At 61.4% G+C, this 115,343-nt stretch carries 79 protein-coding genes and 2 pseudogenes (1 of these 81 running past the window's edge); 32 read left to right on the forward strand and 49 right to left on the reverse strand.

Going from position 1 to position 115,343, the window contains the following annotated elements:
- Both KW849_RS29680 and KW849_RS29685 read right to left on the reverse strand, forming a co-directional pair.
- On the reverse strand, window positions 1–727 hold a 727-nt coding region (locus tag KW849_RS29680), incomplete at its 3' end, for a type VI secretion system Vgr family protein (RefSeq protein WP_218433374.1).
- 333 nt (window positions 728–1,060) lie between these two features.
- Window positions 1,061–2,191 carry an MFS transporter gene (locus KW849_RS29685; RefSeq protein WP_218433376.1) on the reverse strand — a complete coding sequence of 377 codons (1,131 nt, stop codon included), beginning with the start codon at window positions 2,189–2,191 and terminating at the stop codon, window positions 1,061–1,063.
- 99 nt (window positions 2,192–2,290) lie between these two features.
- Here KW849_RS29685 and KW849_RS29690 point away from each other — a divergent pair, with 99 nt between their 5' ends.
- The 3 genes from KW849_RS29690 to KW849_RS29700 all read left to right on the forward strand — a co-directional run bounded on the left by KW849_RS29690 (window position 2,291) and on the right by KW849_RS29700 (window position 5,864).
- A complete protein-coding gene (locus KW849_RS29690; RefSeq protein WP_218433378.1) occupies window positions 2,291–3,055 on the forward strand; it encodes a helix-turn-helix transcriptional regulator in 765 nt (254 codons plus the stop codon).
- A 98-nt stretch (window positions 3,056–3,153) separates the two neighbouring features.
- Entirely contained in the window at window positions 3,154–4,275 is a 1,122-nt protein-coding gene (locus tag KW849_RS29695; RefSeq protein ID WP_218433381.1) for an HlyD family secretion protein, read from the forward strand.
- The gene (locus KW849_RS29700; RefSeq protein WP_218433390.1) at window positions 4,272–5,864 is read left to right on the forward strand and encodes a DHA2 family efflux MFS transporter permease subunit; all 1,593 of its coding nucleotides are present in this window, start codon (window positions 4,272–4,274) and stop codon (window positions 5,862–5,864) included. The genes KW849_RS29695 and KW849_RS29700 overlap by 4 nt, the downstream gene beginning before the upstream one ends.
- A 21-nt stretch (window positions 5,865–5,885) precedes the next feature.
- Here KW849_RS29700 and KW849_RS29705 read toward each other — a convergent pair whose 3' ends face one another.
- From KW849_RS29705 to KW849_RS29725, 5 genes are all read right to left on the reverse strand, one after another.
- Entirely contained in the window at window positions 5,886–6,326 is a 441-nt protein-coding gene (locus tag KW849_RS29705; protein ID WP_218433392.1) for a carboxymuconolactone decarboxylase family protein, read from the reverse strand.
- A 115-nt stretch (window positions 6,327–6,441) separates the two neighbouring features.
- Window positions 6,442–7,884, reverse strand: a complete 1,443-nt coding sequence (locus KW849_RS29710) for a mechanosensitive ion channel family protein (protein ID WP_218433394.1) — start codon at window positions 7,882–7,884, stop codon at window positions 6,442–6,444.
- A 231-nt stretch (window positions 7,885–8,115) separates the two neighbouring features.
- Window positions 8,116–8,742 carry an isochorismate family cysteine hydrolase YcaC gene (gene ycaC / locus KW849_RS29715; protein ID WP_218433396.1) on the reverse strand — a complete coding sequence of 209 codons (627 nt, stop codon included), beginning with the start codon at window positions 8,740–8,742 and terminating at the stop codon, window positions 8,116–8,118.
- Window positions 8,743–8,798: 56 nt separating this feature from the next.
- On the reverse strand, window positions 8,799–9,482 hold the full coding sequence (locus KW849_RS29720) for an isochorismatase family protein (RefSeq protein WP_218433398.1): 684 nt from the start codon (window positions 9,480–9,482) through the stop codon (window positions 8,799–8,801).
- Window positions 9,483–9,575: 93 nt separating this feature from the next.
- A complete protein-coding gene (locus KW849_RS29725; protein WP_218433400.1) occupies window positions 9,576–10,442 on the reverse strand; it encodes a pirin family protein in 867 nt (288 codons plus the stop codon).
- A 104-nt stretch (window positions 10,443–10,546) separates the two neighbouring features.
- Here KW849_RS29725 and KW849_RS29730 point away from each other — a divergent pair, with 104 nt between their 5' ends.
- Window positions 10,547–11,455, forward strand: coding sequence for a LysR family transcriptional regulator (locus KW849_RS29730; protein ID WP_095942547.1), 909 nt, complete (start codon window positions 10,547–10,549; stop codon window positions 11,453–11,455).
- A 260-nt stretch (window positions 11,456–11,715) separates the two neighbouring features.
- Window positions 11,716–12,519: a 2,5-didehydrogluconate reductase DkgB gene (gene dkgB, locus KW849_RS29735; protein WP_218433401.1), complete on the forward strand. Its 804-nt coding sequence runs from the start codon at window positions 11,716–11,718 to the stop codon at window positions 12,517–12,519.
- A gap of 3 nt (window positions 12,520–12,522) precedes the next feature.
- Here dkgB and KW849_RS29740 read toward each other — a convergent pair whose 3' ends face one another.
- From KW849_RS29740 to KW849_RS29770, 7 genes are all read right to left on the reverse strand, one after another.
- On the reverse strand, window positions 12,523–15,762 hold the full coding sequence (locus tag KW849_RS29740; protein WP_218433403.1) for a transporter substrate-binding domain-containing protein: 3,240 nt from the start codon (window positions 15,760–15,762) through the stop codon (window positions 12,523–12,525).
- Entirely contained in the window at window positions 15,763–16,389 is a 627-nt protein-coding gene (locus KW849_RS29745) for a response regulator transcription factor (protein ID WP_218433405.1), read from the reverse strand.
- 108 nt (window positions 16,390–16,497) lie between these two features.
- On the reverse strand, window positions 16,498–16,899 hold the full coding sequence (locus KW849_RS29750; RefSeq protein ID WP_218433407.1) for a chemotaxis protein CheY: 402 nt from the start codon (window positions 16,897–16,899) through the stop codon (window positions 16,498–16,500).
- 127 nt (window positions 16,900–17,026) lie between these two features.
- The gene (locus tag KW849_RS29755; RefSeq protein ID WP_218433409.1) at window positions 17,027–17,743 is read right to left on the reverse strand and encodes an MgtC/SapB family protein; all 717 of its coding nucleotides are present in this window, start codon (window positions 17,741–17,743) and stop codon (window positions 17,027–17,029) included.
- Between the two features lie 180 nt (window positions 17,744–17,923).
- Window positions 17,924–20,638 (reverse strand): magnesium-translocating P-type ATPase, encoded by a 2,715-nt coding sequence (gene mgtA / locus KW849_RS29760; protein ID WP_218433418.1) that lies wholly within the window; start codon window positions 20,636–20,638, stop codon window positions 17,924–17,926.
- A 549-nt stretch (window positions 20,639–21,187) separates the two neighbouring features.
- On the reverse strand, window positions 21,188–22,525 hold the full coding sequence (locus KW849_RS29765; protein ID WP_218433420.1) for a lysine N(6)-hydroxylase/L-ornithine N(5)-oxygenase family protein: 1,338 nt from the start codon (window positions 22,523–22,525) through the stop codon (window positions 21,188–21,190).
- Between the two features lie 133 nt (window positions 22,526–22,658).
- Window positions 22,659–23,141, reverse strand: coding sequence for a sigma-70 family RNA polymerase sigma factor (locus KW849_RS29770; RefSeq protein ID WP_218433422.1), 483 nt, complete (start codon window positions 23,139–23,141; stop codon window positions 22,659–22,661).
- 385 nt (window positions 23,142–23,526) lie between these two features.
- Here KW849_RS29770 and KW849_RS29775 point away from each other — a divergent pair, with 385 nt between their 5' ends.
- From KW849_RS29775 to KW849_RS29785, 3 genes are read left to right on the forward strand one after another with little or no spacing between them, the layout of a single operon-like run.
- Window positions 23,527–24,699 carry an efflux RND transporter periplasmic adaptor subunit gene (locus KW849_RS29775; RefSeq protein WP_218433424.1) on the forward strand — a complete coding sequence of 391 codons (1,173 nt, stop codon included), beginning with the start codon at window positions 23,527–23,529 and terminating at the stop codon, window positions 24,697–24,699.
- A complete protein-coding gene (locus KW849_RS29780) occupies window positions 24,700–26,673 on the forward strand; it encodes a MacB family efflux pump subunit (protein WP_218433433.1) in 1,974 nt (657 codons plus the stop codon).
- A 7-nt stretch (window positions 26,674–26,680) separates the two neighbouring features.
- A complete protein-coding gene (locus KW849_RS29785) occupies window positions 26,681–28,075 on the forward strand; it encodes an efflux transporter outer membrane subunit (protein WP_218433435.1) in 1,395 nt (464 codons plus the stop codon).
- A 108-nt stretch (window positions 28,076–28,183) separates the two neighbouring features.
- On the opposite strand, the gene KW849_RS29790 is transcribed toward KW849_RS29785, so the two are convergent.
- Window positions 28,184–29,794 carry a PvdJ/PvdD/PvdP-like protein gene (locus tag KW849_RS29790; RefSeq protein WP_218433437.1) on the reverse strand — a complete coding sequence of 537 codons (1,611 nt, stop codon included), beginning with the start codon at window positions 29,792–29,794 and terminating at the stop codon, window positions 28,184–28,186.
- A 241-nt stretch (window positions 29,795–30,035) separates the two neighbouring features.
- On the opposite strand from KW849_RS29790, the gene pvdM reads away from it, so the two are divergent.
- From pvdM to KW849_RS29815, 5 genes are all read left to right on the forward strand, one after another.
- A complete protein-coding gene (pvdM, locus tag KW849_RS29795) occupies window positions 30,036–31,385 on the forward strand; it encodes a pyoverdine-tailoring dipeptidase-like protein PvdM (RefSeq protein WP_218433448.1) in 1,350 nt (449 codons plus the stop codon).
- 30 nt (window positions 31,386–31,415) lie between these two features.
- On the forward strand, window positions 31,416–32,696 hold the full coding sequence (locus KW849_RS29800) for an aminotransferase class V-fold PLP-dependent enzyme (protein WP_218433450.1): 1,281 nt from the start codon (window positions 31,416–31,418) through the stop codon (window positions 32,694–32,696).
- Between the two features lie 16 nt (window positions 32,697–32,712).
- Window positions 32,713–33,597: a formylglycine-generating enzyme family protein gene (locus tag KW849_RS29805; protein WP_218433452.1), complete on the forward strand. Its 885-nt coding sequence runs from the start codon at window positions 32,713–32,715 to the stop codon at window positions 33,595–33,597.
- A gap of 223 nt (window positions 33,598–33,820) precedes the next feature.
- Entirely contained in the window at window positions 33,821–35,470 is a 1,650-nt protein-coding gene (locus KW849_RS29810) for a cyclic peptide export ABC transporter (RefSeq protein ID WP_218433454.1), read from the forward strand.
- Window positions 35,471–35,596: 126 nt separating this feature from the next.
- On the forward strand, window positions 35,597–38,017 hold the full coding sequence (locus tag KW849_RS29815) for a TonB-dependent siderophore receptor (protein ID WP_218433463.1): 2,421 nt from the start codon (window positions 35,597–35,599) through the stop codon (window positions 38,015–38,017).
- Between the two features lie 132 nt (window positions 38,018–38,149).
- On the opposite strand, the gene KW849_RS29820 is transcribed toward KW849_RS29815, so the two are convergent.
- The 6 genes and pseudogenes from KW849_RS29820 to KW849_RS29845 all read right to left on the reverse strand — a co-directional run bounded on the left by KW849_RS29820 (window position 38,150) and on the right by KW849_RS29845 (window position 40,740).
- Window positions 38,150–38,677, reverse strand: a complete 528-nt coding sequence (locus KW849_RS29820; protein ID WP_218433466.1) for a PaaI family thioesterase — start codon at window positions 38,675–38,677, stop codon at window positions 38,150–38,152.
- A gap of 45 nt (window positions 38,678–38,722) precedes the next feature.
- The gene (locus KW849_RS29825; RefSeq protein ID WP_218433468.1) at window positions 38,723–39,184 is read right to left on the reverse strand and encodes a GyrI-like domain-containing protein; all 462 of its coding nucleotides are present in this window, start codon (window positions 39,182–39,184) and stop codon (window positions 38,723–38,725) included.
- 114 nt (window positions 39,185–39,298) lie between these two features.
- Window positions 39,299–39,511, reverse strand: a pseudogene (locus KW849_RS29830) (glyoxalase superfamily protein); the annotation flags it as partial.
- A gap of 13 nt (window positions 39,512–39,524) precedes the next feature.
- On the reverse strand, window positions 39,525–39,986 hold the full coding sequence (locus KW849_RS29835; protein ID WP_218433610.1) for a GNAT family N-acetyltransferase: 462 nt from the start codon (window positions 39,984–39,986) through the stop codon (window positions 39,525–39,527).
- 50 nt (window positions 39,987–40,036) lie between these two features.
- On the reverse strand, window positions 40,037–40,444 hold the full coding sequence (locus KW849_RS29840) for a VOC family protein (protein ID WP_218433470.1): 408 nt from the start codon (window positions 40,442–40,444) through the stop codon (window positions 40,037–40,039).
- Window positions 40,445–40,548: 104 nt separating this feature from the next.
- The gene (locus KW849_RS29845; RefSeq protein ID WP_218433472.1) at window positions 40,549–40,740 is read right to left on the reverse strand and encodes an antitoxin; all 192 of its coding nucleotides are present in this window, start codon (window positions 40,738–40,740) and stop codon (window positions 40,549–40,551) included.
- A gap of 546 nt (window positions 40,741–41,286) precedes the next feature.
- Between KW849_RS29845 and KW849_RS29850 the strand changes: the two genes are divergently transcribed.
- Entirely contained in the window at window positions 41,287–41,634 is a 348-nt protein-coding gene (locus tag KW849_RS29850; protein ID WP_218433474.1) for a DUF6124 family protein, read from the forward strand.
- Between the two features lie 148 nt (window positions 41,635–41,782).
- On the opposite strand, the gene KW849_RS29855 is transcribed toward KW849_RS29850, so the two are convergent.
- The 7 genes from KW849_RS29855 to KW849_RS29885 all read right to left on the reverse strand — a co-directional run bounded on the left by KW849_RS29855 (window position 41,783) and on the right by KW849_RS29885 (window position 70,689).
- A complete protein-coding gene (locus KW849_RS29855) occupies window positions 41,783–42,748 on the reverse strand; it encodes an alpha/beta hydrolase (protein ID WP_218433483.1) in 966 nt (321 codons plus the stop codon).
- Window positions 42,749–43,011: 263 nt separating this feature from the next.
- The gene (locus tag KW849_RS29860) at window positions 43,012–54,816 is read right to left on the reverse strand and encodes an amino acid adenylation domain-containing protein (protein ID WP_218433485.1); all 11,805 of its coding nucleotides are present in this window, start codon (window positions 54,814–54,816) and stop codon (window positions 43,012–43,014) included.
- Window positions 54,813–57,911 carry an amino acid adenylation domain-containing protein gene (locus KW849_RS29865; protein ID WP_218433487.1) on the reverse strand — a complete coding sequence of 1,033 codons (3,099 nt, stop codon included), beginning with the start codon at window positions 57,909–57,911 and terminating at the stop codon, window positions 54,813–54,815. Before KW849_RS29865 ends, KW849_RS29860 begins: the two co-directional genes overlap by 4 nt.
- A gap of 11 nt (window positions 57,912–57,922) precedes the next feature.
- Window positions 57,923–58,981 (reverse strand): TauD/TfdA family dioxygenase, encoded by a 1,059-nt coding sequence (locus KW849_RS29870; RefSeq protein ID WP_218433489.1) that lies wholly within the window; start codon window positions 58,979–58,981, stop codon window positions 57,923–57,925.
- Between the two features lie 52 nt (window positions 58,982–59,033).
- Window positions 59,034–68,270 (reverse strand): non-ribosomal peptide synthetase, encoded by a 9,237-nt coding sequence (locus KW849_RS29875; protein ID WP_218433491.1) that lies wholly within the window; start codon window positions 68,268–68,270, stop codon window positions 59,034–59,036.
- Window positions 68,271–68,546: 276 nt separating this feature from the next.
- On the reverse strand, window positions 68,547–69,281 hold the full coding sequence (locus KW849_RS29880; RefSeq protein WP_218433494.1) for an alpha/beta fold hydrolase: 735 nt from the start codon (window positions 69,279–69,281) through the stop codon (window positions 68,547–68,549).
- 235 nt (window positions 69,282–69,516) lie between these two features.
- A complete protein-coding gene (locus tag KW849_RS29885; RefSeq protein WP_218433496.1) occupies window positions 69,517–70,689 on the reverse strand; it encodes an MFS transporter in 1,173 nt (390 codons plus the stop codon).
- Between the two features lie 256 nt (window positions 70,690–70,945).
- Here KW849_RS29885 and KW849_RS29890 point away from each other — a divergent pair, with 256 nt between their 5' ends.
- On the forward strand, window positions 70,946–72,769 hold the full coding sequence (locus KW849_RS29890) for a glycoside hydrolase family 15 protein (protein WP_218433498.1): 1,824 nt from the start codon (window positions 70,946–70,948) through the stop codon (window positions 72,767–72,769).
- 39 nt (window positions 72,770–72,808) lie between these two features.
- On the opposite strand, the gene KW849_RS29895 is transcribed toward KW849_RS29890, so the two are convergent.
- The gene (locus KW849_RS29895; protein ID WP_218433500.1) at window positions 72,809–73,792 is read right to left on the reverse strand and encodes a GlxA family transcriptional regulator; all 984 of its coding nucleotides are present in this window, start codon (window positions 73,790–73,792) and stop codon (window positions 72,809–72,811) included.
- 88 nt (window positions 73,793–73,880) lie between these two features.
- Between KW849_RS29895 and inhA the strand changes: the two genes are divergently transcribed.
- Window positions 73,881–74,567 (forward strand): isonitrile hydratase, encoded by a 687-nt coding sequence (inhA, locus tag KW849_RS29900; RefSeq protein WP_218433501.1) that lies wholly within the window; start codon window positions 73,881–73,883, stop codon window positions 74,565–74,567.
- Window positions 74,568–74,861: 294 nt separating this feature from the next.
- On the opposite strand, the gene KW849_RS29905 is transcribed toward inhA, so the two are convergent.
- Window positions 74,862–75,341, reverse strand: a complete 480-nt coding sequence (locus KW849_RS29905; RefSeq protein WP_115947516.1) for an SRPBCC family protein — start codon at window positions 75,339–75,341, stop codon at window positions 74,862–74,864.
- 196 nt (window positions 75,342–75,537) lie between these two features.
- On the opposite strand from KW849_RS29905, the gene KW849_RS29910 reads away from it, so the two are divergent.
- Together KW849_RS29910 and KW849_RS29915 are read left to right on the forward strand one after the other, a co-directional pair.
- Entirely contained in the window at window positions 75,538–75,936 is a 399-nt protein-coding gene (locus tag KW849_RS29910; protein WP_218433503.1) for a GFA family protein, read from the forward strand.
- A gap of 62 nt (window positions 75,937–75,998) precedes the next feature.
- Complete coding sequence (locus KW849_RS29915) at window positions 75,999–76,400, forward strand: lysozyme inhibitor LprI family protein (protein WP_218433506.1); 402 nt, start codon at window positions 75,999–76,001, stop codon at window positions 76,398–76,400.
- 139 nt (window positions 76,401–76,539) lie between these two features.
- Here the strand turns inward: KW849_RS29915 and peaD are convergent, their stop codons facing one another.
- The 5 genes from peaD to KW849_RS29940 form a co-directional block, all read right to left on the reverse strand.
- On the reverse strand, window positions 76,540–77,658 hold the full coding sequence (peaD, locus tag KW849_RS29920; RefSeq protein WP_218433517.1) for a quinohemoprotein amine dehydrogenase subunit beta: 1,119 nt from the start codon (window positions 77,656–77,658) through the stop codon (window positions 76,540–76,542).
- Window positions 77,659–77,679: 21 nt separating this feature from the next.
- Complete coding sequence (qhpC, locus tag KW849_RS29925) at window positions 77,680–78,003, reverse strand: quinohemoprotein amine dehydrogenase subunit gamma (protein ID WP_007971075.1); 324 nt, start codon at window positions 78,001–78,003, stop codon at window positions 77,680–77,682.
- A 1-nt stretch (window position 78,004) separates the two neighbouring features.
- Window positions 78,005–79,435 carry a quinohemoprotein amine dehydrogenase maturation protein gene (gene peaB / locus KW849_RS29930; RefSeq protein ID WP_218433519.1) on the reverse strand — a complete coding sequence of 477 codons (1,431 nt, stop codon included), beginning with the start codon at window positions 79,433–79,435 and terminating at the stop codon, window positions 78,005–78,007.
- An 81-nt stretch (window positions 79,436–79,516) separates the two neighbouring features.
- Window positions 79,517–81,097: a quinohemoprotein amine dehydrogenase subunit alpha gene (gene peaA / locus KW849_RS29935; RefSeq protein ID WP_218433521.1), complete on the reverse strand. Its 1,581-nt coding sequence runs from the start codon at window positions 81,095–81,097 to the stop codon at window positions 79,517–79,519.
- 550 nt (window positions 81,098–81,647) lie between these two features.
- Complete coding sequence (locus KW849_RS29940; RefSeq protein WP_108219424.1) at window positions 81,648–81,902, reverse strand: DUF1652 domain-containing protein; 255 nt, start codon at window positions 81,900–81,902, stop codon at window positions 81,648–81,650.
- A gap of 277 nt (window positions 81,903–82,179) precedes the next feature.
- Here KW849_RS29940 and KW849_RS29945 point away from each other — a divergent pair, with 277 nt between their 5' ends.
- Window positions 82,180–83,670 carry an aldehyde dehydrogenase gene (locus tag KW849_RS29945; protein WP_218433524.1) on the forward strand — a complete coding sequence of 497 codons (1,491 nt, stop codon included), beginning with the start codon at window positions 82,180–82,182 and terminating at the stop codon, window positions 83,668–83,670.
- Between the two features lie 89 nt (window positions 83,671–83,759).
- Here the strand turns inward: KW849_RS29945 and KW849_RS29950 are convergent, their stop codons facing one another.
- The 6 genes from KW849_RS29950 to KW849_RS29975 all read right to left on the reverse strand — a co-directional run bounded on the left by KW849_RS29950 (window position 83,760) and on the right by KW849_RS29975 (window position 91,312).
- Complete coding sequence (locus KW849_RS29950) at window positions 83,760–85,058, reverse strand: NAD(P)/FAD-dependent oxidoreductase (RefSeq protein ID WP_218433526.1); 1,299 nt, start codon at window positions 85,056–85,058, stop codon at window positions 83,760–83,762.
- The gene (locus KW849_RS29955) at window positions 85,055–85,732 is read right to left on the reverse strand and encodes a S8 family serine peptidase (RefSeq protein ID WP_218433528.1); all 678 of its coding nucleotides are present in this window, start codon (window positions 85,730–85,732) and stop codon (window positions 85,055–85,057) included. The genes KW849_RS29950 and KW849_RS29955 overlap by 4 nt, the downstream gene beginning before the upstream one ends.
- Window positions 85,722–87,440, reverse strand: a complete 1,719-nt coding sequence (locus KW849_RS29960; protein WP_218433619.1) for an ABC transporter ATP-binding protein — start codon at window positions 87,438–87,440, stop codon at window positions 85,722–85,724. Before KW849_RS29960 ends, KW849_RS29955 begins: the two co-directional genes overlap by 11 nt.
- On the reverse strand, window positions 87,440–89,344 hold the full coding sequence (locus KW849_RS29965) for a sigma-54-dependent Fis family transcriptional regulator (RefSeq protein WP_218433531.1): 1,905 nt from the start codon (window positions 89,342–89,344) through the stop codon (window positions 87,440–87,442). The genes KW849_RS29960 and KW849_RS29965 overlap by 1 nt, the downstream gene beginning before the upstream one ends.
- Window positions 89,345–89,597: 253 nt before the next feature.
- Entirely contained in the window at window positions 89,598–90,119 is a 522-nt protein-coding gene (locus KW849_RS29970; RefSeq protein WP_218433534.1) for a DMT family transporter, read from the reverse strand.
- 62 nt (window positions 90,120–90,181) lie between these two features.
- The gene (locus tag KW849_RS29975; RefSeq protein WP_218433537.1) at window positions 90,182–91,312 is read right to left on the reverse strand and encodes an AbrB family transcriptional regulator; all 1,131 of its coding nucleotides are present in this window, start codon (window positions 91,310–91,312) and stop codon (window positions 90,182–90,184) included.
- 127 nt (window positions 91,313–91,439) lie between these two features.
- Here KW849_RS29975 and KW849_RS29980 point away from each other — a divergent pair, with 127 nt between their 5' ends.
- Window positions 91,440–92,351, forward strand: a complete 912-nt coding sequence (locus tag KW849_RS29980) for a LysR family transcriptional regulator (RefSeq protein WP_218433621.1) — start codon at window positions 91,440–91,442, stop codon at window positions 92,349–92,351.
- 9 nt (window positions 92,352–92,360) lie between these two features.
- On the opposite strand, the gene KW849_RS29985 is transcribed toward KW849_RS29980, so the two are convergent.
- Complete coding sequence (locus KW849_RS29985; RefSeq protein ID WP_256357450.1) at window positions 92,361–92,948, reverse strand: MarR family winged helix-turn-helix transcriptional regulator; 588 nt, start codon at window positions 92,946–92,948, stop codon at window positions 92,361–92,363.
- A gap of 206 nt (window positions 92,949–93,154) precedes the next feature.
- Between KW849_RS29985 and KW849_RS29990 the strand changes: the two genes are divergently transcribed.
- The 7 genes from KW849_RS29990 to nadC all read left to right on the forward strand — a co-directional run bounded on the left by KW849_RS29990 (window position 93,155) and on the right by nadC (window position 101,657).
- The gene (locus KW849_RS29990; protein ID WP_218433550.1) at window positions 93,155–94,510 is read left to right on the forward strand and encodes an MFS transporter; all 1,356 of its coding nucleotides are present in this window, start codon (window positions 93,155–93,157) and stop codon (window positions 94,508–94,510) included.
- A gap of 110 nt (window positions 94,511–94,620) precedes the next feature.
- Window positions 94,621–95,595, forward strand: coding sequence for a PDR/VanB family oxidoreductase (locus KW849_RS29995; protein WP_218433553.1), 975 nt, complete (start codon window positions 94,621–94,623; stop codon window positions 95,593–95,595).
- 46 nt (window positions 95,596–95,641) lie between these two features.
- Window positions 95,642–96,961, forward strand: coding sequence for a Rieske 2Fe-2S domain-containing protein (locus KW849_RS30000; protein ID WP_218433556.1), 1,320 nt, complete (start codon window positions 95,642–95,644; stop codon window positions 96,959–96,961).
- Window positions 96,961–98,187: a Gfo/Idh/MocA family protein gene (locus KW849_RS30005; RefSeq protein WP_218433558.1), complete on the forward strand. Its 1,227-nt coding sequence runs from the start codon at window positions 96,961–96,963 to the stop codon at window positions 98,185–98,187. The genes KW849_RS30000 and KW849_RS30005 overlap by 1 nt, the downstream gene beginning before the upstream one ends.
- Window positions 98,184–99,176 (forward strand): ABC transporter substrate-binding protein, encoded by a 993-nt coding sequence (locus KW849_RS30010; RefSeq protein ID WP_218433560.1) that lies wholly within the window; start codon window positions 98,184–98,186, stop codon window positions 99,174–99,176. The genes KW849_RS30005 and KW849_RS30010 overlap by 4 nt, the downstream gene beginning before the upstream one ends.
- A gap of 251 nt (window positions 99,177–99,427) precedes the next feature.
- The gene (locus KW849_RS30015; protein ID WP_218433563.1) at window positions 99,428–100,714 is read left to right on the forward strand and encodes an OprD family porin; all 1,287 of its coding nucleotides are present in this window, start codon (window positions 99,428–99,430) and stop codon (window positions 100,712–100,714) included.
- Window positions 100,715–100,808: 94 nt separating this feature from the next.
- Window positions 100,809–101,657, forward strand: coding sequence for a carboxylating nicotinate-nucleotide diphosphorylase (gene nadC / locus KW849_RS30020; RefSeq protein ID WP_218433566.1), 849 nt, complete (start codon window positions 100,809–100,811; stop codon window positions 101,655–101,657).
- Window positions 101,658–101,671: 14 nt separating this feature from the next.
- Here nadC and KW849_RS30025 read toward each other — a convergent pair.
- Both KW849_RS30025 and KW849_RS30030 read right to left on the reverse strand, forming a co-directional pair.
- Window positions 101,672–101,857: pseudogene (locus KW849_RS30025) on the reverse strand (IS481 family transposase); the annotation flags it as partial.
- Window positions 101,858–102,017: 160 nt separating this feature from the next.
- A complete protein-coding gene (locus KW849_RS30030; protein WP_371319195.1) occupies window positions 102,018–103,955 on the reverse strand; it encodes a potassium transporter Kup in 1,938 nt (645 codons plus the stop codon).
- 543 nt (window positions 103,956–104,498) lie between these two features.
- Here KW849_RS30030 and KW849_RS30035 point away from each other — a divergent pair.
- The 4 genes from KW849_RS30035 to KW849_RS30050 all read left to right on the forward strand — a co-directional run bounded on the left by KW849_RS30035 (window position 104,499) and on the right by KW849_RS30050 (window position 108,888).
- Window positions 104,499–105,350 carry a sugar phosphate isomerase/epimerase gene (locus tag KW849_RS30035; RefSeq protein WP_218433569.1) on the forward strand — a complete coding sequence of 284 codons (852 nt, stop codon included), beginning with the start codon at window positions 104,499–104,501 and terminating at the stop codon, window positions 105,348–105,350.
- A gap of 14 nt (window positions 105,351–105,364) precedes the next feature.
- Window positions 105,365–106,435, forward strand: coding sequence for an isopenicillin N synthase family oxygenase (locus KW849_RS30040; protein WP_218433571.1), 1,071 nt, complete (start codon window positions 105,365–105,367; stop codon window positions 106,433–106,435).
- A gap of 46 nt (window positions 106,436–106,481) precedes the next feature.
- Window positions 106,482–107,276 (forward strand): ABC transporter substrate-binding protein, encoded by a 795-nt coding sequence (locus KW849_RS30045; RefSeq protein WP_218433624.1) that lies wholly within the window; start codon window positions 106,482–106,484, stop codon window positions 107,274–107,276.
- A 64-nt stretch (window positions 107,277–107,340) separates the two neighbouring features.
- On the forward strand, window positions 107,341–108,888 hold the full coding sequence (locus KW849_RS30050; protein WP_218433574.1) for an amino acid ABC transporter permease/ATP-binding protein: 1,548 nt from the start codon (window positions 107,341–107,343) through the stop codon (window positions 108,886–108,888).
- Between the two features lie 80 nt (window positions 108,889–108,968).
- On the opposite strand, the gene KW849_RS30055 is transcribed toward KW849_RS30050, so the two are convergent.
- Genes KW849_RS30055 through KW849_RS30075 form a run of 5 tightly spaced genes read right to left on the reverse strand, consistent with a single transcriptional unit; the run spans window position 108,969 to window position 114,703 of the window.
- Window positions 108,969–109,808, reverse strand: coding sequence for a class I SAM-dependent methyltransferase (locus tag KW849_RS30055; RefSeq protein WP_218433576.1), 840 nt, complete (start codon window positions 109,806–109,808; stop codon window positions 108,969–108,971).
- Window positions 109,802–110,959: an acyltransferase gene (locus KW849_RS30060; RefSeq protein WP_218433578.1), complete on the reverse strand. Its 1,158-nt coding sequence runs from the start codon at window positions 110,957–110,959 to the stop codon at window positions 109,802–109,804. Before KW849_RS30060 ends, KW849_RS30055 begins: the two co-directional genes overlap by 7 nt.
- Entirely contained in the window at window positions 110,956–111,840 is an 885-nt protein-coding gene (locus tag KW849_RS30065) for a class I SAM-dependent methyltransferase (protein WP_256357452.1), read from the reverse strand. The genes KW849_RS30060 and KW849_RS30065 overlap by 4 nt, the downstream gene beginning before the upstream one ends.
- On the reverse strand, window positions 111,837–113,132 hold the full coding sequence (locus KW849_RS30070) for a glycosyltransferase (RefSeq protein WP_218433580.1): 1,296 nt from the start codon (window positions 113,130–113,132) through the stop codon (window positions 111,837–111,839). Before KW849_RS30070 ends, KW849_RS30065 begins: the two co-directional genes overlap by 4 nt.
- The gene (locus tag KW849_RS30075; RefSeq protein WP_256357453.1) at window positions 113,126–114,703 is read right to left on the reverse strand and encodes a glycosyltransferase; all 1,578 of its coding nucleotides are present in this window, start codon (window positions 114,701–114,703) and stop codon (window positions 113,126–113,128) included. Before KW849_RS30075 ends, KW849_RS30070 begins: the two co-directional genes overlap by 7 nt.
- A gap of 423 nt (window positions 114,704–115,126) precedes the next feature.
- Between KW849_RS30075 and KW849_RS30080 the strand changes: the two genes are divergently transcribed.
- Window positions 115,127–115,343, forward strand: partial view of a GDP-mannose 4,6-dehydratase gene (locus KW849_RS30080; protein WP_218433584.1) — the beginning only. It continues 698 nt past the right edge of the window; only the first 217 of its 915 coding nucleotides appear in the window; its start codon is at window positions 115,127–115,129; its stop codon lies off the right edge, out of view.

Consider the following 115,343-nt stretch of genomic DNA (forward strand, 5'->3'; position numbering starts at 1 on the left):
CCACCTTGTGGCAGGTTTGCAGGGCCCAGACGGCGTCCTCGTGGCTGCTGAAGCCGGAGGGCGAGCGCAACGGCAGCGTGACGTCGAACTCGTAGCAGCGCTGGTCGTCGCAGAACTCGACCATGTCGAAAGCGCCCTCGTCGTGGGCGGTGCAGCGGTACCAGATGCCCACGTCCGCCAGCAGCCGGCTGATGAAGTCCAGGTCGCTTTCGTTGTACTGAATGACCTGGTCGCGGCGCGGGTATTCGCGTTTGAGGGTGAAGCGAAAATGCCCGGGGACGAAGTCGTGGCGACTCATCAGGATGCTTTTGACGATGTCCGGCACCGACTGATTCAGATAGATCCGCGTTTGCTGGCCGCGGGCGAGCAGTGCCAGGCGCGGTTGCAGGGTGACTGCGTAACGGGCTTCGTCGACCGAGCCGGACAGGCGCTTACAACTGGTGATGCGTCCGTAGAGGGTGCGCAGGGGTGTGGGCGGTTTGAGCGCTTCCCAGGAGAAGACCTGCAGGGTCGAGGGATCGGCGTACAGCTTGAAGTCGGCGAATTGGCCGATGAGCTTTTCCGCGCCAAGGTCGAGGTCGCTGCAGGTGAATTCGATGCGGTAAAGGTAGGGTTGGCTGAGGTGTTCTTCACCGTGGAAGGCGAGGACGTCGAGGTCGGCGTCGAGTTGGTTGATGTGCAGTGTGTGGCGGCTGTGGTCGAAGAAAGTGCGCGGTGCGTTGGACAAAATCAGACCTCCCTTGGCTGTAGAAGCTGACGGAGAGGCTTCGTGGCCGCCCTCGTTCAAGCGCTCGACAGCTTTCAGGAAGCTGAAAAAGGTTGATATAGGACGTTTCTAATTAGCGCGTAGGGTGTTTCCGAATAATGCAGCAGGCCACAACGCCCTAAGACCCTACCTACAACAGCAAAAGAATCCTCGGCATCTCGACAGCGGCTCGCGGCTGTTCGTCTGATTGGCAGTGGCCGGCACCAGCCTGACCAGACAATCATCATTTGAAGTCTGTCGCCTGACAGGCCATCCGGGAAAACCGGCCGGTTGATCAAGATACCCCCTGGATGACTAGGTCTTTTGTGGCTTGATCCACGCCAACATCCAAGCCACCACCGCACATACCATCAAGGTTTCACCCAACGCCTGCCCCCAGGCTACGAGCATCAGCCCGCCACCGATCAACAGGTAATACAGCAAACCAAACAATGCTCCCGCCGTACCCAGTCGATCGCCATAGTTGACCAGGGCCGAACCGAGGATGTTCGGGATGGCCATGCCGAAGGCCAGCACCACCAGCAACATCGCCAGCACGAACAGCGCGCTGTCCTCCATCAGCCAGACGAAACTGGCACCAACTAATGTCAGTGATCCCGACACCTGGATCAGTTGCGCACTACTCAACCCTCGTCGCAGCAGCCGTTTATTGAGCCCGGCGCCAAGGCCGGAACCCAGGGCCAAGATGACGCCACTGTAGCCAAACCATTGCGCACTCAGGCCCAGCCGCTCAAACATAAAGGGGCCCAGGCTGTAGTAGCTGAACAGGGCAATGTTGAAGGTTGCTACCAACAACGTCGAACGCCAGATATCGCGATCCCGGAGCATTTGCCACAGCGTCTCGAACAACGCGGGCGACGCCACCTGCCGTGGGCGGGTTTCCGGCAAAACCTGCCGGCACCAGTACCACAGGACAACAGCCAGCAACAAAAGCCCTGCCGGCACGCCTCGATAGCCGAAGCCTTGCACCAGGCTTGCGCCGGTGAACAACCCAATGGCCGGGCTGGCGGCCAGCGCAATGCCCATGACCGAAAACACCTGGGCCAGTGCCGCCCCCTTGAAGCGGTCGCGCAATACGGTTTGTGTCACAACCGAGCCCACCGCCGCGCCAAACGCGGCGAGGCCTTGGGCTGCCAACAGAGCATCGAAGGTGCTGACACCGAGCGCCAGCAATGAAGCAGCGACGTAACAGGTGATTCCGGCAAGCATCGTCGGGCGACGCCCGATCAGGTCGCACATCCGGCCCCACACCACCACACCGAACGCGAACGCCAGGAAATACACGGAAAGCATTTGCGCCGACGCCTGCGGACCGACGCCGAAGACCCGGGCAATGTCCGCCAGCGCCGGGCTGTAAATGGATTGCGCCAACTGCGGGAACATCAACAGAGCGACGGCCAATACCACGATTTTCTTGTCATCCATCACGACTTCACTCCTGAAAGAAACTGCGATGCAGCTTAAGAAGTCGTAACTGACGTAATATCAAGATTCTGCCAATTTATAGTTGAAACCGGACAACCCATGGCCTGGCTCGACGCCCACGCACCCTTCGATCCCGACAGTTTCAGCGCACCGGTTGTGGGCATCGCCGCCGCCCTCGGCGTTCACGATTCGGGGATGCATCGACATCAACGCGGGCAACTGCTGTACACCCGCAAGGGCTGCATGCGAATAACCCTGGCGCAGCAGTTGTGCCTGTTGCCGCCCTCCCGCGCGGCATGGATCCCGCCCGCAATTGTCCATCGCGCCGTGATGCAGCAGAGTGTCGATTACCGCTCCATTTACCTGAGTCCCGCGTTGTGCGCAGGCCTGCCGCAACAGGTCTGCGTAATTGAAGTCAGCGCTTTATTGCGGGCTGTGCTGGAGTCAATAGCCCACGCCGAATTCGATAGCGCCTGGCATCAGGGCAAACACGCTCACCTGTTAGGCCTGTGCCTGGGCGAAATCAATGACGCGGTCCGCCAGCCCATGTTGCTGCCGTTGCCGACTGACAAACGTCTGGCACCACTGCTCAACAACGTGGAGAAGCTGCCGCCGCAACTTCAGGTGCTGCAGGATCAAATCGGCGCCAGCGGCCGAACCATCGGACGAATCTTCCACCGTGATACCGGCATGAGTTATCAGCAATGGCGGCAACAGTGGCGCTTGATGCGCGCCATCGAATTGCTCGCGACCGGACGAAACATCGGCTACAGCGCCTTTGAACTGGGATTTGCCAGTGACAGCGCGTTCATCGCGTTCTTCAAGGACATGACCGGCCTCACCCCTGGCGACTGGATGAAATAGCACCTGACGACCGGCAGCAAAAACCAATTGCCACAAAATATTACATACGTCATATTACTACCATCATAATTAACCTCCGCTCCAACAGGTAATCCTCCATGACCAGCATGTCCACCGTTGAACACGACCTGGCTGCCCCGGTGACTGCCGCCAAACCTCCCCTGCTCAAACGCCTGCTCTTGCCCGCCGTGGGGATCGTAGCGTTGGTACTGGCCGGTGTGTATGGCGCGCATTGGTGGAGTGCCGGCCGCTTCATCGAGGAAACCGACGACGCCTACATCGGTGGCGACGTAACGGTGATCGGGCCGAAAGTGGCGGGTTATATCGACGAAGTGCTGGTAACCGATAACCAGAAGGTCAAGGCCGGCGATGTGCTGATCCGCCTCGATTCCCGCGACTACCGGGCCAACCTGGCCAAGGCCGAAGGCGCAGTGGCCGCCCAGGAGGCCCTGCTGGCCAACCTCGACGCCACCGAACAACTGCAACAGGCCGTCATCGGCCAGGCCCGTGCCGGCATCGATGCCGCCGGAGCCGAAACCGCCCGTTCGCGGGACGACGATAGCCGCTACAAAAAACTGGTCACCACCAACGCCGTCTCGGTGGAAAGCGCCCAGCGGGCCAACGCCACGTTCAAGACGGCCCAGGCCCAAAGCAACCGTGCCCAGGCTGAACTGCTGGCCGAGCAGCGCCAGTTGAATGTGATCGACACCCAGAAACAACAGGCCCGGGCCGCCTTGATCCAGGCCAGGGCCGAGCGCGACCTGGCGCAATTGAATGTCGGCTACACCGAACTGAAGGCGCCGGTCGATGGAGTGATCGGCAATCGCCGGGCACGGGTCGGCGCCTATGCCCAGGCCGGCTCGCAATTGCTCTCGGTGGTGCCGTCCAGCGGATTGTGGGTCGATGCCAACTTCAAGGAAGACCAACTGGCGCACATGGTGCCGGGGCAACGAGTGGTGATCCGTGCCGACGTGCTGTCGGGGCAGGAATTCCACGGTCACCTGGACAGCCTCGCCCCTGCCAGCGGTTCGCAATTCAGTGTGTTGCCACCGGAAAACGCCACCGGCAACTTCACCAAGATCGTGCAGCGGGTGCCGGTGCGGATTCACCTCGATCCGGCCGACAGCGTACTCGGCCACCTGCGTCCGGGGTTGTCGGTCACCGCTGAAGTGGACACGCGCAAGGAGCCTGAAGCGCCAGCCGTGGCCAGCACGCCATGAGCCGCGCCCTCGCCGCCCCGGCGCAACCGTTCAATGCCGCGAACATGGCGACGGCGACCAAGGTCTTCGCCTTTGCCAGCATGTGCATCGGCATGTTCATTGCGCTGCTGGATATCCAGATTGTCTCGGCTTCGTTGCGTGACATCGGCGGTGGGCTCTCTGCCGGCACCGACGAAACCGCGTGGGTGCAAACCAGTTACCTGATCGCCGAAATCATCGTGATCCCGCTGTCCGGCTGGCTGTCGCGGGTGTTCTCGACGCGCTGGCTGTTTTGCGCGTCGGCGGTGGGTTTCACCTTGACCAGCCTGCTGTGCGGCGCGGCCTGGAACATCCAGAGCATGATCGCCTTCCGCGCCCTGCAAGGGTTTCTGGGCGGCTCGATGATCCCGATGGTGTTCACCACCGCGTTCGTGTTCTTCACCGGCAAGCAACGGGTGATCGCCGCCGCGACCATCGGCGCGGTGGCCTCATTGGCACCGACCCTGGGGCCGGTGATCGGTGGCTGGATCACTGACATATCGTCCTGGCACTGGCTGTTCTACATCAACCTGGTCCCCGGCATCTTTGTCGCCGTGGCCGTGCCGATGCTGGTGAAAATCGACCAGCCGGAACTGTCGCTGCTCAAAGGCGCGGATTACTTGAGCATGGTGTTTCTGGCGCTGTTCCTCGGCTGCCTGGAATACACCCTGGAAGAAGGGCCGCGCTGGAACTGGTTCAGCGACCGCACGATCCTGACCACCGCGTGGATCAGCGGCCTGGCCGGCCTGGCGTTCATCGGCCGGACCTTGCAGGTGGCCAATCCGATTGTCGATTTGCGCGCCTTGAAGGATCGCAACTTCGCCCTTGGCTGTTTCTTCTCGTTTGTCACCGGCATCGGCCTGTTCGCCACCATTTACCTGACTCCGCTGTTCCTCGGCCGGGTGCGGGGCTACGGAGCGCTGGACATTGGACTGGCGGTTTTCTCCACCGGGGTGTTCCAGATCATGGCGATTCCGTTGTATGCCTTTCTGGCCAACCGCGTCGATCTGCGCTGGATCATGATGACCGGCCTTGGGCTGTTCGCCTTGTCGATGTGGGATTTCAGCCCGATCACCCATGACTGGGGGGCCAAGGAACTGATGCTGCCGCAAGCCTTGCGCGGGATTGCCCAGCAACTGGCGGTACCGCCCGCGGTGACGCTGACGCTCGGTGGCCTGGCGCCGGCGCGGCTCAAACATGCATCGGGGTTGTTCAACCTGATGCGCAACCTGGGCGGGGCTATCGGCATCGCCGCGTGTGCGACCATTCTCAATGACCGCACCAACCTGCATTTCACCCGGCTGGCGGAGCACCTCAACAGCACCAACGAGGCGCTCAACCAATGGCTGTCCCAGGTCGGCAACAACTTCGCCGCCCTCGGCCAGAGCGGTGACGCCGGGGTTACCGCCAGTCTGCATCAGCTATGGTTGCTGACCTACCGCGAAGCCCAGACACAAACCTATGGCGACGCGTTTCTGATGATCGGAGTGTGCTTCGTCATCGCCACGGCGATGGTGCCCTTGATGCGCAAGGTGCAACCACCGGCCGCGCCGAGTGCCGATGCGCATTGAGCCTCGGCTCCCTTTTCGACATCAGGCCTGAGGGGTTTTGCGGAAACCGACGGCCAAACGGTTCCAGCTGTTGATGGTGCTGATCGCCACGGTCAGATCGACCATTTCCTTGGGCGTGAACTGAGCGCTGACCACTTCGTAGTCTTCATCTGGCGCGTGGGTCAGGCTCAGTTGGGTCAGGGATTCGGTCCAGAGCAGCGCGGCACGTTCGCGATCGCTGAAGAACGGTGCCTCGCGCCACGCCGTTATGGCGAACAGGCGACGCGGGGTTTCGCCGCCCTTGATAGCATCGGCGGTGTGCATATCGATGCAAAATGCGCAGCCATTGATCTGCGAAGCCCGCAGCTTGACCAGTTCAACCAGGTTTTTTTCCAGCGGCAGCTTCGAAACCGCCGTTTCCAGGGCGATCATCGCTTTGAGGGCATCAGGGGACGCGGTGTAGAAATCGGTACGCGGTTGCATCGTGTGCTCCAGGGCAAGTGGGGGTGTGACTACGTTAGCCCCCTGCCCCGTTTGCACAAATAGCCAATATTCCAGAAGTCGAGGAGGCCACTTGCGGTGTCTTGTTGGCCGCTGGTCATACCCGATTGCGCAACCACCGCAGAAAGCCCTTCTTCTCCACTGTCACCGGCAGGTCCTGAGTCAGGGTTTTCGCTTTGAGCAAGCGGTAGTCGAGCAAGGTTTTCATCGCATCGTTGATGTCCTGACGGGCATCCAGGCATGGCTTGAGGTATGCCTTTTCGATTCGGTACAAGCCACAAAAGGTCTTGGCGGTAAACTGCGCAGGCACCGAGCTGTCGTCCAGGATACCGGCCTCGCCGATCACCTCTCCGGGCCCCATGCGGCCTGATTCGAACGGCGAGCCATGACGGGTCAGCGTCACGCTGACGACACCGGACTCGATAATGAACAAGTGATCGCTGACCTCCCCCGCGTCGAGGATCGTTTCGCCGGCACGGAAGGTTTGCAGGGTCATGTTCTGGCTGAAGGTGTCTTTTTCTTCCTGACGCAACGTGGAGAAAATCGGCGAACTGTCGAGCAGTGCCCGGGGCCGCGACAGGTTGCCCGCCAGCGTGGGTTCGACGCTCGACAACAGGTTGACCCCGGACGCCTGCAAGTGCCGGTACGCCAGGTCGAACAGTTGATTGCGCACCGTGCGTTTCTCGCTCATCGACGCGACAAACCCATTGATTTCGTATTCCACTCCGGTGCTGCTGGAGCTTTTCAGAGAGACGCTCGGGGCCGGTGTGTCGAGCAGAAAACGGCAACCTTGCATGGCGCGTTCAAGGGCATCGATCACTGTGTTCGGCCGTGCATGGGGGCTCACTTGAAGGGTGATGGAAACGCCAAACATATCGCTCGGGCGGCTGAAGTTGATGATCTTGGCCTTGGCTGCCAATGAGTTGGGAATCACCGCCAGGCTGCCTTGGGCGGTTTGCAGGCGCGTGGCCCGCCAGTCGATGTCGGTGACCCGGCCTTCGGTGCCGTCGATGGAGATCCAGTCATCCAGTTGATAGGGTTTGGTGGTGTTCAAAACGATGCCGGAGAACACGTCGCTGAGGGTGCTCTGCAAGGCCAGGCCGACGATGATCGCCAACGCACCGGAGGTCGCCAGCACGCCTTTGACCGGTAGATCGAGTACATAGGCCAGGGCGGCAATGATCGCGATCAGGAAAATCACCGCACCGAGCAAATCCTGAAGCAATCGCCCGGTATGTCCGACCCGCTGCATCATCACCGCACCGATCAGCACCGTCAGCATCCGCGCGCCGAACAACCACCAGCCGATCTGCAATCCGGTGGCCGCCAGGTGCAACGGTACGTTGTCGGCCCAGGGCGGCGGCTCCATCGGGTTCAGGCCTTCATTGAACAGCAGAAGGCTGTATAGCGCGAAAATCGTGACCCGCAACAGAAGCTTCCAAGGGTTGCGGTTGTCACCGATTAAACGCCACAACCCGAGGTCAATCAGGATCAGCACCATGGCGCAGATCAATGGGTGTTCGGTGAGGAAAGACAGCATCAAGCAACTCCAGCCAGGGCTAATAACGCGAAGATCGCATGGATTGGCCATAGTGTAGGAGCAATTGATTTGGCGGGATGAACACGTCTGGGTAGACACCAAAAAAACCTGTGGGAGCGGGCTTGCTCCGGGCGGCGATCCGACGTTGCTATCGATCAGTCACTGCAATGTTGAGTGTCAGATCGCCATCGCGGGCAAGCCCGCTCCCACAGGGAATGAGTGTTACTGAAGTTATTTGCTATTGGCCAGCGTGCTGTAGCTGGTCATCAGGTTGCGGTAATCCGGAATATGGTTGGAGAACAGCGTGCCCAACCCTTCGATGTCGTGGCGCCAGTCGCGGTGCAGTTCACAGGCCAGGCCGAACCAGGTCATCAGTTGCGCGCCCTGAGCGGTCATACGGTTCCACGCCGATTCGCGGGTCAGTTCGTTGAAGGTGCCGGACGCGTCGGTGACCACGAACACCTCAAAACCTTCGGCCAGCGCCGAAAGCGCCGGGAATGCTACGCAAACTTCCGTCACCACACCGGCGATGATCAATTGTTTCTTGCCGGTGGCCTTGATCGCCTTGACGAAATCTTCGTTGTCCCAGGCGTTGATCTGGCCCGGGCGAGCGATGTACGGCGCGTCCGGAAACAGTGCCTTGAGCTCGGGCACCAGCGGGCCGTTGGGGCCGGTTTCAAAACTCGTGGTGAGGATGGTCGGCAGCTTGAAGTACTTGGCCAGGTCAGCCAGGGCCAGCACGTTGTTCTTGAATCGATCCGGGTCAATGTCGCGCACCAGTGACAGCAGGCCCGCCTGATGATCAACCATCAGAACCGCGGCGTTGTCCTTGTCCAGACGCTTGTAGGAAGTGGTCATTGCAGTAGTCCTCGCGTGTTATCGATGCCGAGTGGAAATCGGCTTGGGGTCACCGGTTAGCGCTGGGAGTCCAGCACCTCGTGTTCGTTCGCCACTTGCCGGGCCTTGAGGTAACTCTCGATCAGCAACTGATAATGCGGCATGGCCTGGGCGTAGACAGCGGCCCACTGCTCGGCATCCGGACGGTTCCACGAGCCTTGCAGCTCGGATAGCGTCGCCATGATGTCGATCGGCACCACCCCGGCCTGGGCCAGGCGGGCAACGGTCAGCTCGGTGGCCAGTTTCGAGTGGTTGCCCGAGGCGTCGACCACGGCAAACACCTTGTAGCCTTCATGCACCGCCGCGATGGACGGGAACGCCAGGCACACGCTGGTCAAGGTGCCGGCGATCACCAGGGTTTTCTTGCCGGTGGCTTTGACCGCCGCGTGAAACTCCGGGTTGTCCCAGGCGTTGATTTCACCTTTGCGTGCCACGTACTGCGCATGGGGTGCGGCTTCGTGGATTTCCGGGATCAACGGCCCGTTCGGTCCTTGCGGGACCGAGGCAGTGGTAATCACCGGCATTTTCAGCAAGGTTGCAGCCTTGGCCAGGGCGATGGCGTTGGCGCGCAGTTGAGGCACGTCCATGTCCTTGACGATCTGGAACAGTCCGCTCTGGTGATCGATCAACAGCATCGCGCTGTCGTTGGGGTCGATGGTCGGTTTCTGGCCGTTGAAGTTGGCCGCGTAGACAGTGTTCATGAGCGTTTCCTCTTTCTTTTGGGCAACAGCCATCCCTGGCCTGAAAACCGGCCTACTCATCCTGTGTAGAGTCGGGTGTAAAAGCGTTGCGAACTAAGCGTGCATCCGGCCGAAGCGACCGGACTGGAAGTCGGCGAAGGCCTGGTGGATTTCCTGCTCGGTGTTCATCACGAACGGCCCATGGCCGACGATCGGCTCGTCGATAGGCTCACCGCTGAGCAACAGCACCACCGCGTCTTCGCTGGCTTCGAGGGTCACCTGATCACCCTTGCGGTCGAACAGGGCTAACTGCCCCTGGCGCACCGACTCCAGGCCATTGACCTGAACCGTGCCACGCAAAACCACCAGTGCGGTGTTGCGCCCTTCATGCAGGTCAAGGCTGAGCAACTTGCCGGCATTCAAACGAATGTCCCACACGTCGATCGGGGTAAAGGTGCGCGCCGGGCCTTGGTGACCGTCGAACTCACCGGCGATCAGGCGCAGGCTGCCGGCGTTGTCCTGCAAGGCGATGCTCGGGATGTCGCCGTCGAGGATCGTTTGGTAACCGGGGTCGGCCATCTTGTCCCTGGCCGGCAGATTGACCCACAGTTGCACCATCTCCAGGGTGCCGCCGCTTTTGGCGAAACCCTGGGAGTGAAATTCTTCATGCAGGATCCCCGAAGCAGCGGTCATCCATTGCACATCGCCGGGGCCGATCTTGCCGCCACTGCCGGTGGAGTCCCGGTGCTCCAGTTCGCCCTCGTAAACGATGGTCACTGTTTCGAAGCCACGATGCGGATGCTGACCAACGCCACGTCGCTCGGTGGTCGGGGTGAATTCAGCGGGGCCGGCGTGATCCAGCAACAGGAACGGGCTGATGTGTTTGCCCAGGTTGTCGTAGGAAAACAGTGTGCGAACCGGAAAACCGTCGCCGACCCAGTGGGCCCGTGGACTGGTGTAGATACCGATGATGTTTTTCATGGTGTCTCCTGATGAGGTGAGTGAAGCCATGGACAGAGCTTAAAACCGTGACCTTTGCTGCGCTAGACTGCAAAAATCAGCTTTAGCGTTCTATTTGGAGAACGATGGTGGAAGACCTCAACACCCTCTACTACTTCACCCAGGTAGTGGAGCATCACGGTTTCGCCGCAGCGGGCCGGGCGCTGGACATGCCCAAGTCCAAGCTCAGCCGACGCATTGCCGAACTCGAAGAGCGCCTCGGCGTGCGCCTGCTGCACCGCACCAGCCGGCATTGCTCGTTGACGGAAATCGGCCAGGCCTACTACCAGCGCTGCCTGGCCATGCGCGTGGAGGCGGAAAGCGCCGCCGAACTGATCGAGCGCAACCGCTCCGAGCCCCAGGGCCTGGTGCGTGTCAGTTGCCCGACGGCGCTGCTCAATTCCTGGGTCGGGCCGATGCTGACCCGCTACATGCTCAAGTACCCGTTGGTGGAGTTGTTCATCGAGAGCACCAACCGCCGGGTTGACCTGATTCACGAAGGCTTCGATATTGCGCTGCGGGTACGCTTTCCGCCGCTGGAAAACACCGACATGGTGATGAAGGTGCTGGGCAACAGCACCCAGAGCGTGGTCGGCAGCCCGGCCTATTTATCGCGCCTGTCGACACCGGCCTCCCCGGCCGATCTCAGCGGCTTGCCGAGCCTGCACTGGGGCGCGGCGCAGCGCGAATATCAGTGGGAACTGTTCGGGGCCGACGGCAGCACCGCGATGATCCGGCATGCGCCGCGCATGGTCACCGATGACCTGTTGGCCTTGCGCCATGCGGCGGTCGCCGGGATCGGCATCGTGCACCTGCCCAGTGTGGTGGTGCGCGATGAAATCGCTGCTGGGCAACTGGTGGAGCTGGTGCCAGGCTGGGCGCCGAAGAGCGGCGTGATTCATGCAATTTTCCCTTCGCGTCGGGGTTTGCTGCCTTCGGTGCGCACGTTGATCGACTTTCTCGGGGAAGAATTCAGCCGCAGTGATATTGCTTAGGGGCAGCGGCAAGGCTTTAGACCGAGTGATGGCTATCGCGAGCAGGCTCGCTCCTACAGGGGGAACGCATTCCAAATGTGGGAGCGACGGTGCGGCGACCCGACCTGCTCGCGATGGCGTCAGACCAGACACCATCAACACATCTTCCTGCCCCGATTCATGACTTTCAGTAAACATTGCTTTGCCGCTCCAGCGGTTTTTCTCACGGATGCAGGCGCCGATACTGCCGCCCATTCCCACTGCAACCTCTGGAGTCATCAATGTCTATTCCCGCCTTCGGCCTGGGTACGTTTCGCCTGCAAGGCCAGGTGGTCATCGATTCGGTAAGCACCGCCCTGGCGCTCGGCTACCGGGTGATCGATACCGCACAAATCTACGAGAATGAAGCCGAAGTCGGCGAGGCTATCGCGGCCAGCGGCATCGCCCGTGAAGAACTGTTCATCACCAGCAAGATCTGGGTCGCCAACCTGGCCGGTGATCGTCTGATCGACAGCCTGAAGCAAAGCCTGCGCAAACTGCAGACCGATTACCTGGACCTGACCCTGATCCACTGGCCGTCGCCGGACGATCAAGTGCCTGTCGCAGAATTCATGGGCGCCCTGCTCGAAGCCAAACGCCTGGGCCTGACCCGGCAGATCGGCGTGTCCAACTTCACCATCGACCTGATGCAGCAAGCGATTGCAGCCATCGGTGCCGAGCACATCGCCACCCACCAGATCGAACTGCACCCGTACCTGCAAAACCGCGACGTCGTCGCGTTCGCGCAGAACCAGGGCATCGGCATCACCTCGTACATGACCCTGGCGTACGGTGCAGTCCTCAAGGACCCGCTTATCCAGCAAATCGCCGAGCGCCTGCACGCGACACCGGCCCAGGTCACCCTCGCCTGGGCCATGCAATCGGGTTACGCGGTGATCCCGTCTTCCACGCGCCGGGCCAACCTCGAAAGCAACCTTAAGGCTCGCGAGCTGACCTTGAGCGAGGGCGACATGGCCTTGATCGCAACGCTGGATCGCGGCCACCGGTTGACCAGCCCAAAAGGCATCGCGCCGCACTGGGATTGAGCCTCAATCCTGCTCGATACTCTGGTCCAGGCGGGCCATGGCTTGCTGCAACTGATCGACGGCATCGTCGATCAGTGCCGCGCGGCCGTCATTGCACGCCCGCTCCAGTTGTTCGCAACACTCGACCAGGCCAAGCGCTCGCACCATCAGCGCCCCGCCCTTGATCCGGTGTGCCAGCGTCTGCAGACCCGGGCGATTGCCGTTGGTGTGCAAGGCCAGCAAATGCACACGGTCCTCGCGGTTGGTCAGCGCCAGATCGTGCATCAGTTGATCGATCAACTCACGATCCGAATCCGCATAGCGTTCCAGCCCGCTCAAGTCGAACTCGGCGAAACCAGGGTCGACGATCGCCGCTTGGGGTGCACTGGAAAACCGCCGGGCCAGCCACGCCTGCAAGTCCACCAGGCGAATGGGTTTGAACAGGCAATCGTCCATCCCCGCCGCCTTGCACCGGTCCTTCTCCTCGGCCTGCGCATTGGCGGTAAAGCCCAGAATCAGCGTCGGCGACAGCCCCTGCACCCGCTCTTGCTCACGTATCGCGCCGGCCAGCTCGTAACCGCTGAGCACCGGCATGTTGCAGTCGGTGACGACCAGATCGAAACCGTGCCCTTGCCCGCGCCCACGCCACTGTTCAAGCCCCTGTGCCCCGTCTTCAGCCAGCACCACGCAATGGCCCAGATAGCTCAGCTGCCGCGAGAGCAACAGGCGATTGGCCGGATAATCGTCGACCACCAGAATCGACAACGCCCGGGTCGTGAGCTGCGCCGGATCCCGGGACACCCCCTCGGCGGGTAACGTTTGCAGCACGGGCAGCACCAGGCTGATGTCCACCCGCGTCCCGCGCCCGGGCTCACTGTCGAGCTGCAACTGGCCGCCCATCGTTTCGCACAGAGTACGACTGATCACCAGGCCCAGGCCGGAACCTTGCCGGGCAGTCTGCTGAGTGTTACCCGCTTGCACGAACGGGCTGAACAGGCGTTGCAGGTCGAAAGCGCTGATGCCGATGCCGCTGTCTTCGATCTGTACGCTGACGGCGAGATGCGCCGGGCCTTGAGGCTGCACCCGCAGTATCAGGCTCACCTCGCCTTCCCGGGTGAACTTGATCGCATTGCTCAGCAGATTGGACAGCACCTGTTTGAAGCGCGTGGGATCGAGCGTCACGTCACAGTCACTGCGCGCGTCGAGATCGACCCGCCACTGCAGATTCTTTTGCATCGCCAGCCCTTCGAAAACCCGGCAGACCGACGTCACCAGCGCGTGCAGATTGACCCGCTCCGGCGCCAACGACAAATGCCCGGATTCGATCCGCGCGACGTCCAGAATGTCGCCGATCAACTCCAGCAACTGCTGCCCGGCGTTGGACGCCACCTCGATGGCGGCGCGGTCGGTCACCCCTTCATCGGCGCGTTTGAGTGCCAGTTCGAGCATGCCGATCAAGGCGTTCATCGGCGTGCGGATTTCATGGCTCATGGTGGCCAGGAACGTGGTCTTGGCCCGGTTGGCGTCGTCGGCCGCGTCCTTGGCTTCCTGCAATTGCCCGAGCAATTGCTGACGCTGGCGAATCTGCCGCCGCTGCCAGACGATCCCGGCCAACGCCAGCAACAGCAAGACACCCGCCACCGCAAACGCCTGCACGATCGCTTGTCGGTGTCGCAGCCAGTAACTCTGCTCGACCATCGAGTCATAGCGCCAGGGTTGAGTCAGCTCGTCAATTTCCTCAGGGGGAATACTCAGTAATGCCTTGTCCAGAATCGAATGCAGTTCGGTGGCCTCGCGACTGGTTGCCAGGGTGCTTCGGGCGGGGTCGGTGCCCACGGTGCTGGTCACTTGCAGGCGATCGCGATACTGCCGGGAAATCAGGTAACGGGCGCTGATCAACGAGTTGATACCGCCATGGGCCTTGCCCTGGGCGACCATCTCCATGGCGTCCGTGGACAGTGGCGCATCCGCCAGCTGGATCAGCGGGTAATGCTGGCGAAGGTACTCGGCGGCAATGTTGCCCTGGGTCAGCGCCAGGGTTCTTCCCGCCATGTCATCCAGCGTCCTGGGGCTGTCCGCGTCCACGCTGGTCACCAGCACCGACGGGCTGCTCAGAAACGACCGGGTGAACCGCAACTCATCTTCACGCTGGGAACTGAGGCCGATACCGGCCAACACATCGATCTGGCCGCTCGTGATGCCCGTCATCATCTCGGCCACCGACTTCATGCCCTGGATGTCAAATTGCAACCCGGTGCGCAAAGTGATTTTCGCCAGCACATCGACGCCGATACCGCGAAACTTGCCTTCGCTGTCGACAAATGAAATCGGCGGGATATTTTCGTTGATTGCGACCTTCACGCGCGGGTGGCGTTCGAGCCAGTGCTGTTCGGCCACGCTCAATTGCAATGACTGGGTGCCGGGGATAGACGCCCCGTTGGCCCCCCAACGACGCAGGATGTTCATTTGTTTATTGGTGGTGACGACTGCCAGTGCCTTGTTGACGACACGCAATAGCGCAACGTTGTCGCGGGCCATCGCAAAGGCAAAACGCCCGGACTCCATGGGCGAGAAGTCCGTCAGTTGCACGTTGTTCAGGTAATTCTTGCTGATCAGATAATGGGCATTGATCGCATCACCGAGGTAGACATCGGCCTGGCCGAACGCCACGGCGCCCATGGCCGCCAGTGTCGAGGGAAACAGCTGGACCTGCGCTTTGGAATAGAACTGTTGCACGCTGTATTCGGGCAAGTAGTGATACAGCATCACCAGTCGCTTGCCGGCCAGTGTCGGGTCGAGCACCGGAGGGAAATCGGTGCGGGTGACCAGCACCGGTTGATCCACCGCGTAGGCGCTGGACATCTGTAGCTGCGGATCTTCGGCTTCGAATCGGTTGGCCGTTCCCAGCAGGTCGGCCCGCCCGTCCTTGATGGCCTGCACCGCGTCGGCCCGCGACGGATAACATTGAACCTCGATGACGACGTTCAACAATTGTTCGAGCAACCCGGCGTAATCAGCTGTTATGCCTTCGAACACCTTGCCTGCCGTGTTGAACTCGAAGGGGGGATAGTCGGGAGCCGAGACAGCCAGCACCAATCGGCCCTTTTGCTGCAACCAGCGCAACTCGGCTTCCGACCACCTGACGCTCAGGCCTTCGGCACTCGAGCGTCCCAACAGGGTCAACGACTCTTGTGCACAGACCGTCGATGCCCAGAGAAGAAGGCCAATCAGCACCCCGCCTGCCAGTCGTCGGAGAGTGTTCATTCAGATCAAATGATTGCGCAGGGCGAAATCCCTCAAGTGCACTGACGAGCTCACGTTGAGCTTGAGGGTGAGGCGGGTCTTGTAGGTACTGACGGTCTTGTAGCTCAGGTGCATGATCTCGGCGATTTCCAGGTTTTTCGAGCCCCGGGCCAGGTACTGCAAAATGGTCAGCTCACGATTGGAGAGCTTGTCGATCAACTGCGTTTCACTGCGTTGCAAATCCCCCATCGACACGGAACTCGAGGAGAGCTGGGCAAAATAGGTATAGCCGGCCATCACGCAATTCACCGCCGCCTTCAAGTCATCCAGGTCCTTGCTCTTGGAAACATAGGCAACGGCCCCGGCCCGCATGCAGCGGTCCTGATAGAACTGGGCCTCCAGCGAGGTGAACACCACCACGCGGCATCGCGTGTTTTCGGCCTTGATACGGTCCATCACCTCAAGCCCCGCCACACCCGGGAGGCCCAGATCAAGCAGCACGACATCCGGTTGATGCTCGCGGATCAACGACAAGACCTCATCACCACGGGAGGCCTCGTAAATCTGCTCGAACCCTTCACCCTTGAGTACGAGTTTGATCATGGAGCGAACCACCGGATGATCTTCCACAATCAGTGCTGACTTCATGACAACTCCCGTGCAAAACAACACGATCGGGCAAAAAATGCCCTCCAGGCACCGCAGCGATTGGGCACAACGCTGCGCATAGACTCTTGCATGGAAGGCTGGAAAGTACTACCTGACAGAAATGACAGTCCCGACGAACGGTAGCCGACAATCGACAGCGCTCATCAACTGCGTAATGGACGCCAGGTCCGGCAGAGCGGCCCGGCTCAACCGGACTTTGCCCGCGACTGGCGACAACGGCGCCTGCCGTTCATTGAAGATAAACCCGTGATGAACCTGCGGGTTGTCGTCAAGGAAACTGAACAGGTCCAGCGCTCCCATTACCATCGCCCCATTGACCAGCACCAGGTCCAGAGGCTCGCAACCGTACTCCACCAGTGCAAGGAGCTCGTCGAGGCTCTGCACCGGAGCCACCCGAAAATAGCCGAGCTGGTTGAACAGTCGCTCGATCCGCAGGCGGTTGAAGTGCTGCGCATCGGCGATCAGGATGCGCAAGGATTTGTTCGGCAAGGTGACCTCCAAAAGGATGTCGGTTTCAAGAGGTCGCAAAGACTACGGAAGACCTTCCTGGGTTTATGTAGGAATATTCCTAAATAAATGCCGGTTAATCTGACGCTTGCCCGGGAAACCTTGGCCGTTACTCCGTGGTACTCGGACTCCAGAACGCCTGCACCACCTGGCTCGACGTCGAAATCCGTGCCACCAGCGCATCCAGTTCATCACCATCGACCGAGGTGGTCGCCAGGGTGGCTTCGATTTCAATTTCATCCGTGCCGAAGGCATGCACATCGACATCGCTGGCCGGATAGTTGCTGCGCGCAAGCTCGGCCTCGAGCAGGGCCAGCACGGTTTTCTGCTGCGTACGCCGGGCAATGACATAGACGATGTTGGTGACCTCTGCCGAGATCACATCCATCGGCTGACGGTTGATGTTGTTGACGATCGGCCGCAGCAAGGTGTTGGCCGCGAGCACGAACAAGGTGCCAAGCAAGGCTTCGGCCAGCAGGTCGGCACCGGCGCAGGCACCGACTGCCGCCGAGGTCCAGAGCGTGGCGGCGGTATTGAGGCCGCGCACATTGCCCTCTTCGCGCATGATCACCCCGGCGCCGAGAAAGCCGATGCCGGAGACCACGTACGCCACGACCCGCACGGCGCCTTCGGCCCCGCCGAGCCGGTTGGCCATGTCGACGAAAATCGCCGCGCCCACCGCCACCAGCACGTTAGTGCGCAGGCCGGCGGTGCGTTGCCGGTACTGACGCTCGAAACCGATCAGGCCACCGAGGATAAAAGCCGCGCTGAGGCTGACCAGGGTGTCGAGCAGGGAGGTCAGGTTGAGGTTGTTGATGGCTTGCATATGAAAATCCTTGAAAAACACACAACCCTTGTGGCGAGGGAGCTTGCTCCCGCTGGGCAGCGAAGTGGCCCCAAAACCTGACAATACGGTACCTCCAGCAGACCTCGCTCGCCGGTTTTGCGACTGCTACGCAGTCGAGCGGGAGCAAGCTCCCTCGCCACAAAGCTCATACTGGCGGTGTTATTGCCAGCCAAACCGGCGAATGTAGAACCCCTTCACCGCCTGGGTCAGCGCCATGTACGCCAGCAGGATCACCGGCAGGAACACGAAGTACAGCGACGGCAGCGCCTGTAATTTGAAGTAATGCGCCAGCGGTCCCATCGGCAGGAAAATCCCCACAGCCATGATCAACCCGGTCATCACCAGCAAGGGCATGGCCGCGCGGCTTTGCAGGAACGGGATCTTCGGCGTGCGGATCATGTGCACGATCAGGGTCTGGGTCAGCAGCCCGACCACGAACCAGCCGGACTGGAACAGGGTCTGGTGATCCGGGGTGTTGGCATCGAACACGTACCACATCAAGGCGAACGTGGTGATGTCGAAGATCGAGCTGATCGGCCCGAAAAACAGCATGAAGCACCCGACATCCGCCGGCTGCCAGCGCTGTGGTTGCTTGAGCATTTCGTCATCGACGTTATCGAACGGGATGGCGATCTGCGAAATGTCATAGAGCAGGTTCTGCACCAGCAGGTGCATCGGCAGCATCGGCAGGAACGGGATGAACGCACTGGCCACCAGCACCGAGAACACGTTGCCGAAGTTCGAACTGGCGGTCATCTTGATGTACTTGAGCATGTTGGCGAAGGTCCTGCGACCTTCCAGCACGCCCTCCTCCAGCACCATCAGGCTCTTTTCCAGCAGGATGATGTCGGCCGCCTCCTTGGCGATGTCCACGGCGCTGTCCACGGAAATACCGATGTCGGCGGTGCGCAGGGCCGGGGCGTCGTTGATGCCGTCGCCCATGAAACCGACCACATGGCCGTTGCCCTTGAGTAGACGGACGATGCGTTCCTTGTGCGACGGGGTCAGCCTGGCGAAGACGTTGGTGGTCTCCACGGCTTTCGCCAGTTCGGCATCGCTCATGCGCTCGATGTCGTTGCCCATCAGCAGGCCTTGCTGTTCCAGGCCGACTTCGCGGCAGATCTTCGCCGTCACCAGTTCGTTGTCGCCGGTCAGCACTTTCACCGCCACGCCGTGGGCCGCCAGCGCCTTAAGAGCGGGCGCGGTGCTTTCCTTCGGTGGATCGAGGAACGCCACGTAGCCGATCAACGTCAGTGCCTGTTCATCGGCCAGGCTGTAGGTGTCGCGCCCTTCGGTCATCGGCCGCGCAGCAACCGCCACCACCCGCAGGCCTTCGGCGTTGAACATGGCCGTGACCTGACGAATTCGCGCCAGCAACTCTTCGCTCAAGGCTTCATCGACTTCGCCGTGACGCACCCGCGAGCAGACCGCCAGCACTTCTTCCACCGCGCCCTTGCAGATCAGCAGGTGCGGTTGATCGCGCTCGGCGACCACCACCGACATGCGCCGGCGGGTGAAGTCGAACGGGATCTCGTCGACCTTGCGAAATGCCGTGCCGACTTTCAGCTCCCGGTGGATTTCGACGTGTTCGAGCACCGCCACATCCAGCAGGTTTTTCAGGCCGGTCTGGTAGTAGCTGTTGAGGTAGGCCATTTCCAGCACGTCATCCGAGTCGTTGCCCCAGACATCGACGTTGCGCGCCAGGAAGATCTTGTCCTGGGTCAGGGTGCCGGTCTTGTCGGTGCACAGCACATCCATGGCGCCAAAGTTCTGGATGGCGTCGAGGCGTTTGACGATGACTTTTTTGCGCGACAGGAACACCGCGCCCTTGGCCAGGGTCGAGGTGACGATCATCGGCAGCATTTCCGGGGTGAGGCCCACGGCAATCGACAGCGCGAACAGCAGCGCTTCGGTCCAGTCGCCCTTGGTGAAACCGTTGATGAACAACACCAGTGGCGCCATCACGAACATGAAGCGGATCAGCAGCCAGCTGACTTTGTTGACCCCGGTCTGGAACGAAGTCGGCGCCCGGTCGGTTGCACCCACGCGCTGGGCCAGGGCACCGAAATAGGTGCTGTTGCCGGTGGTGAGGATCACCGCCAAGGCCGTGCCGGACACCACGTTGGTGCCCATGAACAGGATGTTGTCCAGGTCCAGGGGGTTGAGTGTGTCGCGGTCCTGCTGGCGGGGAAATTTCTCCACCGGCATCGATTCACCGGTCATGGCCGCCTGACTGACGAACAGGTCCTTGGCGCTGAGCACCCGGCAATCGGCGGGAATCATGTCACCGGCCGACAGCACGATCAGGTCGCCCGGCACCAGTTGCCTGATCGGCAGTTCGATGCGCTGTGCGCTGCGGTCCTCAAGGTCGCGGCGCATTACCGTGGCCGTGTTGCTGACCATGGCCTTGAGGGCATCGGCGGCCTGGTTGGATTTGGTTTCCTGCCAGAAACGCAGCAAGGTCGAGAGCACCACCATGGAGAAAATCACGATGGCGGCTTTCATGTCTTCGGTCAGCCAGGAGATGACCGCCAGCAACGTCAGCAGCAGGTTGAACGGATTCTTGTAGCAGTGCCACAGGTGCGTCCACCAGGGCAGCGGCTGTTCGTGCTCGACTTCATTGAGGCCGAATTGCTCGCGCAGGGCATCGGCTTCGAGTTCGCTCAAGCCGTCGGTGTGACTGCCCAGGGTGTTGAGCAATTGACCGGTGTCGCTGCCGGCGGCGGCCACCAGGGTTTGCGCCAGGGTGGGTGGGACTTCACGGCTGACCGTGGTGTCGGTGAAGGTTTCCAGCAACGCCAGGCGACGGAAGTGTCGGGCGATGTGGCGGTTACGCAGGAAGCCTGCGAAGAATTCCTTGAGGGTAAGTTTCATGGCTGGTGCCCCTTTGGTCAGCCGGGAAACCGTCGAGCAGGCAGGTCCACGCCGCTGCCGCCGGAACAACCGGCAAAGCAAGGCCTGGCGCGCCGGTCACGAATGACAGGCGTGTCGATAGAGCGGCGGCCACGACAAAAAGTCGAAACCACGCACTGTTCAGCGTCGATGAGAGGGACGTCGGGACATGGCCCGGACTGGCCATGATCAGGATGCCGCTGCTCGCTTGTCGGCGAGACAACGGCACAGGAGACTGCGCGTTATCTTGCCGAGAAAATGCCGGTTACCGGGACCGGCCGACAACTGTCACTCGAACAAGTACCCACTGTGGGTCTCCGTAATGGATGAAAACGCGCGAAGCTTACGCCCCGATGTTTGGCGAGTAAACCCGATACAAAAGCTTGCCGGGGGAATCTCGGAGATCTTCAGGAAGGGTTCAGGATTGGGGTCCTCAGCAAAAGATCGCAGCCTTCGGCAGCTCCTACGGGTGTACGCCATCCCAATGTAGGAGCTGCCGGAGGCTGCGATCTTTTGACGGTCAACTCGATATCAGCTCGCCGTCGCCAACAACAAATCCACCACCGACCGCCCATGCCCGCGATGCTTGCCATGCTCATACAGCGAGCCGGCAATCTCATCGGCACGAATCGGCAGGATCGACAGCAAGGTGTCGCTCAGCCCATGGCTCGCCTGGCAGAAGCCCTGCATGTAGAGGCCGGCCTTGCAGCGCTCATCGGTGATCAGTTTGTAGTGGCGATCGACCTCGAAATCACCCAGGTACTCTTCCAGCGGTGCCAGCAACTTGCGGTGCATCTGCCGCTCGTAACCGGTGGCCAGCACTACGGCGTCGTAGTGACGCACCGAGACTTCGCCGGTGGCGTTGTTGCGCAACACCAGTTCGATGCCCCGTTCGTTGGCGGTGGCCTTTGAGAGGGTGGTCAGAGTGTGGAACGCATGACGAGCGATGCCCGAGACTTTCTGCCGGTAGAAGATGCCGTAGATGCGCTCGATCAGATCGATGTCCACCACCGAGTAATTGGTGTTGTGGTACTCGTTCACCAGTCGTTCGCGCTCGCTGTCGGGTTGCAGGAACACCAGGTCGGTGAATTCCGGCGAGAACACTTCGTTGACGAAGGGGCTGTCGTCGGCCGGCTTGAGTGCCGAGCCGCGCAGGATCATGTCCACCTGCACCGATGGGAAGCTGTCGTTCAAGTCGATGAAGGCCTCCGCCGCGCTCTGCCCGCCACCGATGATCGCAATGCTCATCGGCCGGTTGTCCACGCACGGCTGCTTGGCCATCTGCGCCAGGTACTGGGAATGGTGGAACACCCGGCCGTCATCCTTGAGCGCCTTGAACACTTCGGGAATGCGCGGCGTGCCACCGGCGCTGACCACCACTGAACGGGTGGTGCGCACCTGCTGATGCCCGCTCGCATCGCGGGAGATCACCCGCAACGCTTCGACCTGATGGTTGTGCAGCACTGGCTCGATGGTCAGCACTTCTTCGCCGTAGCGGCTTTGCGCGGTGAATTGCCCGGCGACCCAGCGCAGGTAGTCGTTGTACTCCATGCGGCACGGATAGAAGGTGCCCAGGTTGATGAAGTCCACCAGGCGTCCGTGGGCCTTGAGGTAATTGACGAACGAGTAAGGGCTGGTCGGATTGCGCAGGGTCACCAGGTCCTTGAGGAAGGAAATCTGCAACTCGCTCTGGGTCACCAGGGTGTTGCCGTGCCAGCGGTAGTCGGCCTGCTTGTCGAGAAACAGCACATCCAGGTTGCCCTGGCTCGCCCCGCGCTCTTGCAGCGCGATGGCCAGTGCCAGGTTCGACGGGCCGAAGCCGACGCCGATCAGGTCGTGAACGAGGGGCGCTGCAATTGCCTGTGTCATGTCCAGTGTCCTCTGGATGTTCCCCTCAAACGCGGGGCATTGAACCTAAGTGACCTGACAGGCCTTGGGCCGCACAACAGGTCGTCTGTTGAGTAGGAACGAGGACCGTGAAAAAAAATTTAACCGTACAGGATCACTGGGCGTCCCACTGTCGCATCCGCACACGGCAATGCTTCATGGCATTGACAATGTGCTTCTCGACCATTGCCCGGGAAATGCCCAGTTGGTCGGCAATCTGCGGATGGGACAGGCCTTCGATCTTGCGTAACAGAAAGCTCTCGCGGCACAGCCGTGGCAACTCCGCCAAGGCCCGCTGGAGCATGTCCAGGCGCTGACCGTGATCGAGGACCTTGTGCGGCGACGGCGTGAAGTAGCGTTCCTCGCTGTCGAGCACGTCCAGCGGTTCGGCTCGACGCAGGGCGTTGCGGCGGTGGTCATCGATGACCAGGTTGAGGGCGGTGCGATAGAGGAATGCCCGGGGCTGCTCGATCGGCGCATCGCTGGTCCGTTCCAGCACGCGCAGATAAGCGTCATGCACCACATCTTCGGCCACCTGACGGTTGCCCAGCCTGGCGTTGAGGAAACACACCAGCTCGCGATAGTAGTTTTCCAACATGACTCCCGTCCGCACGGGGGTGCGGTTTCTGTCCTTGAGCCATTCCGGCGACCGCTGAATTACGCAGTAGCAAGATAGTGGCAATTTGAGTCGCGTAATTTATAGTAATTCTCATATAGATTTAAAGTACTGCATCAACTTGCCCGGTAATTTGTCTCGCCCCCTGTAGGAGCGAGCTCGCTCGCGATGGTCGCAAGGACGACGCGTTAAATCAGAAAGTACGCATCATCGTTCACGACCATCGCGAGCAAGCTCGCTCCTACAGTGGTTTGTGTCGTCGCCTAAATTACGTGCCCGGCTCATCGTTTACAGGACAGCTCCCCGTCTGCGCCCCGGTTTCCCCGTCGCTGAACGACGGGCCGTTTTCCCTAGGCCGGAACCCTGCATGAAACGTCCCCGACAGACCCGACGCGCCCTGCTTGCAGCACTTTGTCTGATCCCCGTGGTGGCCGTCGCCGCCTGGCAGTTCATTCCGCCGGGACGCGACGGGCTCGTCACCGTCCAGGTCAGCCGCGCCGACATTGAAAGCAGCGTCACGGCCTTGGGCACCCTGCAACCGCGGCGCTATGTCGACGTCGGCGCCCAGGCCTCCGGGCAGATCCACAAGATCCACGTGGAAGTCGGCGATCTGGTCAAGGAAGGCCAGCTGCTGGTGGAAATCGACCCGTCCACGCAACAGGCCAAACTCGACGCCGGGCGCTTTTCCATCGAAAACCTCAAGGCACAGCTGCAGGAACAGCGGGCGCAGCACGACCTGGCCCGGCAGAAATACCAGCGCCAACAGAACCTCGCCGCCGGCGGCGCCACCCGTGAAGAAGACGTGCAGACCGCCCAGGCCGAACTGCGCGCCACCCAGGCACGGGTCGACATGTTCCAGGCGCAGATCCGCCAGGCCGAAGCCAGCCTGCGCAGCGACCAGGCGGAGCTCGGCTACACGCGGATTTATGCACCGATGGCCGGCACCGTAGTGGCGCTGGATGCCCGGGTCGGCCAGACCCTCAACGCCCAGCAGCAAACGCCGCTGATCCTGCGCATCGCCAAACTGTCGCCGATGACCGTGTGGGCCGAGGTCTCGGAGGCCGACATCGGCCACGTCAAACCCGGCATGCACGCCTGGTTCACCACCCTGAGCGGCGGCACCCGGCGCTGGACCAGCACCGTGCGGCAAATCCTCCCCGTCCCGCCCAAGCCGCTGGACCAGACCAGCCAGGGCGGCGGCAGCCCCGCCAGCACCAGCAAAAGCGGGAGTGCCCGCGTGGTGCTGTACACCGTGCTGCTGGACGTCGACAACGCCGACAACGCACTGATGGCGGAAATGACCACCCAGGTGTTTTTCGTCGCCAATCAGGCGCAGAACGTGCTCACCGCGCCCATCGCCGCCCTGCAGGCCGGCCCGCAGACAGACCGACAGACCGCGCAAGTGGTCGCCAGCAATGGCAGCATCGAACAACGCAACGTGCGTACCGGCATCAGCGATCGCCTGCGGGTACAGATCCTCGAAGGCCTGCAAGAAGGCGATCACCTGTTGATCGGCCCGGTCGACGGGAGTGGCGGCTGAATGCACACGCCCCTGATCGACCTTTCGGACATCCGCAAAGCTTACGGTGGTGGCGACGCGCCTGAAGTCCACGTGCTGCGTGGCATCGACCTGTCGATCCATGCCGGGGAGTTCGTGGCGATTGTCGGCGCTTCCGGCTCCGGCAAGTCGACACTGATGAACATCCTCGGCTGCCTCGACCGCCCGACCTCGGGCGAATACCGCTTCGCCGGGGAAAACGTCGCCGCCCTGGACAGCGACGAACTGGCCTGGCTGCGCCGTGAAGCCTTCGGCTTTGTGTTCCAGGGCTACCACCTGATTCCATCCGGTTCGGCCCAGGAAAACGTCGAAATGCCGGCCATCTATGCCGGCACCCCGGCCGCCGAACGCCACGCCCGCGCCGCCGCCCTGCTCGACCGTCTCGGCCTGGCCTCGCGCACCGGCAACCGCCCCCATCAACTCTCCGGCGGACAACAGCAGCGGGTGTCGATTGCCCGCGCGTTGATGAATGGCGGCCACATCATCCTTGCCGACGAACCCACCGGCGCCCTCGACAGCCACAGCGGTGCCGAGGTCATGGCCCTGCTCGACGAACTGGCGAGCCAGGGCCACGTGGTGATCCTTATCACCCACGACCGCGAAGTGGCGGCCCGGGCCAAGCGCATCATCGAGATCCGCGACGGCCTGATCATCAGCGACAGCGCCCAGGGCAATCCCGCCGCGCAGAACTCGGCCAACCCCGGTGCCCTGCAAGCCGTCGATTTGCGCAAGCGCCTGAGCGAAGGCGCCGAAGCCACCGGCGCCTGGAAAGGCGAATTGGTCGATGCCGTGCACGCGGCGTGGCGGGTGATGTGGATCAACAAGTTCCGCACCGCGCTGACCCTGCTCGGCATCATCATCGGCGTGGCCTCGGTGGTAGTGATGCTCGCCGTCGGCGAAGGCAGCAAGCGCCAGGTGATGGCGCAGATGGGCGCGTTCGGTTCCAACATCATTTACCTCAGCGGCTCGGCGCCCAACCCGCGCACGCCCATGGGCATCGTCACCCTCGATGAGGTCGCGGCGATTGCCAGTTTGCCCCAGGTGATGCGGATCATGCCGGTCAACGGCCAGGAGGCCGGGGTGCGCTTTGGCAACCTCGATCACTTGAGCTACGTCGGCGGCAACGACACCAACTTCCCGGCGATTTTCAACTGGCCGGTGGTCGAAGGCAGCTACTTCACCCACGCCGATGAGCAGAACGCCGCGGCGGTCGCGGTGATCGGGCACAAGGTGCGGACCAAGCTGCTCAAGGACGTGGCCAACCCGATCGGCCAGTACATACTGATTGAAAACGTCCCCTTCCAAGTGGTCGGCGTGCTCGCGGAAAAAGGCGCCAGCTCGGGCGATTCCGACAGCGACGACCGCATCGCCATCCCCTACTCCGCCGCGAGTGTGCGCCTGTTCGGCAGCCACAATCCCGAGTACATCGCCATCGCCGCCGCCGACGCGCGCAAGGTCAAGGAAACCGAAAAAGCCATCGAGCAACTGATGCTGCGCCTGCACGACGGCAAGCATGATTTCGAGCTGACCAACAACGCGGCGATGATTCAGGCCGAGGCGCGCACGCAAAACACCCTGTCGCTGATGCTCGGCTCGATTGCAGCGATTTCGCTGCTGGTGGGTGGGATCGGCGTGATGAACATCATGCTCATGACCGTGCGCGAGCGTACTCGCGAGATCGGTATCCGCATGGCCACCGGTGCCCGCCAGCGCGACATCCTGCGCCAGTTCCTCACCGAAGCGGTGATGCTCTCGGTGGTGGGCGGCCTCACCGGGATCGCCCTGGCGCTGATCGTCGGCGGCGTGCTGATTTTCAGCGAAGTCGCTGTCGCGTTCTCCCTGATAGCGGTGCTGGGCGCCTTCGGCTGCGCCCTGGTCACCGGTGTCGTTTTCGGCTACATGCCGGCCCGCAAGGCTGCCCGACTCGACCCGGTCACGGCCCTTACCAGTGAATGATCGATTGATGAAGCCGCCACTCAGTGTGTTGACCCTGTGCCTGTTGCTCAGCGCCTGCGGCAGCCCGACACAGCGCCCCGACAGCGACATCCAGCCGCCCGCCGCCTGGCAATCGCCGCACACCGCCGGCGTCACTTATGACAACCAACAATGGTGGAACCGCTTCGGCAGCCCGCAACTGGGTCGCCTGATCGAACAGGCGCGGCTCGGCAGTTACGACCTGGCCGCGGCCATCGCCAGAGTGCGCCAGGCTCAGGCCGATACGGTGATTGCCGGCGGCTCGCAATTGCCCGAGGTCAAGGCTGGATTCAATGCCAATCGCCAGAAGTTGCTGCGCGGCAGCGGCTACAGTCAGCTCGATGCCGACAGCGATAACGACGCCGTCGACTATTTCACGGCGAACCTGACTGCCAGCTACGAAATCGATTTCTGGGGTGGCCAACGGGCTGGCCGCGACAGTGCGCAATTCAGACTGAAAGCCAGCGAGTTCGATCAGGCCACCGTGGAGCTGACCTTGCTCAGCGGCGTGGCCAACGGCTACGCGCAAGCCTTGTCGTTACAGGAACAAAGCCGCATCGCCGAATTGAATCTGGCCAATGCCCAAAGCGTGTTGAAGCTGGTGCAGACCCGTTTCGATTCGGGCTCGGCCACGGCCCTGGAACTGGCGCAGCAAAAAAGCCTGGTGGCGGCGCAGCATCGCCAGCTGCCGCTGGTGCAGCAACAGGCCGAGGATGCGCGAATCAGCCTCGCCGCCCTGCTCGGCCGCCCGGTTCAGGCGCTGTCGTTGGGCCAGGAACGCTTCGATCAACTGACCTGGCCTGCGATCGACGCCGGAGTGCCCAGCCTGCTGCTCAGTCGTCGCCCGGACATTGCCCGGGCCGAGGCGCAACTGGCCGCCGCCCAGGCCGACGTCACCGTCGCCCGGGCCGCGATGCTACCGACCGTGACCCTCACCGCCGAACTCGGCTCCGGAGCCGACCGGGCTGACGATATGCTGCGCAGCCCCTTCTACAACCTCACCGCCGGCCTGCTCGCGCCGGTGTTCAACACCGGTCGCCTCGGTGCCCAGCGCGACAAGGCCACGGCGCGCCAGCAAGAACTGCTGGAGACCTATCGCGGTGCGATCATCAATGGCTTCGCCGACGTCGAAAAAGCCCTCAACAGCATTCACGGACTGGATGAGCAACGCGGGTGGCAGAGTGAAGAACTGAGCCAGGCGCAAACCGCTTTCAACATCGCGCAAAGCCGTTATCAGGCCGGGGCCGAGGACTTGCTGACGGTACTCGAAACCCAGCGCACGCTGTATGCGGCGCAAGATTTGAACGTGCAACTGCGGCTGTCGCGGATGCAAGCGAGTATTGCCCTGTACAAGGCGCTTGGGGGTGGGTGGCAGACGCGCTGAAGATCAAAAGATCGCAGCCTTCGGCAGCTCCTACAAAGGCGATGTCTACCGCACATTTGCGCACGACACATAACCTGTAGGAGCTGCCGCAGGCTGCGATCTTTGGCTTTATGCCTTGGCCTTCAGATTGCGCGCATACCACGGCCGCTGCGGCACTTTGCGGAACAGATCCTTCAGCTTCCTCTCGTCCTCGCCAAAGGTGATGCGCAGCGCCAGCTTCATGGTTTCCGGGTCCATTTCCACCGACTTGCCCACCTGCAACCCCGGCGTGGTGCTGCAGCCATGGGTGCTCGGGCCAAGCCACGGATCATCGATCTCGACCCAGCGTCCCGGCGCGAACCATTGCACGCCGTTGACCTGCAGCCGACTGACCTGCCCTGGATGAAAACGCTCGTGGGCGCGGAACCAGTCTTCCAGGCGATCGTCGATCCATCCGTGGAAATGCCAGAACACCGGGCTCACATGAGAAGAAAACGGGTCGCCGAGAAAATCGTTTTCCGCTGCAAACCAGCGCGCGGAAAAGTCCGCCGGATCCCGGGCGAATGGCACCGGCTGACCATTGGCCGGATCACGCGGCACCGAGGCCCAGCGCATGTGCAGCCAGTCGTGCAGCCCCAGTTCAACCTCAGAGCCAAACTGGCCGAGGGTCAGCGTCGACAGGTAACGCGGGTCGCGGTAGCGGGATTCCCAGACCTGGAAATTGCTGTGATACGTCTCGCCGGTCTTGATGTCGCTGACCCATTGCGTGTACTCGTCATCGTCCTCGGCCAGCCAGGTGGGCGGCAAAGCGGTGCCGTCGTGGTTGTCGAAGTAACGCGCAAAGCCGGGCCGGTCCCGCGCCAGCTCCGGCTGCGGCAACGGGAAGTGCGTCCAGGACGGCAGGTGCTGCATCGAGCGCGCCGTGCCGAGCATGTGCCGGTGCATGAAGAAAAAATCCACGCCCGAACCATTGCGATCCTTGCGCTCACCACGGGCATCGCGCTCCTGGTCCCGCGGGCCGGGCTGCCAGCCGAGCCCGCGCAAGGCGCCGCGCTGGTCTTCGGACAGCTTGTGCCACTTGTCCCGGGAGGCATGCCAGAGCTGGTGGAACAGCCGATGTTCCGGGGACACCAGCCAGGCGAGCAGGGTCGGATTCAGGCCGGTGCGTTCCCGTGCTTCAGGGAATACCCGTTTGACGGCAATGAATCGATTGTCCTGCGCCGTGAGCATCAGTGGACGATTCAGGTCCAGCACCCGCCCACTGAGACTGCCGCTGCCGGCGTTGCCGAAACCGGCCCAGACCTCGTCCAGGGTCATGTCGAATTCGTAATCGCAACAGCCGCTGGCACCCAGCAGTCGCCAACCCAACTGCTTCGGGTTGGCTCCGGACAGATCGCCGAGCACCCGGTAGCGGGGCTCTTCGGCAGAGCGCAATCGCTCGCCGGTGTCGAGAAAACCCACGACGCCACGCCCCTTGTGGCCAATGTCGAGAAACACTTCCAGGCCTTCGAGCGGCAAGCCTTCGATACCGGCGTCACGACCTTCGAAACGAATCTGCCAGACCCCGCGCAAGGTATCTGCCAAACGTTGGCCAGCAACATCCGCCACCTCGAACGAGGCTTCGCCGGGGGTGATCGTCGGGTCCGCTTTCGTCAGTTCGCGATGCCCGTAATACGCCGCCGGCACGGCGGCACCGGTCAGCGCCAGACCCGCGAGGAACCATCGTCGAGAAATCGTCATTGCCCTACCTGTGTCAGCCATGGAGCAGGCTTTATCCAAGCTAGAACGTTTGTTGCACCGCAGAATTTAAGAGCTTCGCTGGCAAGCCAGCTCCTACAGGATTGCGTGATCCCCTGTAGGAGCTGGCTTGCCAGCGAAGAGGCCGGTACAGACACTAAATTCCTTAAGCGGCCACTCGTTCCCCCCAGATAGCAAAGGCCCCTGCGCCTGATCCGGGGCGGCGAACCTGACTGAGACGGCAATGACAAAACCACGTTCGAAAAAGGCTCTGTTCATCGGCCTGCCGCTGGCCCTGGCAATCAGTGCCGGTGCCGGCTTCGCGGCCTGGGATTACGGGTTCAGGGACAACCCCGGCTACCCGGTCAAGGTGATGAAACAGGCCGATCAACTGCAGGAGCGCATCCTCTCGTTCGACAGCCACATCACCGTGCCCATGGACTTCGGCACTGCCGGCAACGAAGCCGACAAGGACGGCGAAGGCCAGTTCGACCTGGTCAAGACCGGGCGCGGGCGCCTGTCCGGTGCAGCCCTGACGATCTTCGGCTGGCCGGAAATCTGGAACGGCCCCAATGCGCCCCATCGCCCTACCGCTGGTTTTGTCGACGAGGCCCGCCTTGAGCAGGAAACCCGCTACAAGATCATCACCGCCATGGTCCGCGACTTCCCCAACCAGGTGGCCATTGCCTACACCCCCGACGACTTCCGCCGCCTGCACGGCGAAGGCAGGTTCGCGGTGTTCATCAGCATGCTCAACGCCTACCCGCTGGGCAATGACCTCAACGCCCTGGACAAGTGGGCCGCGCGCGGCATGCGCATGTTCGGCTTCAGCTATGTCGGCAACAACGCCTGGGCCGATTCGTCGCGGCCGCTGCCGTTTTTCAACGATTCCCGGGATGCCCTGGGCGGGCTGTCGGACATCGGCAAGCAAGCGGTGCAGCGCCTCAACGACCTGGGCGTGATCATCGATGTGTCACAGATGTCGACCAAGGCCCTGGAGCAGGTCGCGCAATTGAGCCGCACGCCAATGGTGGCGTCTCACTCGGCACCGCGGGCGCTGGTGGACATCCCGCGTAACCTCAGCGACACGGAAATGCAGTTGATCAAGAACAGCGGCGGCGTGGTACAGATTGTCGGTTTCCCGACTTACATCCGCCCGCTGAGCCAGGCCACCCAGGACAAACTCAACGCCCTGCGCGCGCGCTTCGACCTGCAACCGCTGCAAGGCCTGGAAATGGCGTTGATGCCGGGCGATCCGGTGATCACCGTCTGGCCCGAACAGCGTTTCGGCGAATACGCCAGCCAGCTCTATTCGATCCTCGACGAAGAACCCAAGGCCAGTCTCAAGGACTACGGCGATGCGATCGATTACGCCGTGAAGAAAATCGGCATCGATCACGTCGGCATCAGTTCCGACTTCAACGACGGCGGCGGCCTCGACGGCTGGAAAGACGTCAGCGAAGCCCGCAACGTGACCGCCGAACTGATCAGCCGCGGCTACAGTGAAGCCGACATCGCCAAGCTCTGGGGCGGCAACTTCCTGCGGGTCTGGGACCAGGTGCAGAAGTCCTCCCGGCCTGTGGTCCAGAACTGATTTTTTCCTTTTGCCAAAGCGAACCGAACCATGACCAACCGTCGTTCATTCCTCAAGCAGGCCGGCATTCTGACGGCCGGCATTCCCTTTGCCTCCGCCGTGAACCTGCCGACACTGGCCGCCAGCCCCGCGCCGTTGCCCAAGGACAAATGGGACCAGTTGCGCCAACTGTTCACCCAGGACCCGAACTACCTGCACTTCGCCAACTTCCTGGTGACCTCGCACCCGCTGCCTGTGCGCGACGCCATCGAAATGCACCGCGCCAATCTGGATCGCAACCCGGGCCTGGCCATGGACTGGCATCGCGGCGAAACCGAACGCCGCGAAGAAGAGGTGCGCGTGTGGGCCGGCCGTTACCTGAAGGCCAAGCCGTCGCAAATCGCCCTGACCGGCAGCACCACCGAAGGCCTGGCAATGATCTACGCCGGCATCCACGTGCGCCCGGACCAGGAAATCCTCACCAGCGAACACGAGCACTACGCCGCCAACAGCGTGTTCGAATACCGCACCCAGAAAGACGGCACCCAGGTTCGCAAGATCAAACTGTTCGAAGACCCGTACAAGGTCTCGACCGCCGAAGTGCTGGCCGCGATTGAACGCAATATCCGCCCTGAAACCCGCGTACTCGGCATGACCTGGGTGCATTCCGGCAGCGGCGTGAAGCTGCCCATCGGCGAGATCGGCAAACTGGTGGCCGAGAAAAACCGTGGTCGCGCCGACAAGGACCGCATCCTCTACGTGATCGATGGCGTCCACGGCTTCGGTGTGGAGAACGTCGATTTCCCGGACATGCACTGCGACTTCTTCATCGCCGGCACCCACAAATGGATGTTCGGCCCACGGGGCACCGGGATCATCTGCGCCCGCTCCGACGAGCTCAAGGACGTGACGCCGACCATCCCGACCTTCTCCGAAGCTACCCGGTTCTCCACCGTGATGACCTACGGCGGCTACCACTCGTTCGAACACCGCTGGGCGCTGACCGAAGCCTTCAAGTTACACCTGGAGCTGGGCAAGGCCGAGGTCGCGACGCGCATTCACGACATCAACAGCTACCTGAAAAAACGCTTGCAGGCACACCCGTCGGTGGAGCTGGTCACGCCGCTGTCGCCTGAATATTCCGCGGGTTTCACCTTCTTCCGCATCAAGAACCGGGACTGCGAAGCAGTCGCCAATTACCTGATGGATCAGCGCGTGGTGTGCGATGCCGTCGACCGTGATGTCGGGCCGATCATTCGTGTGTCGCCGGGGCTGCTCAATACCGAAGCGCACGTCGACCGCCTGATGGAACTGCTGGCCAACCAGGTCTGACTGAGCGAGAGCCAATATGAAAAGCACCCTGAAAAAACTCGGCGCCCTGACGCTGTTGGCCGTGCTCGGCAGCGCCTTGCCCGGCCTCGCCCAGGCCTACACCGCGCCATTGCCCGGCAAGGTCTTCAAGGATTGCCGCAACTGCCCGGAAATGGTGGTGCTGCCCGCCGGCACCTTCACCATGGGCACCCCGGAAGGCGAAGTCGGCCGCGAGCCTGATGAGGGCCCGATGCATGAGGTGACGTTCGACAAACCCTTCGCCATGAGCCGTTACCAGATCACCGCCGGCGAATGGAACCAATACATGAAGGAAACCGGGATCACTCTGCCCAATGGCGATACCCGCCCCGGCCGCGCGTGCACCAACGGCAAGCCGAGTTACCCCCAAGACCCGCGTCAGCCGGCGGTGTGCATGAACTTCGCAGAGGTCAGCGCCTACGTCGCCTGGCTGTCAATGAAGACTGGCCAGCACTACCACATCGTCAGCGAGGCCCAGCGCGAATACGCGGCCCGTGCCGGATCGACCGGGCCGTTTCCCTTCCCGTTCGACCCCGGCACCGAGTACAGCATCGCCACCCACGCCAACACTTACGGCCCTACCGATGGCTACAGCTATTCCTCACCGGTGGGCAGCTATCCGGCGAATGCCTTCGGCATGTACGACATGCATGGCAACGTCTATGAATGGATCGCCGATTGCTACCACCCGGACTACGTCGGCGCGCCCACCGACGGCAGCGCCTGGACCGAACCGAACTGCGACACCCTGCGCATCCGTGGCAACGACTGGGGCGAAGCGCCGGTGTTTTCCCGCTCGGGCAACCGCAATGACATCGACCCGCAAACCCGTGGCGACTGGATCGGGTTCCGTGTCGTGCGCGACCTGACACCCAACCTCTGACATCCCCGTACCCCTTGTAGGAGCGAGCCTGCTCGCGAAAGCGGTCTGCCTGTCGCAATAGAAGTTGATTGATAGTCCGCCATCGTCGGAACGCCGCCCGGAGCAGGCTCGCTCCTACCTGTCAGCGAACCGAGCCCCGCCACCAGTCGCCCACCGTTTAAATTAAGCCCTCCATCAGACGTTCTACTGGGTATCTGCCTTACGACCCAAGGAACTGCCTGCCATGTCCCAGCCTGCCCGAGGCGCCATCGGCGAATTACTGGCCCTGTTGAAACCGTTTCGACTGATCGTTGCCGCGTCCATTGTCCTGGGCATGGTGGGTGGCCTGAGCGTGACGGTATTGCTGGCCACCATCAACAACGCGCTGCATTCGCCGCACGGCCTGACCCAAGGCGTGGTCGCGCTGTTCGGCGGCCTGTGCCTGCTGGCCCTGGGCAGTTCGATTTGTTCGGACATCGGCACCAACTACGTCGGCCAGCACGTCATTGCCAGGCTGCGCAAAACGCTGGGGGAGAAAGTACTCTCGGCGCCCATCGAGCAGATCGAGCGCTACCGCAGCCATCGGCTGATCCCGGTGCTGACCCACGACGTCGACACCATCAGCGACTTCGCTTTCGCTTTCGCGCCGCTGGCGATTTCCCTGACCGTGACCCTCGGTTGCATGGGCTACCTGGCGATGTTGTCGTGGCCAATGTTCCTGATAATGGTGCTGGCGATTGCCATCGGCACCGGCATCCAGTTCTACGCGCAGGGCAAGGGCATCCAGGGTTTCATGGCCGCCCGCGACACCGAGGACGATCTGCAAAAGCATTACAACGCCATTGCCGGCGGCGCCAAGGAATTGCGCATCCACCGCCCGCGTCGCCAACGCATGTTCGAATCGGGCATTCAGGGCACCGCCGATTTCATCTGTAAAACCCAGGTGCGTTCGATCAACACCTTCGTAATCGCCAAGACCCTGGGCTCGATGCTGTTCTTCGTGGTCATCGGCCTGGCGCTGGCCCTGCAATCGTTCTGGCCCAGTGCCGACAAGGCAGTGATGAGCGGTTTCGTGCTGGTGTTGCTGTACATGAAAGGCCCGATCGAGCATCTGGTCAGCACCTTGCCGATCGTCAGTCGCGCGCGCATTGCCTTTCGCCGCATCGCCGAACTGTCCAGCCAGTTTTCCTCCCCCGAACCGCACCTGTTGCTCAACGACAAAGGCACCCAGCCGACCGTAGTCAACCGTCTGCAACTGGACAACGTCAGCTACGCCTTCCCCGCCGCACCGGGCAGCGATGCGTTTCGCCTGGGCCCGGTGAACCTGACCATCGAGCAAGGCGACATCATTTTCATCGTCGGCGAAAACGGCTGCGGCAAGACCACCCTGATCAAGTTGCTGCTGGGCCTCTACACGCCACAACAGGGTGAAATCCTGCTCAACGGCCAGCGCATCGACGCGCAGAATCGCGACGACTACCGCCAATTGTTCACCACGATTTTTGCCGACTACTACCTGTTCGATGACGTGGTGCAGGGCGACCAGCACATCCCCGAAGATGCCAACAAATACCTGCAACGGCTGGAGATCGCGCACAAGGTCAGCGTTCGGGACGGCAGTTTCACCACCACCGAACTGTCCACCGGCCAGCGCAAGCGCCTGGCGCTGGTCAATGCCTGGCTCGAAGAACGCCCGGTACTGGTGTTCGACGAATGGGCCGCCGACCAGGATCCGACCTTCCGCCGCATCTTCTACACCGAGCTGCTGCCGGACCTCAAACGCCTGGGCAAGACCATCATCGTCATCTCCCACGACGACCGCTATTTCGACATGGCCGATCAACTGGTGCGCATGGAATCGGGCCGGGTCGTCACCGAGCGCGCGACCGCCTGACGGTGGTTGCCGCGCGCAGATCATTGTTTTTTTGGAGTTTGTTTTCCGGTTTAGCCAAAGTGGTACGTCTAATAATAATTATCATTAACTATAAACTGCACACACCATTCTGGAGCGATTCGAGCAATGCAAAGCCTTACTCTGTCCCGCGCACCGCTGGCATTAGCCATCGAACGGCAAAAGAAACTCCGAACGGTCGTGCCGGGCGCGCTGTTGACCCTGTTGCTGCTGCTGGGCACGTCCCAGGTCGAGGCTGCCCCGGTCAGCGTCAATGTGCCGGCTCAATCGCTGGCCAGTGCATTGCGCCAACTGGGCCAGCAGACCAACCTGCAGATTCTCTATAGCCAGGACATGGTCGACGGCATCAAGTCCACGGCGGTGTCCGGCAACATGGAACCGGAACAGGCACTGAAAACCTTGCTGCTGGGGAGCGGCATCAATTTTCAGTTGAATGGCAACACCGTGTCGCTGGTGCCATCGGCCGGTGATTCCAGTGCGTTGCAACTGGGTGCGACGTCCATCACCGGCGTGGCGCTGGGGCCGACCACTGAAGGCACGCACTCCTACACCAGCGATGAAGTGACCATCGGCAAAGGCAACATCAAGGTCAAGGACATCCCGCAGTCGGTGTCCGTCGTCACGCGCCAGCGCATGGACGACCAGAACCTGAACAGCCTGCAGGACGCCCTGCGTCAGGTCACCGGTGTGACCGTCAAGACCTACAACTCCGGCTCCAGCCTCAATGACATCTTCATGCGCGGCTTCCTCGTCGATCAGGTGCAGGTCGACGGCGTCTCGCAACCCACCGGCCAGGGCGACATGGCCACCAGTTTCGACCTGGCGATGTACGACCGCATCGAAGTGTTGCGCGGCCCGTCCGGCCTGTACCAGGGCGCGGGTGAACCCGGCGGTACGATCAACGTGGTGCGCAAGCGCGCCCTGAGCCAATTCGCCCTCGGTGGCGAACTGGCCGCCGGCTCCTACGATCGCTACCGTTCTTCGGTGGACGTCACCGGCCCGTTGAACGACCAGGGCACCGTGCGCGGTCGCTTCATCACCGCCTATGAGAACAACAAGTCCTTCGTCAACTATGCGCAGAACGAACGCCCGATGGTCTACGGTCGCCTGGAATTCGACCTCGACCCGGTCACCACCCTGTCGGTCGGTGGTGCCTACCAGCAGAACCACTCCACCCCGGCCTTCGGCCTGCCGGCCTACGCCGACGGCAGATTGCTCGACGTACCGCGCTCGACCTTCGTCGATGCCAAGTGGAACACCCTCGACGAAAAAGTCTGGGAAACCTTCGCCGAACTCGACCACGAACTGGACAACGGCGGTCAGTTCAAGACCACCCTGACCTACCGCGACGCCGAAACCCCGCAGCGTAACTTCACCTGGGCCGACGGCGCGGTCGACCCGGCCACCGGTGACAGCTCGGCCGTGGCCTATGACTACTACACCCACATCAAGACCATCGGCGTCGACAGTTTCGTCACCACGCCGTTCGAGTTCGCCAATCGCCGTCACGAGTTCACTCTGGGCGCCGAGTATCAGCACCTGGACAGGGACTTCACCTACGGCGGCGGCGAGTACTTCCCGATCAACGTGTTCGATCCGGGCAGCATCGACATTCCCCGCAACGACTATGCGCACGTCAACGGCAACTGGTCCAAGTCCGACCAGTACGGTGTCTACACCCGTGCCAAGTTCAACGTCACCGACTGGCTCGATGTCATCGGCGGCAGCCGTGTGACCTGGTACGAAAGCAACGCGAAGAACGCCAACGCCTTCTTCAACAACTTCGGCGAAGCCCACACCAGCATCAACCGCAAGGTCGTACCGTACGGCGCCATCATCGGCAAGATCACCCCGCAACTGTCGACTTACTTCAGCTACACCGGCGTGTTCAAACCGCAGAGTGAAATCGGAACAAATGGCGAGCCGGTCGGCCCGCGCGAAGGCAAGCAATATGAGATCGGCCTCAAGCGCGAATTCTACGACGGACGCCTGAACGCCAGCCTCGCCGCCTTCCGTATCTACGATGAAAACCGCGCCGAATACGACAACACCTCCGGTGCCTACATGACCGAAGGCAAGGCACGCAGCCAGGGCTGGGAAACCGAGTTGAGCGGCAACCTGACCGAGAACTGGAGCATCGTCACCGGTTACGCCTACACCTCCACCAAGTTCCTGGACGGCGATGCGGCCAACAAAGGCAAGACCTTCAGCACCATCACGCCCAGGCACAACTACAACCTGTGGACCAAGTACGAGTTCACCGACGGTTCGCTCAAGGACTTCAGCGTCGGCGGTGGCGTGCGTGTGGTCAGCGACACTTACTTCCAGCGTGACGTGAAGTTCCAGCAAGGCGGCTTTGCCGTCGCCACGGCGCAGGTCGGCTACAAGTTCAACCAACACCTGTCGTCGACACTGACGGCCAACAACCTGTTCGACCGCAAGTACTACGACCGCGTCGATGCCTCCTGGGGCACCAACTTCTACGGCGACCCGCGCACCCTGACCCTGAGCCTGCGCGCGCAGTACTGATGGCTGAAAGCTTCATCCGCAAAAAAAACCGGGCCGTTGTAGGAGCGAGCTTGCTCGCGATGCATTCAAGAGCGCTGCGTTTAGCCAGTAAACACGCGTTATCGTTAACGACCATCGCGAGCAAGCTCGCTCCTACAGCGCCCCGGTTCCGTTTTCTGCTTGCGACGTATGGCTGTGCGCTTCGGCCCTGAGTTGCCCGGTATCGACGCGGACAAAAACGGAATCCCCGACAGCGGTCAGGACATCCCCGGCGAAGACCTCGCAAATGACCCGGCTTTTGCGCCCGACATCGCCCTCGACTTTGGCACGCAGTGTCAGGGGTACCCCCATCGGGGTGGGCTTGATGAACTTGATGCCCAGGTTGCCGGTGACGCAGGTGATGTGGGGCAAGCTGCCCGCTTCGCGCTGTTCCGCCCGGTAGTGATAAGCCATTGCGGCCCAGTTGGAATGACAATCCACCAGCATCGCAATCAAACCGCCGTAAACCAGATCCGGCCAGCCGCAGTACTTGTCATCCGGCAAATGCTGCGCCATGACATGCACCCCGTCTTCGTGCCAGAAGCTCTTGATGTGCAGCCCGTGCGGGTTCTGGCTGCCGCAGCCATAACAAACGCCTTCAGGCGCGGCGATGTCTTGAAGCGAAGTGTCCTGTGTGGTCATGCCGTGTTGATCCTCAAGATTTAAGCCACATGTTTCGTTCAGCGTTTATGCCACAACGCCAATATGAATCCGGACTTCGTCAGGGCCGCCATACGCTTCAAAGTCCGTGGCGTAACGACGTTGCACATGTGGATGCTGTTCAAAGTAGTTCCAGATATCCCCCCAGGCCTGAATGACCGCAGCGGGCATTGGGCCAAGGGCTTCGAAAACCAGATACTTGCCTTCCTGAATCTCGATGCTGTCGAAGTCCGCGCTCGTCGCATTCACGGGCACACCTGCCGTCACGTTGTACAAACCGTTGGCGTCAGACTCATAAGTTGAGTACACACCAACAACAGGTGCGTTGGGTAAACGGTCCGGGATCTGCTCGGCAACGCTGCTGGCAAAGAACTGCCCCCACAGCCCGGGGATCTTCGCACTCTCCTTCCGGGATTCATCTTGATTCATCGTACGTACGGTCAGACCTGATACGAGGAAGCGAGAAACGTGGGCGATGCTGGGTTCCATTCCGAGATCTCCTGATTGAAGGTTTCAGATTAAAGCACAGCTTGAATCGGTGCGAGCGAGGTCGAATCGTTGTGCCTTGAAGCGGACCGGGTCACCCCGGTCCGCACCGCCGGATCAGTATTGGCAGAAGCGAATCCGGTTGCCGAACGGGCCGTAGACTTGCAACTCCTTGCTCCAGCCCTGCTGAACAATATCCGGGCGTCCGTAGCCGTAGAGCTTGCCCTGCAATTCGTCCCTGAGCAGTTCGATGCTTTTCATGGGCACGAATACCGTCGAGCCCGGGCTGGCATCGCCGTGATGTTCGGAAAGGTGCAGTTGCAGGCCGGTGAGTTCGCATTGGCTATGTCACATCCACCAATGACTTCATATGCGTCGCAAAATCATCCTGTATCGGCCGGAACCCGCAGCGAAGGTAAAAAGCAGCGCCCTCGGGTGTGTCCGTGGACAGTCGCACAACGCGGAAATGCTCACACGCCAACTCCAGCAGTTGCTGCACCAACGCTTTACCCACGTTCTGGCCCCTTGATGCACGTGCGACGTATACCCGCCGTAATCTTCCTGTGTCTGGCCCGGCAAATGGATCGCACGAGAGCCCGCCAATGGCTAGCAGTCGCCCGTTATGGAACGCCCCGAAAAGACACTCACCCTGCTGATCGAATCGATTGGCGCCGCTTTCCCACTCCGCAATCAACCGGGTGAGGAACCTGAAGCCTTCTGCAACGGCCTCCGTTTCCAACTCCCGGATTTGCGGCGTAATCCCTGAGATTTTAAATATCGCCAATGGGTCTGTTGACGTGACCACTTGCAGGTTACTGCCAGACTTATCTGCATGGTTCGCTTCGCGCCCGGCTTTCAAGACTCACTCTCGGTAGCGTTTATGGGTGTGCACAGCTCAACCAGCGTTCCGTCAGGGCATCGAACGTAAGACACGGTTTGCCCCCAGGGTTTTGTACTCGGTGGGGCGATTTCGCTAGCGCCTGCTCGGATCGCTTTGGCATGAGCCACCGGGACATCCTCGGTCACCAGACCGACTTCGATGCCTAACGGTTTGAGGGATGAGTGCGCCGGGACATGACCAGTGCTGAAGTTCGATGCGGCCAGTTCATCGGCGGCGAATGCCAGCGCGGTTTCGCCGGTTTCCAGTTCGCCATAGGTGCCGGACTCATGGATGAACCGAACGCTGAGCCCGAAGGCTGTCGAGAAGAACTTGAGAGAGGCCTCTACATCCTTGACGTAGATGATCAGGTAGCCAAATTTCATGAACGAACATTCCTTGTCGTGCCAATCGAGCGGTGAATTTAGCAGTTTTGAGCCGAGTGTCGAAGTAGTGATAGTGAGACGGTGGACCGCGCAGCCATCACAACTCAAACACCATCGTGTCCATTGGACTTTGATTCGAGAAGAGCTCGCATATCAGCCATTACCTGATCATGCGGGACGTTCGGGTACGGGCCGTCAAGCGAAGCTTGCACCTTGGTGCGGAACCAGCGGTCATAGCTGGCGGCATGTTCGTCAGTCTCAACTTCTGAGGCGGTGGTGGAAAGCTCGGCGCTCACATTGACCTCCGGAATCGCTGTCGTCACTGGCAAGATGAAGTGTCATTTGCCGGACCAGCTGTTCATAGCGCGTTGGATCGTAAGCACCGGACTTCCGACGGCCAACCGCAAAGTTACGTAGGATTCTTCCTGGCATTTTCCAAAGTTTTTATCGCACTTTGGTAAGGCATTACAGCAGGTTGAATACCGCTCTGCAGCACTTGTTTAAGCGGCCTACAGGTTACTTCGTGAAAGCCACAACGCCTTGCACCGTTGCCTACAGGTACGCCAGAATCCGCCGGCTTGTGCGCCTTGGGGGTGGTCGGTAACTTGGTTCGGGTCACTGATTTCCAGTGATCGGGTTTAGTAGCCCGTCTTACCATCCAAAATCGGTTGCATAAGCGTCCTTCAATCAGGTGTCCGCCTGCATTTGATGGTGGCTGTGCGCATGGCACCTTCGGGCGCGCCGGATTTGGGTGGTAATCCGGTCTACTAACTTGCGTACAGCCGCCACCCTTCCGTTTAGTAGCGAGACAGGTTGCGACTCAACTGAGAGGTTTACCATCCATGTTCAAGCCCACACCAAATCCGCCGGACTCCGATCCGGCCTCCCCGTACGAAAGCCCCGACTCAAAACAACTCCACGAAGCCGCCGAACGCGCCCTCGGTCCGGGACCCAACATCATGGCCACCCCGCGTACACCCGGCACGATGTTCATCGTCAACCCCGAACTCAGTACCGAAACCCTGCTGGTGCATGCCTGCGAATCGCTGGCGTCGGCCAATGTCATGGCCAACGATCTGGTGGATCATCTGCAGGGGACGAGTCGCAATGCGCTGTTGGGGATTGCGCAGGTGATCATGCTGGGGGAACTGGCGGTGAATCGGGCGCTGGACCGGCTTGATCCGCCCTGACCACAATCTCCAGATCACCGTCCCCCCTGTAGGAGCGAGCCTGCTCGCGATAGCGGCAGCACATTCAAAATTGATGTGTCTGACGCACCGCCATCGCGAGCAGGCTCGCTCCTACAGGGGGACGGCGTCGCTGACACTACGCTATGCGTCAGGCCAGACTCTCGCCGATCTGCGCCGCCAGTTGCGCCAGCATCCCCGGCACTTCCTGGACCATTTCGCCCATGCGCGCAAAGTCGTGGGTCATGCCGGACTTTACCTCCAGCACCACGGCTTGCCCCCCGGTCCGCAGTTGCTCGGCCCAGGCCAGGCCTTCATCGAGCAATGGATCGTACTCGGCCAGCCACAGGATGGTGGGCGTCAGCCGTTGCAGGCGCTCGGCGTACAGCGGCGAAAATCGCCAGTCGTTGCGGTCGGCTTCGCTGCGTTGATACTGCTGGTAGAACCACTCCAGCGTGGTGGCTTCCAGCAGATAGCCTTCGGCGAACCGCGTAAGAGACGGGCGCTTTTTTACCGCATCGATCACCGGGTACAGCAACACTTGCAGGCGCGGTACAAGCGGCCAACCCAATGGGTCCTGGGCAATGGCGATGCACAGCGATGCCACCAGGCTGCCGCCGACGCTGTCCCCGGCCAGTGCGATCCGTCTCGCATCCAGCCCCAGCCCTTTGGCACCGGTGATGGCGAGCCAACGAGTGATGTCTTCGGCATCGTTGTAAGCGGTGGGAAAACGGTGTTCCGGTGCCAGGCGATAATCCGCCGACAACACGGCAAACTCCCCGGCCAGCGCCAGGCGCCGGCACAGGGTGTCGTGGGAGTCGAGGCTGCCCACCACGTAGCCGCCGCCATGGAAGTACAACAACACCGGGCGCGGTGCCGCGTCCGAATGCGGTTTGGTGTACAGCCGCGCGTTCAGCAAGTGCCCGTCCCGCGCCGTAATGCTGACCGCCGTCACCGTCAACGCCCCCGTTGGCGGCGCATCGAGCAACTGTGAAGTCTGTTCGAACTGCTGCCGCGCTTCTGCGGGGCTCAGCTCATGCATGGGTTGGCTTTTGCCGCTGAGACGGCCGAACTCGGCCAGCTCTAGAAATCCCTCGATGTCCGGGTGCAGTGCCATAGGCGGTAGTCTCCAAAAATAAACAGGCTCACAGTGCTAAACGAACCGGGAGGGATGTTCATTAGAGCGAACTCAAGAACTTCTGAAGCGAATGAAAATCTGTGGCCAGGACCACTTACCTGTGGCGAGGGGGCTTGCCCCCGTCCGGCTGCGAAGCAGTCGCAAACCCAAACAACTCGGTATCTCTGACTAATCTCGATCGCTGGTTTTGGGGCCGCTTCGCGACCCAACGGGGGCAAGCCCCCTCGCCACAAATGAACGGCTTAAGGCTGCGGTACCATTTCCCGAGCTAGCTCCGCCACCACGGCATTCAAACACTCATCCTGCTGCAGGATATCGAAGTGCCCGGCCCTCACCGTTTGCACCTTGCGCAGCCGTGGTTGCTGACGTTCCAGGGTCGTGCGTTCGGCTGTCGGGTTGCCATCGGCCCACCAGCAATGCAGCTCGGCCTGCGTAATCGGCAGGCTTTCGACCTGCCGCGACAGCGCCTTCAAGCGCGTGCTGACCATGAATGTGTGGGCCAACTCGTCGGCGCCGAGCAGCGCGTAACCACTGGCCTGATCGCTTTGGCTTTCGATCACCGCGCGAATGATCCGCGCCACGGCGTCGTGGTCCCCTGCCATCTCGGCATTCAATGCCTGGGCGATCACTGCTTCGTCCATGCCCAAGGTGGCACCGAGGAATTCGGACAAATCCGCGCGCCACTCCTCCGGGCTGGCGACGGCATTGGCCTGGGTCGGCACAAAGCTGTCCACCAGACCGACGAACGCCACACGCTGGCCCTGCCGTTCGAACTGGTCACTCACCAGCAACGCCAACGCCCCGCCCAGTGACCAGCCCAGCACGTGATACGGCCCTTGGGGTTGCCGGGCGCGGATCGCCTCGACGTAGTCGGCGGCCATCTGCGCCAGCGAGGTGTCGTGCCACTGCCGGTCGAGCAGCATCCGGCACTGCACGCCGTACACCGTGCGCTCGCCATCAAGGCGCCGAGCCAGTGGCTCGTAATCGAACACTGTGCCGAAACCGGCGTGCAGGCAGAACAGCGGCGGCTGATCACTCACCACCTGATTAAGCAGCAACAGCGGTTGCGGACTCTGTCGCACCGGCTGTTCTTCGACACCGGACAACCCGGCAATCGTCGGCCTGGCCATCATGTCCCGCAGCTTGAGCTGGAAGCCGGGCTCATTCAGGGCACGGACTTTCGAGATCACCTTGAGGGTGCGCAGCGAGTCACCGCCCAACTCGAAGAAGTTGTCGGTAATGCCAACCTTTTCGATGCCCAGCACCTGCTGCCAGATGTCTGCCAGCGCCCATTCCAGCGGCGTGCGCGGCGCCACGTAGTCACGGCCGGTGAAGGCCGGATCCGGCAAGGCCTTGCGGTCGAGCTTGCCGTTGGGGGTCAGCGGGAAGCGCGGCAGCACCACGACCTGGGTCGGCACCATGTAGTCGGGCAGGCGCTCGCGCAATGTCGCCTGGCAACGCGGGCCGAGGCCATCATCTTCGGCGGCCACCACATAGCCCACCAGTTGCGGCCCCTGCCCGTTGTCACGCACCACCACCAGCGCATCGTTGACCCCGGCCTGTTCGCGCAAGCGGGCTTCGATTTCGCCCAGTTCGATGCGGAAGCCGCGCACCTTGACCTGATGGTCGATACGCCCGACGTAGTCGAACACGCCATCCTCGCGACGGCGCACCAGGTCACCGGTGCGGTACAGGCGCCCACCCTCGGTGCTGAACGGATCGGCGACGAAGCGCTCGGCAGACTGCCACGGGTGGCGATGGTAGCCGCGCGCGACACCCCGTCCGCCGATGTACAGTTCGCCGATCATGCCCACCGGCAGCGGGTTGAGGTCCATGTCCAGCACGTGCAGGCTGCGGGCGCCGACGCGTTGGCCAATCGGCGCATACATCGCCTGGCAATGGCCGTCGGCGGCAATTTTCCACAGCAGCGGCGTGACCACGGTTTCCGTCGGGCCGTAGCCATTGACCAGGAATTGCGGCATGAGTGTGTGCTTGACCCGTTCGAAGGTGGCGTCCGGCACCGCATCGCCGCCGAAGCAATAGATTCGCACCGGCGGCGGATCACCACCCTGCAATTCGGCGTGCTCGGCCAGTTGCAGCAGGTACGCCGGCGGGAAGCAGGCGACGCTGATGCGCTGGCGGTGCAGCACGGCCAGGGTCTGTTCGGCGGTCCACAAGGTGTTGTCGCGGATCACCAGGGTCGAGCCGCTGATCAGCGCGGTGATCCAGCGTTCATGGGCGCCATCGAAGGCGAACGACATGAAATGCAGTTCGCGATTGTCCGGGTCCATCTCGTACAGCTTGGCGATAGCCTGCACGTGCATGCTCAGCGGCCCGTGTGCCACGGCGACGCTTTTCGGCTTGCCGGTGGAGCCCGAGGTGTAGATCAGGTAGGCCAGTTGCTCGGCGTGCACCGCGCATTGCGGCGCCGACACCTCGACGTCGAGGTTCAGGCGATCCACTGCGACCATCGCCGTACCCGGGTTGAGTTGCGCGCTATCGCGCAGCCGCTCCTGGGTCAGCAGCAGGCGCATGTCGCTGTCGGCCATCATGTAGCGCAGGCGTTGTTGCGGGTATTGCGGGTCCAGCGGCACATAGGCGGCGCCACATTTCATCACCGCCAGCAGCGACACCACCAGCTCCAGCGAGCGCTCCATGAACACGCCGATCACGTCTTCGGCCTGCACGCCTTGTTCCAGCAGATGCACCGCCAGGGCATCGGAGCGCCGGTCCAGTTCGGCGTAACTCAAGTGTTCGGCATCGCGCTCGGCATAACTGAGCACCAGCGCCGTGTGCTCCGGTTGCAGTCGCGCACGCTGACGGATCAGTTCGTGCACCGGCGTCTCGTCACCCTCGGCCACCACCGGCAGCTCGCCGTCCAGCGCCCGGCCTTCGTCCAGGGTCAGCAGGCCCAGCTCACCGACGGCGCGCCCGGCGTCGTCGCACAGGCGCTGCATCAGGCTTTCCATGTGGCTGCGCAGGACTTCGACGGTCGTCAGATCGAACTGATCGCGCTGGTGCATGTACTCGATGCGCAGCCCTTCGTCGAGGCTGACCATCAGGTCCATGGCGAAGCTGGTCAGGCCGAAATCGGACACGTCTTCGAAGCGTAGCGAGTTGCCGTTCCATTCGCGCAGGGTGCGGTCCACCGGCTGGTTTTCGAACACGATGATGCTGTCGAACAACGCCTGCCCGCCCTGCCCGGCCCAGCGCTGGATATCGCTGAGCGGGGTTTGCTGGAAGTCGCGGATGTCGAGGTTGTAGGCCTGGATCTCCCGCAGCCAGTCGCCGACGCTGGTTTCGGTCGGCACGCTGCTGACCACCGGCAAGGTGTTGATGAACAACCCGAGCATGTTCTCCGAGCCGTTGAGGGTTTCCGGGCGCCCGGAAACGGTGGCGCCGAAGGTCACCGTGCGCTGGCCGGTGTAGCGCTGCAACAACAGCAGCCACGCGGCTTGCACCAGGGTGTTGAGGGTCACTTGCTGTTGCTGGGCAAAGACCTGCAAACCCGCGGTCTGCTGTGCGCTCAGGTGGGTGTAGATCGCGTGATAACCCGCTTGCGGCGCCTTGACCGGCAAGGCGCGGGCCAAGTGCGTGGCGCCTTCCAGACTGCTCAGTTTGCCTTTCCAGAAGGCCTCGCTGGCTTCGGCGGCTTGCTGGCCGAGCCAGTGGATGTAGTCGTGATAAGCGGCCACCGGCTCGTGCTCATCACCGCTGTAATGACGCAGCACTTCACCGATCAGGCGCGAAACGCTCCAGCCGTCCATGAGGATGTGGTGGTAGGTCCAGATCAGGCGATAACGGTCGTCTTCCAGACGCACCAGCAGCAGACGCAACAGCGGCGTTCGGTTCAGCGAGAAGCCGCGTTCGCGCTCCTCCAGGGCCAATTGCTGGACGCGCTCAGGCTGATTATCCAGCCCGCGCCAGTCCAGTTCGGTCAGCAGTGACGGCGCATCACGCCGCACCACTTGCAGCGGTTCCTTGTCGCCTTCCCAGAGGAATGCGGTGCGCAGAATCCCGTGACGTTGGGCAGCATCCGCCCAGGCTGCACGGAAACGTGCACCGTCGACGCCGCGCACGCCCACTTCGATCTGGTTGACGTACAGCCCCGAGTCGCCGTCCTGCACCGAGTGGAACAGCATGCCCTGCTGCATCGGTGACAGCGGATAAACGTCTTCGATTTCGTCCGCCGTCAATTCCAGCGCCTGATACTGCGCTTCACTCAGTTCGATTTTTGCTGCCGGCGCAACCAAAGTCGGTATGGCTTGGTCCGCCGTGAGCGGTTGAGCGACCGTCGCCAGTTCGGCAAGGGTCGGGTGGCTGAACACATCCTTGGGTGAAATACTCAACCCGGCCTTGCGTGCGCGGCTGACGGCCTGGATCGAGACGATGGAGTCGCCGCCCAGCTCGAAGAAGTTGTCCTGCATGCCAATCTGCGGCACTTCGAACAATGCTTGCCACACCGCTTGCAGCGTTGTTTCCACGGTGTTGCGCGGCGCAACGTATTCGCGCACTTGCGGGTCCAGCTGCGGCAGCGCACGGCGGTCGAGCTTGCCGTTGGGCGTCACCGGCAACTGATCGAGCAGCAGCACGTGGCTCGGCTGCATGTGCTCGGGCAGTGCGTTGCGCAGGTGTTGCTTGAGTGGATCAAGGGCGGCAGGACCTACGACGTAAGCCACCAGTTGTTTGGATTTGCCAACGTCGAGGGCGATCACCACCGTCTCGCGCACCTGTGGATGCTCCAACAGGCAAGCCTCGATTTCCCCCAGTTCGATGCGCAAGCCACGAATCTTCACTTGATGGTCGATGCGCCCGACGTATTCGATCACGCCGTTTTCGCGGTAACGCGCCAGGTCGCCAGTGCGGTACAGGCGCTCGCCCTGCTCACCGAACGGGCTGGCGACAAAGCGCTCGGCGGTCAGGTCCGGACGGTTGTGATAACCACGGGCCAGACCGATGCCGCCCAGGTACAGTTCGCCCACGCAACCCTGCACCTGCGGTTGCAGGCTGTCATCGAGGATGTAGGTCATCAGGTTGGCGATCGGATAACCAATCGGCACGCTGAAGCCGCCGTCGTCGACACAGGTCCAGTGGGTCACGTCGATGGCCGCTTCGGTCGGGCCGTACAGGTTGTACAGGCCGACATTGGGCAGCACGCGGAACAGGCTGTGTTGCAAGTCCGCCGACAAGGCTTCGCCGCTGCACAGGATCTGCCGCAGGCTGGCGCAACGTTCGAAGCCTTCGCCCTGGACAAACGCCTGCAACATCGACGGCACGAAATGCAGGGTGCTGACCCGGTACTGCTCGATCAGGCTGACCAGTTGCGCCGGATCGCGATGGGCGCCCGGTTCGGCCACGGCCAGGCGTGCACCCACCATCAGCGGCCAGAAGAACTCCCAGACCGACACGTCGAAACTGAACGGGGTTTTCTGCAACACGGTGTCGCGCCCGTCCAGTGGGTACGCGCCCTGCATCCACGCCAAGCGGTTGTACAAGGCATCGTGACGGTTGGCCGCACCCTTGGGTTTGCCGGTGGAGCCGGAGGTGTAGATCATGTAGGCCAGCGATTGCAGCTCGACCACGCAGGGCAGGTTTTCCTCGCTCAGGTCTTCGAGCAACGGCGCCATGTCGTCCAGGCAGATCGCCGTGGTGGCGGCTGGAATCGGCAGCTGTTGCAGCAGATGCCGCTGGGTCAACAGCAGGTGTACGCCGCTGTCTTCGAACATGTGGTCCAGGCGTTCGCGCGGGTAGTCCGGGTCCAGCGGCACGTAGGCGCCACCGGCTTTCATGATCGCCAGCAAGCCGATCACCAGTTCCAGCGAGCGCTCGGCAGCGATGCCCACCAACACTTCGGCGCCGACACCCTGGCTGCGCAGGTAATGCGCCAGTCGGTTGGCCTGTTGGTTGAGCTCGCGATAGCTGAGGGTCTGGCCGGCAAACACCAGGGCTGGTGCGTCCGGTGTCTTCAGTGCCTGGGCTTCGAAGCACTGGTAGACCGGGCGCACATCCGGCCAGGCCTGCGCGGTGCGGTTGAAGCCTTCGACCTGCTGCGCCGTTTGCGCGGCATCGAGCAGGCTCAAGCGCCCCAAGGGCTGTTGCGGCGCACTGACCATGGCATCGAGCAACGCCAGCAGTCGTGCGCTCAAGCCTACGATAGCCTCGGCCCTGAACAGCGCGGCGTCGTAGTTGAAACGCAAATCCAGGCATTCGCCCAGTTCGGCGGCAATGGCCAGGGGGAAGCTGGTCTGGTCGTGGTTGCTGATGCCGGAAAACTTCAACGCGCTGGCGTTACCCTGCTCCAGCGCTTGCGCCACCGGGTAGTTTTCGAACACCAACAGCGTGTCGAACAGCGCTTCGCCAGAGTGACCGGCCCAACGCTGCACGTCCGCCAGCGGCGTGTATTCAACGTCGCGCAACTTGAGATTGAGCGCCTGGACTTCATCGATCCATTGGCTGACCGTGCGCTCGGGGTGCGGCGTGGCGATCACCGGCAAGGTGTTGATGAACAGTCCGATCTGCTGCTCGATGCCCTGCAATTCGCTTGGACGACCCGACACCGTGGCGCCGAACGCTACCGTCTGCTGCCCGGTGTAGCGCTGCAACAGCAACAGCCACGCCGCTTGCAGCACGGTGTTGGGCGTGACGCGGGCCTGACGGGCAAAGCCGCTCAGGCGTTCGGTGGCCGCGCGGTCCAGGCTCAGGTGCAGGGTGCGATGAGCATCGCCCTGCCCTGCAACCGGTCCTGGCAAGGCGCCGGCCAGTCGCGTCGGCTCGGTGAACGACTGCAACTGCTCCAGCCAGAACGCTTCGCATGCAGCGCGATCGCGGCTGCCCAGCCAGGTCATGTAATCGCGATAACGACCGACGCTTGGTGCGGGCATGATTGCGCAATACCGCTGCAGCACTTCGCCGAACAACTGCGAAGTGCTCCAGCCGTCCAGCAGGATGTGGTGATGGGTGAAGATCAGGTGATGAGTGTCATCGGCGGTCTGCACCAACGTCAGGCGCAGCAACGGCGCCAATGTCAGGTTGAAACCGCGCAAACGATCGTCCTCGGCCAGGCGATCCAGCGCTTCAGTAGCCTTGGATTGATCGCGCCAGTCGAGCACGGTCAATGGCAGCGTGGCGTCGGCCAGGATCACTTGCAGCGGCCACGAGCCGTTGCTTTCACTGAAGAACGCCGCGCGCAGCACTTCATGGCATTCCAGCGTTTGCTGCCAGGCATCGCGGAACGCCTCGACGTCGAGCCCCTGCACATCCACGCGCATCTGCGGCACGTAGGCCCCGGCATCCGGGGCGAACAGGCTGTGGAACAACATGCCTTGCTGCATCGGCGACAGTGGCAGGATGTCTTCGATCTGCCCCGCCGTCAGCGGCAAGGCATCCAGCTGCGCCTGATCGACGCGCACCAGCGGCACGTCGCTCGGGGTCAACCCGCCGGCACCGCTCAGGCAATGTTCGATCAGCTGTTGCAGTTCCACCGCATAGGCATCGGCCAGGCGCCACACGGTCTGCGGTTTGAACACTTCGCCGCTGAAGGTCCAGCTCAGGCGCAGTTGCCCGGCGTAGACCTGGCCGTTGATGCTCAGGCCTTGGTCAAGTGCTGCCGAGACACCCTGCTCGACACCGCCGCTTTCCTTCGCCGGACGCCACGGCGCCTGTTCGTCGAAGCTGGCGTCGAACTGGCCCATGTAGTTGAAGGTGACCTGCGGCGACGGCAGATCCTCAAGGCCGGCGTCGGCCAGATAGCGCAGGATGCCGAAGCCGATGCCTTTGTCGGGCACGGCGCGCAGCTGTTCCTTGACCGCTTTGATGCTCGCGGCCAGATCGCCGGCTGGGGTGAGTTTCACCGGGAAGATCGAGGTGAACCAGCCCAGGGTGCGGGTCAGGTCGATGTCGTCGAACAGGTCCTCGCGGCCGTGACCTTCCAGTTTGACCAGCGTCGATGATTGACCGGTCCATTTGCCCAGCACCCGTGCCAATGCGGTCAGCAACAGGTCGTTGACCTGGGTGCGGTACGCCGCCGGGGCGGCTTGCAGCAGTTGGCGGGTCAAGGTGCTGTCGAGCACGGTTTCCACGCTCACGGCATGCTGACGGGCCAGGCTGCCCTGGGTATTGTCGGCGGGCAGTTCCACCTGCACGTCGCGGTACTGGTCTTGCCAGTAAGTGGTCTGGTTGGCCAACCCGGCACTTTGTGCATGAGATTGCAGGCGAGCGGCCCAGGCCTGATAGGCGCTGGTTTTCGATGGCAGACGCAGGGGTTGAGCTTGCTGCGCTTGTTGATACGCGGTTTGCAAATCTTCCAGCAGCAATCGCCAGGACACGCCGTCCACCGCCAGGTGATGCACCACCAGCAACAGGCGTTGACCCGCCGCGCCCATGTCCACCAGCAAGGCGCGCAACAGCGGGCCGTCCTGCAGATTCAAGCTGGCCTGCGCGGCGTTGCACAATTCCAGCAATTCATCGGCATTGGCGGCCTGGCGCTGCCACAGCACCTCGGCGCTGTTCCACTGCCCGGCCTGGGCCTGTTGCCAGACGCCGTCGACATTACGCAAACGCAGGCGCAATGCATCGTGATGCTCCACCAATGCGGCCAAGGCCTGTTGCAGGCTGGCACTGTCCAGCGGCTCGCGCAGTTCCAGCAGCAGCGACTGGTTCCAGTGATGACGAGCCTCGATGTCCTGTTCGAAGAACCAGTGCTGGATCGGCGTCAGCAGTACCTCGCCACGCACCGGCCCTTGGTCGATGACCAGCCCGGCGCTGCGTACAGCGACCTTCGCCAGGCTCTGCACGGTCTGGTGCTGGAACAGGTCCCGGGGGGTAATGCGAATCCCGGCCTGTCGCGCGCGGCTGACCACCTGGATCGAGATGATCGAGTCGCCGCCCAGTTCGAAGAAGTTGTCGTCGATGCCCACGCGCTCAAGCTTGAGCACGTCCTGCCAGATCGCTGCCAATTCGGTTTGCAGCTCATCGATCGGCGCCGTGTAAGCCTGCTGCGCCAATGCCGCGTCGGGCTTGGGCAGTGCACCACGATCAAGTTTGCCGTTGCTGGTCAGCGGCCATTGCTCGAGTTTGATCAGATGCGCCGGCACCATGTAGTCCGGCAAACCAGCCTGCAAGTGTTCGCGCAGGGACTGGCGCAAATCGCTGTCGTCGCCGGTCGCGGTAAACCATGCAACCAGTTGCGGGCTGCCATTGACCTCGGGCGCCAGCACCAGCGCTTGTTCGATGGCCGGATGGCTTTGCAGGCGATCCTGGATTTCCCCCAGTTCGATGCGAAAACCACGGATTTTCACTTGATGGTCGATACGCCCGGCGTACTCGATGCTGCCGTCGGCGCAATACCGTGCCAGATCGCCGGTGCGGTACAGGCGCGCGCCCGACTCGGCGGCGAACAGGTCCGGCACAAACCGCGTGGCGGTCAGTTCGGCACGCTGGTGATAACCGCGAGCGAGACCGGCTCCGCCGACGTACAACTCACCGATGCAGCCCTTGGCCACCGGGTTCAGGCGCGGGTCGAGCACGTACCAGCGCAGATCGGCGATCGGCTCCCCCAGCGGCGAGCTGTTGGCGCCGTCGAGGTCGGCGCGGGACAGCGGTCGGTAGGTCACGTGCACCGTGGTTTCGGTGATGCCGTACATGTTGATCAGCAACGGCTGCCGGTCATCGAAGGCGTCGTACCACGGACGCAGGCTGGCCACGTCCAGCGCCTCGCCGCCGAACACTACATAACGCAGGGACAGGTTTTGCGCATTGGCGCAGGCGAACGGCATCAACTGGCGGAAGGCCGAGGGCGTCTGGTTGAGCACGGTGACGCGCTCGTCACGAAGCAAGCGGGCGAAGTCTTCCGGGGAGCGGCTGACCGCGTGGGGCACCACCACCAGCTTGCAACCATAGAACAACGCACCAAAGATTTCCCACACGGAAAAGTCAAAGGCATAGGAGTGGAACAGGCTCCAGACATCGTCGGCGTTGAAACCGAACCAATGTTCGGTGGCATTGAACAGCCGCGTCAGGTTGCTGTGGGGCAGCAGCGTGCCTTTGGGTTTGCCAGTGGAACCGGAAGTATAGATGACGTAGGCCAGGTTCGCTGGCGCGGTCAGGTTCGGCAGGTTGTCGGCACTCGCCTCGGACAGCCAGTCGCTGGCGTGATCGAGGCAGATCACTTCGATGCCTTCGCTCAACGGCAGACACGGCATCAGCGCCGAATCGGTAAGCAACAGGCGCGTGCCGCTGTCGGCGAGCATGTAGGCCAGGCGATCCTGCGGATATTGCGGGTCCAGCGGCACGTAGGCGCCACCGGCCTTGAGGATCGCCAGCAGGCTGACGATCATCTCCAGCGAACGCTCCAGGGCGATGCCCACCAACACGTCCGGGCCGACACCGCGCTCGCGCAGGCGATGGGCGATGCGGTTGGCGCGGCGGTTCAGTTCGGCGTAAGTGAGGGTGACGCCGTCGCAGGTCACGGCAATGTTGTTCGGGTGAGCGGCAGCCTGAGCTTCGATCAGTTGATGGGCGCAAGGCAGGTTCGGCTGACCGCTGTTCAACCTGGCAGTGCGATTCCATTCGAGCAAGGTGGTCTGCTGCTCGGAAGCGTCAAGCATGGACAGATCCGCCAGGGCAACCGTGCTGTCAGTGCAAATCGCCTGCAACAGGTTCAGCCAGTGCCGGCCGAGGCGCTCGATAGTCGAAGCGTCGAACAGTTCGGTGGCGTAGACGAACGACGCGTGGATGCCCTCTTCGCCCTCGACGGTGTCGAGCATCAGGTCGAACTTGGTGGTCTTTTCGTCCCAGATCAGCGGTTCGACGCACAGCCCCGGCAGGTCCCAACGTTGTGGGTCGCCGCTGTCGCGCTGGTGGTTGAACATCACCTGGAACAGCGGCGTGTGGCTCAGGCTGCGTTCCACCCCCAGGCCATCGACCAGTTGCTCGAACGGCAGGTCCTGATGGGCCTGTGCGCCGAGTGCCGCGGCCTTGATCTCGGCCAGCAATTGCCCAAATGGCTGGTCGGCACGGGGCTGGCTGCGCAGCACCTGGGTGTTGACGAAGAAGCCCAGCAGGTTCTCCACGTCCTGGCGGGTGCGGTTGGCAATCGGCACGCCGACGCGGATGTCCTGCTCGCCGCTGTAGCGATGCAACAGTGTTTGCAATGCCGCCATCAGCAGCATGAACAAGGTGCAGCCTTCGCGGCGGGCAAGATCCCGCAGTCGAGCGGCCAACGCAGTGGAGATTTCCAGCTCGACACTGGCGCCCTGCTGGCTCGGGATCGCCGGGCGACGACGGTCGGTCGGCAGGTTCAGTGGCGGATGTTCACGACCCAACTGTTCGCACCAGTAATCGAGCTGACGCTCGGCCTCGCCGGCCTCCAGCCACAGGCGCTGCCAGCGGGCGAAGTCGGCGTACTGGATGTCCTGCTCCGGCAACTGCGCAGGCTGCCCGGCACTGAACTGCACATAGAGCCGGGTGAACTCCTGCAACAGAATCGGCAGCGAGCCGCCGTCGGTGACGATGTGGTGGAAGGTCAGCACCAGCACATGCTGCTGCGCATCGAGGCGGATCAGGCGGCAACGCATCAACGGACCGCGCTGCAGGTCGAACGGCTGCTCGGCGTTCAGGGCGATCTGCCGTTGCAACTCGACCTCGTCGCCAGCGCTGACTTCGACCAGCGGTGCATCCATCCGTGGGTGAATCTTTTGCAGCACTTGCTGATCGTCGAAAACGAAGGTGGTACGCAGCACTTCATGACGCTGCACCAGCGCGCTCAGGGTTTGCGCCAGTGCCTCGCGGTTCAGCTCGCCACTCAGGCGGAAGGCACCGGTCAGGTTGTAGGCCGTGGCTTGGGGCTGCATCTGCCAGAGGAACCACAAGCGCTGCTGCGCGTAGGACGCCGGCAGCGTGTCGACGGCGCGGTCCCGTGGCGGGATCGGCAGCAGTTCCAGGGTCAGCCCCTGGGCGTGCATCTTCTGTTGCAACGCACGCCGGGCCTCCGCGCTCAAGCTGCAGAAACGCTGGGCCAGGGTCATCATTCTGTCCGGTGCGGTACTCATCGCGCGTGTTCCTCATCCACTTCGTCGAACAACGCTTCGAGGGCGTCTACATCGTTTTCTTTATGTTCACTGTGGTGGCGGAACTGCTCGATCTGCGCCGCCAGGCGTTCCAGGGTGTCACCGTCGAAAAACAGCTTGAGCGGGATCGCCAGGTTCAGCTCTTCCTGAATCCGCGCACGAATGCGCGTGGCCAGCAGCGAGTGCCCGCCGAGCTCGAAGAAGTTGTCGTGCACGCCGACGCGCTCGACGTGCAGCGCTTCGGCCCAGATCGCCGCCAGGGTTTTTTCCAGGTCGTTGCGCGGCGCGACGAAGACGCTGCGGCGCACATCGAGATCGAGCAAGGCTTGGCGATTGAGTTTGCCGTTGGGCATCAGCGGGAAACGCTCCAGCACCTGCAAACGCGCCGGTTGCAGGTGCTCGGGCAGTGCTTCGGCCAGATGGCTGCGCAACTCGTTGAGGCGGATGTCAGCGGTGTCGGCCGGGGACACCACGAAGCCCAGCAGTTGCGGGCCGGTCGGGGTTTCCCGGGCAATCACGGCGGCGTCTTCGATGCCCGGTGCGCTGCGCATGGCCGACTCGATTTCGCCCAGTTCAATGCGGAAGCCGCGGATTTTCACCTGGTGATCGACCCGGCCCAGATACTCCAGCACGCCCTCGGCGCGATAGCGCGCCAGGTCGCCGGTGCGATACAGACGCTGGCCCGCCGCCTTCGCGAACAGGTCGGGGACAAAACGCTCGGCCGTCAGCGTGGCCCGTTGCAGATAGCCCCGGGCAATGCCGGCACCGCCGACATACAACTCGCCTTCGACGCCCACGGCCACTGGCTGCAGGTCCGGGCCGAGCACGTGGATACGCATGCCGGCAATCGGCTGGCCGATCGGCACGCTGTCATCCTCTTGACCGCGCGGCAGCTCCCAGGCCGAACACCACACGGTGCCTTCGGTCGGGCCGTATTCGTTGACCAGCGCCACCCCCGGCAATGCCTCGCGATGTCGCTGCACCAGTGCATTGCCGCAGGCTTCACCGGCGACGATCACACAGGCCAGCGCCTGGTGGTCGAGGTGTTCGAGAATCTGTGCGTGGTAGGACGGCAAGGTCAGGTAGTGGGAAACCTTTTCGCGCTGGATCAGCTCGGCCAATCGGGCCGGGTCCTTGTAGCTGTCTTCGTCCGGCAGGCACAGGGTCGCGCCCTGCCCCAGCGCCCAGAAAACCCCGGCCACCGAGCTGTCGAAGGAGAACGACGAGAGCATCAGGAATGCCCGCAGCGGCTGGCGATAAAAGGCATTGCGCGCCAGGGTCGAGGCCACGGCGTTGGCATGGCTGATCATCACGCCCTTGGGTTTGCCGGTGGAACCGGAGGTGTAGATGACGTAGGCCAGGTTGGCGCTGTCGCCCTGTGGCTCAGGCCGGGTTTGCGCGGCGGACCAGACTTCGGCCCCCGGCATCAGGGAAATTGTCCGCTCACTACGCAATGCTTCCGGCAGCCCTTGGCAGGCCAGCACATGGCGCGCGTCGGTGTCGGCGAGCATGAACGCCAGACGTTCGATCGGGTAGTTCGGGTCCAGCGGCAAATACGCAGCGCCGGCCTTGAGCGTGCCCAACAGAGCAATGACCATTTCCAGGGAGCGCTGGCCGTAGACCGCCACGATCTGGTCCGGCGCCACGCCTTGGGTGCGCAGGGCATTGGCCACCTGGTTGGAACGCGCATCCAGCTCGGCATAGGTCAGGCGCTGGCCGTTGACGCTCAGGGCGGTGCGTCGTGGATGCAGGCGTGCCTGTTCACTGAACAGCTCTTGCAGTAAGCGGCACGGCAATGCCTGTTCGGTGGGGTTCGGATTGAAGCCTTCGATCAATCGGCTCAGTTGTGCGTCGTTGACCAGACTGGCCTGAGCCAGGGTCAACTCGGGCGATGCCAACAATTGACGGCTGAACTCGACAAACTGCTCCAGCCATTCGACCAGCATCGATTCGGGCAGCGCCCCGTCAAGACACGACAACTGCAACTGATCGCCCTGTACACGCAGGCGCAGGACTTCGGGGTTGCCGTCGTCCACCTCGATAGTGCTTTCAATGCCGGCCTGATAGACGAAGCCATAACGCAGCGGCGCGGTGCCTTCAGCGCTCAGTTCGAATTCATTGAGGCAATCGAGCCACGACAGCGACTGTTCGACGCTGGCGGCAAACGCCACCAGCGCTTGCGCCAGGGTTTGCTGGCTGCGGTGCTCGAAAGCCACCGGCAAACGCCGGGCGAAGCGTCCGAGGGTGGCGCTGGTTTGCTCGTTGCGCCCGTCCACCTGCCAGCCCATCAGCAGCTTTTCCTGATGGCCGATGCGCGCAACGAATGCGGTCCACAGCAATAGCCCCAATTGCTCTGCTTCTACGCCCGTTTTGGCGGCGACCCGTTGCACGCCATCCAGCCACGGGGCGTCAATCAACGTTGCCTGATGACGAAGCAGCGTGACATCGACGGTTTTTTCGAACGGCAAGCGATGGGCCACGGCGAACTGCTGTTGCAGATTGCGCCAGAACGCCGCGCCCTGGTGGCCGATATCCTCTTCGCGCAGTTCTTCCTGCCATGCGCTGTAGTCCAGGTATTGCAGCGCGTCCTCGTCGCCGCCCAGGGTTTCACCGCGCAGCAGGCTGCCCAGTTCACTCGCCAACACCCGCAGCGAGGCCTCGTCGAAGCTGCTTGCCGGGGCCAGCAAGGTGATGAACGGCTGCCCTGCTCCGTCTTCAACCTGCGCCACCACCAGCGCCTGATTCGAATCTTCAACCATGGCTTCACGGCTGCGGCGCAAGGCCTCGGCCACCGAAGGCTGGTTGCCCAACAATGTGAGCGGCAGCGCATCGCACAGGCTCTGCACCGGCCACTTCATGCCCCGCAGGCGGCGGTACAGCGTGCGCACGATTTCATGGCGCCGGCCCAGTGTTTCGAGTGCCGTGCGCAACGCCTGAGTATCCGCTGGCCTGGCGACGGGCAACGTCAACGCGGCGAACAGCGGCCGTGCGCCCAGCTCCTGGGCACGCAAATAAAAGGCCTGCTGGGCCGAAGTCTGGAATACCTCTACCGAAGGTTCGAGGGCGGTGGTGTTCATGTCGGGTGTCCTTATTCCTGATCCAGGTCGGCGCTTTTCTGCGCGATGGCCATGGCCGTGAGGATTTTTCTGTAGCCGGTGAATTCGTTGCGCGCATGCACGCTGAGGATGTTGTCGAGCAGCACCACGTCGCCTTTCTCCCAGGCGAACTCGACCATCACCTCGCGGTAGATGCCTTGCAGGTGGCGAATCACCTCGTCGGGAATCGGCGAGCCGTCGCCGAAGAAGGTGTTTTGCGGCAAGTCTTGCGGGCCGAATTCACGCAGCAGGTTGTCGCGGATGCTGTCCGGCAGGGTCAGTGCGTTGAAGAAGGTGCCGTGGTTGAACCAGATACGCTCGCCGGTCAGTGGATGGCGCACGATGGCCGGGCCGTTCTGCCGGGTGCGCAGGCGGTTGCCCGGTTTCCATTCGGCCTGGATGCCGATTTTGCGGCAGTAGGCTTCGACCTCGGCGCGGTCCTCGCTCTGGAACACGGTCTGCCATGGCAGGCCCATGCCGTCGCCGTAGTTGCGCACGTACATGATGCGTTTGCGGGCAAATTCTTCGCGCACCGCCGGGTCGATCCGCGCGAGGATCCGGCGGGTATCGCCAAAGGGTGTTTCGCCACCGGTAGTCGACGGCGTGTCGCAGTAGAAATACAGGTGACGCGGGAACACCGGCGAATAGGAGTGTTCGTTGTGCGGGAAGATTTTCTCCGGCGCCGGGTAATCGGTGGAGCTGTAGATCTTGAACTGGCCGCTGATCTGGGTCCGTGGCGAGGCGCGGAACAGGTACTCCAGAGCACCGCCGGAAATCCCGTCGACGCAGCGATTGAACTCGCCGATATCGGCCACCTGGAAGCCTCGAAACAGAATCACCGCGTGTTCCAGCAGCTTGCTTTCGATCAGCGCGCGATTCTGGGCCGCCCATTCCACCAGGCTTACGCCGGACACAGCCGGACGGCACACCAACGGCATGCTCAGGCCATCGAACATCGGCGCGAAACTCACCAACCGCGTCGGATCGGTGGACAGGCTTTTGCGGGCACCACGACCCATCTTGGGCATGGACCTGGACGTTGATACGGTCATAAACCCCTCCAGAAAATGATGACGGCGGCGCTCGATGGCGCCACCGACTGAATCAGTCCGCTGCGATCTGTGGTGCCGGCGCGCCACGGTTCGCCGAGCGACGCTTGATCGCCTTGGCGCCGCCGAGCAAGGCCTTGCGTTGCTCGCTCAAGCGCGCATCGGCACGGCGTTGCACATCGGCCGCCAGCTCCAGCAACTCACCAACGTGCACCCCGTCAGCGCGTATCAGCGCCTGGAGCACCGCCCGGATCTGTTCGAACAAACACTCCAGCGTGCTCGGCAGGTACTGGCCGGCCGGCGTTTCGAAACTCAAGTGAATGTGCTCGGCATCGTTGTAGAACGCGGCGACCATGCCGATCTCGGCGGCCTGACGCCCGGACGGAAAGTCCTCTACCTGCAAGCCCTCCATCGACGGCAGGCGACCGACGCCTTCCTGATAGATCAACTTGATGTCGAACAGCGGCGAACGGCCGGCCCGGCGCGGCAGGCGCAAGGCCTCCACCAAGCGCTCGAACGGCAGGTCCTGATGGTCCGAAGCCTCCAGTACCGCCCGGCGACAAGCGTCCAACAACTGCGCCGCCGACTGCTCGGCATCGATCTCCACTTGCAGTACTAATTGGTTAACGAAGAAGCCGACCATTTCTTCAATCCCGGCTTGATTTCGGTTGGCGATATCGGTGCCGATGCGCACACGGCTGACCTCGGTACGCTGACGCAGGACCAGGGTGAAACCGGCCAACAGCAGCATGAACAGCGACAGATCGCGCTGCTGGGCAAAGTCGCGCAACCGCTGGCTGAGTTCGCCGCTGAAGGTGAAATGGACGCTGGCACCCTCTTGCGCCGTGCGCTGGTCGCCATCGGCGGGCAACTCCAGCACTGCTTGTGGCTCGGCAAGGCGCTGCTGCCAGTAGTCGAGCTGGCGCTGCAACTCGCCGCCCTGCTCCAGCCACTGGCGCTGCCATTTGGCGAAGTCGGCGTATTGCACGCTGTGCGCTGGCAGTTGCGGGGTCTGGCCACGGTTGAGGGTGGGATAGAGCATGACGAATTCATTGATCAGGACGCGGAACGACCAGTCATCAGCGACGATGTGATGCACCGTCAGCAACAGCACATGCTCATCCTCCGCGACCCGCAGCACCCGCACCCGCAGCAACGGACCGTGGCGCAGGTCGAATGGCCGGGCGACTTCCTCGCGGGCCAGTTGCTGCGCTTCGACGTCCGGTGCCGGCCGATGCCGCAGGTCGCTGTCGACAAAACTCAACGGCAGTTGCGAATGCACCCGCTGCCAGGCCTGGCCGTCCTCTTCGTAAAAGGTGGTGCGCAACACGGCGTGACGCTGCACCAGGGTTTCGAAGGTCTGGCGCAAGGCCGCCAGATTCAACTCGCCGCGCAAACGCAAGGCGCCCGGCATGTTGTACATCGAACTGTCCGGCTCCAGGTTCCACAGGAACCACAAGCGCTGCTGGGCAAAGGACAACGGCTGGCGTTCGCCAGAGGTATCGGCCACCAGCGCCGGGCGTTCACAGCTGTATTGCAGCATCTGCACCTGAGCGGCGAAATCCTCGAGGCGCGGATGTTCGAACAGGCTGCGCAGGCTCACCGACAGGCCCATACGCTGACGGATCTGCGAGATGATTTGCGTCGCCAGCAACGAATGCCCGCCCAATTCGAAGAAGCTGCTTTCGCGGTCGACGCGATTGACTTGCAACACCTGTTGCCAGATCTGCGCCAGTTCGAATTCCAGTGCACCTTGGGGCGCGCTGCCGGCTTCGGCCTCCCAGACCTGCGGGGGCGGCAACGCGGCGCGGTCGAGTTTGCCGTTGCGGTTGAGCGGCAATGCGACCAGTAACACCAGTTGCGCCGGCAGCATGTAGTCCGGCAGGCGCTCGCCCAGGGCGCGGCGCACGGTGTCGGTGAGTTGACGCGCATCAGCGGCCAGCAGTTCATCCGAGGCCGGCACCACATAGCCGATCAATTGCTTGCCGCCAACGCCTTCGTGCACCAGCACCGCGGCTTCGCTGATCATCGGCAGGCCTTGCAGGTGCGCTTCCAGCTCACCCAGCTCGACCCGGAAACCGCGAATCTTCACCTGATGATCGATACGCCCCAGGTATTCCAGCGCACCGTCCTCGCGATAGCGCGCCAGGTCGCCGCTGCGATACAGCCTCGCCCCCGGCGTGGCGGAAAACGGATCGGCGATGAAGCGCTCCGCGCTCAGGCCCGGTCGCAGGTGATAACGCTGGGCAAGGCCGGCATCGCCGCCGATGCACAATTCACCGACGCAACCGGTGGGCAGCAGGTGCCCTTCGCTGTCCAGCACATACAGCGCACGCCCCGGCAGCGCTTTGCCGATGGGTACGCCAAGGTGATTGCGGGTATCGGCCAGCGTGCATGCGTGGGTGCTGGACACCACCGTGGCTTCGGTCGGCCCGTAGGTATTGAGCAGGCGCACATCACCCAAACCAGCGGCGTGCCACAGCTTCAGGCCCGCCAGCGACATGGCTTCACCGCCGACATGGACCTGACGCAAACGCCCCTTGTCCCGCTGCGGTTGCGCGGCCCACTCCTGAGCCAGCAGGAACCAGTAGGCCGCCGGCAAATCCGCCAGGGTCACGCCCTGTTCGATGATCTGGCGATAGAGGGTGTCGGTGTCCCACAGCTCATCGCCGCGCATCACCAGCGCCGCACCCACGCACAAGGGCGGGAAGCACTGCTCGACAAAGCCGTCGAAGCTGAACGTGGCGAATTGCAGCACGCGGTCTTGCGGGGTGAGTTGTGAATAGTCCGCCGCGATCACGCAAAACTCGCGCAGTGCGGCATGGGCCAGGCACACGCCTTTAGGCCGTCCGGTGGAGCCGGAGGTGTAGATCAGGTAGGCGAGGTCTTCGGCGCTGGCGAGGTTGACCAGGTTGTCGGTGCAATACCCGGCGTGTGCGCCCGGCTCCAGCGCCAGCCGTGGCAAACCTTGTGGCAGCGCTACATCGGTCAGCAACCCCGTTTGCGCCAGCAGCAGGTGCATGCCGCTGTCTTCGATCATGTAGGCCAAGCGCTCGGCCGGGTAATCCGGGTCGAGCGGCACATAACCGGCGCCGGACTTGAGGATCGCCATCAGGCTGACGATCATCTGCGCATTGCGTCGCACCGCCAGGCCCACCCGCTGCCCCGGCGCCACACCCTGGGCGCGCAGGCGATGGGCGAGCTGGTTGGCTTGTGCATTCAACTGGGCGTAGGTCAGGCGCTCGTCACCGACCATCACCGCCAGTGCATCGGGGGTGCGTACCGCTTGCTGCTCGAAACGCTGATGGGCCAGCAACGAGCTAGCGATTGGCGGTGCAGGCGGACGGGAACACGCCAACACCTTTGCTCGGGCCTGTGCATCCAGCAAGCTGACCGCGCCCAATGCCTGTTGGGGCTGTGCGACGAACTGCTCCAGCACCTGCAACAGGCGGGCGCCCAACTGGCTGATCTGCGCGGCGCTGAACCGGGAACGGTCGAAACTGAAATCCAGACGCAGGCTGGCGCCGACTTCGATACCCAGGGTCAGCGGGTAACTGGTGATTTCGTGATTGTGCAGCGCGCCGAAGGTCAGGCCTGCCGGCGCCCCTTGCTTGAGGGCTTCGGCCACCGGGAAGTTCTCGAACACCAGCAGGCTGTCGAACAGCGCCCCCTGCTGCCCGGCCCAGCCCTGAATGTCGTACAGCGGCACATGTTCGAACTCGCGCAGGCTCAGGTTCAGGGCTTGCAGGTCGTTGAGCCACCGGGCCACGGACTGGCTCGCTGACGGACTGGCAATGATCGGCAAGGTGTTGATGAACAGCCCCAACTGCTGCTCGATGCCCGGCAACGGCGCGGAGCGTCCGGCAACGGTTGCGCCGAACGCCACACAGGGCTGGCCGGTGTAGCGCTGCAACAACAGACCCCAGGCGCCTTGCAGCAGGGTATTGAGGGTGATTTTCTGCTGGCGGGCAAAATCGCTCAGGCGCTGTAGCGCGGCGCTTTCAAGGGTCAATTGATGTTCGCCCATGCCGTGCCCTTCGGCGGGCGTCGGCAAGGCTTGCGCCAGCAGCGTCGGGGTTTCCAGCGGCGCCAGCGCCTGTTTCCAGAACTGCTCGCCGGCCAGCAGCGGCTGCTGTTGAATCCAGCCCAGGTAGTCGCGGTATTGCCCCAATGGCCTGGCCAACGTCTGGCCGGCATAGTGCTGGATCACTTCGCCGAGCAACTGGGCGTTGCTCCAGCCGTCCATGAGGATGTGATGGCTGGTATGGATCAAGTGCCAGTTTTCACCGCCCCGACGCACCAGCAGCAAGCGGAACAGCGGCGCGGCGCTGAGTTCGAAGCCGCGGCTGCGCTCCTCGGCGGCCAGTGCTTCGAGGTCGATGTCGGCTGCTTCGATCACTTGCAGTTGCAGGTCGATCTGGCGATGAATCACCTGATGCGCGGATTCCAGTCCCAGCCAGTGGAAACTGCTGCGCAGGATGTCATGACGGTTGATCGCCGCTTGCCAGGCCCGGCCAAATGCCGCCAGGTCCAGGCCCTGGATGTCCAGGCGCAATTGATTGATGTAGGCCTCGGCCTGGGGTTCGTACAGGGTATGGAACAGCATGCCCTGTTGCATCGGCGTCAGCGGGTAAACGTCCTCGATGGCCGGTGCCGCAACGGGCAAGGCATCGAGTTGTGCCTGGGTGATGCGCGCCAGCGGGAAGTCCGACGGCGTGACCTGGCCTGCCGCTGTCGTGCAGCAATGTTCGATCAGTGTCTTGAGTTCTTCGGTGTAGGCATCGGCCAGTCGTTGCACCGTGGACTCGGCATACATGTCACGGCTGAAGCCCCATTGCAGCGAGAGCTGTCCGCCATACACCTGGCCTTCCACGGTCAGCCAGTTGGCCAGCGGTGCATCGTCGCCCTGGGCCTGGCCGCCGCTTTCCGGGGCCGGGACGAACAGCGCGGCGTCGTCGAACTGACGGTCGAACTGCCCCAGGTAATTGAAGGTGATCCGAGGCGCCGGCAGGTCTTGCAATGCCTGGCGCTGCGCCGGTTCACCGAGGTAGCGCAGCAGTCCATAACCCAGGCCTTTGCCGGGAATGGCGCGCAGCTGTTCCTTGATCGACTTGATTGAGTTCGCTGTCCCGGCCTCGGGTTGCAGGCGCAGCGCAAACAGGCTGGTGAACCAGCCGACCGTGCGGCTCAGGTCGATGTCGTCCGACAGCTCTTCGCGGCCGTGGCCCTCAAGCTGGATCAGCGTCGAGCCGTGCCCGGTCCAGCGGCAGATGACCCGCGCCAGCGCCGTGAGCAACAGATCATTGACCTGGGTGCGATAGGCCGCCGGGGCCTGTTGCAGCAGCAGTCGGGTCAGTTCGGCGTCCAGTGTCGTTTCGATCTTGTGCCCGTGGCGCTGCTGCAAGCTGCCCTGCGGGTTGTCGCATGGCAGGTTCTGGGCATCCGCCAGTTGCGCCTGCCAGTACGGCATCTGCGCAAGGACGGTGCCGGCATGCTGTTGCAGGTGCGCGGCCCAGGCTTGATAGGCGCTGGTTTTCTCGGGTAGTGCCACTTGCCGGTAAGCCTGTTGCAAGTCTTCAAGCAACACCCGCCACGACACCCCGTCCACCGCCAGGTGATGGACCACCAGCAGCAGGCGTTGGCTGCCATCGTCGAGGTTGACCAGCAAGGCGCGCAACAACGGCCCGTGTGCCAGATCGAGGCTACATTGCGCTTCATTGCAGAGCCCAGTCAGTTCCTCGGTCGAAGACGCACGGCGCTGCCACAATGCTGAAGATTCAACCGGTGATGCATGACGCTGCTGCCAGCCTTCTGCACCTTGGATGAAGCGCAAACGCAAGGCATCGTGGTGATTGATGACCACAACCAGCGCAGCTTCCAGCGTTTCAGGATTCAATGGCTCACGCGGCGTCAGCAACAGCGACTGATTCCAGTGCCGACGCTGGGCGATGGCCTGTTCGAAGAAGTAATGCTGCGCCGGGGTCAGGATCACCTCACCGCTGACCGGGCCTTGATCGATGCTGCTGCGGCTGTCGAATGCCGCGACCAACGCCAGGCTGCGCACGGTCTGGTACTGGAACAGATCACGCGGGCTGAGGCGGATACCCGCCTGGCGGGCGCGGCTGACCACCTGGATGGAAATGATCGAATCTCCGCCGAGCTCGAAGAAATTGTCTTCAAGCCCCACACGTTCCAGCCCCAAAACGTCCTGCCAGATCTGCGCCAGCGTGGTCTGCATCGTATCTTGCGGCGCGACGAATGCCTGTTGCGGCGCCGCGTCGGGTGGCGGCAGGGCCTTGCGGTCGAGCTTGCCGTTGGCGGTCACCGGCAAGGCGTCCAGCGGCATCAGGTAAGTGGGCACCATGTATTCCGGCAGACTGCCGAGCAGCCAGGCCTTGAGGGATTGCGGCCACTGCGAGTCGGCATCGGGATTTTCCAGCACCAGATACGCCACCAGATGCTTGCCGCCCTGCACCAGCACCACGGCCTCGCGCACCAGCGCATGCTGCATCAGGCGGGTTTCGATTTCTCCCAGCTCGATGCGCAGGCCGCGCAATTTGACTTGATGGTCGAGGCGTCCGAGGTAATCGATCACCCCATCGGCACGCTGGCGCACGCGGTCGCCGGTGCGATACAAGCGCGCGCCGTCATGGAAGGGGCACGGCACGAATCGCTCGGCGCTGAGCGCCGGACGCCGGTGATAACTGCGCGCCAGCCCGGCGCCGCCGAGGTACAACTCCCCTGTCACACCGGCCGGAACCGGCAGCAATTGCGTATCCAGCACATGGGTGCGCAGGTTGGCGATGGGTCGGCCGATGGGCACGCTTTCGGCGCCTTCGTCGATGCAGGTCCAGTGGGTGACGTCGATTGCCGCCTCGGTCGGGCCATACAGGTTGTACAACCCGGCGCCCGGCAGCTTTTTGAACACCTGCAATTGCGCATCCAGCGGCAAGGCTTCACCGCTGCAGACGATGCGCTTGAGGCCGTTACAAGCCTCCACACCCGGTTCGTGGATGAACGCCTGGAGCATCGACGGCACAAAGTGCAGCGTACTGATGCCGTAGTCATCGATCAGGCGGATCAACTGCGCCGGTTCGCGATGCGCTCCCGGCGGCGCTACCACCAGACGCGCGCCGGTCATCAGCGGCCAGAAGAATTCCCACACCGACACGTCGAAACTGAACGGGGTTTTCTGCAGCACCGAGTCGCAGCCATCCAGCCCGTAAGCCTGCTGCATCCAGCACAAGCGGTTGACCAGCGCCGCGTGACTGTTGCCGGCGCCCTTGGGCTTGCCGGTGGAGCCGGAGGTGTAGATCACGTAAGCCAGGTTCAGCGGATGCACTTCAACCGGCGGGCAGGTCTCGCTGTAGCCGTCGAGCCAGTCCTGTTCCTGATCCAGAGCGATGACCTTGACGCCTTCGGTGGGCAGTGCGCCGATCAAGGTGCTTTGGCTGAGCAGCAAGCCAATCGCGCTGTCGTCGATCATGTAGGCCAGGCGTTCGGACGGGTACTCCGGGTCCAGCGGTACGTAGGCACCACCGGCCTTGTGAATCGCCAACAGGCCGATGACCATCTCCAGGGAACGCTCAAGGCAGATGCCCACCAGCACATCCGGGCCGACACCCTGTTCGCGCAGGCAGTGCGCCAGTTGATTACTGCGGGCGTCGAGTTGCGCATAGCTGAGCTGGCGTTCACCAAACACCAGCGCCGGCGCGTCGGGAGTGCGTCGGGCCTGGGCCTGGATCAACGGGTGCAGGCACTGCTCGACCGGATAGATCTCGGCGGTACGGTTCCAGTCCTGCACCAGCACTTGCTGCTCATCCGCCGTCAGCATCGGCAACTCGCCGATTTTTTGCGTCGAGTCGTCGACTATCGCCTGCAACAGGCGCGTCCAGTGCCCGGCCATGCGCGCAATGGTATCGGCCTCGAACAGGTCGCTGGCGTAGGTCAGCGCGGCATGCAGCTTGCCGCCCTTCTCCCAGGTGTCGAGGGTCAGGTCGAACTGGGTGGTGCGGCTTTGCCAGTCGATGCTGCCCAGCTCCAGACCGGACGCGGTGCTGACCGAGGCGATGTCGGCCACCTGCGGTTGGTGGTTGTACATCACCTGGAACAACGGCGTGTGGCTGAGGCTGCGTTCGAGTTTCAGCGCTTCGACCAGGCGCTCGAACGGCAGGTCCTGATGGGCCTGGGCACCGAGGGCGGTTTCCTTGATGGCGCGCAGCAGGTCATCGACCCGGGTCTGGCCGTCCAGTTGCGTGCGCAGCACCTGGGTGTTGACGAAGAAGCCGATCAGGCCTTCGATTTCCGCGCGATTGCGGTTGGCGATGGGCACGCCGACGCGGATGTCGGTTTGCCCGGTGTAGCGATGCAGCAGCGCGTTGAAGACGCCGAGCAGCAGCATGAACAGGGTGATGTTGTGTTTCTGCGCGGTGCTGCGCAATCGCTCGGCCAGTTGCGCCTCGACCGCGAATTCGTAACGGGTGCCGCGATAGCTCGGCATCGCCGGGCGCGAATGGTCCAGGGGCAATTCCAGCACCGGATGTTCATCACCCAATTGCGCCTGCCAATACGCCAGTTGCCGCGCCTGCTCGCCCGCCTCCAGCCAGCGACGCTGCCACAGGGCATAGTCGCTGTACTGGATCGGCAACGCTGCCAGCTGCGGTTGGGTACCCGCATCGAAAGCGTCGTAGCAGCGGATGAATTCGTCGATCAGCACGTTCATCGACCAACCGTCAGACACGATGTGGTGCAGGGTCAGCAACAGCACGTGCTCAAGCCCGGCGAGCTTGAGCAAGGTGACCCGCAGCAGTGGGCCGGTCGACAGATCGAACGGCTGTACCGATTGTTGTTCGGCGTTTTCAGCCACGGCACGTTCGCGTTCATTGGCAGGCAATGTGCTGAAATCCACCTGTTCGATCCGCAGCGGCACCGTGGCAGGAACTTGCTGCAAGCTGTCGTCGGACTGACGCTGGAACACCGTACGCAGGGTTTCATGCCGCGCCACCAGGCTGGCGAACGCCTGCTCCAGCGCCGACAGATTCAAGCACCCGGTCAGCCGTACCGCACCCGGCAGGTTGTAGGCGCCGCTGTGGGGGTCCAGTTGCCAGAGAAACCACATGCGTTGCTGGGCGTACGACAGCGCCTGGCGATCCTCGGCCTCGATGCCGGCGGGGATCGGGAAACGGGCGAAATCCACGCCCTCCTTGTGCAAGGCCGCAAGGAACATCTGGCGCTTTTCCAGGGGCAACCCGATAAACCGGCGAGCGAGTTTCAAGGAGTCTTCAGCATTCATCTATCGGCATCCGCATCAGTAGGCAGCAGGCGCAAAGGCGCGTCGTGCCTATAAAACGAATGCAGGCGGGAAAAATTAGCGGATGGGGACAAGTATCAGGAGTGAGGGTAAAACACGAAAAACCGTGGTGGTTGCAGTTCAAAAATGTGGGAGCTGCGGTGCGACGATTCGACTTGCTCGCGAAGGCGGTGTGTCAGTCACATACATAGCGTCTGATACACCGCTTTCGCGAGCAAGCCCGCTCCCACAGGGATCCAGTGAAGTTTGAGGAGGGTGTTAACCAACAGCAGCCATGGAAAGCCGTCGATGATGTACCTCAAGCTGATCCTTGATCACCCGCAGCACCTTCGCTTCCTGCTCATGGATGAAGAAGTGCCCGCCCGCCAGCATGTCCACCGAAAAACTGCCACGGGTTTCCTGGCTCCAGCCGATCAACTGTTCGGCGCTGGCGCGGTCGCTCTTGCCGCCGAGCACGTGCACCGGGCACTTGAGCAACGGCCGCTGCACCGGTTCGAAACGCCCGCACAGCAGGAAGTCCGCGCGCAGCACCGGCAGGGTCAGGCTCATCAACTCTTCATTGGCCAGGATCTCTTCGCTGGTGCCGTTGAGGGTGCGCAGTTGCTCGATCAGTTCGGCGTCGGTTTTCGGTTGGGAAAAGCCCCGGTCGTAGTCGGCGCGCATCGTCGGTGCGGCGGTGCCCGAGGCGAACAGCGCCACCGGCTCCGGGCAACCCAGCGCGCGAAACGCGTGGGCTATCTCGCAGGCCAGCAGCGCGCCCATGCTGTGCCCGAACAGCGCGTACGGCGCCTTGAGCGTGGCTTTCTGTTCGAGGGCCAGTTGCAGCGCCAGGCGGCGCATGTCGGTGTGCAAGGGCTCGCCGTACCGCGCCCCCCGCCCCGGTAGTTCCACCGGTTGCAGCGTGAGCCACTGCGGCAGTTTTCGCCGCCAGCGGCTATAGACCATGGCACTCGCGCCCGAATAGGGCAGGCACAGCAATGTCAGCGGGGTCACCGGGCTTTCCTCGAAAGTTGTCTGTAAAGAGAACGGATGAGGTGTGCTGGGAATTAGTCGCACACCAGAGTTGAACTGCACACAGACCTGTGGCGAGGGAGCTTGCTCCCGCTCGGCTGCGCAGCAGTCGTAAACTGGCGAATGCGGTGTAACTGGACACTTACCGTGAATGGTTTTGGGGTCGCTGCGCAACCCGACGGGAGCAAGCTCCCTCGCCACAGGTACTGTGTTGGCCTTACCTCAAATGGCGATAGCTCGGGATCGCGGAACCGAGCACCACCGCCCCCGCCGCAATCGCCAGCCAGAACCCGCTGCGTGCACCGAAGGCGTCCACCAGCCAGCCGGAGCCGGCGGCGCCGATCGCCACGCCGATACTCAGGCCGGTCACCAGCCAGGTCAGGCCTTCGGTGAGTTTGGCCGGCGGCACGATCTGCTCGACCAGGGCCATGGCGACAATCAGCGTCGGGGCAAAAAACAGGCCGGCGATAAACACCGCCAGGGACAAGCCGAAAATGTTCGTCGCCAGCAGCAACGGCAAGGTGGTCACCGCCGTCGCTACCCCGCCGTACAGGAACAGGCGCGCCAGCGGCACTTTCGAGCGCAGTGCACCGAACGCCAACCCGGCCAGGCACGAGCCGATGGCATACACCGACAGCACGATGCTCGCCGCCGCCGGTTGGCCCTGATGTTGCGCGAAGGCGACGCTGACCACGTCCACCACGCCGACGATGGTGCCCATGGCCACCATCAACAGCATCAGCAACTGAATGTCGCGGGAACGGATGATCGAGCCTTGATGGTGTTCTTCATGGGGATGCACCGGTGGCTCCGTGCTGCGCTGCAACACGAATGCGGTGACGCCGATGGCCAGCGCCAGCAAAGCCGCCAGCGGCCCGGCCTCGGGGAATGCCACCACGCACAACCCCACCGACAGTGGCGGCCCGACGATGAAGCAGACTTCGTCCAGTACCGACTCCAGGGCGTAGGCGGTCTGCAACTCGGGGCGGCCGCGATACACCTCGGTCCAGCGTGCCCGCACCATCGCCGACATGCTCGGCATGCAACCGGCCAGCGCGGCGAAGACAAACAGCGTCCAGTGCGGCGCCTGCAACCGCGTACACAGCAACAGCAGCAACAGTGCCCCACCGCCCAGCAACGCCGCCACGGGCAGAATCCGCCCCTGGCCATACCGATCCACCAGCCGCGAGACTTGCGGCGCGCAAAACGCCGTGGCCAGGGCGAACGTCGCCGCCACCGCGCCGGCCATTGCGTAGCCACCCTGCAACTGTGAAAGCATGGTGATCAGGCCGATGCCGGTCATGGAAATCGGCATGCGCGCGATCATTGCGGCCAGCACGAATGCGCCACTGCCGGGGGCTTTGAACAACTCGCGATAGGGGTTTGCCATGGGACGGGTCTCATCAGGGGACTGCACGTTGCCATAACGGCTGATTGCCGGGGAAGCAGCAATTTGTTGGTTGAATGTGAAGGCCCCATCGCGAGCAAGCTCGCTCCTACAGTTGATGGGTGTACACCGTCCAACGTAGGAGCGGGCTTGCCCGCGAAGGGGCCAGAACAGACAACTCACACCCTTCGCCAAATGAACTCTCGGCCACCCAAACCAGTCAGCTATTTAGGCCCCAGTTTCCCGGAGCACTGCGACAATGGCTGATCACCCCGAACGCCAAAGCTCCATCGACGCCCACGGCATCATCGGCGACATGCGCAGTGCGGCGCTGGTCAACGACAAAGGCAGTGTGGATTTTTTCTGCTGGCCGGAGTTCGACAGTCCGTCGATCTTCTGCTCGCTGCTGGACACCCCCGAGGCGGGGATTTTCCAGTTGTCGCCGGACTTGCCCGATGCCCGCCGCGAACAGATTTACCTGCCCGACACCAATGTGCTGCTGAGCCGCTGGCTCAGTGATCGCGCCGTGGTCGAAGTCACCGATCTACTGCCGGTCGGCGACACCGAAGATGACCTGCCACTGCTGATGCGGCGGATCCGCGTGGTCAGCGGCAGCGCCACTTTCCACATGCGTTGCGCTGTGCGCCATGACTACGCCCGTGCCACGGCCCACGCACGCGTGGACAAGCGGGACGTGATCTTCGAGGCCGCCAGTCAACCGTCGCTGCGGCTATCTTCGGATCAGGCCTTACGCATCGACGCCAATGTGGCGGTCGCCGAATTCACCCTCGAACAAGACCAGACCGGCCAGTTCCTCCTCGGCGCCGTCAACGATGCTCGCTTCAAGGAAGGCGCTGCCGAACTGTGCCTGCAACGTACCCTCAAGTTCTGGCGCGACTGGGTCGGCCAGTCCAACTACCGCGGCCGCTGGCGCGAGATGGTCAACCGCTCGGCCCTGGCAATGAAGCTGCTGACCTCGCGCAAACACGGCGCCATTCTCGCCGCCGCGACGTTCGGCCTGCCGGAAAGCCCCGGTGGCAAACGCAACTGGGACTACCGTTTCACCTGGATCCGCGACGCCTCGTTCACTGTCTATGCATTCATGCGCCTGGGCTTCGTCGAAGAGGCCAATGCCTACATGCGCTGGTTGCGCGGGCGGCTCAGCGACTGTCAGGGCAGGCCGATGAAGCTCAACATTCTCTATGCCATCGACGGTCGTCAGGAGTTGCCGGAGGTCGAGCTGCCGCACCTGTCCGGCCATGCTGGCGCACAACCGGTGCGCATCGGCAATCAGGCCTACGAACAGGTTCAGCTCGATATCTTTGGCGAGCTGATGGACGCGATTTACCTGGTCAACAAATACGGCGAAGCCATTTCCCATGAAGGCTGGAAACACACGGTGGAGGTGGTGGATCAGGTCTGCGAAACCTGGGAGCAAAAGGATGTCGGCATCTGGGAAATGCGCGGCGGGCAATACCATTTCCTGCATTCACGGCTGATGTGCTGGGTCGCCCTGGACCGCGCCATACGCCTCGCCTCAAAACGTTCGCTGCCGGCACCGTTCGCGCGTTGGGACCAGACCCGTCAGGCGATCTACGCCGACATCTGGGGGAACTTCTGGAATGAAGAGCGCGGGCATTTCGTCCAGCACATCGGCGGCACCGGCCTGGATGGCTCGATGCTGCTGATGCCACTGGTGCGCTTCGTCAGCGCCCGCGACCCGCGCTGGCTGGCGACCCTGCAGGCCATCGAAAAGAGCCTGGTGCGCGACGGCATGGTCTACCGCTACCGCAACGACGACCGTCAGATCGACGGCCTGCCCGGCAGCGAAGGCGCCTTCGCCGCCTGCTCGTTCTGGTACGTCGAATGCCTGGCCCGCGCCGGCCAATTGGACAAGGCCCATCTGGAGTTCGAACAGTTGCTCAGGTACGCCAACCCGCTGGGGTTGTATGCCGAAGAGCTCGACAGCCATGGGCGGCACATGGGCAATACACCGCAAGCGCTGACGCACCTGGCATTGATCAGTGCGGCGTGTTTTCTGGACCGGAGGTTGAGTGGGGAGAAAAGCTTCTGGCAGCCGTGAGTACAGGTAAACAATGTTCGAGCTCAGGCAGAAGGTGGCTCAAGACACTACTGGATCTGCGCTGGCACTGACCGAAAACCGCTCCCGATAAGCCTGCGGCGTCACACCCATGGCCCGCAGGAAACTGCGGCGCAGGGTTTCTTCGCTGCCGAAGCCGCATTGCACCGCCAACCGCTTGATCGGCACACCGGTGTCGCTGAGCAAACGCCGTGCGGTTTCGACGCGGATCAGTTCGATGGCCCGGGCCGGGGTCTGGCCGGTGTCGGCGCGGTAGTGGCGCACAAAGCTGCGTTCGCTCATGCCGGCCTGCAAGGCCAGGGTCGGGATGCCCAGGTCCTTGGTCAGATTTTCGCTGATCCAGGCGTGAAGTTCGTCGAAACGGTTGCCTTCCTGTTGCAGGGACAGGGTTACGCTGAATTGCGACTGGCCACCCGGACGCTTGAGAAACACCACCAGTTGCCGGGCGACCTCCAGGGCCAGGTTGCGCCCCAGGTCCTGTTCGACCATGGCCAATGCCAGGTCGATACCGGCAGTCACTCCGGCCGAGGTCCAGACCGGACCGTCGTTGATGAAGATCGGATTGGGCTCGACCTGCAAGCACGGGTGCTGCTGCGCCAGTTGCTCGCAACGGGTCCAGTGGGTGACCACGCGCCGGCCATCGAGCCAGCCGCTGGCCGCCAGCAGAAACGCACCGGTGCACACTGAAGAAACCCGCCGGCAGCCATGGGCATGTTCGCGCACCCAGGCGACCAACGGCGCATCTTGCGCCGCTGCGTAAACACCCCAGCCACCGGCGATGATCAGGGTATCGCTGCCCCCATCCGGCAATGGCTCGGCCAACAGCGCCAACCCCGCCGACGACATCACCGCCCCGCCGCCGCTGGCAATCACCGTCGGCGCGTAGGGTCGCGGCAGGCCTTGCTGACGGGCAATGTCGTTGGCCGAAGCGAATACCTGCAGCGGCCCGGTAACGTCGAGCAATTGCACGTTGGCAAAAGCGAGTACATGGATGATTTTCGACATTTGGCGTAATTCGTGGGGATATTGGCGTATGCGCCAAAGCCTACGAGCCTACAGTCAAACCGTCCACCCACTTCACGAGAAAAACACCATGACGTTGCAGATCGGTTTTCTGTTGTTTCCACAGGTTCAGCAGCTGGACCTGACCGGCCCTTATGACGTGCTGGCCTCGCTGCCGGATGTGAAAGTGCATCTGATCTGGAAAGACCTGATGCCGGTCACCGCCAGCACCGGTCTGCTGTTGAAACCGACCACCACCTTCGATGATTGCCCGGCACTGGACGTGATCTGCGTGCCCGGTGGCAGTGGCGTCGGGCCGTTGATGGAAGATGACCAGACCCTGGACTTTCTCAGGGCTCAGGCCGCCAACGCCCGCTACATCACGTCGGTGTGCACCGGCGCGCTGGTGCTGGGCGCGGCGGGATTGCTCAAAGGCAAACGCGCCACCACTCACTGGGCGTATCACGAACTGCTCAAGCCGCTGGGCGCAATCGCGGTGAAAGACCGGGTGGTTCGCGACGGCAACCTGTTGACCGGTGGCGGCATCACCGCCGGTATCGACTTCGCCCTGACCCTGGCCGCCGAGCTGTTCGACCAGGCCACCGCCGAGCTGGTGCAGCTGCAACTGGAATACGCCCCGGCCCCACCGTTTAGCGCGGGCAGCCCCGAGACGGCCCCGGCCAGTGTGCTGGAGGAGGCTCGCCAGCGGGCTGCCGGCTCATTGAAGCTGCGGGCGCAGATCACCGAGCGCGCGGCGGCGAAACTCGACCGACAGTGAAAAGATGGCGGCGGGAACCCCGGTTCCTGCCAGCACGACTTTTCATGCACGCAAAAAAACCCGCCGAAGCGGGTTTTTCCAAGACCATGACGACTCCTTGTCGTAGCGTTCCTTGCAGATGGTCGATCATCCATGATCCTGAGCACATCCTGTGCTTCAGTGGGTGAGGCAAGATTACGCATCGGATCCAATTTGTAACAGGCGACATTGCTACCATCGCGTGTAAGACATTCGCTATGTACCCCCTTCCGAAAACCCTTGGACGCCACAGGCTCCGAGCCGACTTCAGCCACCCTACTGCTCGTGGGCTTTGGCATTTTCGGTCAAAAACTGCTCGATATTGTTCATTTGCTCTTCCCAGCCACGACTGTCCATGCGGAAGGCCTTTTCGCGACGGGCCTGGGGAATGTGATCGAAACCGGACTCGGAAACCTTGAGCAACGTGCCGTTGTCCATGTCTTCGAGCTCGAATTTCACCAGTGTGGTGGGCTCCTGGGAGTAATCGACTTCCGGTTTCACGGCATAGGGGTGCCAGCGAAACGAAAACAGCCGTTCCGGCTCGACCCGCTCTACCAGTACGTTCCAGCGCAAATGCTCATAACCGGGGTAGGTAACCTGCCCCTGAGTCCACTCGCCTGCCACAAAACGCTTGCCCTCCAGTGCCACACCAAACCACCGTCCGAACATTTCGGCATTGGCCAGCACGCGCCAGACTTGTGAACGCTTGGCCTTGAGCAGGACTTTCCTTTCGATGCGATCAGATGCTGGGTTCATAAGTCACCTCCTGTACTTGAACAGTAGTCAGTAAGACCACACGATCAACCCTAAAGTTGTACCAATCGGGATGTGCAATCAACCATGCCCGAGACATTCGATTGCATTTACGCGGATAGTTCTGGCGCAATCACAAAGTCAGAGGGTCGAAACAGTTAACGTTCACCCTCGAAACAGCATAGAAAAGGATAGCGCCATGAAAAAATTGCACGGCAGTTGCCTGTGCAAAGCCATCGAATACGAACTCGATAGCCTGGACATGCCCATCAGCCACTGCCATTGCCAAACCTGCCGCAAGGCACACGCAGCGGCTTTTGCATCGACCGCCGGGGTCATGCGCGAGCACTTTCACTGGATCAAGGGGCAAGATCGGCTGACGAGCTACGAATCGTCACCGGGCAAATTTCGGTATTTCTGTTCGGCCTGCGGTTCACACCTGATAGCCGAACGGCCGGCCCAGCCGCACGTGATTGTTCGTGTGGCGACACTGGATACCGATCCGCTGATGACGCCCCAGGCGCATATCTGGACGGCCCATGACGTGCCATGGCTGGAATACGATTCGGTAGACAAACACGCGCAATGGCAAGCGTAGCGGGCTGAATGCCCCTCGGCGCTACACTGCACCTCTCTTTCGGTCACAACGAGCGCTCCAGCATGAACCCACGCTTACTCTTGGCGCTGACGCCCCTGCTGTTCACCTCCATGGCGTTCGCCGTGGACTGCGACAATGCCAGAGACCAGGCGGCGATGAACCAGTGCGCGGCGCAGCAGAATGCGGCCGCCGACAAGGAATTGAATGCGCTGTACCAGCAGATCACTTCGCGACTCAAGAGCAACCCGGACAGCAAGAAGCAGTTGGTGGGTGCGCAGCGTGCGTGGGTTGCGTTCCGCGATGCCGAGTGCAAGTTCTCGGCGTCTGGAGTGGAAGGCGGGAGTGTGTATCCGCTGATCTATAGCAATTGCACGACGGAGCTGACCAAGGCACGGGTGAAGACGTTCAAGACTTACCTGAAGTGTCAGGAGGGGGATCTAGGGTGTCCGGTGCCAGGGGTTTGACTCTTTAGCGCCTGTCAGGGCCTCTTCGCGAGCAGGCTCGCTCCTACAGTGGATTTTCGGTGAACACAAGTTTTGTGCCTGACCGGGAACCCTGTAGGAGCGAGCCTGCTCGCGATGGCGTCAGTCCAGGCGCCGCACACTACCGCACAAAAATCTGCGCCGTGGTAATCGCCATATCCCCGCCCGGCAGCTTGATGCTACCCGTCTGCTTCAGGCTGTCGGCATCGAAGATCGCCACGTCGTTGAAGGTCCCCGCCAGGTAGATCTTGCTCCCGTCCTTATTGAAGGAAATGCAGTAGTACGAGTGATCGAGCGTGGCGGACTGGAGCATTTTCTTCTGTTTGATGTCGTACTTGGCCAGGCGGTTGAGCACGCCAAACATCAGGTTCGGGTCCTTGGGCGAGCGCATGCCGGTGAAGTAGATTTCCGTCAGCGGGCCGAAGTCGGTGGTCTCGGTCTTGCCGGTCTTCAGGTCGACGCTGAACAGGCCGTACAGGTATTCGGCGGTGGCCGGGTCCTGTTTCTTGTCCTTGAATTTCGCCGCGGTGTAGAGCAGCGAGAAGTCATGCCGGTACGTCTGCTGGTTCCACACGTAGAGCACGTCCGGCGCGCTGTAGTTCGGGCGTTTCCAGTGACGACTGGGGATCAGCACGTCGAACTTGCCGGTTTGCACATTGGCCTTGTAGACATCCGCCCCCGCCACATACAGCGTGCCGTCGTCACCGCTCTGCATGATGGTCAACTGGCGCGGCGCCGGGAAACTGCGCACCGGTTTGGCGTCCATGCCGGCGTCGGTCTTGTACACGTCGAGCCGTGGCTGCTGCACTTCGTAGCGGTCATTCATCATCAGCGTCGGGTTGGCGACGGTGTACAACTCCTTACCATCGTGACTGAGGGTAAAGGCGAACATCGACTTGGCCTTCTCCCCCGGCTTCTGGGTGATGCTGGCGTGGAACACCTGCTTGCAGTTGTCCAACTCAACGCCGTAGACATCCGCATAGTGGTTGTTCAGCACGTAGGCGGTCTTGCGGTCCGGCGACAATTGCACGGTGCCGGGGCCGAAGGCGTCGGGCATCTTGCAGGTCTTGAACAGGGTGTCGGTGGCCAGGTCGATCACGTGCAGGTTGTTCGGGTAGTTGGTGGTCACCATGTATTCGTGACCGACTTGCAGCGCGGTGTTTTCATCGGCCAGAACACTGACAGAACAGCTGCTCAGGACGGCGAACGCGGCCAGGCCGCAGGCTTTGATGTTACGCATGCTGGAATCCTTCTTCTGTGATCACTTGTCTTTGGGGAAGACAGTGCCGAGGTTGCGCCAGTTTTCGTTGGACGCCTGGGCATCCTTGTTCCAGTCCGGGTAGGTACTCATCATGTCGGGCACCTGGGCCGGCCACCAGCAAGGGTCGGAGCAACCGTAGAGGTCGGCCTCCATCGGCTGGCACAGCGACGACACACCACCAAACGCATCGATTTCCCAGCCCGGGTCGGTGGTCGAGGCACAGCCCGCCACGGAACTCATGGCCACCACTTCTTCAATGCGGTTTTCATCCGCGGCCTGATCCAGCTTCAACGCTTTGTTATTGATTGCCTTGAGATGTTTCATATCAGTGAGCCTTGCGCGGAGTGATGTAGCTGCTGATGAACGCAGGGTTATTGGCCATGATCCGGGTGTAGACCTCGATGCCGAAGTCGACCCAGTCACGCATCAGTTCGCAGTAGTGATAGGTCGGGTGCGTCGGGTCGCCGTAGCGGGCGTAGCTCTCGTGGTAGCAGCCGCCGGAACACAGGTTGCGGATCTGGCAGTCCTCGCAGCCGGTGTTGCTGCGGTCCAGACGCTGGGACAGGAAGTCGTTCAACTCCACCTGTTTCACGCCGCTGTGGACGTTGCCGAATGTCGGCAGGCTCGAACCGGTAAAGCGGTGGCACAGGTTCAGTTCGCCCTTGTGATCGACCGCCAGCATCTTCAGGCCCGCGCCGCACGGCAGGGCCTTTTTGTGGCCTTCATGGATGTCGGTGATGAGTTGGTGCAGGTTGGAGAAGCCGATGTTGCGGTGCTCCAGCGCCGCTTCCAGGTAACGACGACCCAGCTTCTTCATGTTGGCGAAGACTTCGATCAGCTCGTCACTGGTCAGGTTGAACGTGCTGATATCGCCGGAGGTCACTGGGGCGAAACCGACTTCGGCAAAACCCAGTTCGTTGAACAGGTGATCCCAGATGGTTTCGACGTCGGTGACGCCGGTGGTCAGGGTCACCCGCGCGCCCACCGGACGACTGTTGTAGCGCGACAGCAACATCTCGGCCTTGCGCCGCACCACGTCATAGGTGCCCTGCCCGCCCACGGTGATGCGGTTGCGGTCGTGCACGGTCTTCGGCCCGTCGATGCTCACTGACAAACCAAAGCGGTGGGCGTTGAGGTAGTCCACGGTTTCTTCGGTGAGCAGCGTGGCGTTGGTGGTCATGACGAATTCGACGAACTTGCCCGCCTCGCGAAAACGCTTCTCGCAATAGTCGACCATGTACTCGATCAGCTTGCGGTTGCTCAGCGGTTCGCCGCCGAAGAACACCACGGTGAAACGCTCTTCGTCCGGGGATTCGCGCAGCAGCATTTCCACCGAGGCAATCGCCGTCTCGACGTCCATCTTCTTGCCCGCCGACGGTTTGTCGAGGTCTTCCTTGTAGCAATAGGTGCAGCTCAGGTTGCAGCCGGTGTTGACGTTGAGCACCACGGTGTTGATGGCCGTGCGCTCGACCCGCTTGGTGGCGATGTCCGGGGTCAGCGGCGAGCCATCGCTGACCAGTTCCAGGGCCATCAATTCACGCAGGGTCTCGGTGACTTCTTCGCCGTTGAAGCGCGCGGCCAGGCGCTGGATCAGGTCGTCCGAGGAACAACCGGGCCCGCGCAAGGTATCGATGATGGTGCCCGTCAGTTCATCGCTGGCGAACAGCGAACTGCTGGGGATGTGAAACAGCATGCGGTCGGCATCGACCTGCACTTCGTGCAGGTTGCGTTCGACCAGATTCAAGATAGCGCCCATAACCAACCTCCTGTGCAAGCCCCGGTCTGCGGGGCTTGCGGTCATTCCGAAAAGTGTCTGAATCGTTGAACGCCAGGCACATCACGGAATGGGTGGATTGTTCCAGCGTTGCACGGTCACGATCATGTGGCCTTCGCCGGTCAGGGATTTCCCTGCGTCGTCGACGGCGGCGATCACCTTGAGGTTGCCGGCATTGTTGGTGGACATCTTGCGTGCCGGGTTCGGCCCGGCATCGCCCGGGGTGAACACGCCGGTATCGGCCTGCATGGTGCCGGCGAACTTGACGTCTTCGTCTTCCCTCGCGCGGTCGTCGAAGGCCTCGACTTTCCACTGCGCCGGGAACACACCGATGCGGTACGGCTTGCCGTCGGCGCCCTTGCCCCAGGCTTCTGCGTCGAAACGGCCCTGGACTTTCGGCGTCGAACCGCCGCCCTCGCCGATCCGTGCTACCGAAAATTCCGGCACCACTTTGACCGAAGCGATCTTGCTGTACACCGACAGGCTCGGGCCTTTCAGCGTGCCGACACTGACCGCGCGCGCACCCGGTTGGGCATTGGCGGCGGCCTTGAGTCTGACCTTGATCTGCTCCGGGCTCTGCGAGACGACTTCGAGCACTTGCACGCCTTTGCCGAAGTCCGGCTTGCCGGTCAGGCCACTGCCAATCAGGGTCACTTCGGTTTCGCTGCCGGCTTTCAGATAGCCCGGCTGCACCGCCAGCAAACGACTGGAACCTTGCCTGGCGGCAACGAAGTCCAGGCCGCGCTCGTCGTGCTCGGCCTCGAACATCCGGCCCTGCATCGCATTGCCTTGAGCGGCGAACACCTGGCGCATGGTCACGCCATCGATGGTCACGTTGCCGCGCCATTCGTAGCCGGTGTAGAGAATCGCACTGCCGTCGCCATTGAACGGGCTGCCGTCGGCGTATTGGCCTTTGACGCTGACCTTGAAGGTGTCGCTGCCATCGGCACTCACGGTCATGACACCGGCCAGTTCACCCTTGCCCGGCAAGTGGCCGCTGAAGCTCCAGTCGCCCACCAGGGCCTCGGCCTTTGGTGCCGCGCTCTGCCATTTTTTCCAGGCCGGGTTGTCCAGCGGATAACGCTTGGCCAGCAGCGGCACCATGTCTTTGCGGGCCATATCGAACCAGTCGCGGTCCCGGGACAGCGCCTGGTATTCCAGGGACGGCCATTGGCCGAGGTGGAAATTCACCAGGCGTTCCCACTCCTGCGCCGGCCGCCGTTGCAGGGCCACCCGCGCACCGGAGTGGCAGCGGCCGCACATCTGGCGGGTTGGGTCGTCGAACTGCTCGACGGTATTGAGTCGCCGCTCCAGCGCATAACGCACGCCGTCGGTTTCGCTCGGCGCCAGGCCCTGGGTGTCAGCCAGGTACTTGACCAGGGTGCGGCGGTCGTCATCGCTGATCTGCAAGCCGTGCATGGTCTGCATGCGGGCAATGCTCATCAACCAGCCTTCCGGCGTTTTGCGCTGGTGGCTGATGCGGCTCAGGGCGTTATCGGCTTCGGGGGTGTGACAGCCCTGACAGGTTTCCTTGAGGATGGTCTGGGCGTCGCGGGCTGCCAGGCTATGAGGCGAATGCAGCGCTACACAAGCGGCTACGGCCAGCAGGCTGGCGCTCATGCCTGATCGGAGTTTTCTCTTCATCAACGTCGAACCTCGCACGGTGCGTTCTTATTGTTGTGGCTTATCGTTTTTATGGTTTCTGCCGTCGGCTTTGATCCGCTGACGGAGGCTAGAGAAACGTCTGAGATGTGCAATACACAGAGCGTGCCAGCTTGCCGATAAGCTTTTTTATCAATCACTTACGCTGATTTGACTGCATTGGGCCATGCCCGGACGCGATCTGCCACGTCTAGTTTCGCGACAGTTGTTGCAGTCTGAGACAGCGTAGTTGCCCGGCCCGAGCCGCTCATCGCCGCCGATTGACGGGGCCTGCCCTAATGCCAGTCAGTCAAGGGATCGACCAGCGCTGATTAACCCGTGGCGAGGGAGCTTGCTCCCGCTGGGCAGCGAAGCGGCCCCAACAAATGGGCCTGCTGCGCAGTCCAGCGGGAGCAAGCTCCCTCGCCACGGGTTCAGTGTCTCGGCTTAACTGATCGGCATCAGGGCCTGCCCAGCCGGTAAGAAAAGGGGATCGGGGAGGATTGCCTAAAGGCCTGCGCCGCACCACGCGTGTAGTGCGGCAGGCCTCGGTTCAACTGTTAAACGTCGGGTGCACACCTTTGTGCGCGTTGATTTCCTGTTGCATCTGCACCACCAGCGTCGCAATCGCGTGGGGTGAATTCAGCTCCCAAAGCGGAACGTGGGTCGCCACCAGGTCGACTTTGCCGGTCACGCAATCACACACGCGAATGGTCAGGGACTGATCCGGCGCCACGCTGCACGTGCATACCGACGGCAGAAAACTGTGTTCAATGATGTTTTGGATTTCCAGGGTTGAAAGGTTCATCGCTGCCTCCCTCACGCCAGATGTATTGCCGGAACAATGCTCCGTCATTTCGCCCGCCAGGCGAGAAAATTCTAGCCCTCGCCACAGGTGCTCTCAAGATCGCGAACAGGTTGCCCGTCGTCTCACCGGCTGTCGCGAAATGCGACAAACACCCCTACCCGGCCCCCTTGATCTGCTGCGGAAAAATCCCGCCCGACCACGGCCGACCGGCGCTTTGGGGGACTTGGCACAGCCATTGCGAAAGCCCGGTTCTCACGAACAACAAGAGGCCTCGCCAATGTCGCTCCCAAACGTGCTTCCCGCCACTTCGGCGTTCATCCAACGCGCCCCGCGCATGCTGATCGGCAGTGGCTGGGTCGAGGCCGCCGACGGCCAGACCATGCCCCTGCACAACCCGGCCACCGGCGAAGTGCTGTGCGTGGTGCCACGGGCAACGCCCGCGGATGTCGACCGCGCGGTGCTTGCCGCCCGCCAGGCGTTCGACGATTCAGCCTGGACCCGCACCCGCCCCCGGGAGCGACAGAATCTGTTATGGAAACTCGCCGACCTGATGCAGCGCGACGCCGAGCTGCTGGCGCAACTGGAATGCCTGAACAACGGTAAAAGTGCGGCGGTGGCCCAAGTGATGGACGTGCAACTGGCCATCGACTTCCTGCGTTACATGGCCGGTTGGGCGACCAAGATCGAAGGCTCCACGGTTGATGTGTCGGCACCGCTGATGCCCAACGACCAGTTCCACAGCTTCATACGTCGCGAAGCGGTGGGCGTGGTCGGTGCCATCGTCGCCTGGAACTTCCCGCTGCTGCTGGCCTGCTGGAAACTCGGTCCGGCCCTGGCCACCGGCTGCACCGTGGTGCTCAAACCCGCCGACGAAACCCCGCTGACCGCACTGAAACTCGCCGAGCTGGTGCTGGAAGCCGGGTATCCCGAAGGCGTGTTCAACGTGGTCACCGGCACCGGCATCACTGCCGGTTCGGCCCTGACTCACAACCCGCTGGTGGACAAGCTGACCTTCACCGGCTCCACCGCCGTGGGCAAGCAGATCGGCAAGATCGCCATGGAATCCATGACCCGGGTCACCCTGGAACTGGGCGGTAAATCGCCGACCATCGTCATGGCCGACGCCGACCTGAAAAGCGCTGCGGCCGGGGCGGCTAGCGCGATTTTCTTCAATCAGGGCCAGGTCTGCTGCGCAGGTTCCAGGCTGTATGTACAGCGCAAGCATTTCGACAATGTGGTGGCGGACATCAGCGACATCGCCAACGCCATGAAACTGGGCAACGGCCTGGACCCGAGCGTCGATATGGGCCCGTTGATCTCGGCGCGCCAGCAGGAGCGCGTCTACGGCTACATCGAAAAGGGCCGGGAAAGCGGTGCGACCATTGCCTGCGGTGGTGAGCAGTTCGGGCCGGGGTTCTTCGTCAAGCCGACGGTGATCGTCGACGTCGATCAGAAGCACTCACTGGTGCAGGAAGAAATCTTCGGCCCAGTGCTGGTGGCCATCCCATTCGATGACGAAGCCGATGCCCTGCGCATGGCCAATGACAGCCCTTACGGGTTGGGAGCGAGTATCTGGTCCAATGACCTGGCGGCGGTGCACCGGATGATTCCACGCATCAAGTCAGGCTCGGTGTGGGTCAACTGCCACAGCGCCCTGGACCCGGCGCTGCCGTTCGGCGGCTACAAGATGTCCGGGGTCGGACGTGAGATGGGGTATGCGGCGATCGAGCATTACACCGAGCTGAAGTCGGTGTTGATCAAACTGTGAAACAGTTTTTGTAGGAGCTGGCGAAGCCTGCGATCTTTTGATCCTCGGTACGTTTGAGGCAGCCAAAAGATCGCAGCCTTTGGCAGCGCCTACGGTTTGAATCCCTGCCCCATCAACCAACTCCTGACCATCCTTCCCTGCTCCACCGTCAACCCGGCCAACACCTGATCCGCCGGCTCTCCCTGCTTCAACCGCCGCACCAACGGCGCCACCTCAACCCCTTGCACATGCCAGATCCCCAACGGCTGATCGACCGTGATCACCACCTCGGCCTCATCGACCCACCCATCACGCAACACCGGCGCCCGCTCGACCCTCAGCGCATTGAAATCCCCCTCGGCATGGGCCACCTCGGCATCCGGCCAGTTCCGTCGTGCCTGCCAGAACGGCTGATCCGGCCAGCGCTGCTCATCGGCATAAAAATCCCGGCCGATCCGCGCAAAACGCAAAAACAACTGCTCAACCCGCTGCTGGTGGAAACGCTGGGCCAGAGCCGCTCGTTCGGGTTTGCACAGCAGCGTGTTGATCACCGCCGGCGCCTGCAACGCCGAGGACAACGACTGAAAGATCCCGTTGCCCGACAGCGGGTCGACGGCCATTGCCGCATCGCCGACCCGAATCCAGTTTTCGCCACACACCTGCGGGCTCAGAATCGCCGTGCTGCTGCGGGCGTGCAGTTGTAGATCACACTCCGCTTCGCCGGCAAAAAATGCGGCGGCCAGATTCGAACCCTGGCGCCGCAGCCGGCAGTAATCGAGCAACATGGCCTTGCCCGGCAACCCGGCGCTGGCCACGTCCACCGTCCATTGCCAGTAGCACTGACCGTCGGCGCGGCGCGCCATCCACGCCCAGCCATCCTCGAGGCTTTCCACGGCGCTGGCGGTGCTGCCCGGCGAACCCTGCCAGCGATTGAGCAAGCTGACCGTCTCGGGTCCGCGCAAGCCTTTGCCGGTAGCGGGAGCCTGACGTCCGCGGGCCTCGACGAGAAACGCTGCGAGCAGCGGTTCGCGGCCGTCGACTTCGATTCGATGGCCATTGGTCGATGACTGAACCGTCAACACCCGGCCTTCGATCAGCTCAACCCCCGCCAGGCGCAAATCCTCGCGCAGGCCTCGATCAAAAGCCGGGCGGTCGAGCAGATACTCGACGTTCTGTGCATGTTGCTGGCCGTTCCACGAGACCTGGCGTTGGGACGGTAACGCCGCATCCGCCAGTGCATGCTGCAGGCCGGCGCTGCGCAATGCCTCAAGCACCCGTACGGATACACCTTCGAGCGCCGCAAACCGGCGCCATTCGCTGATCAGCGTGACGCCATGGCCCAGCCGCCGCAGCCCCAGTGCGACCGCGGCGCCGGCCGGTCCGGCGCCAAGAATGACGATGTCGGTCATGGCTCGAAGCGCCGTTCAGGGCCACGGTAACGGGCATGCTCGCGCAACCACTCGACGACTTGCTGATTGCTGGCGTCAGGCTGTTCGGCGAGGAACCCGGCGATGTGCCCGCTCAAGGCGGCACAACCGAGGCTCGCCCCGGATTGCCCCGGATAGGTGCCCTGCACACACGCAGCGAAATCCGCCTGGGCGCTGTTGAGCCACGACCATTCCTGCTCGGCGCAGCGCGCATCGCCGGTCACCCGCAACACCTGCGGATAGTTGGCCGGAAACACACCTTCCCCCTGGGCTGGACTCGACGCACACAGCAGCACGCCCCGTGCCACCGCTGCCGCGCAGGCGGCGCGCAACAGGCTGCGATCCTGACGCAAACCGAGGCTCAAATTGATCAGTCGTACGTTTTGCGCCAGCAGCCAGTCAATCGCCGTGGCGATCTGCAAGGCGCTGGTGACACCGCGCTGGTCGAACACTTGCGCCACGCAAAACAGAGCCGAGGGGGCACGCCGGCCGATTGCCTCGATCACCGCACTGCCATGCCCCAGCGGATCGTCGCGCAAGTCGCCCTCGGCCAGACCGTCTTCGAGCAATGCAAAGCGCCGACCGGCGATCACTCGCACCCGCTGTGCCGCCGAGTGGCCGCTGTCCACCACACCCATGCGCAACTCAGGCTTCATGCGGCACCGTTTTCGAGGTCAGCACGCCGTCGAGCAATTCGAAACGCAGATCGGCATCGGCCAGGGTTGATGGGCGATGGCTGATCAGGATGCGCGTGCGCCCGGCAAACAAGCGGTCGATGGCGTCGATGACTTCGCGCTCGGTGGCTTCATCCACCGCGGACGTGGCTTCATCGAGCACCAGAATCAAAGGGTCCTGCAACAGCGCCCGGGCAATCGCGATGCGTTGCTTCTGCCCGCCGGACAACTGCTGACCGCGCTCGCCCAACGGACTGTCGAGGCCCTCGGGCAAGGACTCGATCAGGCTGTCGAGTTGCGCCAGCCGCGCCACGTCGGCAATCGCCTCACGGCTGGCGTCCGGCACCGCATAGGCCAGGTTGTCGGCGAGGCTGCCGCGAAACAGCACGATGTCCTGGCTGACGATGGCAATGCGCCGACGCAACTGGAACAGATCCAGTTCGCGCAGATCGACGTCCCCCAGCAGTACCCGGCCCGATTGCGGATCGTGGTGACGTTGCAGCAGGTCGATCAGGGTGGATTTACCCACGCCCGAGCCGCCGCTGAGGGCCACTTTCAAGCCGTAGGGGATCCGCGCTTCGATGCCGCGCAGGGTCGATTGGCGGCCGGGATGGGCAAAGTGCACGTTGTCGAACCGGAGATCGCCGCCATTGGGCATCGGGCGTGGCGTGGCGGGCGTCGACACGGTCGGTTGTTCGCCGCGCAACTCCATGACCCGGCCGAGGCTGACGGTCATCCGCTGAATGGCAACGTAGAGCCCGAGCAGGCTTTGCACCGGCCCCACGGCCATGCCCAGGTAGGTGGAAAACGCAATCAGGGCACCGAGCTGCCAGGTGCCTTGCACCACCCAGTAACCGCCGATCAGAAATGCGCAGGCCCGGGACAGCGAGGTCAGCGTACCGGGCACGGCCTGGGTGAAAAACTCGGTGACTTGCAGGCGCAGCAACTGGCTCATGTAGCCCTGCCCCAGCGTCTCGAGGCGCCGCGCTTCGCGCTGTTGCTGTCCGGCGGACTGGATGAACTTCATCACCGGCAGCGTCTCGACCATGAACGACGACATGTCCGCCGAACGCTCGCGCAACTGCCGCACATCGCGCTCGACCTTGCGCCGCATCCAGCGCAGCCAGAGGACATCGAGGGGAATCAGCACCACCGCCAGCAGCGAGAGCTTCCAGGACAGTGTCAGCAACATCGCCACGGCCACCACCAGACCGATCACACTCGACACCGCCGAGAACAGCGAGTCCACGGCAAACCGCTGGATTTCCGCGACGTCGCCATCGAGGCGCGACATCAGGTCGCCGATGCGCCGCTGGCCGTAAAAGCTCGGCGACAGGGTTTGCAAATGCCGGTACAGGTCGTCGCGCAAGGCAAACAGCATGCGCCCGGACAGTCGCGTGTGCAGGTAGCGGTTGATGCCCGACAGCGCCGTGCCCAGCAACCCGGCCACGATCATCAGCCCGGCGATCAATACCAGCATCGGGAAGTTGCGTGCCAACAGGCCGTCGTCGATCAACAGTTTGGTCAGCCAGGGTTGCACCAGCACCAACAGCGAGGCGCAGACCGACAGGCCCAGCAGCCCGGCAATCGCCAGACGATGGGGGCGCACGAAGCTGTACAGCCAGCGCAGTGACGCTTGCAGCGCCTCGGGGTTCTGGCTGTCGATCAGCCGAACGATCAAGCGCTGCATCATGGACGCAACTGTTTGAGCTTGCGATACAGGGTCGCGCGGCTGATGCCCAGGGCGTCGGCGGCGGCCGAGACGTTGCCTTGGTGCGTGTCCAGGGACTGACGGATCAGCTCCAGTTCGTTTTCCCGGATGCTGCCGGCCTGGGGCCGTTCGCTGGCGGTCAACTCGTCGAGCATGCTGTCGGGCAAGTGGTCGAGGGTCAGCACGGTTTCACCCCGCTCGCGCATGGCCAGCGCGGTGCGCAGGACCATCTCCAGTTGGCGGATGTTGCCCGGCCAGTGATAACCGCTGAGCAAGCGATTGAGATCGTCGTGCAGGACAGCGTTGGGAGCGCCCAGTGTCGTCAGCATGCGACTGACCAGCGCAACGAAATCTTCGCGTTCGCGCAGGGCCGGGAGCATCACGCTGATGCCGTTGACCCGGTAGAACAAGTCCTCGCGAAAGTGTTTTTCTTCCACCAGACGCTTGAGGTCGCGGTGGGTGGCGCAGATCAGCGCGATGTCGATGTCCTGCTCTTCGCCTGCGCCCAGGGGCGCGACCTTGCGATCCTGCAACACCCGCAACAGCCGCGCTTGCAAGGCCAGGGGCATGTCGCCGATTTCATCGAGGAACAAGGTGCCGCCATGGGCCTGCTGCAGGCGCCCGACCATGCCGCCCCGGCGTGAACCGGTGAACGCGCCTTCGCGATAGCCGAACAGTTCGGACTCGATCAGGCCTTCGGGAATGGCCGCGCAGTTCACTGCCACGAAGGGTTTGTCGCAGCGCGCTCCGGCCATGTGCAGGGCGCGGGCGATGACCTCTTTACCGGTGCCGGTTTCGCCCAGCAACAAGACGGGTAGCTCATTGGCCAGGCCTTGACGGGCCATGCGCAAGGCACGGGCGTAGCGCGTATTGCTGCCGGCCAGCGCCTCAAGATCCGGTTTTGCCTTGGCGGGTTTCGCCACCGTGCGCGGCGGGCTGCTGACGTTGATCGAGCGTTGCGGCGCACGCAGGGTTTTGTAGAAGAATTCTCCCTTGGCGGTTTGCAGGCTGCCGGCCCCGCCCTGCTGCAGGCGCGCCAACAACTGCAGGCCGTCGACGCCGAGAAACTCCTCGCAGCGCCGACCGACCAGGGCCGAGCGCTCGGCGTGGAGCAACTGGCAGGCCTGGGCGCTGACCGCGAGGATCTGCCCGCCGAGGCTCACCGCCAGCAAGCCTTGCCACGGGGATTCCAGGTATTGCCTGCGGCTGTGGAAGGCCAGCACGATTTCGTCCGGATAGCTGGCGTTGAACACCCGGCTTTCGATCTGGCTGACGGCCATGGCCAGCAGCGCCGTGCTGTCGTGGGTGCGGCCAAGCGGGCCTTCGCGGGTCAGGTCGAGGACGCCAAGGATGTCGCCCTGGGGGCAATGGATCGGCACCGAAGTGCAGGAAAAATCACTGAGGCGGTCCAGATAATGTTCGCCGCAATCGATCAGGGTCGGCCGGGCTTCCACCAGTGCCGTACCGAGGGCGTTGGTGCCGCGAACCGCTTCGCTCCAGCAGGTGCCGAGAGCGATGTCCAGCAGGCCACTGCCCTTGAAACGATCGGCGCGGCCTTCGACGGCGAGGATGGTGGCGTCGGAGTTGGCCAGGATGATCAGCCCTTCCTTGCCCTGACGCTCGGCCAGGTAATCGATCGCCGGCAACGCGGCGTCGATCAGCAAGCGATTGTTGTCCAGCAACACGTCGAGGCTGGCACTCGATTCCAGCGCCAGCTCGTGCTTGGCATTGAAATGCACGCCATGGCTCAGGCTGCGTCGCCACGAGGCATCGATTTCCGCACGCAGGACGCCATCCGGCACTTCGCCTTCCAGGTGCAACTTTTCCCGGGCCAGCCGGGCTTCACGATGCTGTTTGGGGGAGTTTGTTTTTATTAGCGTCATCAAGCGCTCCGGGTCATCCGCCCTGCGCCTTCAGTCGTCGGCGCCCTGGCGCAATCTTTACGTTAACGTCAGGGCTATGGCAAGTGCCGTAGGGCGCTTGTGTTCCGTCAGGTGGACCGGGTTATCTTCTTCGCGAGCAAGCCCGCTCCCACAGGTTGCACATTGACCACAAATCCATGGTTCGCCCCGGTCTACTGTGCGCCGGTCTTTCGGCGCATGCTCGCCACTCGCCATAGATCGAGATGTAGCTGCCTTACTGCGGGATAGACCGCTGTACGATGGACTCCTTGGACTGGGGGGCGGCATTCGCGCTCAATCCTTGAACAAGGAAGACGCCCCCGAGAATCATGGCGGCGCCTATCAGCTTCAAGAATGTGACGGGTTTCGAGGCAAGCCCCATCAAGCCGAAGTGGTCGATCAAAAGTCCAATGAAGATCTGTCCGACGACGACCAGGATGATAAAGCCGCTGGCGCCCAGCTTTGGCGTTACAACGACGGCGCTGCCGACATAGATCGCCCCCAGGATCCCCCCGATCCATACCCACCAGGCGCCTCGCAAGGCGCGGCCGATATCCGGAGCCTGCACCTTGAGGATGAGCAGCGCAGCGATCACCACGATGGCGCTGATGACAAGGGAGATGAGGGCTGCCCAGAGCGGATGCCCCAAGGCGCGTCCAACTGCCGCGTTGGTGGTTGCCTGAAACGGCAGGACAGCACCGGCGACGAACGCCATGACCATGGGTAGAACGGTGAGAAAGAGCGATTTGCTCAACATTATCTGTGTCTCTTCAGGTTCAGGTCTGGAATGGCTGGTTGCAGGAACCGAGGGCAACCAGGCTATTGAATTGAGGGTGAGCGTTGTAAGCCCCGGGGATGTTGCTCCTTCAGGATTGCTAATGAACGGCCCGCCAACCGAATGACCAAGCGCGCCAGAAACGCCCCCGTAATGATTACCGCGAACAACCGCAAGGTCTGCATCGCCAGCACCAACCCGACATCGGAATGGGTGTCCACCGCAATGATCGCCATGGTGTCCAGCCCGCCTGGGCTGGTGGCCAGGTAAACCGAGAGGAAGTCCTTGTCGAGCAGCGCCGCCAGCAACCAGGCCGACAACGCACACAGCGTAATCATCAGTACCGCCCCCAGTATCATTGTCGGCAATCGTCGCCAGACGTAGTCGATGGTCGGGCGGTCGAAGCGCAGTCCAACGTAGCAACCGATCGCGCCATAAGCGGTTGCGAGCAGCCAGGTTGGCAGGGTGATGTGCAACAAGCCGCTCACTTGCAAGGCGCCGCCCAACAGTAACGGCATCAACAGTGCACCGGCCGGTAGCCGATTACCCAATGCGATCCCGGCCACAAGGGTGGCGAATGTGAGCCCCAGGTTCAGCAGGTTGAAGCTTTGCAATGCAACGCTCGCGGCATGCACTTCGCTACCCCCGGTAGGTGCCCCCAGCCAGCGGCTGACCAGCGCACCGATCATCACTACGCACACCACCCGCACATACTGCATGGTTGCGACCACCCGTGAATCGGCGCCGAATTCATCGGACATCAAAACCATCGCCGAGGTGGCCCCCGGTGCCGTGCCCCAGGCGGCGGTGCTGGCAGGGATACCGCCGACCCTCGCCAGCACAAGCCCGACCAGCGCACTGAAGCTGACCGTCAGCAGGGTTGCAAACAGTATCAACGGCCAGGACTGGGCCAGCGAGACCAGCACCGCCAGGGTCATCGAATGAGCTGCGAGCATTCCTACGCAGCCCTGGCCCAGCTTGAAGGCATAGCGGTGCAAGCGAATGCGCGCACCGCAAACACCGAACACAATGGCCACCAGCATTGGCCCCAGAAACTGTCCGGCGGGCACCTCCAGAAACCTCAACCACTGACCGCTGGCACCGGCCAGCAGTGATAGCGCTATCCATTGGACCGCAGCGGAGCAAGGATTTAGAAGCCGTGGTGAAGTGGACAAGTCTTTCGCTCCAATGCTGGTCGCCCCGATTGCACTGGCATGCAGCCAACGCGCGACAATTATTGATGGCTTATTCGATCAAGTATATTTTCTAATATTGATGAATTAATAACTTTTGTTGATGGATATGGACCTGCGCGACCTCGCCTATTTTGAAACCATCGCCGAGTTGGGCCACCTGGGCCAGGCGGCGCAAAAACTCAACCGCAGCCAACCGGCACTGACCAAAAGCATTCAGCGGCTTGAGGTGTCACTCGGTACGCGACTGTTCGAGCGTGACGGGCGACGCATCAAACTCACACCGGTGGGGGAATTGCTGAAGGTGCGCGGCAAGCAGTTGCAACAGAGCATCGCTGAAACCCAGCGTGAGGTGCGCGATTTTGCCTGCGGTGTGATGGGCAATATTCGCCTGGGCTGCAGCGCTTCCATGGCGGACCACCTGCTGCCACACCTGACCGCGACATTGCTTTCCCATGCACCGGAAATCACGCTGAACCTGGTGATCGGTCAGGACGACTTCCTGCATGAGTCCCTTTGTTCAGGGCGGTTGGACATGGTGATCTGCTCGAAGTATGAAACCGGTCCGTTACTGGAGTCTCATGCTTTGTTCGACGCTGAAGCGGTGGTGGTCGCCAGCCATGATCATCCGCTGTTCAATGCCCGATATCAGTTGCGTGACCTGTGTCAGTACCGCTGGGCGCTGCCGGCGACCACCGTTTCAGCCCGTCGCTGGATCGACAATGTGTTCCAGGAGCGGGACCTGCCCTTGCCCCGGGTGCAGATCGAGACCACCTCGATTTCTCTGCTGCCACGCCTGATCGTTGAAACCAACCTGCTGTGCTTTCTACCCCGAGAAACACTTGAAGACGTCGAGGGCAGCACGAACCTTCGCGAGGTCATGCTCAAGGAGACCACGATGAAACGCACCATCGTCGTGTTCACTCGCAGGAACGCCTACCTGTCGCCGGCGGCGCAGATGCTGCTGGGTATTCTCAAAGTTGAAGGCGCACGGTTTTTCAATGGGAGGCAGGTTGCGTAGAGGCAGCCCCTAATCCGGACAAACACTCTCGCTGCGCTCGTTGATCATGCGCCCAACCTCTCGCGTTGACGGCACCCGATGGGAAGGATTGATGGAATTCGCTTCTGCGTTCGCGAGATTCTCGATCACAGTCAACAAAACGTGTCGCGCGGTCTCGACATCTTGTTCCTTGAGTCCGCGAACACTCACCTCGTTGACTTCCAGCGCCAGCGGAATCAACACGTCCTTCAGGCGCCGTCCTTCATCGGTGAGGAAGACGTGAACATTTTTCTTGTTATCCGGCATCTGCTGCCGGACGACGTAGCCCAGTTTTTCCATCGCCTTCACCGCAGCGAAAGTTGTAGGCTCCATCAGTCCAGCCTGAGTGCTGAGTTGTTTCTGGGTCAATCCGTCTGTCTCCCAGAGGATCCGCAAGAATGCCCAGTGACCAAAGGATACGTCGTGTTCGGTCAGTCGCATCTGCAGCGCTCTGACCAGAGCACGAGTTGCATCCTTGACCAGGTGGGCCAGACGGTCATCAGGCACAACATCGTGCCAATGCCTGAGTATTTCCTGGGTTTCAGGTTGTTTATGGCCTAAAGGCTTTCGTGCAGTCATATCAAGGTCCGATCTCATCACCTGCGTAAGCGATACTAAGCATAACGCGTTGCCTCGACACATGCGCTAGATCAAAAAATACTTAGAGATCGTTCTTTTTTGATTGCGAGGGATGAAAAATCGCCATATTCTCTTAGAGACCTAATAAAAAAGCACACCAAGCCCCCTGGCTTTGGTCGTGCTACACAAAGTCCGAGGCGTGCACAATGACAACAACAGCAGCTACAGATGCCGTGCCCCATCTTCTCCAGCGCAGCCATGAGCGCATCGAGAAGGTCTATAGAAAAATCACTCTACGTTTGATGACCTTCATCTTCGTGGCCTGGGTTCTCAATTATCTGGATCGCGTGAACATCAGCTTCGCGCAGGTTTACCTGAAGCACGATTTAGGCATGAGCGATGCTGCCTACGGACTCGGCGTAAGCTTGTTTTTCATCGGCTACATCGCATTGGAAATACCCAGCACGCTTTACCTGCAAAAGATTGGTGCCCGGTTGACGATCACCCGGATCATGGTGCTGTGGGGCTTGATCTCGGCGTCCATGGCGTTCATGACAACGCCCACTGAGTTCTACATTGCCCGCGCCCTGTTGGGCGCTGCCGAAGCTGGCTTCTGGCCTGGCATCATTCTTTATCTGACCTATTGGTATCCAGGTGCCAGGCGTGCTCGCATCACCTCGCGCTTCTTGCTGGCCATCGCCGCGGCGGGCATCATCGGCGGTCCCCTGTCCGGTTGGATACTCACGCATTTCGTCGACGTCATGGGAATGAAAAACTGGCAGTGGATGTTCATCCTGGAAGGTCTTCCTGCTGCCGTAATGGGGGTGATGGCCTACTTCTATCTGGTGGACAAACCCGAGCAGGCCAAGTGGCTCGACGACGAGGAAAAATCCATTATTCTCGACGCGCTGGCCGCTGACCGCGCAGGCAAGAAGCCCGTTACCGACAAGCGTCATGCTGTGCTCGCTGCGCTCAAGGATCCGCGCGTATACGTCCTTGCTGCCGGTTGGGCCACCGTGCCGCTGTGTGGCACGATCCTCAATTACTGGACGCCTACCATCATCCGCAACAGCGGTATCCAGGATGTACTGCACGTCGGATTGCTTTCCACCTTGCCCTACATCGTGGGGGCGATCGCCATGATCCTCATTGCGCGCAGCTCCGACATTCGTCTGGAGCGTCGCAAGCACTTCTTTTTCAGTATCGCCTTCGGTGCCTTGGGTGCCTGCCTGCTGCCTCACGTTGTGGACTCGGCCATTATTTCAATTGTTTGCCTGGCAATGATTGCAGTGTCGTACTTTGGTGCCGCAGCGATCATCTGGTCGATTCCTCCTGCTTATCTCAATGACGAGTCCGCCGCAGGGGGCATTTCCGCGATCAGTTCTCTTGGTCAGATCGGAGCGTTCTGTGCGCCCATCGGACTGGGCTGGATCAACACAGTCACCGGCAGCCTCGCAATCGGACTGACGATAATCGGGGTACTGGTTCTGGCGGGTGGTCTGGCGGTTCTGATTGCAGTGCCCGCTAATGCCTTGAGCGAAAAGCCACTGACCGACGAATAGGATCGAGCCGTCTGATTGGCCGAAGCACGCCCAAAAAATGTTAGATATCTACGAAACTATCGGTTCGCGGGGGTGTTCAGCCCGCGACTGGATGTAATGAGGAAACAGCGATGAGTAGTTCCGAACAGCTCGATGACGGGTTCACAAGCCTCAAGGTGACCGCCAAAACCGAAATTGCCCAAGGCATTTTCCGCTTCGAATTGACCCATCCGCAGGGGATGCTTCTGCCCGCGTTTACGGCCGGAGCACACCTCCGGGTAAAGGTGCCCAACGGAAGCATCCGCAATTACTCATTGAGCAACGACCCACAAGAGCGTGAGCGTTATGTCATTGCGGTCAAGCGTGACGCCAACGGACGAGGCGGTTCGGTGAGCATGGTCGATGATATCGAGGCAGGCGACTTGCTACCGGTGGCAACACCGCAAAATGAGTTCGAACTGACCGAGAATGCCCGACAGTTCATCTTCGTCGCCGGAGGCATCGGTATTACCCCGGTCCTGTCGATGATGCGTCACCTGAAGGCCAGCACCGACATTCCCTTCAAACTTTACTACTGCACCCGTAACCCGGAACTCACCGCCTTCAGGGATGAGCTGCTGGGCGCCGAATTTGTTAACTCGGTAGTCATTCACCACGACTTCGGCAATCCGGCGGACGCTTACGATTTCTGGCCTGTTTTCGACAAGCCGAGCAGCGGTACGCATGTGTACTGCTGTGGCCCCCGGCCATTGATGGACAGCGTGCTGGACATGACGGGGCACTGGCCACCCGGCTCCATCCATTTTGAAAGCTTCGGCGTCGACCAGAGTCGCTTCGCCGAAAACCGGCCTTTTTCGGTGACCCTTGGCCGCAGCGGAATCGACCTCGAAATTCCCGCCGACCGCTCGATTCTGGAGGTTCTGCGCGACAACGGTATCCGCGCGCCAAGTTCTTGTGAGAGTGGCACCTGCGGCTCTTGCCGTACCCGTCTGATTGAAGGTGACGTCGAGCATCGCGACATGGTGCTGCGTGAGGACGAACAGCACGATCAGATCATGATTTGCGTTTCCCGAGCCAGAAAGGACGCGCTGGTACTCGACCTCTAGGCGAGACCTTTTTTACAAACGATTAGTTGAACGCTGGAGATATTACATGTTGACCCCAGAAGAGAACCTGCTGCTCTGCCGCGTCGAAGGCGACGCACCGATGGGCCAGATGATGCGCCGTCACTGGACGCCAGTGTGCTTGCTCGAAGAAGTCAGCGAGCCCGACGGCACGCCTGTCAGGGCCCGTCTGTTCGGCGAGGACCTGGTCGTGTTTCGCGACACAGATGGTCGCGTGGGAGTCATGGACGAGTATTGCCCGCATCGCCGCGTGTCGCTGATCTACGGTCGCAATGAAAACTCAGGCTTACGCTGCCTGTACCACGGCTGGAAAATGGACGTGGACGGTAATGTGGTGGAAATGGTCTCCGAACCTGCCGCCAGCAACATGTGCCAGAAGGTCAAGCACACGGCCTACAAAACCCGCGAATGGGGCGGTTTCGTCTGGGCCTACATGGGGCCACAGGACGCCATTCCCGAGTTTGTGCCTCCGGCCTGGGCGCCCCATGAGCATGTTCGAGTGAGCATCGCCAAGGCAATCATTCCCTGCAACTGGGCGCAGATCCTGGAAGGCGCCATCGACTCGGCACACAGCTCGAGCCTGCACTCATCCGACTTCGTTCCAGCCCGGGTCGGGGGGGCGGAAGCCACCTCGAAAAACTGGCTAAGACCGTCCACGGACAAAGCGCCGCGCATGCAGGTCGAGCGTACCAGCTATGGCTTCCGTTATGCCGCTCTGCGCCGTCCTATCCAGAATGCCGCCACCAGCGAGTATGTACGCTCTACGGTGTTCGTAGCCCCGGCCACCGCACTGATCCCACCGAATAATTTGTACAACGTGGCGAATATCAACGTACCCATCGACGACACCCACACAGCCTTCTATTTCATGGCTTGGGGAAACCCCGATAACACTCCGGAAACAGAGACCTGGCGAAAGTTTCTCGGCCAGCAAGTCGGCATCGATCTGGACGACAGTTACCGACCGCTACGCAACGACGGGAACCGTTTTTTCCAGGACCGTGAAGCCATGAAAAACGGCAACTTTACGGGCATCAAGGGTTTCCCCAATCAGGATATCGCCATGTGGGTGACCATGGGGCCGATCGCCGATCGCTCCGATGAGCGCCTGGGCGCCAGTGACTTGGCCGTGGTGGAGTTCCGCCGGGTCATGCTGGATGCCTTGGCAGCCTTTCAGGCGGGTGAAACCGCTATTGGTACAGGTGAGAAAGCGATCCCTTCCAGAATCTGCTCGTTCCAGGCAATCGTGTCCAAGGATATCGACTGGCGTGATTATCAGGCTCGTTACGTATGGGCCCTGGATGATGCCAACATAGTCGCGGAGCCTGATTACGAGGTTCATGCGTGATGGCCAGCCATGCTGAATCCACGACTCGGCTGCGTCTGGGAGTGGTCGGTCTGGGCCGGGCATTCACCCTCATGCTGCCGACCTTCCTGGCCGATCGCCGCGTCCAGTTGGTGGGCGCCTGTGATCCTCGTGAACAAGCTCGCAAGCAGTTCGAACGGGATTTCGATGCGCCTGCCTACGAGAGCATCGAAGACCTGGCCGCCGACAGCAACGTCGATGCCTTATACATTGCCAGCCCGCATCAGTTTCACGCCGAACACACTCGCATAGCGGCGGCTAATCGCAAGCACGTGCTGGTCGAAAAGCCCATGGCGCTGTCATTGGAGGAGTGTGACCGGATGATCGCCGATTGCGCCGAGGCTGGCGTGAAACTGATCGTTGGGCATTGCCACAGCTTCGATACCCCGTACCTGCGTACCCGAGAGCTGATCGGTAGCGGCAAGTTTGGCGCAGTCAAAATGATTCAAGCGCTGAACTACACCGACTACCTGCAGCGCCCTCGCCGCCCGGAAGAACTCTCGACCGCTGAAGGCGGCGGAGCGGTATTCAGCCAGGCCGCCCATCAAGTAGACGTGGTCCGTTTGCTGGCGGGCAGTCGCGCTACCCGTGTCCGCGCGGCAGTGGGTAACTGGGACCCCGCGCGACCTACTGAAGGTGCCTACACAGCCACTCTATGGTTCGAGAATGGGGCATTCGCCTCCCTGACCTACAACGGCTACGGACACTTCGACTCCGACGAGTGGATGGACTGGGTTGGGGAAATGGGCAAACCCAAAAATCCCGAAGCTTACGGCGGTGCCCGTCGATTATTGCAGCAGGTGCAATCGGCGGATGAGGAGGCGCGGCTCAAAGCTGAGGGCACTTATGGCGGCATACGCTACGTCAGCCCCTCTCCTGCCGACGACGCGACGGCCTTCCAGCATTTCGGCCCGATTATCGTGTCGTGTGAAGGTGGCGACCTTAGACCCATGGCGGATGCCGTCATGATTTACGGGTCCGATAGCCGTGATCGACTGATACTGGAGCGGCCAACGGTGCCGCGCTCCGAAGTCATTGACGAACTGTATCTGGCGCAGTTCTACGGAGTCACTCCGTTGCATGACGGCGAATGGGCTCGTGACACTTTGGAGATCTGCCTCGCCATGTTGCGATCCAGCGAAGAACAACGCGACATCACACTGGGTGTGAATGTTGAAGAGACTCAATCCTGCGAGAACCCATCATGAACAAGTTGAACTTATCTATTGCTGTGGGCAATTACGATCGTATCCGGCCATTGGTGGACGGCGAAGTACAGATCGATGGGGTCGACCCGATCTTTATGCTGCAAGATCCCGAAGAGATCTTCTTTCGCGCATTTCGCCATGCCGACTACGACATCTGCGAGTTATCGCTGAGCAGCTACAGCGTTAAAACCGCAGCGGGCACCAGTCCCTATATTGCTGTCCCGGTCTTCCCGTCCCGCGCGTTTCGCCACACCTCGATCTACATCCGCAATGATCGCGGAATCGAGTCCGCGACAGACCTCAAGGGCAAACGCATCGGTGTGCCGGAGTACCAGTTGACGGCGAACGTATGGGTTCGACTGTTCCTGGAAGAAGACCATGGTTTGAAAGCATCTGACGTCACCTGGATCCGTGGCGGGTATGAAGAGACCGGGCGTCTGGAGAAAATTGTTCTGAAACTACCGGCGGATGTCATCGTCGAGAACGCACCGGAGACTGAAACGCTTTCTGGCATGCTCGCCTCTGGTGAACTGGATGCCGTGATCGGTCCACGAGCACCTTCGTGTTTCACCCAAGGCCATCCCAACGTCAGCTATCTCTATCGTGATCCTCAGGGAGCGGCCTCGGACTGGTACCGCCGCACTCAGCTATTCCCGATCATGCACGTGCTGGGGATCCGGCGCACGTTGGCCGAGCAGCACCCATGGTTACCCGGGGCCGTAGCCAAGGCATTCGAGAAGTCCAAGTCCGTAGCGCTGCACAAATTGAGCGACACCTCCGCCACCAAGGTCACGCTACCGTTTATCGAGGATCAGTTAAGAGCGGCGCGCCAGCTGCTCGGGGAAGACTTCTGGTCCTATGGTTTCGAAGCAAACCGCCACGTACTCAGTCGCTTCCTGGAACGACACCACGCGGAAGGACTGTCGTCGCGCTTGCTTCAGCCCGAGGAGCTGTTCCATCCAGCTTCGTTGGAGAGTTTCAAGATTTAACGGAGGTCCTGGCGAAGGTTTACCCCTCGAACAAACGTTAGAGGGCATTTAGTGTACTGAGCATGGTAATAAATTTTGTGGCTGCCCCTAGCGTGCGGTTAGATGGCGGCCACAACTTTTTATTGCACGTTGAGTCTGTTGGCGATCGCCATATTCGAAAGCGCACGTATATAAGGCAAAGGGCTGGCTAGCTGCAAAGATAAATAGGCTTGGCGAACACCTGTGAATAATAAAAATAAGGAAAGGTGACAATGAATAAACAAACATGTAAGAGGCTGGTACCTGGTCTGCTTATCGCATTGCCCTTCGCCCCATCTTTTGCGGCGACGGATATACTGAAAGATGGCAAAGGCAATCTTGAACTAAAAAACTTCTACTTCAATCGCGACTTCAGAGACTCGACGGCCACTGATTCCAAACGAGAGGAGTGGGCTCAGGGTTTCATCGTCAATCTCCAGTCCGGTTTTACCGACGGTCCTGTCGGTTTTGGATTGGACGCGCTTGGCATGTTGGGCCTGAAACTTGATTCCAGCCCTGGTCGATCAGGTACAGGGCTTCTATCCCGTGACAGTGATCGACGGGCCTATGATGAATACTCGAAGCTTGAGCTGACAGCGAAAGCTAAATTCGCTCAGAGTGAATTAAGGCTTGGCGGGTTGAATCCAGTTCTTCCCTTGCTGGCTTCAAACAACACAAGACTTTTGCCACAAGTATTTAACGGCGTACAACTGTCATCAAAGGATATCAAATCGTTGACTGCGACTTTTGGTCAAGTCGACTCCGTCAAGCAGCGTGACTCAACCGACTCTGAAGATCTGTCTGCCAGTTCTCAACTAGGCGGCTACTCCTCTGTCATCACCAGTGACCACTACACCTATGCGGGGTTTGACTATCAACTTCTTCCTTCCCTCAATGTGGCGTATCAGTACAGCGATCTGGAGAACTTGTTCCGGCGGGACTACGTCGGTTTAAAATTCAATAAGCCCTTGTCCAAAGGTCGCGTGTTTGCTGAAGTCAGATATTTTAATGGGCAAGAAAGTGGCAAACAACTACTAGGGAAAGTGGATAACCGGACGATCAGTAGCAATGTGGGCTATTCGGCCATGGGACACACCTTGAGTGTGGGTTACCAAGCGGCATCCGGCGCGACTGCATACCCGTATGTAAACGGTACGGACACCTATCTGTTTGGTGAAATGCTGGTGAGCAACTTCGCTCTTGCCAATGAAGACGTCTGGTATGCCGGATATTCGTATGACTTTGCCGCCCTCGGTTTGCCTGGCCTGACATGGAATCTGCGTTATGCGAAAGGAGAAAACGTCGATCCCGCGAATATTAAAACGGTCAAGGCAAAGGCGCTCAGGGCTGAAGGTTCCGACGGTGAGGAGTGGGAAAGAAGCTCTGATATCACTTACGTAGTCCAAAGTGGCGCATTTAAAAATGTTTCATTCCGATGGAGGAATGCAATCAATCGCTCCACTTATTCTGATGGGGCCGATGAGAACCGACTCATTATTGGATATGCCTATAACTTTTGATTGATCGCCATGCTCAGGTGCAATGCTCGTCTGGATTCTGCGCTTGGGCATGGCGAACTGATATTTCGTTATTTATTGATTCAGGTGGGCTGAAATGCAAAATATAGAACTGACGGGCTTGGGTTCCGAGATCGATGAAAACGTACGCAGGGCGTTATTGGAGGATGTCGGGAGTGGTGACATCTCCGCGCAGCTTGTGCCGCCCGCTCGCTTGGCCGGTGCAAAAATCATGACTAGAGAACCTTGCATCATCAGTGGTGTGTCGTGGGTGGAGGCCGTCTTTCGCCAACTGGATCCGCTTGTCATCCTGAAGTGGAACGTCAAAGATGGAGATCGCGCGGAACCCAATCAAACAGTATTGCATTTAGAGGGCCCTGCCCGCTCTTTATTGACCGGTGAGCGAACCGCGCTGAACTACTTGCAATTTCTCTCGGGCGTCGCGACACAATGCCGGCAGCTGGCTGATAAAGTTGCGCATACTCACGTAAAGTTGCTCGACACTCGAAAGACTATCCCTGGCCTTCGGCTCGCACAAAAATACGCAGTCACTTGCGGTGGTTGCCATAATCATCGCATGGGTCTCTACGACGCCTTCCTTATCAAGGAAAATCATATTGCAGCTTGCGGTGGTATTCTCGAAGCCATCAATGCCGCCCGCCGCATTGCACCAGGTAGACCGGTTGAGATCGAAGTCGAAAACCTGGGTGAACTGCAAGAAGCACTCAGAGGTGGAGCGGATTTAATCATGTTCGACGAACTGAGTCTGGATGACATGCGTGAAGGCGTTCGACTCAACAACGGACAGGCCCGGCTTGAGGCCAGCGGCGGGATCAATGAAAGTACATTGGTCGCTATCGCAGATACCGGGATTGACTACATATCGATGGGTGCACTAACTAAAAATATAAAAGCCATAGACTTGTCTATGCGCTTGAGCCTTTAAACATCAGCCAATATTCTGCCGAGCCCTGCCTCCGTTAAGCCATTGATGCTGTCCGCGTTGTGGCGGGCCACCCACTTGTAACCAGTCTTGCGACTGATGCTGTGAGCCGCACAGAGTTGGCTGAAATTGAGTCGACCAGACGGATAGTCGGCAATGAACATCACTTTCAGGTCCATAGGTTTCAGCTCTCGCCACGGCATGGTCAGATCCCCGGAATCGACCAGTGCCAGTTAAAAACTGTTACCTATGTGCTTGAACTGTTTTGTTACCTATGCGGGTGAGTCATACCCCCGTCGATTTTTCGTCTTTTTTTCCACATCCCGTGGGGAAAGTCGGGGAAGTACAAGCTAGCAGAATTCCTTACATCTCAACCTGTGTGCCCAGCTCTATCACCCGATTCAACGGCAACTTGAAGTACTTGAGGTTGCTGTTGGCGTTCTTGAGTAAAAAGGCGAACAGGCCTTCTCGCCAACGGGCCATGCCGATGCGCTTGGTCGGGATCACCGTTTCCCGGCTCAGGAAATAGGTGGTGCGCATCGGACTGAAGTCCAGCTCAGCCAAGTGACAGAGACTCAACGCCAAAGGGACATCGGGCTCCTCGATAAAGCCGAAGTGCAGGCTGACCCGGAAGAACCCTTCGCCATACGCTTGAACCTCAAACCGGCGATCTGCACTCACACGAGGGCTGTCTTCAGACACCACGGTGAGCAACACCACTTGCTCATGCAAAACCTGGTTATGCAGCAGGTTGTGCAGCAACGCATGCGGAACGGCATCGGACCTGGCTGTCAGAAATACCGCCGTACCTTGTACACGATGAGGAGGCTGCGTGCGGATGCTACCGATGAACAGTGGTAGAGGCAGCGCGGTTTCGTCCAGCCGTTCAACTATGATCTTGCGGCCCCGTTTCCAGGTCGTCATCAAAATGAACAGGCCAATGCCGGCAATCACCGGGAACGCACCGCCCTGGAAGATCTTCGGAGCATTGGCCGCGAAGTACAGGCTGTCGACCAGCAGAAAACCGAGCAGCATCGGAATGGCCAGCCAGCGCGGGGTTTTCCATAGCAGCAGGACGACGGCCGAGGACAGGATGGTGGTGATCAACATGGTGCCCGTCACAGCGACCCCATAAGCGGCCGCCAAAGCACTGGAAGACTCGAAACCAAGCACCAGCAGCACAACACCGACCATCAATGCCCAATTGACCGTGCCGATGTAGATCTGTCCCTGCTCCAGGCTGGAGGTGTGCTGGATAAACATGCGAGGAACATACCCAAGCTGGATGGCCTGGTGGGTCAGGGAAAATGCGCCTGAGATCACCGCTTGAGAAGCGATGATGGTCGCCAGTGTGGAGAGTGCGACCATCGGCAGCAGTGCCCAGCCCGGCGCGAGCAAATAAAATGGATTGCGCACCGCCTCAGGGTTTTCCAGGATCAAGGCACCTTGACCAAAATAATTGAGTACAAGTCCTGGCAACACCAAAATGAACCACGCGCGGGCAATGGGTTTGCGACCGAAGTGCCCCATGTCGGCATACAGTGCTTCGGCGCCCGTCAGCGCGAGTACCACTGCACCAAGGATGGCCACACCGATTCCCGGATGAGCGATAAAAAAATGCGCTCCCCAGTACGGATTGAGCGCTTGCAATACTTCCGGTCGCTGGAAAATGCCATAGATCCCCAGCGCACCCAGCACGACAAACCACAGCACCATCACTGGGCCGAACAGGATACCGATGCGAGCGGTGCCGTGTTTCTGTATCAAGAACAGCGCCACCAGCACGATCACTGACAAGGGCACGACCCAGTGTTCGATTCCGTCAAACGCCAGTTGTAGACCTTCAACCGCAGAGAGCACCGAAATGGCCGGGGTGATCATGCTGTCCCCGTAAAAAAGCGCCGCACCGAACAGGCCAAGCAGAACGAGTATTTTACTCATGCGCGGATAAGGGGCGGCCGCGCGGCGGGCTAAAGCCGTCAAGGCCATGATGCCGCCTTCGCCCTGGTTGTCGGCACGCAGGATGAACAGCACGTATTTGATCGAGACGACCCAAATCAGTGACCAGAAGACCAACGACAGGATACCCAACACGCCGTCGTGGTTGGCCTGAACGCCATAGTGACCAGAAAATACTTCTTTCAGCGTGTACAGAGGGCTGGTGCCAATGTCCCCGTAAACCACTCCGACCGCGGCGACGAGCAAACCCACTCCTGACGTTTTGGATTGCGGGTTTTCATGTGCTCCGATTGCTGTTTCACTCAAGGGTCGCTTCTCTCGAATTGCGGGGAGGAAGTGCATGCCATCCTTGGGCAAAACAATATGCCCAGGCCACTGAAGCCTCGAGGCGCATGGACGATCTGAAAAGTCGCGACCAGTATCTTTGAGGGCTGAAACGGCAGTCGTAAAGAATGCGTAAAAATTTACGGCGATACGAACTCTATCCATTCAAATCATCAGATTGGATCTGGCGGTGCCGGGTGTGCTCGATATTGCCGGACTGCCATATTGAGTCACTTGCAGCCCTGCACGACAGGCAGCACAGTCAAAAGCGAACCCTCAGCGGCCCGGTGTCGCTTGGGACTCTTCAAAATGATGCCGTAACAATGGCATCTCTCGCTAATAGCTAGCGTAGACACGTTCTCGCCCATAAACCCCCTCCTGGCAAACGAGATAAATAGCTAGCTATTTGTTAGTGAAAGTCTGAAGTATTCATTTGAACTTTCAGATTCTTTCACCGCGCGGCCTGTGCTTAACATCGGCTCCACAGCGAACCAGCCTCTTTGCAGCCTGGCGCCGTCGAAATGCTTTTGCAGCAGACCCTGGGATTTTTGAGGATCACCGATGAAGCTGGAAATTTTCCGCACGCTGTGGGGCTATACCGCCAGCAAGGCTCAGGCGCTCGAGGAGTTGCTGCACGCGGGCTTTGACGGCATGGAGGCACGCCTGCCGCTGGACGCCGGTGAACGGGCCGAGTTCGGCGCTTTTCTCCAGGCCAATCGCCTGGGCTATATCAGCACCGTCTTCACCGCGTACGACGTGCTGCCGGACCAGTCGGCAACGCCTGCCGTTCACCTCGATGACCTCGACCAGAAACTCGCCTGGGCTGCCGAACTCGGCCCACGCTTCGTCAACGTGCTGGCGGGCAACGATCGCTGGTCCTTGCCACAACAAGTGGAATTTTTCGGCCAGGCGCTGGATCTGGCGCGCAAACACGGCCAGGTCTGCAGTTTCGAGACCCACCGTTCGCGTTCGCTGTTCAACCCCTGGGTGACCCTGGAGTTGATCCGCCAACTGCCCGACTTGTTGTTCACCAGTGACATCAGCCACTGGGTCGTGACTTGCGAGCGTCTGTTGAATGATCCGGCCGATGACCTGAGCGCTTTCATCGAGCGGGTTCACCATATCCAGGCCCGGGTCGGTTACGACCAGGGCCCGCAGGTTCCGCACCCGGCGGCGCCCGAATATGCAAAAGAACTGGCGTTCCATCAGCAGCACTGGGTAAGCATCTGGCGCTCGCAGCAAGCCCGCGGTTACCAGGTCAGCACCCTGACCCCGGAATTCGGCGCCGACGGCTACCTGCATCATTTGCCCTTCACCAATGTCCCGGTCGCCGACCTGTGGTCATTGAACGTGTGGATGGGCCAGACCGAGCGCGAACACTTCAAGCGTTTCAGCCACTCAAGCCATCCTTAGGGAGCCGATGCGTCATGCCTGACAATAAACACAACAGCGCCAGCACTGACACACACAAAGCCAACTTCAACAGCATTCCGGTGGTCAACATTGCCGGTCTGTTCAGCGTTGAACTGGAACACCGTCTGGCCGTGGCCGAGCAATTGGGGCGAGCCGCCAGCGAGGTCGGGTTCCTCTATATCACCGATCACGGTATCGACCCGCAACTGATCGCCAACCTGCGCCAGGCTGCCAAAGACTTTTTCGACCAGTCCTTCGACACCAAGATGCGCCACTACATCGGCACCTCACAAACCCACAAGGGCTTTGTACCCGAAGGCGAAGAGGTCTATTCCAAAGGCAAGCCGGACCACAAGGAAGCCTTCGACGTCGGCTTCGAAGTCCCGGCCGATGACCCGCTGGTGCTGGCCAACACCCCGTTGCTGGGGCCCAACGACTGGCCGCAGCTGTCAGGCTTCAAGGCGTCGGTACAGGCCTACTATGCAGCCATCTTCGCCTTGGGCCGGCGCCTGTTCGGCGGCTTCGCCCTGACCCTGGGCCTGGAAGAAAACTATTTCGACACCCTGGTCACCCGTCCGCCGTCCAAGCTGCGCCTGATCCACTACCCCTTCGACGGTGCCGCCCATGATGCACCGGGTCTTGGCGCCCATACTGACTACGAGTGTTTCACCATCCTTTTGGCCGACAAACCGGGCCTTGAGGTGATGAACGATCTTGGCCAATGGATCGATGCACCACCGATGGCCGATGCCTTTGTCGTAAACATCGGCGACATGCTGGAAGTGATGACGGCAGGCGCTTTCGTTGCCACTGCGCATCGGGTGCGCAGCGTGAAGGAGGAGCGCTATTCCTTTCCGCTGTTTTATGCCTGCGACTATCACACCCAGATCAAGCCGCTGCCCGGGTTTGCCCAGGCAGGCAACGACTACGAAGAAATCACCATCGGCGAACACATGTATGGCCAGGCGCTGCAGACCTATCAGTATCTGCGCCAGAGGGTGGCCAACGGGGAAGTTCAACTGCCAGGCAAGGCACGCAAGCCCGCCAGTTTCGGACATTTGAAAAATCAGGCGCAACCGTCCTGATTGAAATTTTCAGCTACCCCACTACCTACGCCGGAGTCAGTACATGATGAAAAACAACAAGAAAAACCTTTTGAGCCTGGCTGTATTGGCAGCCGGTATGTTCGGTGCCTCGGTGAGCATGGCCGCGGCAGACACGTTCAAGGTCGGCATGGAAATCACCTACCCTCCTTTCGAGTCCTACGACAAGGACAAGAATGTGGTGGGTTCGGACCCCGAGCTGGCAATGGCTCTGGCCAAGCAGATGAACGCCAAGGTGGAGTTCGTCGACACCAAGTTCCCGAGCCTGATCCTCGGTTTGAACTCCGGCAAGTACGACGCGATCATTTCCGGCATGTACATCACGCCGGAGCGCCAGACCCAGGCCCAGACCATCGCCTATGCCAACACCGGGGCCGCGGTCATGGTGCCCAAGGGCAGCGAGATCAATGCGAAAAAACCTGAGGACCTGTGCGGTTTGAAACTGGGCCTGGAACAGGGCACGACCTGGGTCAAGGAATTCAGGAAGCTGTCCGATGAATACTGCGTACCGAACAACAAAGGTGCGATCACCGTCAGCGAATACCCCTCAGCCCCCGAAGTGACCCAGGCCCTGCTGTCCAAAAACATCCAGGCCCAGGTCGAAATCGCTGGCGCGGCAAAAATGATCGCGGAAAAGACCAACGGCCGGGTTGTGATCACCACCGAGCATCCGATCTATCAGCAAACCCTGGGCATCTTCGTCAAGAAAGGTAACGACGAAACCTTCCAGGCCGTGCAGAAGGCCTTCGAGGAGAGCAAAAAGAGCGGTGAATACGCCGCAGTCCTCAAGAAATATGGTTTGGAAGAACCGACTGCCAACTAAGATCCTGTCTTTGTAGTCTGGTCATCTGCCTCCCCTGCACCGGGGCGGCAGATCGAGGTGCCCCATGCAATTCGATTGGTCGTATTTCTTCTCCCTGTTCTCCCTGCCGGACTTCTGGAATGCCTGCGTCACGGTGGTCCAGCTCAGTGCCCTGGCCTGGTTCATCGGCATGCTGCTGGGTTTTGTCCTGGCCACGGCCAAGCTGTCCCAATCGCCCTTGCTGCGCATTCCCGCAGCGGTCTACATCTGGTTCTTCCGCAGCATCCCGTTGCTGGTGCTGGTGGTGTTCGTCTACAACCTGCCGCAATTGTTTCCCGGTAGCGGATCGATTCTGTCCAACCCCTTCTACGCAGGCCTGCTGGCCCTGGTGGTCACTGAAGCGGCGTACATGGCGGAAATCCATCGTGGCGGCCTCATCTCCGTGGCCAAGGGCCAGAAGGAAGCCGGGCGCGCGCTGGGTGTCGGCCTGTTGGGCATGCAACGCCTGATCGTGATCCCCCAGGCTTTCCGTATTTCGCTGCCGACCTTGATCAATGAATACATCACGGTGGTCAAGCTGACATCGCTGGTCTCGGTCATTTCCCTGACCGAAATCCTCACGGTCGGCCAACGCCTCTATGCCACCAACTTCCTGGTCATGGAAACCCTGGCGGCGGTAGGCGTCTATTACGTGTTGATCGTCACCGTGTTCGGTTATTTCCTGCAGCGCCTGGAGCGCTACCTGGACCTGAACCTGCGCAAGCCGCACACGCTCGACGCGGCCACCATCGCCAGGTTCAAGGCCAGTGCCGAAGCGTTGCCCGACACTGCGCGCAAGGCAGCAGACTCTAACGCGACGCCCATCCTGCAGCTGAAGAACATCCAGAAGAGCTATGGCACGCACAAGGTGCTGCTGGGTATCGACCTTAATGTCGAATGCGGCCAAGTGGTCTCGATCATCGGGCCATCCGGCTCCGGCAAGACTTCGCTGATCCGCACGGTCAACGGCCTGGAAACCATCGATAGCGGCGACATTCTGTTGTTCGGCGAAAAATTCATCGAGGCTTCGGACAAACCCAACGGTTCCCGCCTGCGCAAAGGCGTGCGGCACATCGGCATGGTGTTCCAGAACTTCAACCTGTTCCCGCACCGCACCATTCTCGACAACGTCACACTGGCACCGCGTTACCACGGTCAGCCGGGCGAGCTGAGTGAACATCGTGCCTATGCGCTACTGGACAAGGTTGGCCTGCTGGCCCATGCCCACAAGTACCCGCACCAGCTCTCCGGCGGGCAACAGCAGCGCGTGGCGATCGCTCGAGCCCTGGCGATGGAGCCGCAGATCATGCTGTTCGACGAGCCGACCTCGGCCCTCGACCCGGAACTGGTCAACGACGTGCTGAACGTGATCCGCGACTTGGCGAAAGAAGGCATGACCATGCTGATCGTGACCCACGAAATGGACTTTGCCATGTCGATATCCGACCGGGTCGTGTTCATGGAGAACGGCAATATCCAACTGGATGCCGCCCCTGAAACCATACGATGCGATGCCAAAGGAGAACGCGTGCGGCGCTTCATGGGAATCAGTGCTCGATCGCCAAGCCTGGCTGCAACGCTGGATCATGCATGAGCATGGGTGCAGCCTTAATGCCGATCAGTTAAGCCCAGACACTGACTGGCATTAGACCTCGCCCGGGCGAGCATTGCTGGTCAGGGTTTGCGCGCAATGATCACCTGACTTTTCGCCACCACGGCATCCAGCGCCTGCTTGATCTGTGCACCCCGTGGCGAGGCCAGAATCGCCTGCCAGGTATCCGCCCAGTGGTTGAGCAACGGATGGTCCGGGTTGCTGAAATCGACCTTGGCTTCCCAGAACAACAGCATCCACATCGACCAGTAGAATCCGTACTGGCTGTGGCTGATCACTTCCAGGCCGGCATCGCTGACCATGGCCTTGAACTGTTCTTCGCTGATGATGCGGATGTGGTTGGGTTTCTGGAAATACTCGGCCGCCGCGATATCTTTCTGCAGGTCTTCGGAGCTTGGATGCGGGACGCTCAGCAGGTACAACGCGCCCGGCTTGCCGACGCGCACCAGTTCAGCGAGGAACTGCGCCGGATCGTCCACGTGCTCGATGACCTCGGTCGACACCACCCGTGTGGCGGTCGCATCGGCAATCGGCAGCGGGTTGCAGTCGGTGACATGGCATTCGACGTCGCGGGCCGGTGTATCGCTCAGGCGCTGGCGGGTCGCCTCGACCTTGGCCGCGTCGATATCGGCGATGATGATCTTCGCCCCGCGCATCCCGCAGAAATGCACGTTGCCGCCGTCGCCGCAACCGACATCCAGCAGCGTGTCCTCGGGGGTCACCGGGAAGCCGGTGAACAGTTCGCCGGTTTGCTGATTGAACCAGCCACTGAGCATCGCGTCGTGCAGGCCGAGCATGTAGGGGTCGACTTTCTCCGCCACTGGCGCCGCGGGCGCTGTCTCTGGCGGCACAGGCGCGGGCGCGGGCGTGCCCGCCGTGAGTTTCTTCAAAAGGCTCAGCATGAGGTGGCTCCAGAGGATGGGACGGCTGTTCGGGAGGTGCCCAGGCGTTTGACCAGCGAGGCGCCGCGGTTGCGCATAGGCATTTCGATGTAGCGATAGTTGAGTTCGCTCAGCAGCACGATCAGGCCGCCAGCCATCAGCAACATCAGAATCGGATGGCCAGCGGGACTGGGCAGCCCGGCAGCCTGTAAACGGAAAATGAATTCACGAACCAGCAAGTAGGCCGGGATATGGATCAGGTAAATCCCGTAGGAACGGCTGCCGACCCACGTCATCAGGTTTTTGAACACCCCGCGCGGCAACAGGTAATCGCGGTTGTAAGACGCGATCCACACCAGCAGCGCACACAACAGCGCTATCACGCCGATCCGGTAGGAAGTAAAGGTGAAACGATCCGTTGCCATGAAGCTGAGCAGCAGCGACACCGCGACCAATGCGGCAACACCCGCCCACGGACGACGCAGGAATTTTGGCTCCCAGCGCCGGTACGACGGCTGCACGCTCCACATCGCCAACAGCACGCCAAGGGCCAGCGCGTCGGTGCGCACCACCATCAGGATCGGCGTGCGCAAGGTCAACAATTGCAGCGCCACCAACGCCAGCAACGCCCACACCAGGTGCTTGCGAAACAGCACGATCAGCAGCGGAAACAGCAGGTAGAACTGCTCTTCCAGCGACAGGCTCCAGTACACGAAACTGGTGCCGTACTCGTAGCGATAAAAACTGTCGGCAAAGCGGAAATTGGCGTACTGCGCGACGCCGGCCAGGGTCGCCTGCAGGTTCGCGTGCAGTGTGCCGAACGCGCCGGAGCGGTTGAGAAAAAGGCACGCCAGCAACATCAGTGCCAGCCATAACCAGGCCGACGGCAGCAAACGAAAGGCCCGGCGCAACCAGAAATTGCGCGTTTGTTGCCAGTATTCCTGGCGAGTTGTGCAGTGGCGCAAGGCCGGGATCAGGCTGCGGGCAATGACGAAACCCGAGATCGCGAAAAACAGATCCACGCCCCACCACGGCTGGCTGTACAGCGTGATGCTCTGCAGCAACGGCACAGCCGCCGCGAACAGACTGTCCTGCAGATGATGAAACAGCACGCCGAGCACCGCAATGCCGCGCAGCAACTCGATGTCAATGATCCGTTTTTCGTTGCTCATGCGCCCTCCTGGACATGGGGTTTGCGAGCAATGATCACCTGGCTCTTGGGCATGAACTGATCCAGCATCCGCTTGATCGCCAACCCGTCGGGCTGGGCCAGCAAGTCCTGCCAGGTTTTCGCCCAGCTCTCCATCAGCGGTGGATACGGCGCCTGAATCCGGTCGCGAACTGCACCGCCCAGATCCCGCCCGGCGGCCCGTTCACTGGCCCAGAAAAAAATCATGCCCATCACCCAGAAAAACCCGGTGGCCTGACGATGCTCGATGACCAGGCCCGCGTCCTCCACCAGCGCGGCGAATCGCTCGGGGCTGAAAATCTGCACGTGATTGGGCGATTGGAAGTAACTGGCCGGGGCGATGCCTTTCTGCAAATGCTCGCCCACCGGGGATGGCACGCTCAGCAGATACAGCGCACCGGGGCGGCCCATGCGCACCAGTTCTGCCATGAAGGGTTCTGGATGGTCGATGTGTTCCAGCACTTCCATGCACACGACTTTGCTCGCGCAACCATCGGCCAGAGGCAGCGGCAGGCTGTTGCTGACCAGACCGAGATTCGCCTTGTCCGATTGTGCTTGCACTTGCTGCGCCAGGTCGCGGACCTTGTCGTGTTCACTGTCGGTGAAGATCACCGACGCGCCTTGACGCACCGCAAACAAGGTCGCAACCCCTTCGCCACAGCCGACATCCAGCAAGGTGTCGTCGGCGGTAATGGCAAAGCCTTTGAGCAACTCGCCGCTATCGCCCGAAAACCAGCCGTCATGCATTGCATCGTGCAGGCCCACCTCTCTTGGCGATACACGGGATTGCTCGACCGGCAACGGCGCGGGCCGGGGCTCGGGGTTCGTCTCTGCAAAGAAACGTCTGACCCATGCGCGAATCATGCCTCAGGGGTTTCCACGGCACGGTTCTCGAACAGGCGCTCAAAAAATACGCAAAGCCGTTGCTCGGCAGTGGCCTGGCTGCAGAATTTCCTGAGGCTGGCCACTGCGTGCGCGGACATCTGTGCATAACGCCCGGGATCACCCTTGGCCACGTCATAGCTTGATTGGTAAGCCCTGCACAACGACGCCCAATTGGTGACGTAGCGCAAGGTACGAAACGCCCTGCGCGGGTCATGTGGCCAGGCCGTCAGCTCATCGGTGGAGTCAATCAGGAATGCATTATCGGCATCCAGATAATCGATCATCGCCGTGGTCCGTGGCGCCACCGTCGGTTTGCCACAGGACATGAACTCCATCAGCGGAAGACATTGGCCCTCGCCGTAGGACGTGTTGACCACGTAACTCGTGGCCTGCACCAGTTGCTCATAGTCCGCATCAGCCAGATAGCCGTAAATCAGCACGACGCGGCAGCGGTAAGACTGGTTTTTGTACAAGTGGTGAAGGATGTCAGTCAGCGCTTCTTCGGCATCGTGGTGCGTCAATTTGAGCACCAGCGTTGCGTCGTCCACCTCGCGAAACGTCACGCAAAAGGCACTGAGCATGTCTTCCCAATTCTTGCGCCCGTCACCGGGGTTGAACACCGAGGTGTAAATCACGCCGTCGAGAACCAACTCGTGCTCACTCGGCGGGGCCTCGAAATCAATACCCACACCTTGGCGAGTGGCCACGGGGCCGAAGGCTCGCAAGTCGAGTTCGCGGCTGTCGGCCAGCAACCCCTTGAGCGTCAACCGCACCTGACTGGCCAAGGGCTGACGTTGCAAGTGGGCGCCGCGCTCGGAAAACCGGTCCCATACCGGGGCCGGTACCGCGATGACCGGATAGTCGGTGCCCATCGCTTCGCGCACCGCATTCACGGTGTAGCTGGAATGTGTAATCGCCGCACCCGCTGCCCGCAACACCGTGCGCCAGTCATTGCGCGGGTCACCGGCAAAGGGTTCGTTGGGGATGGTGCTGAATTCCCATGCGAACACCGGCAGCGTCGGGCAGGCGAAATTGATCGGCGTGCGATGAGGCGGTGAGAACGACAGGAACACGCACGCTTCACCACGGGACAGACAGTCCATGTACAAGGCATCGACTTCGGTCTGCGGGTCGCGGACTTCTACTACTCGCCCCAGCCGCTCCAGCACGGGCCGGTACTCCTTGAGCACGAAGTAATAGCTGTACTCAGAGCGGCCAAGGTTCTGGGCAATGGTGTGCTGGTTGGTTTCCGAATGAATGATGATCAGCATGAGGCGGTATCCGTCACGGTTGCTGTCGGCAAAGCCTGTGGCGTCAGCCCGAAAAAATCCGCCATACGCTTCTGCACCGGGGCGAAAGCGCAGTAATCGTGCATGCGCTCGACGGCGGCGAGGGACATGCGCCGATACTCCAGCGGTTGTTCCTTGGCCAGGCGGTAGCTGTTTTCGTAAGCGGTTTTCAGCGACCCCCAGTCCGGCCGGTAACGCAGGGTGCGGTAGATGATGCGAGTGTCCTGCGGCCAGATGGTCAGCTCCTCGCTGGACTTGACCACAAACGCCACACGCTCATCGATGTAGTCCTCCATGGCCGTGTGATCCGGGGCAATCACCGGTTTGCCGCTGGCCATGAACTCCATCAGCGGCAGGCACAGCCCTTCGCAGCGCGAGGCATTGACGTAGTAACTGGCGGCTTCGTACAGCCGGGCGTATTGCGGGTCGTCCAGGTAGCCGTGCATGACCACCACCCGACAGGCGAATGGCGAAAGCTGCGCGAGCAACGTCATCAGTTCGTCGTGGTAGGACGACAGATCGCTTTGGGTAATCTTCAGCACCAGCGTCGCGTCAGACGTTTCGCGGAACGCCCAGCAGAATGCGGTGATCAGTTGATGCCAGTTCTTGCGACCGTCACGCGGGTTGAATACGGTGACGTACACCACACCGTCAACCTGTGTTTCGACCTGGGCGGTGGTGTCCGGCCACAGTCGCGGTTCTGGCTCGGGTACTGCCATCGTCTGCGGGCCGGCGATGGCTGGCAACCAGTCAGCGAGACGCGCATGGGCGGCTTGCGACAGCAAGTCGCGAATCCCTTCCCAATACCACTGGCTTAGAAAATGCGTGCGATGCACCGGGATCGGCAGCGATTTACCTTTGTCCTGGCGCCACATACGCAGGTAATGGCGAGCAATCACCAAGCGGCGCTTGAGCGTCAGCGGCGGTGGCTTCAATGCCTCCAGTTCGGCCTCGAGCGCCGCCAGTTCCTCGGCAGTCGGCACGTCGGGAATCAGTGCATCGACGCTCAGCCCGAGTGCGCGTGTATCGAAGATGCAACCCTTGATGTCCAGGGTCGAACCGGCGCTGATCGGGACGCTGGTGTGGCGACTACGAATGTCAGCGAAGTTTTCCCACAACGGGGTCGGCAACACCAGCACCGGAAAGTCTTCGCCCATGGTCCGACGAATCGCCCGGGCGGTATGGCTGGAGAGTGTGATCACCCGGCCCTGCCGCGCCAGCATTTGCGTCCAGTCCTGGCGCGGGTCGTTATCCCATTGTTCATCGGGAATCGAATCAAACTCCCAGGCCACCACGCAGATCGTCGGGCACGCAAGGTCGTTCGGGGTTTTCTGCGGCGGCGTGAACGACAGGAACAGGCTGTCTTCGCCGGCGGCCAATAACTGTTTGTAGAGCGGATCGACCTCGGCGGTGGAGGACACCACATGCACTCGCCCAAGGCTCTCGAGCACAGGGCGATAGGCCTTGAGCACGAAGTAGTAACTGTACTCGGGACGGCCGAGACTCTGGCTGATGGAGCTGTCGTTGACGTCGGAGTAAAGAATGAAATTCATGGCATCCCACGGTGACGCCGCCATCCCGGCGGCCTCACGCTATGACGGGGAGAACACGGTTCGAGTCAGTCTTACTGGCGCTCGTCCATCGTCCTGCTGCCCGTCTTCGTTCTTGTTTTAGTGGTCAGTTTCTCGCAGTTTCGAAGCGACGCTGCCGAACCCCGGATAATCGTGACGATGGGCATTCTAAACACATCCATTGAGGGTTCGTGAACCGCCCGGCGAGAATAAATCAGACTACGCTGACGAGAACTGACCAGTCACGTTTGGACTTGTTGAAATTGCAGAGCAAATGGCACAGATTGGCTACCAAACAACTACAACAAACATTTCACCTGTCTTTCGAGCGATCATATCGACTCGTGAAACCTTTCCATGAAGACTGTGGAAGCTGGATGAAATGCATGACCAAGGGGTCGCTGTTTGAAAAAGCGTCTGTTTGTCACGGGGTTGACCGGATTCGTAGGACAACACATCCAATCGCGTTTGCGGGCTGATGCCTCGGAATGGGAACTTCTGGTGGCTCCTGACCGCTACGATCTCGCCGCGCAGGACAGCCTCGAAAGCTTATGGCCGCAAATGCCCGATGCGGTGATTCACCTGGCCGGCCAGACTTTCGTCCCGGAGGCCTTTCGTGATC

It is taken from the genome of Pseudomonas sp. PDM26 (genome assembly GCF_019219185.1).
Taxonomy (GTDB): domain Bacteria; phylum Pseudomonadota; class Gammaproteobacteria; order Pseudomonadales; family Pseudomonadaceae; genus Aquipseudomonas.

What these genes read in the sequence shown, in the direction of transcription:
- KW849_RS29850 (WP_218433474.1), top strand. Translation starts at nt 41,287, where the DNA reads ATGTTCAAGCCCACACCAAATCCGCCGGACTCCGATCCGGCCTCCCCG.
- KW849_RS29730 (WP_095942547.1), top strand. Translation starts at nt 10,547, where the DNA reads ATGGTGGAAGACCTCAACACCCTCTACTACTTCACCCAGGTAGTGGAG.
- KW849_RS29765 (WP_218433420.1), bottom strand. Translation starts at nt 22,525, where the DNA reads ATGACACAGGCAATTGCAGCGCCCCTCGTTCACGACCTGATCGGCGTC.
- dkgB (WP_218433401.1), top strand. Translation starts at nt 11,716, where the DNA reads ATGTCTATTCCCGCCTTCGGCCTGGGTACGTTTCGCCTGCAAGGCCAG.
- peaD (WP_218433517.1), bottom strand. Translation starts at nt 77,658, where the DNA reads ATGCGTAACATCAAAGCCTGCGGCCTGGCCGCGTTCGCCGTCCTGAGC.
- KW849_RS29800 (WP_218433450.1), top strand. Translation starts at nt 31,416, where the DNA reads ATGACCAACCGTCGTTCATTCCTCAAGCAGGCCGGCATTCTGACGGCC.
- KW849_RS29860 (WP_218433485.1), bottom strand. Translation starts at nt 54,816, where the DNA reads ATGAGTACCGCACCGGACAGAATGATGACCCTGGCCCAGCGTTTCTGC.
- KW849_RS29915 (WP_218433506.1), top strand. Translation starts at nt 75,999, where the DNA reads ATGAACCCACGCTTACTCTTGGCGCTGACGCCCCTGCTGTTCACCTCC.
- KW849_RS29815 (WP_218433463.1), top strand. Translation starts at nt 35,597, where the DNA reads ATGCAAAGCCTTACTCTGTCCCGCGCACCGCTGGCATTAGCCATCGAA.
- KW849_RS29855 (WP_218433483.1), bottom strand. Translation starts at nt 42,748, where the DNA reads ATGGCACTGCACCCGGACATCGAGGGATTTCTAGAGCTGGCCGAGTTC.
- KW849_RS29825 (WP_218433468.1), bottom strand. Translation starts at nt 39,184, where the DNA reads ATGGAACCCAGCATCGCCCACGTTTCTCGCTTCCTCGTATCAGGTCTG.
- KW849_RS29960 (WP_218433619.1), bottom strand. Translation starts at nt 87,440, where the DNA reads ATGCAGCGCTTGATCGTTCGGCTGATCGACAGCCAGAACCCCGAGGCG.
- qhpC (WP_007971075.1), bottom strand. Translation starts at nt 78,003, where the DNA reads ATGAAACATCTCAAGGCAATCAATAACAAAGCGTTGAAGCTGGATCAG.
- KW849_RS30070 (WP_218433580.1), bottom strand. Translation starts at nt 113,132, where the DNA reads ATGCTGATCATCATTCATTCGGAAACCAACCAGCACACCATTGCCCAG.
- KW849_RS30030 (WP_371319195.1), bottom strand. Translation starts at nt 103,955, where the DNA reads ATGCACTTCCTCCCCGCAATTCGAGAGAAGCGACCCTTGAGTGAAACA.
- pvdM (WP_218433448.1), top strand. Translation starts at nt 30,036, where the DNA reads ATGACAAAACCACGTTCGAAAAAGGCTCTGTTCATCGGCCTGCCGCTG.
- ycaC (WP_218433396.1), bottom strand. Translation starts at nt 8,742, where the DNA reads ATGACCACTTCCTACAAGCGTCTGGACAAGGACAACGCCGCGGTTCTG.
- KW849_RS29980 (WP_218433621.1), top strand. Translation starts at nt 91,440, where the DNA reads ATGGACCTGCGCGACCTCGCCTATTTTGAAACCATCGCCGAGTTGGGC.
- peaA (WP_218433521.1), bottom strand. Translation starts at nt 81,097, where the DNA reads ATGAAGAGAAAACTCCGATCAGGCATGAGCGCCAGCCTGCTGGCCGTA.
- KW849_RS30015 (WP_218433563.1), top strand. Translation starts at nt 99,428, where the DNA reads ATGAATAAACAAACATGTAAGAGGCTGGTACCTGGTCTGCTTATCGCA.
- KW849_RS30065 (WP_256357452.1), bottom strand. Translation starts at nt 111,840, where the DNA reads ATGATTCGCGCATGGGTCAGACGTTTCTTTGCAGAGACGAACCCCGAG.
- KW849_RS29755 (WP_218433409.1), bottom strand. Translation starts at nt 17,743, where the DNA reads ATGCAAGCCATCAACAACCTCAACCTGACCTCCCTGCTCGACACCCTG.
- KW849_RS30035 (WP_218433569.1), top strand. Translation starts at nt 104,499, where the DNA reads ATGAAGCTGGAAATTTTCCGCACGCTGTGGGGCTATACCGCCAGCAAG.
- KW849_RS29950 (WP_218433526.1), bottom strand. Translation starts at nt 85,058, where the DNA reads ATGACCGACATCGTCATTCTTGGCGCCGGACCGGCCGGCGCCGCGGTC.
- KW849_RS29785 (WP_218433435.1), top strand. Translation starts at nt 26,681, where the DNA reads ATGAAGCCGCCACTCAGTGTGTTGACCCTGTGCCTGTTGCTCAGCGCC.
- KW849_RS29725 (WP_218433400.1), bottom strand. Translation starts at nt 10,442, where the DNA reads ATGAAAAACATCATCGGTATCTACACCAGTCCACGGGCCCACTGGGTC.
- KW849_RS29820 (WP_218433466.1), bottom strand. Translation starts at nt 38,677, where the DNA reads ATGACCACACAGGACACTTCGCTTCAAGACATCGCCGCGCCTGAAGGC.
- KW849_RS30055 (WP_218433576.1), bottom strand. Translation starts at nt 109,808, where the DNA reads ATGCTGAGCCTTTTGAAGAAACTCACGGCGGGCACGCCCGCGCCCGCG.
- KW849_RS29940 (WP_108219424.1), bottom strand. Translation starts at nt 81,902, where the DNA reads ATGAACCTTTCAACCCTGGAAATCCAAAACATCATTGAACACAGTTTT.
- KW849_RS30075 (WP_256357453.1), bottom strand. Translation starts at nt 114,703, where the DNA reads ATGAATTTCATTCTTTACTCCGACGTCAACGACAGCTCCATCAGCCAG.
- inhA (WP_218433501.1), top strand. Translation starts at nt 73,881, where the DNA reads ATGACGTTGCAGATCGGTTTTCTGTTGTTTCCACAGGTTCAGCAGCTG.
- KW849_RS29865 (WP_218433487.1), bottom strand. Translation starts at nt 57,911, where the DNA reads ATGAACACCACCGCCCTCGAACCTTCGGTAGAGGTATTCCAGACTTCG.
- KW849_RS29945 (WP_218433524.1), top strand. Translation starts at nt 82,180, where the DNA reads ATGTCGCTCCCAAACGTGCTTCCCGCCACTTCGGCGTTCATCCAACGC.
- KW849_RS29775 (WP_218433424.1), top strand. Translation starts at nt 23,527, where the DNA reads ATGAAACGTCCCCGACAGACCCGACGCGCCCTGCTTGCAGCACTTTGT.
- KW849_RS29720 (WP_218433398.1), bottom strand. Translation starts at nt 9,482, where the DNA reads ATGAACACTGTCTACGCGGCCAACTTCAACGGCCAGAAACCGACCATC.
- KW849_RS29970 (WP_218433534.1), bottom strand. Translation starts at nt 90,119, where the DNA reads ATGTTGAGCAAATCGCTCTTTCTCACCGTTCTACCCATGGTCATGGCG.
- KW849_RS29910 (WP_218433503.1), top strand. Translation starts at nt 75,538, where the DNA reads ATGAAAAAATTGCACGGCAGTTGCCTGTGCAAAGCCATCGAATACGAA.
- KW849_RS29770 (WP_218433422.1), bottom strand. Translation starts at nt 23,141, where the DNA reads ATGTTGGAAAACTACTATCGCGAGCTGGTGTGTTTCCTCAACGCCAGG.
- peaB (WP_218433519.1), bottom strand. Translation starts at nt 79,435, where the DNA reads ATGGGCGCTATCTTGAATCTGGTCGAACGCAACCTGCACGAAGTGCAG.
- KW849_RS29875 (WP_218433491.1), bottom strand. Translation starts at nt 68,270, where the DNA reads ATGAATGCTGAAGACTCCTTGAAACTCGCTCGCCGGTTTATCGGGTTG.
- KW849_RS29995 (WP_218433553.1), top strand. Translation starts at nt 94,621, where the DNA reads ATGAGTAGTTCCGAACAGCTCGATGACGGGTTCACAAGCCTCAAGGTG.
- KW849_RS29705 (WP_218433392.1), bottom strand. Translation starts at nt 6,326, where the DNA reads ATGCAACCGCGTACCGATTTCTACACCGCGTCCCCTGATGCCCTCAAA.
- KW849_RS29740 (WP_218433403.1), bottom strand. Translation starts at nt 15,762, where the DNA reads ATGAACACTCTCCGACGACTGGCAGGCGGGGTGCTGATTGGCCTTCTT.
- KW849_RS29745 (WP_218433405.1), bottom strand. Translation starts at nt 16,389, where the DNA reads ATGAAGTCAGCACTGATTGTGGAAGATCATCCGGTGGTTCGCTCCATG.
- KW849_RS29990 (WP_218433550.1), top strand. Translation starts at nt 93,155, where the DNA reads ATGACAACAACAGCAGCTACAGATGCCGTGCCCCATCTTCTCCAGCGC.
- KW849_RS30060 (WP_218433578.1), bottom strand. Translation starts at nt 110,959, where the DNA reads ATGAGCAACGAAAAACGGATCATTGACATCGAGTTGCTGCGCGGCATT.
- KW849_RS30005 (WP_218433558.1), top strand. Translation starts at nt 96,961, where the DNA reads ATGGCCAGCCATGCTGAATCCACGACTCGGCTGCGTCTGGGAGTGGTC.
- KW849_RS29790 (WP_218433437.1), bottom strand. Translation starts at nt 29,794, where the DNA reads ATGACGATTTCTCGACGATGGTTCCTCGCGGGTCTGGCGCTGACCGGT.
- KW849_RS29805 (WP_218433452.1), top strand. Translation starts at nt 32,713, where the DNA reads ATGAAAAGCACCCTGAAAAAACTCGGCGCCCTGACGCTGTTGGCCGTG.
- KW849_RS29965 (WP_218433531.1), bottom strand. Translation starts at nt 89,344, where the DNA reads ATGACGCTAATAAAAACAAACTCCCCCAAACAGCATCGTGAAGCCCGG.
- KW849_RS29840 (WP_218433470.1), bottom strand. Translation starts at nt 40,444, where the DNA reads ATGAAATTTGGCTACCTGATCATCTACGTCAAGGATGTAGAGGCCTCT.
- KW849_RS29690 (WP_218433378.1), top strand. Translation starts at nt 2,291, where the DNA reads ATGGCCTGGCTCGACGCCCACGCACCCTTCGATCCCGACAGTTTCAGC.
- KW849_RS29985 (WP_256357450.1), bottom strand. Translation starts at nt 92,948, where the DNA reads ATGACTGCACGAAAGCCTTTAGGCCATAAACAACCTGAAACCCAGGAA.
- KW849_RS29810 (WP_218433454.1), top strand. Translation starts at nt 33,821, where the DNA reads ATGTCCCAGCCTGCCCGAGGCGCCATCGGCGAATTACTGGCCCTGTTG.
- KW849_RS29905 (WP_115947516.1), bottom strand. Translation starts at nt 75,341, where the DNA reads ATGAACCCAGCATCTGATCGCATCGAAAGGAAAGTCCTGCTCAAGGCC.
- KW849_RS30000 (WP_218433556.1), top strand. Translation starts at nt 95,642, where the DNA reads ATGTTGACCCCAGAAGAGAACCTGCTGCTCTGCCGCGTCGAAGGCGAC.
- nadC (WP_218433566.1), top strand. Translation starts at nt 100,809, where the DNA reads ATGCAAAATATAGAACTGACGGGCTTGGGTTCCGAGATCGATGAAAAC.
- KW849_RS29780 (WP_218433433.1), top strand. Translation starts at nt 24,700, where the DNA reads ATGCACACGCCCCTGATCGACCTTTCGGACATCCGCAAAGCTTACGGT.
- KW849_RS29885 (WP_218433496.1), bottom strand. Translation starts at nt 70,689, where the DNA reads ATGGCAAACCCCTATCGCGAGTTGTTCAAAGCCCCCGGCAGTGGCGCA.
- KW849_RS30050 (WP_218433574.1), top strand. Translation starts at nt 107,341, where the DNA reads ATGCAATTCGATTGGTCGTATTTCTTCTCCCTGTTCTCCCTGCCGGAC.
- KW849_RS29685 (WP_218433376.1), bottom strand. Translation starts at nt 2,191, where the DNA reads ATGGATGACAAGAAAATCGTGGTATTGGCCGTCGCTCTGTTGATGTTC.
- KW849_RS29695 (WP_218433381.1), top strand. Translation starts at nt 3,154, where the DNA reads ATGACCAGCATGTCCACCGTTGAACACGACCTGGCTGCCCCGGTGACT.
- KW849_RS30040 (WP_218433571.1), top strand. Translation starts at nt 105,365, where the DNA reads ATGCCTGACAATAAACACAACAGCGCCAGCACTGACACACACAAAGCC.
- KW849_RS29955 (WP_218433528.1), bottom strand. Translation starts at nt 85,732, where the DNA reads ATGAAGCCTGAGTTGCGCATGGGTGTGGTGGACAGCGGCCACTCGGCG.
- KW849_RS29870 (WP_218433489.1), bottom strand. Translation starts at nt 58,981, where the DNA reads ATGACCGTATCAACGTCCAGGTCCATGCCCAAGATGGGTCGTGGTGCC.
- KW849_RS29700 (WP_218433390.1), top strand. Translation starts at nt 4,272, where the DNA reads ATGAGCCGCGCCCTCGCCGCCCCGGCGCAACCGTTCAATGCCGCGAAC.
- KW849_RS29895 (WP_218433500.1), bottom strand. Translation starts at nt 73,792, where the DNA reads ATGTCGAAAATCATCCATGTACTCGCTTTTGCCAACGTGCAATTGCTC.
- mgtA (WP_218433418.1), bottom strand. Translation starts at nt 20,638, where the DNA reads ATGAAACTTACCCTCAAGGAATTCTTCGCAGGCTTCCTGCGTAACCGC.
- KW849_RS29890 (WP_218433498.1), top strand. Translation starts at nt 70,946, where the DNA reads ATGGCTGATCACCCCGAACGCCAAAGCTCCATCGACGCCCACGGCATC.
- KW849_RS30010 (WP_218433560.1), top strand. Translation starts at nt 98,184, where the DNA reads ATGAACAAGTTGAACTTATCTATTGCTGTGGGCAATTACGATCGTATC.
- KW849_RS30045 (WP_218433624.1), top strand. Translation starts at nt 106,482, where the DNA reads ATGAAAAACAACAAGAAAAACCTTTTGAGCCTGGCTGTATTGGCAGCC.
- KW849_RS29710 (WP_218433394.1), bottom strand. Translation starts at nt 7,884, where the DNA reads ATGCTGTCTTTCCTCACCGAACACCCATTGATCTGCGCCATGGTGCTG.